The 113,937-nt window shown below is 68.2% G+C and carries 96 protein-coding genes and 4 tRNA genes (2 of these 100 only partly in view); 59 read left to right on the top strand and 41 right to left on the bottom strand.

From position 1 onward, the window contains the following. On the top strand, positions 1 to 1,818 hold the 3' portion of the coding sequence (locus tag ABIC66_RS08010) for a TonB-dependent receptor plug domain-containing protein (protein ID WP_354069199.1). Its footprint begins 1,251 nt before the window's first position; the window shows 1,818 of its 3,069 coding nt (coding positions 1,252–3,069); the start codon falls outside the window, past its left edge; its stop codon occupies positions 1,816 to 1,818. Between the two features lie 132 nt (positions 1,819 to 1,950). Continuing rightward, a complete protein-coding gene (locus ABIC66_RS08005) occupies positions 1,951 to 3,312 on the top strand; it encodes an alpha/beta hydrolase family protein (RefSeq protein WP_354069198.1) in 1,362 nt (453 codons plus the stop codon). A gap of 4 nt (positions 3,313 to 3,316) precedes the next feature. On the opposite strand, the gene ABIC66_RS08000 is transcribed toward ABIC66_RS08005, so the two are convergent. After that, positions 3,317 to 3,946, bottom strand: a complete 630-nt coding sequence (locus tag ABIC66_RS08000) for a TetR/AcrR family transcriptional regulator (RefSeq protein ID WP_354069197.1) — start codon at positions 3,944 to 3,946, stop codon at positions 3,317 to 3,319. Between the two features lie 107 nt (positions 3,947 to 4,053). On the opposite strand from ABIC66_RS08000, the gene ABIC66_RS07995 reads away from it, so the two are divergent. From ABIC66_RS07995 to ABIC66_RS07980, 4 genes are all read left to right on the top strand, one after another. Next, a complete protein-coding gene (locus tag ABIC66_RS07995; RefSeq protein WP_354069195.1) occupies positions 4,054 to 5,493 on the top strand; it encodes an efflux transporter outer membrane subunit in 1,440 nt (479 codons plus the stop codon). Positions 5,494 to 5,533: 40 nt separating this feature from the next. Then, the gene (locus ABIC66_RS07990; RefSeq protein WP_354069194.1) at positions 5,534 to 6,673 is read left to right on the top strand and encodes an HlyD family secretion protein; all 1,140 of its coding nucleotides are present in this window, start codon (positions 5,534 to 5,536) and stop codon (positions 6,671 to 6,673) included. A 25-nt stretch (positions 6,674 to 6,698) separates the two neighbouring features. Next, positions 6,699 to 8,255 carry a DHA2 family efflux MFS transporter permease subunit gene (locus ABIC66_RS07985; RefSeq protein WP_354069192.1) on the top strand — a complete coding sequence of 519 codons (1,557 nt, stop codon included), beginning with the start codon at positions 6,699 to 6,701 and terminating at the stop codon, positions 8,253 to 8,255. Positions 8,256 to 8,361: 106 nt separating this feature from the next. Next, positions 8,362 to 9,324: a glucokinase gene (locus ABIC66_RS07980; protein WP_354069190.1), complete on the top strand. Its 963-nt coding sequence runs from the start codon at positions 8,362 to 8,364 to the stop codon at positions 9,322 to 9,324. A 6-nt stretch (positions 9,325 to 9,330) separates the two neighbouring features. Here the strand turns inward: ABIC66_RS07980 and ABIC66_RS07975 are convergent, their stop codons facing one another. From ABIC66_RS07975 to ABIC66_RS07960, 4 genes are all read right to left on the bottom strand, one after another. Continuing rightward, on the bottom strand, positions 9,331 to 10,560 hold the full coding sequence (locus tag ABIC66_RS07975) for a hypothetical protein (protein WP_354069188.1): 1,230 nt from the start codon (positions 10,558 to 10,560) through the stop codon (positions 9,331 to 9,333). A 104-nt stretch (positions 10,561 to 10,664) separates the two neighbouring features. After that, the gene (locus tag ABIC66_RS07970) at positions 10,665 to 11,018 is read right to left on the bottom strand and encodes a PilZ domain-containing protein (protein WP_354069186.1); all 354 of its coding nucleotides are present in this window, start codon (positions 11,016 to 11,018) and stop codon (positions 10,665 to 10,667) included. Between the two features lie 136 nt (positions 11,019 to 11,154). Then, positions 11,155 to 14,205 carry a TonB-dependent receptor plug domain-containing protein gene (locus tag ABIC66_RS07965; RefSeq protein WP_354069184.1) on the bottom strand — a complete coding sequence of 1,017 codons (3,051 nt, stop codon included), beginning with the start codon at positions 14,203 to 14,205 and terminating at the stop codon, positions 11,155 to 11,157. Between the two features lie 140 nt (positions 14,206 to 14,345). After that, positions 14,346 to 16,142 (bottom strand): amidohydrolase family protein, encoded by a 1,797-nt coding sequence (locus ABIC66_RS07960; protein ID WP_354069182.1) that lies wholly within the window; start codon positions 16,140 to 16,142, stop codon positions 14,346 to 14,348. Between the two features lie 236 nt (positions 16,143 to 16,378). Here ABIC66_RS07960 and ABIC66_RS07955 point away from each other — a divergent pair, with 236 nt between their 5' ends. Then, complete coding sequence (locus tag ABIC66_RS07955) at positions 16,379 to 17,062, top strand: LamG-like jellyroll fold domain-containing protein (protein WP_354069181.1); 684 nt, start codon at positions 16,379 to 16,381, stop codon at positions 17,060 to 17,062. A gap of 19 nt (positions 17,063 to 17,081) precedes the next feature. Here the strand turns inward: ABIC66_RS07955 and ABIC66_RS07950 are convergent, their stop codons facing one another. Both ABIC66_RS07950 and ABIC66_RS07945 read right to left on the bottom strand, forming a co-directional pair. Next, positions 17,082 to 17,483: a VOC family protein gene (locus tag ABIC66_RS07950; RefSeq protein ID WP_354069393.1), complete on the bottom strand. Its 402-nt coding sequence runs from the start codon at positions 17,481 to 17,483 to the stop codon at positions 17,082 to 17,084. A gap of 372 nt (positions 17,484 to 17,855) precedes the next feature. Continuing rightward, complete coding sequence (locus tag ABIC66_RS07945; RefSeq protein WP_354069179.1) at positions 17,856 to 18,419, bottom strand: TetR/AcrR family transcriptional regulator; 564 nt, start codon at positions 18,417 to 18,419, stop codon at positions 17,856 to 17,858. A 238-nt stretch (positions 18,420 to 18,657) separates the two neighbouring features. Between ABIC66_RS07945 and ABIC66_RS07940 the strand changes: the two genes are divergently transcribed. Beyond that, on the top strand, positions 18,658 to 19,671 hold the full coding sequence (locus ABIC66_RS07940) for a TolB family protein (protein ID WP_354069178.1): 1,014 nt from the start codon (positions 18,658 to 18,660) through the stop codon (positions 19,669 to 19,671). 82 nt (positions 19,672 to 19,753) lie between these two features. Here ABIC66_RS07940 and ABIC66_RS07935 read toward each other — a convergent pair whose 3' ends face one another. Further along, positions 19,754 to 22,732 (bottom strand): TonB-dependent receptor, encoded by a 2,979-nt coding sequence (locus ABIC66_RS07935; RefSeq protein WP_354069176.1) that lies wholly within the window; start codon positions 22,730 to 22,732, stop codon positions 19,754 to 19,756. A 362-nt stretch (positions 22,733 to 23,094) separates the two neighbouring features. On the opposite strand from ABIC66_RS07935, the gene ABIC66_RS07930 reads away from it, so the two are divergent. After that, positions 23,095 to 23,463, top strand: coding sequence for a hypothetical protein (locus ABIC66_RS07930; RefSeq protein ID WP_354069175.1), 369 nt, complete (start codon positions 23,095 to 23,097; stop codon positions 23,461 to 23,463). A gap of 104 nt (positions 23,464 to 23,567) precedes the next feature. Here ABIC66_RS07930 and ABIC66_RS07925 read toward each other — a convergent pair. Then, positions 23,568 to 23,642: transfer RNA gene (locus tag ABIC66_RS07925), tRNA-Thr, on the bottom strand. A 296-nt stretch (positions 23,643 to 23,938) separates the two neighbouring features. Here ABIC66_RS07925 and ABIC66_RS07920 point away from each other — a divergent pair. The 22 genes from ABIC66_RS07920 (at position 23,939) to ABIC66_RS07815 (ending at position 40,832) form a co-directional block, all read left to right on the top strand. After that, entirely contained in the window at positions 23,939 to 24,184 is a 246-nt protein-coding gene (locus ABIC66_RS07920) for a hypothetical protein (RefSeq protein WP_354069174.1), read from the top strand. 111 nt (positions 24,185 to 24,295) lie between these two features. Beyond that, a complete protein-coding gene (gene murA, locus ABIC66_RS07915) occupies positions 24,296 to 25,585 on the top strand; it encodes a UDP-N-acetylglucosamine 1-carboxyvinyltransferase (RefSeq protein WP_354069173.1) in 1,290 nt (429 codons plus the stop codon). A gap of 2 nt (positions 25,586 to 25,587) precedes the next feature. After that, complete coding sequence (locus tag ABIC66_RS07910) at positions 25,588 to 26,025, top strand: DUF2948 family protein (RefSeq protein WP_354069171.1); 438 nt, start codon at positions 25,588 to 25,590, stop codon at positions 26,023 to 26,025. A gap of 202 nt (positions 26,026 to 26,227) precedes the next feature. Next, complete coding sequence (locus tag ABIC66_RS07905; RefSeq protein ID WP_354069169.1) at positions 26,228 to 26,422, top strand: hypothetical protein; 195 nt, start codon at positions 26,228 to 26,230, stop codon at positions 26,420 to 26,422. 124 nt (positions 26,423 to 26,546) lie between these two features. After that, positions 26,547 to 27,992 (top strand): NCS1 family nucleobase:cation symporter-1, encoded by a 1,446-nt coding sequence (locus ABIC66_RS07900; RefSeq protein WP_354069168.1) that lies wholly within the window; start codon positions 26,547 to 26,549, stop codon positions 27,990 to 27,992. Positions 27,993 to 28,049: 57 nt separating this feature from the next. After that, positions 28,050 to 29,336: a histidinol dehydrogenase gene (gene hisD / locus ABIC66_RS07895; protein ID WP_354069166.1), complete on the top strand. Its 1,287-nt coding sequence runs from the start codon at positions 28,050 to 28,052 to the stop codon at positions 29,334 to 29,336. Between the two features lie 21 nt (positions 29,337 to 29,357). Then, positions 29,358 to 29,852: a UPF0262 family protein gene (locus tag ABIC66_RS07890; protein ID WP_354069165.1), complete on the top strand. Its 495-nt coding sequence runs from the start codon at positions 29,358 to 29,360 to the stop codon at positions 29,850 to 29,852. Between the two features lie 4 nt (positions 29,853 to 29,856). Continuing rightward, positions 29,857 to 30,315 carry an arsenate reductase/protein-tyrosine-phosphatase family protein gene (locus ABIC66_RS07885; protein WP_354069163.1) on the top strand — a complete coding sequence of 153 codons (459 nt, stop codon included), beginning with the start codon at positions 29,857 to 29,859 and terminating at the stop codon, positions 30,313 to 30,315. 98 nt (positions 30,316 to 30,413) lie between these two features. After that, positions 30,414 to 30,632 carry a translation initiation factor IF-1 gene (infA, locus tag ABIC66_RS07880; protein ID WP_035044427.1) on the top strand — a complete coding sequence of 73 codons (219 nt, stop codon included), beginning with the start codon at positions 30,414 to 30,416 and terminating at the stop codon, positions 30,630 to 30,632. A gap of 7 nt (positions 30,633 to 30,639) precedes the next feature. Next, positions 30,640 to 31,248 (top strand): Maf family nucleotide pyrophosphatase, encoded by a 609-nt coding sequence (locus ABIC66_RS07875; RefSeq protein WP_354069161.1) that lies wholly within the window; start codon positions 30,640 to 30,642, stop codon positions 31,246 to 31,248. Next, positions 31,245 to 32,291 (top strand): ribonuclease E/G, encoded by a 1,047-nt coding sequence (locus tag ABIC66_RS07870; protein WP_354069159.1) that lies wholly within the window; start codon positions 31,245 to 31,247, stop codon positions 32,289 to 32,291. The genes ABIC66_RS07875 and ABIC66_RS07870 overlap by 4 nt, the downstream gene beginning before the upstream one ends. Further along, the gene (locus ABIC66_RS07865) at positions 32,288 to 32,461 is read left to right on the top strand and encodes a DNA gyrase inhibitor YacG (protein WP_354069157.1); all 174 of its coding nucleotides are present in this window, start codon (positions 32,288 to 32,290) and stop codon (positions 32,459 to 32,461) included. The genes ABIC66_RS07870 and ABIC66_RS07865 overlap by 4 nt, the downstream gene beginning before the upstream one ends. Before the next feature lie 99 nt (positions 32,462 to 32,560). Then, positions 32,561 to 32,636: transfer RNA gene (locus ABIC66_RS07860), tRNA-Phe, on the top strand. Positions 32,637 to 33,206: 570 nt separating this feature from the next. Then, positions 33,207 to 34,109, top strand: a complete 903-nt coding sequence (locus ABIC66_RS07855) for a MotA/TolQ/ExbB proton channel family protein (RefSeq protein WP_354069155.1) — start codon at positions 33,207 to 33,209, stop codon at positions 34,107 to 34,109. A gap of 5 nt (positions 34,110 to 34,114) precedes the next feature. Then, complete coding sequence (locus tag ABIC66_RS07850) at positions 34,115 to 34,546, top strand: biopolymer transporter ExbD (protein ID WP_354069154.1); 432 nt, start codon at positions 34,115 to 34,117, stop codon at positions 34,544 to 34,546. A 13-nt stretch (positions 34,547 to 34,559) separates the two neighbouring features. Beyond that, entirely contained in the window at positions 34,560 to 35,291 is a 732-nt protein-coding gene (locus tag ABIC66_RS07845) for an energy transducer TonB (protein ID WP_354069152.1), read from the top strand. A gap of 163 nt (positions 35,292 to 35,454) precedes the next feature. Next, positions 35,455 to 35,531, top strand: a tRNA-His gene (locus ABIC66_RS07840). Between the two features lie 147 nt (positions 35,532 to 35,678). Beyond that, positions 35,679 to 37,619, top strand: a complete 1,941-nt coding sequence (locus tag ABIC66_RS07835) for a TOL_0244 family TonB-dependent receptor (RefSeq protein WP_354069151.1) — start codon at positions 35,679 to 35,681, stop codon at positions 37,617 to 37,619. A gap of 26 nt (positions 37,620 to 37,645) precedes the next feature. Further along, on the top strand, positions 37,646 to 38,179 hold the full coding sequence (locus ABIC66_RS07830; RefSeq protein WP_354069150.1) for a TOL_0243 family YfiR-like periplasmic protein: 534 nt from the start codon (positions 37,646 to 37,648) through the stop codon (positions 38,177 to 38,179). Next, entirely contained in the window at positions 38,176 to 39,903 is a 1,728-nt protein-coding gene (locus ABIC66_RS07825; RefSeq protein ID WP_354069149.1) for an ATP-binding protein, read from the top strand. Before ABIC66_RS07830 ends, ABIC66_RS07825 begins: the two co-directional genes overlap by 4 nt. Positions 39,904 to 39,962: 59 nt before the next feature. Further along, the gene (locus ABIC66_RS07820; protein WP_354069147.1) at positions 39,963 to 40,157 is read left to right on the top strand and encodes a hypothetical protein; all 195 of its coding nucleotides are present in this window, start codon (positions 39,963 to 39,965) and stop codon (positions 40,155 to 40,157) included. A gap of 135 nt (positions 40,158 to 40,292) precedes the next feature. After that, complete coding sequence (locus ABIC66_RS07815; RefSeq protein ID WP_354069146.1) at positions 40,293 to 40,832, top strand: hemerythrin domain-containing protein; 540 nt, start codon at positions 40,293 to 40,295, stop codon at positions 40,830 to 40,832. Positions 40,833 to 40,884: 52 nt separating this feature from the next. Here ABIC66_RS07815 and ABIC66_RS07810 read toward each other — a convergent pair whose 3' ends face one another. The 3 genes from ABIC66_RS07810 to ABIC66_RS07800 all read right to left on the bottom strand — a co-directional run bounded on the left by ABIC66_RS07810 (position 40,885) and on the right by ABIC66_RS07800 (position 43,951). Then, on the bottom strand, positions 40,885 to 42,318 hold the full coding sequence (locus ABIC66_RS07810) for a UdgX family uracil-DNA binding protein (RefSeq protein ID WP_354069145.1): 1,434 nt from the start codon (positions 42,316 to 42,318) through the stop codon (positions 40,885 to 40,887). After that, the gene (locus ABIC66_RS07805) at positions 42,318 to 43,547 is read right to left on the bottom strand and encodes a putative DNA modification/repair radical SAM protein (RefSeq protein ID WP_354069143.1); all 1,230 of its coding nucleotides are present in this window, start codon (positions 43,545 to 43,547) and stop codon (positions 42,318 to 42,320) included. Before ABIC66_RS07805 ends, ABIC66_RS07810 begins: the two co-directional genes overlap by 1 nt. 122 nt (positions 43,548 to 43,669) lie before the next feature. Continuing rightward, positions 43,670 to 43,951, bottom strand: a complete 282-nt coding sequence (locus ABIC66_RS07800; protein WP_066682603.1) for an HU family DNA-binding protein — start codon at positions 43,949 to 43,951, stop codon at positions 43,670 to 43,672. A gap of 345 nt (positions 43,952 to 44,296) precedes the next feature. Here ABIC66_RS07800 and ABIC66_RS07795 point away from each other — a divergent pair, with 345 nt between their 5' ends. Then, a complete protein-coding gene (locus ABIC66_RS07795; protein WP_354069141.1) occupies positions 44,297 to 44,578 on the top strand; it encodes a hypothetical protein in 282 nt (93 codons plus the stop codon). A 4-nt stretch (positions 44,579 to 44,582) separates the two neighbouring features. Continuing rightward, positions 44,583 to 47,240 carry a DNA ligase D gene (gene ligD, locus ABIC66_RS07790; protein ID WP_354069139.1) on the top strand — a complete coding sequence of 886 codons (2,658 nt, stop codon included), beginning with the start codon at positions 44,583 to 44,585 and terminating at the stop codon, positions 47,238 to 47,240. Positions 47,241 to 47,379: 139 nt separating this feature from the next. Here ligD and ku read toward each other — a convergent pair whose 3' ends face one another. From ku to ABIC66_RS07770, 4 genes are all read right to left on the bottom strand, one after another. After that, positions 47,380 to 48,225, bottom strand: coding sequence for a non-homologous end joining protein Ku (gene ku / locus ABIC66_RS07785; protein WP_354069138.1), 846 nt, complete (start codon positions 48,223 to 48,225; stop codon positions 47,380 to 47,382). Between the two features lie 56 nt (positions 48,226 to 48,281). Continuing rightward, positions 48,282 to 49,322, bottom strand: a complete 1,041-nt coding sequence (locus tag ABIC66_RS07780; protein ID WP_354069136.1) for a DNA topoisomerase IB — start codon at positions 49,320 to 49,322, stop codon at positions 48,282 to 48,284. A gap of 123 nt (positions 49,323 to 49,445) precedes the next feature. Beyond that, positions 49,446 to 52,811, bottom strand: coding sequence for a TonB-dependent receptor (locus ABIC66_RS07775; RefSeq protein WP_354069135.1), 3,366 nt, complete (start codon positions 52,809 to 52,811; stop codon positions 49,446 to 49,448). 331 nt (positions 52,812 to 53,142) lie between these two features. Then, positions 53,143 to 53,550, bottom strand: a complete 408-nt coding sequence (locus tag ABIC66_RS07770) for a helix-turn-helix domain-containing protein (RefSeq protein WP_291872646.1) — start codon at positions 53,548 to 53,550, stop codon at positions 53,143 to 53,145. 212 nt (positions 53,551 to 53,762) lie between these two features. Here ABIC66_RS07770 and ABIC66_RS07765 point away from each other — a divergent pair, with 212 nt between their 5' ends. Then, a complete protein-coding gene (locus ABIC66_RS07765; RefSeq protein ID WP_354069134.1) occupies positions 53,763 to 54,800 on the top strand; it encodes an FAD-dependent oxidoreductase in 1,038 nt (345 codons plus the stop codon). Positions 54,801 to 54,806: 6 nt separating this feature from the next. Further along, positions 54,807 to 55,970: an acyl-CoA dehydrogenase family protein gene (locus ABIC66_RS07760; protein ID WP_354069132.1), complete on the top strand. Its 1,164-nt coding sequence runs from the start codon at positions 54,807 to 54,809 to the stop codon at positions 55,968 to 55,970. Positions 55,971 to 56,038: 68 nt separating this feature from the next. Here ABIC66_RS07760 and ABIC66_RS07755 read toward each other — a convergent pair whose 3' ends face one another. After that, positions 56,039 to 56,758 (bottom strand): energy transducer TonB family protein, encoded by a 720-nt coding sequence (locus tag ABIC66_RS07755; protein ID WP_354069131.1) that lies wholly within the window; start codon positions 56,756 to 56,758, stop codon positions 56,039 to 56,041. Positions 56,759 to 56,950: 192 nt separating this feature from the next. On the opposite strand from ABIC66_RS07755, the gene ABIC66_RS07750 reads away from it, so the two are divergent. Then, entirely contained in the window at positions 56,951 to 57,826 is an 876-nt protein-coding gene (locus ABIC66_RS07750; protein WP_354069129.1) for a transglycosylase SLT domain-containing protein, read from the top strand. On the opposite strand, the gene ABIC66_RS07745 is transcribed toward ABIC66_RS07750, so the two are convergent. Further along, complete coding sequence (locus ABIC66_RS07745; RefSeq protein ID WP_354069128.1) at positions 57,823 to 59,004, bottom strand: CaiB/BaiF CoA transferase family protein; 1,182 nt, start codon at positions 59,002 to 59,004, stop codon at positions 57,823 to 57,825. The two genes, ABIC66_RS07750 and ABIC66_RS07745, sit on opposite strands and share 4 nt — an antisense overlap. Before the next feature lie 76 nt (positions 59,005 to 59,080). Beyond that, positions 59,081 to 60,874, bottom strand: coding sequence for an ATP-binding protein (locus ABIC66_RS07740; protein ID WP_354069126.1), 1,794 nt, complete (start codon positions 60,872 to 60,874; stop codon positions 59,081 to 59,083). Between the two features lie 153 nt (positions 60,875 to 61,027). On the opposite strand from ABIC66_RS07740, the gene spbR reads away from it, so the two are divergent. Further along, positions 61,028 to 62,161 carry a pole-localized protein SpbR gene (spbR, locus tag ABIC66_RS07735; RefSeq protein ID WP_354069125.1) on the top strand — a complete coding sequence of 378 codons (1,134 nt, stop codon included), beginning with the start codon at positions 61,028 to 61,030 and terminating at the stop codon, positions 62,159 to 62,161. A 61-nt stretch (positions 62,162 to 62,222) separates the two neighbouring features. Next, a complete protein-coding gene (locus ABIC66_RS07730; RefSeq protein ID WP_354069123.1) occupies positions 62,223 to 62,987 on the top strand; it encodes an NUDIX hydrolase in 765 nt (254 codons plus the stop codon). On the opposite strand, the gene ABIC66_RS07725 is transcribed toward ABIC66_RS07730, so the two are convergent. The 4 genes from ABIC66_RS07725 to ABIC66_RS07710 are packed head-to-tail and all read right to left on the bottom strand — an operon-like array spanning position 62,984 to position 66,517. Further along, entirely contained in the window at positions 62,984 to 63,634 is a 651-nt protein-coding gene (locus ABIC66_RS07725) for an ABC-type transport auxiliary lipoprotein family protein (RefSeq protein ID WP_354069121.1), read from the bottom strand. The genes ABIC66_RS07730 and ABIC66_RS07725 overlap by 4 nt on opposite strands. Further along, entirely contained in the window at positions 63,631 to 64,569 is a 939-nt protein-coding gene (locus ABIC66_RS07720; RefSeq protein ID WP_354069119.1) for an MlaD family protein, read from the bottom strand. The genes ABIC66_RS07725 and ABIC66_RS07720 overlap by 4 nt, the downstream gene beginning before the upstream one ends. Continuing rightward, positions 64,569 to 65,405 carry an ABC transporter ATP-binding protein gene (locus tag ABIC66_RS07715; protein ID WP_354069118.1) on the bottom strand — a complete coding sequence of 279 codons (837 nt, stop codon included), beginning with the start codon at positions 65,403 to 65,405 and terminating at the stop codon, positions 64,569 to 64,571. The genes ABIC66_RS07720 and ABIC66_RS07715 overlap by 1 nt, the downstream gene beginning before the upstream one ends. Beyond that, a complete protein-coding gene (locus ABIC66_RS07710; RefSeq protein ID WP_354069116.1) occupies positions 65,402 to 66,517 on the bottom strand; it encodes an ABC transporter permease in 1,116 nt (371 codons plus the stop codon). Before ABIC66_RS07710 ends, ABIC66_RS07715 begins: the two co-directional genes overlap by 4 nt. Here ABIC66_RS07710 and ABIC66_RS07705 point away from each other — a divergent pair. Then, positions 66,516 to 66,713: a hypothetical protein gene (locus ABIC66_RS07705; RefSeq protein WP_354069114.1), complete on the top strand. Its 198-nt coding sequence runs from the start codon at positions 66,516 to 66,518 to the stop codon at positions 66,711 to 66,713. The genes ABIC66_RS07710 and ABIC66_RS07705 overlap by 2 nt on opposite strands. A 60-nt stretch (positions 66,714 to 66,773) precedes the next feature. Then, positions 66,774 to 68,333 carry a methyl-accepting chemotaxis protein gene (locus tag ABIC66_RS07700; protein ID WP_354069112.1) on the top strand — a complete coding sequence of 520 codons (1,560 nt, stop codon included), beginning with the start codon at positions 66,774 to 66,776 and terminating at the stop codon, positions 68,331 to 68,333. Positions 68,334 to 68,336: 3 nt separating this feature from the next. Here ABIC66_RS07700 and ABIC66_RS07695 read toward each other — a convergent pair whose 3' ends face one another. Continuing rightward, entirely contained in the window at positions 68,337 to 69,386 is a 1,050-nt protein-coding gene (locus ABIC66_RS07695; protein ID WP_354069110.1) for a LacI family DNA-binding transcriptional regulator, read from the bottom strand. A 249-nt stretch (positions 69,387 to 69,635) separates the two neighbouring features. On the opposite strand from ABIC66_RS07695, the gene ABIC66_RS07690 reads away from it, so the two are divergent. From ABIC66_RS07690 to ABIC66_RS07680, 3 genes are all read left to right on the top strand, one after another. Then, complete coding sequence (locus ABIC66_RS07690) at positions 69,636 to 70,892, top strand: MFS transporter (protein WP_354069108.1); 1,257 nt, start codon at positions 69,636 to 69,638, stop codon at positions 70,890 to 70,892. Positions 70,893 to 70,907: 15 nt separating this feature from the next. Continuing rightward, positions 70,908 to 71,714, top strand: coding sequence for a TrmH family RNA methyltransferase (locus ABIC66_RS07685; protein WP_354069106.1), 807 nt, complete (start codon positions 70,908 to 70,910; stop codon positions 71,712 to 71,714). 83 nt (positions 71,715 to 71,797) lie between these two features. Next, complete coding sequence (locus tag ABIC66_RS07680; protein WP_354069104.1) at positions 71,798 to 72,784, top strand: alpha/beta hydrolase; 987 nt, start codon at positions 71,798 to 71,800, stop codon at positions 72,782 to 72,784. Positions 72,785 to 72,787: 3 nt separating this feature from the next. On the opposite strand, the gene ABIC66_RS07675 is transcribed toward ABIC66_RS07680, so the two are convergent. Beyond that, the gene (locus ABIC66_RS07675; RefSeq protein ID WP_354069102.1) at positions 72,788 to 73,507 is read right to left on the bottom strand and encodes a helix-turn-helix transcriptional regulator; all 720 of its coding nucleotides are present in this window, start codon (positions 73,505 to 73,507) and stop codon (positions 72,788 to 72,790) included. A gap of 92 nt (positions 73,508 to 73,599) precedes the next feature. Between ABIC66_RS07675 and ABIC66_RS07670 the strand changes: the two genes are divergently transcribed. The 3 genes from ABIC66_RS07670 (at position 73,600) to ABIC66_RS07660 (ending at position 75,783) form a co-directional block, all read left to right on the top strand. Further along, positions 73,600 to 74,328, top strand: a complete 729-nt coding sequence (locus tag ABIC66_RS07670; RefSeq protein WP_354069100.1) for a glutathione S-transferase family protein — start codon at positions 73,600 to 73,602, stop codon at positions 74,326 to 74,328. Between the two features lie 80 nt (positions 74,329 to 74,408). Next, positions 74,409 to 74,657 carry a hypothetical protein gene (locus tag ABIC66_RS07665; RefSeq protein ID WP_354069098.1) on the top strand — a complete coding sequence of 83 codons (249 nt, stop codon included), beginning with the start codon at positions 74,409 to 74,411 and terminating at the stop codon, positions 74,655 to 74,657. 343 nt (positions 74,658 to 75,000) lie between these two features. After that, positions 75,001 to 75,783, top strand: a complete 783-nt coding sequence (locus ABIC66_RS07660) for a FadR/GntR family transcriptional regulator (RefSeq protein ID WP_354069096.1) — start codon at positions 75,001 to 75,003, stop codon at positions 75,781 to 75,783. 84 nt (positions 75,784 to 75,867) lie between these two features. Here the strand turns inward: ABIC66_RS07660 and ABIC66_RS07655 are convergent, their stop codons facing one another. Beyond that, on the bottom strand, positions 75,868 to 78,270 hold the full coding sequence (locus ABIC66_RS07655) for a TonB-dependent receptor (RefSeq protein ID WP_354069094.1): 2,403 nt from the start codon (positions 78,268 to 78,270) through the stop codon (positions 75,868 to 75,870). Between the two features lie 345 nt (positions 78,271 to 78,615). On the opposite strand from ABIC66_RS07655, the gene kduI reads away from it, so the two are divergent. From kduI to ABIC66_RS07635, 4 genes are all read left to right on the top strand, one after another. Continuing rightward, on the top strand, positions 78,616 to 79,464 hold the full coding sequence (gene kduI, locus ABIC66_RS07650) for a 5-dehydro-4-deoxy-D-glucuronate isomerase (protein WP_354069092.1): 849 nt from the start codon (positions 78,616 to 78,618) through the stop codon (positions 79,462 to 79,464). 13 nt (positions 79,465 to 79,477) lie between these two features. Beyond that, positions 79,478 to 80,680: a glycoside hydrolase family 88/105 protein gene (locus tag ABIC66_RS07645; protein ID WP_354069090.1), complete on the top strand. Its 1,203-nt coding sequence runs from the start codon at positions 79,478 to 79,480 to the stop codon at positions 80,678 to 80,680. A gap of 31 nt (positions 80,681 to 80,711) precedes the next feature. Then, positions 80,712 to 81,467, top strand: coding sequence for a FadR/GntR family transcriptional regulator (locus tag ABIC66_RS07640; RefSeq protein WP_354069088.1), 756 nt, complete (start codon positions 80,712 to 80,714; stop codon positions 81,465 to 81,467). A 113-nt stretch (positions 81,468 to 81,580) separates the two neighbouring features. Then, positions 81,581 to 81,907: a DUF8776 family protein gene (locus tag ABIC66_RS07635; RefSeq protein ID WP_354069086.1), complete on the top strand. Its 327-nt coding sequence runs from the start codon at positions 81,581 to 81,583 to the stop codon at positions 81,905 to 81,907. Between the two features lie 24 nt (positions 81,908 to 81,931). Here the strand turns inward: ABIC66_RS07635 and ABIC66_RS07630 are convergent, their stop codons facing one another. After that, on the bottom strand, positions 81,932 to 82,909 hold the full coding sequence (locus ABIC66_RS07630; protein WP_354069084.1) for an SMP-30/gluconolactonase/LRE family protein: 978 nt from the start codon (positions 82,907 to 82,909) through the stop codon (positions 81,932 to 81,934). Between the two features lie 103 nt (positions 82,910 to 83,012). Continuing rightward, positions 83,013 to 84,995 (bottom strand): calcineurin-like phosphoesterase C-terminal domain-containing protein, encoded by a 1,983-nt coding sequence (locus ABIC66_RS07625; protein ID WP_354069082.1) that lies wholly within the window; start codon positions 84,993 to 84,995, stop codon positions 83,013 to 83,015. Between the two features lie 346 nt (positions 84,996 to 85,341). Here ABIC66_RS07625 and ABIC66_RS07620 point away from each other — a divergent pair, with 346 nt between their 5' ends. Next, positions 85,342 to 88,317: a TonB-dependent receptor gene (locus ABIC66_RS07620; protein ID WP_354069081.1), complete on the top strand. Its 2,976-nt coding sequence runs from the start codon at positions 85,342 to 85,344 to the stop codon at positions 88,315 to 88,317. Between the two features lie 128 nt (positions 88,318 to 88,445). Next, a complete protein-coding gene (locus ABIC66_RS07615) occupies positions 88,446 to 89,201 on the top strand; it encodes a DeoR/GlpR family DNA-binding transcription regulator (protein WP_354069080.1) in 756 nt (251 codons plus the stop codon). Positions 89,202 to 89,214: 13 nt separating this feature from the next. Here the strand turns inward: ABIC66_RS07615 and ABIC66_RS07610 are convergent, their stop codons facing one another. From ABIC66_RS07610 to ABIC66_RS07550, 13 genes are all read right to left on the bottom strand, one after another. Next, positions 89,215 to 89,943 (bottom strand): hypothetical protein, encoded by a 729-nt coding sequence (locus tag ABIC66_RS07610; RefSeq protein WP_354069079.1) that lies wholly within the window; start codon positions 89,941 to 89,943, stop codon positions 89,215 to 89,217. Beyond that, a complete protein-coding gene (locus ABIC66_RS07605; RefSeq protein WP_354069077.1) occupies positions 89,940 to 92,162 on the bottom strand; it encodes a hypothetical protein in 2,223 nt (740 codons plus the stop codon). Before ABIC66_RS07605 ends, ABIC66_RS07610 begins: the two co-directional genes overlap by 4 nt. After that, a complete protein-coding gene (locus ABIC66_RS07600; protein ID WP_354069075.1) occupies positions 92,159 to 92,545 on the bottom strand; it encodes a hypothetical protein in 387 nt (128 codons plus the stop codon). The genes ABIC66_RS07605 and ABIC66_RS07600 overlap by 4 nt, the downstream gene beginning before the upstream one ends. Continuing rightward, positions 92,542 to 95,127, bottom strand: a complete 2,586-nt coding sequence (locus ABIC66_RS07595) for a penicillin-binding protein 2 (RefSeq protein WP_354069073.1) — start codon at positions 95,125 to 95,127, stop codon at positions 92,542 to 92,544. Before ABIC66_RS07595 ends, ABIC66_RS07600 begins: the two co-directional genes overlap by 4 nt. After that, a complete protein-coding gene (locus ABIC66_RS07590) occupies positions 95,124 to 97,904 on the bottom strand; it encodes a hypothetical protein (protein WP_354069071.1) in 2,781 nt (926 codons plus the stop codon). The genes ABIC66_RS07595 and ABIC66_RS07590 overlap by 4 nt, the downstream gene beginning before the upstream one ends. Then, entirely contained in the window at positions 97,901 to 98,455 is a 555-nt protein-coding gene (locus tag ABIC66_RS07585; RefSeq protein WP_354069069.1) for a hypothetical protein, read from the bottom strand. Before ABIC66_RS07585 ends, ABIC66_RS07590 begins: the two co-directional genes overlap by 4 nt. After that, the gene (locus ABIC66_RS07580) at positions 98,452 to 100,005 is read right to left on the bottom strand and encodes a hypothetical protein (RefSeq protein WP_354069068.1); all 1,554 of its coding nucleotides are present in this window, start codon (positions 100,003 to 100,005) and stop codon (positions 98,452 to 98,454) included. Before ABIC66_RS07580 ends, ABIC66_RS07585 begins: the two co-directional genes overlap by 4 nt. After that, on the bottom strand, positions 100,002 to 101,561 hold the full coding sequence (locus tag ABIC66_RS07575) for an amino acid adenylation domain-containing protein (protein WP_354069066.1): 1,560 nt from the start codon (positions 101,559 to 101,561) through the stop codon (positions 100,002 to 100,004). The genes ABIC66_RS07580 and ABIC66_RS07575 overlap by 4 nt, the downstream gene beginning before the upstream one ends. Beyond that, the gene (locus ABIC66_RS07570) at positions 101,558 to 102,190 is read right to left on the bottom strand and encodes a hypothetical protein (RefSeq protein WP_354069064.1); all 633 of its coding nucleotides are present in this window, start codon (positions 102,188 to 102,190) and stop codon (positions 101,558 to 101,560) included. The genes ABIC66_RS07575 and ABIC66_RS07570 overlap by 4 nt, the downstream gene beginning before the upstream one ends. A 164-nt stretch (positions 102,191 to 102,354) precedes the next feature. Then, positions 102,355 to 103,665 carry a type II toxin-antitoxin system HipA family toxin gene (locus ABIC66_RS07565; RefSeq protein WP_354069062.1) on the bottom strand — a complete coding sequence of 437 codons (1,311 nt, stop codon included), beginning with the start codon at positions 103,663 to 103,665 and terminating at the stop codon, positions 102,355 to 102,357. Further along, positions 103,662 to 104,006, bottom strand: coding sequence for a helix-turn-helix domain-containing protein (locus ABIC66_RS07560; RefSeq protein WP_354069060.1), 345 nt, complete (start codon positions 104,004 to 104,006; stop codon positions 103,662 to 103,664). Before ABIC66_RS07560 ends, ABIC66_RS07565 begins: the two co-directional genes overlap by 4 nt. Positions 104,007 to 104,297: 291 nt before the next feature. Continuing rightward, positions 104,298 to 104,372, bottom strand: a tRNA-Val gene (locus ABIC66_RS07555). A 47-nt stretch (positions 104,373 to 104,419) separates the two neighbouring features. Then, positions 104,420 to 105,133 (bottom strand): HAD-IA family hydrolase, encoded by a 714-nt coding sequence (locus ABIC66_RS07550; RefSeq protein ID WP_354069058.1) that lies wholly within the window; start codon positions 105,131 to 105,133, stop codon positions 104,420 to 104,422. Between the two features lie 110 nt (positions 105,134 to 105,243). Between ABIC66_RS07550 and glmU the strand changes: the two genes are divergently transcribed. From glmU to ABIC66_RS07515, 7 genes are all read left to right on the top strand, one after another. Then, the gene (glmU, locus tag ABIC66_RS07545) at positions 105,244 to 106,596 is read left to right on the top strand and encodes a bifunctional UDP-N-acetylglucosamine diphosphorylase/glucosamine-1-phosphate N-acetyltransferase GlmU (RefSeq protein WP_502910331.1); all 1,353 of its coding nucleotides are present in this window, start codon (positions 105,244 to 105,246) and stop codon (positions 106,594 to 106,596) included. Next, positions 106,593 to 107,276 carry a ribose-5-phosphate isomerase RpiA gene (rpiA, locus tag ABIC66_RS07540; protein WP_354069055.1) on the top strand — a complete coding sequence of 228 codons (684 nt, stop codon included), beginning with the start codon at positions 106,593 to 106,595 and terminating at the stop codon, positions 107,274 to 107,276. The genes glmU and rpiA overlap by 4 nt, the downstream gene beginning before the upstream one ends. Before the next feature lie 129 nt (positions 107,277 to 107,405). Further along, complete coding sequence (gene gor / locus ABIC66_RS07535; RefSeq protein WP_354069053.1) at positions 107,406 to 108,806, top strand: glutathione-disulfide reductase; 1,401 nt, start codon at positions 107,406 to 107,408, stop codon at positions 108,804 to 108,806. Between the two features lie 5 nt (positions 108,807 to 108,811). After that, the gene (locus tag ABIC66_RS07530; RefSeq protein ID WP_354069051.1) at positions 108,812 to 110,041 is read left to right on the top strand and encodes an O-antigen ligase family protein; all 1,230 of its coding nucleotides are present in this window, start codon (positions 108,812 to 108,814) and stop codon (positions 110,039 to 110,041) included. 114 nt (positions 110,042 to 110,155) lie between these two features. Then, entirely contained in the window at positions 110,156 to 111,535 is a 1,380-nt protein-coding gene (locus ABIC66_RS07525; RefSeq protein WP_354069049.1) for a class II 3-deoxy-7-phosphoheptulonate synthase, read from the top strand. Between the two features lie 77 nt (positions 111,536 to 111,612). Next, positions 111,613 to 112,557, top strand: a complete 945-nt coding sequence (locus ABIC66_RS07520; protein ID WP_354069048.1) for an aspartyl protease family protein — start codon at positions 111,613 to 111,615, stop codon at positions 112,555 to 112,557. Between the two features lie 88 nt (positions 112,558 to 112,645). Beyond that, a protein-coding gene (locus ABIC66_RS07515; RefSeq protein ID WP_354069046.1) for a long-chain-acyl-CoA synthetase crosses the window boundary here: on the top strand, positions 112,646 to 113,937 show its 5' portion. The gene runs 499 nt beyond the window's last position; 1,292 of the gene's 1,791 nt are visible here — the first part of the coding sequence; it begins with the start codon at positions 112,646 to 112,648; its stop codon lies beyond the right edge, outside the window.

The following is a 113,937-nucleotide window of genomic DNA, read 5'->3' as shown; positions in this document are numbered from 1 at the left end:
AACCGCCTGCCGAACCTGACCAACGTGCCCGCCAGCGGCATGGCGGTGACCTTCACCAACTACCGCTTCAACGATCTGGGTCCGAGCAAGGTGGAGGTCGAGAACTATCAGACCCGCTTCCTGGGCGGGCTGAAGGGCGAGAAGTGGGGCTGGAACTGGGACTCCGCGGTCCTCTATTCGAAGGCCGACGCCAAGGACGAAAGCGACGGCATCGACAGCAAGAAGCTGGCCGCCCAACTGGCCCTGTCGACTCCCGACGCCTACAACCCGTTCAACGGCGGCTGTCTCGACGGAACGGGCGGGCGTGACTGCACGCCCAGTTCAAAGGCCGCGCTGGACGCCATCCGCTTTCGGCTGAAGCGCCACTCGACCACGACCCTGACCTTGGCCGATTTCAAGGTGTCCAAGTCCGACCTGGTCAACCTGTGGGCTGGCCCGGTCGGCGTCGCCGCCGGCGTCGAGTTCCGCCACGAGACCCAGCAGGACCGCCGCGACCCGATGCTGGACGGCCGCACCCCCTTCACCGACCCGGTGACCGGCGCGACCAGCAACAGCAACGTCACGGGCGTCAACGACACCCCCAGCACCAAGGGCTCGCGCGACGTCGGCTCGGCCTTCGTCGAATTCGCCCTGCCACTGGTCTCGCCCGAGATGAACATCCCGCTGGTGCGCCGCATCGACGTCCAGCTGGCTGGTCGCTACGAGAACTACAGCGACTTCGGCTCGGTCGCGAAGCCGAAGGTGGCCATCGCCTGGGACGTGGTCGATGGCGTCCGATTCCGCGGCTCCTGGCAGCAGGGTTTCCGCGCCCCGAACCTGGAGACCACCAACCCCTTCAGCTATTCGCGGACCAACACGGTCACCGACTTCTACCGCTGCGAGGCCGATTTGCGGGCCAAGCGCATCGCGACCTTCTCGGCCTGTTCGCGCGGGGTGGGCATCCGGTTCACCACGGCCGGCAATCCGAACCTGAAGGCCGAGGAGAGCGAGAGCTATTCGGTGGGCGTCGTCCTGCAGCCGACCTTCATCCCCGAGCCGTTCGGCCGCTTCACGCTGACGGTCGACCGCTGGCAGATCAAGCAAGACGGCATCGTCGGCACCCTGGGCTCGACCAATATCGCGGTGCAGGACTACCTGGCCCGCCTGGGCGGCGCGAACAACGCCAACGTGGTCCGCGCGGCCCCGACGGTCGATGACGTCGCCTTCTTCAACGGCACGGGCCTGGCCCCGGTCGGCCAGATCCTCGAGATCCGCGACCAGTTCAAGAACCTGCAGCCGCAGACGGTCAGCGGCATCGACTTCGGCCTGAACTGGGTCCTGCGCACGGACAACGCCGGCCGCTTCAGCGCTAATATCGACGGCACCTACATGGACAAGTACTCGCAGGAGCTGGCCCCGCCGATCGCCGAGCTGTTCGCCGCCCGCGCCGCCGGCACGATCAACCCGGCCACCCCGCTGACCGATCCGGGCGACCTCCTGAAGCGCAACGGCAAGCCGAAGTGGAAGTGGAGCGGCACGGGCACCTGGCGCGGCGGTCCGGTCCAGATCGGCGCCTCGGTGATCTATACCGGCGCGGTGCTGGACACCGACTTCCTGTCGGCGACCGGCGAGCCCTGGCGCGTGAAGCCGCTGACCACGGTCAACCTCTACGCCCAGTACCGTTTCGAGCAGAAGGGCTGGGCCAACGACACCCGCATCCGCGTGGGCGCGCGGAACATCTTCGACAAGGATCCGCCCCTGTCGTCGAGCGGCTACATCGGCTCGCTTTACAACCCCTATGCTCGCTACTGGTACCTCAGCATCGCCAAGTCGTTCTGATGCCGAGGGAGAGCCCTTCCGTTACGTTGCAACGGACAAAAGGGCCCTCAGGCTGAAAGTCTGAGCATGACGATAGGACTATCGTCATGCTCGGGCCGGCCGCTCCTCCTCCCCGGAGCGGCCGGCTCCTTCTTGTTCCGCGTTTCGAAGGTCCGCATGGTCATGAAGTTCGCCGCCGCCGCCCTGGGTTTGAGCCTGGCCCTCGTGGGCTGCGCGACGCGCGCGGAGCCGCCGGCTGGCAAGACCTGCCCGGAGGGCCTGCCGGCCGAGACCAAGTGCCTGGCGGGCCAAGACGCCAACGGCGCCTGGTACTGGATCGCCATCCCCAAGGCCTGGAACGGGACCCTCGTCCTGCACACGCACGGCGGCCCGCGCCTGAAGACGCCCAAGCCCGACGACGCGGTCGAGGACCTGCAGCGCTTCGCCGTGACCGTGGCCGAGGGCTATGCCTGGGCCGGCTCGAACTATCGTCGCGAAGGCTACGGCGTCCGCTCGGCGGCCGAAGACAGCGACAACCTGCGCAAACTGTTCTGGGAGACCTTCGGGCGACCCAAGCGCACGGTGCTGCACGGCCAGTCGTGGGGCGGCAATGTCGCGGCCAAGACCGCCGAGCTCTACGGCAAGGACGCCGACGGCAAGCTGGTCTACGACGGCGTCATCCTGACCAGCGGCGTCGTCTCCGGCGGTACGCGGGCCTATGACTTCCGCGCCGACCTGCGCGCCGTCTACCAATACTATTGCGGCAATCACCCGCAGCCTGGCGAGACCCCGTATCCGCTATGGCAGGGCCAGCCCGTCGGCTCGAAGCTAACGAACAAGCAGCTGGACGAGCGGGTCAACGCCTGCACCGGCGTCGATCTGCCGGCCGGCCAACGCACCGCCCCGCAGAAGCGCAACCTCGCCAATATCCTGGCCGTGACCCGCATCCCCGAGCGGACGCTGGGCAGTCATCTGGGCTGGGCGACCTTCACCTTCGCCGACATGGTCAACAAGCGGCTGGGCGGCAAGAACCCGTTCAGCAATGTCGGCGTGACCTATGCGGGATCCGACGACGACAAGGCGCTGAACGAGGGGGTCGCCCGCTTCGCCGCCGACCCCGAAGGCGTGCGGCTGTTGTCGGAGGACAGCGACCTGACCGGCAAGCTGCTGGTTCCGACCCTGACGATGCACGCCATCGACGACCCGACCGCCTTCGTCGAGCTGGAGCAGGTGTTCCACGACACGGTCGCCAAGGCCGGGAAGAGCGATCTTCTGGTCCAGTCGTTCACCGACGAGCACGAGCACTCCAAGCTGGCCACGCCGGAATATGCTGCTCTGCTGCGCGCCATGACCGCCTGGATCGAGCAGGGGGCCAAGCCCAGTCCCGCCAGCCTGGCCGCCGGTTGCGCGGCGGCCGTGAAGATCTATGGCGAGGCCTGCCACTTCCAGGTCGATTACCAGCCGCCGACTCTGGCCACCCGCAGCTATCCGCGCGCCAAGCCCGGCCTGAAGTAAGCCGCTAGCCCGCGCGGGGACCGAACGCGGCGATGAAGGTGTCGACCGCCGCCGCGACCTCGGTGTCGACCTCGGCGGAGGTGGGTTCGCCGATATAGTTGGTAAGGCGGGCCTTCAGCAGGCGGTTCTGGCAAAGACCGATGAACTGGTGGGCGGCGACGACCGGATCGGTCGCCCGGATATGACCCTCGGCCCGCATCCGCGCCAGGAAGTCACCGAGAATCGCCGCGCCCCGCCGCGGCCCGGCCTCGTAGAAGGCCTTGCCCAAGTCAGGCGAGCGCTCGGCGGCCGCCACGATCAGGCGGAAGTGGCGCATGTTGCGGTCCGAGAGCACGTTGGTCAGGTAGCGGCGGCCCACGTTGGTCAGGACCGTCTTCAGATCCGCGCTGTCGTCCAGCAGGCCGAACATCACATCGCGCTGCCAGTCGCAATAGCGTTCGATATGGGCCTGGAAGATTTCTTCCTTACTTTTGAAATAGTTGTAGAGCGTGCTCTTCGAGCCGCCGACCCGTGCGGCGATGGTCGACATCGAGGCCGCGTCATATCCCTCTTCCAGGAACACCTCGGCCGCGACGTCGAGGATGGCCTCGCGGCGGGCGTCGCGGTCCAGACGGGGTTTGGCGTCGATCATCATATTTCTTTCCAACCGTACGGTACGGTCACCTTGACGATGGAGCAAGTGGGGCATATTTGCGGCATCGCATATGACTATACCGTACGGTCACATCAAGGCGCCTCCCCATGCCGACCTTCTCCACCGCTCTTCCGCGCCGTAGCGGACCTTATCTGGCCGCCGCCAGCGCCCTGGTCCTGGCCGCCTGCGCCAGCCTGCCGCCCGCCCAGCCGGCGCGCGTCGCCAAGGCCCCACAAGCCTACGAGACCGCCCAGACCCTGACCGCGCCCGCCACCGAGTGGCCGGCCGACGCCTGGTGGCGCGGCTATGGCGACCCCCAACTGAGCGCCCTCGAGGACGAGGCCCTCAAGGGCTCGCCCAGCCTGGCCGCCGCCGAGGCCCGCCTGCGCCGCGCCCAGGCCCTGGTCGCCCAGGCCCGCTCGGCCGACCTGCCGCGGGTCGGGCTAGGGGCCGAGGTCAACGAAAACAAGCAGAGCTACAACGCGGGCATCCCGCCGGCCTTCGTGCCGCATGGCTATAACGATACCGGCCGCATCGCCCTCGACTTCAGCTGGGAGCTGGACTTCTGGGGCAAGAACCGGGCCGCCGTGGCCGCCGCTACTTCCGAGGCCAAGGCCGCCCAGGCCGATGCCGCCCAGGCGCGTCTAACCCTGTCCACCGCCGTCGCCTCGACCTATGCCGAGCTGGCCCGCCTCTACGCTCAGCGCGACGTCGCCGAGCAGGCCGTGCGCTTGCGCCAGGAGACCAGCGATCTGGTGTCCAAGCGGGTCGCCAACGGCCTCGACACCCGCGCCGAGAGCGAACAGGCCAAGGCCGGGCCGCCGGTCTCCAAGGCCGAACTCTCGGCCCTGGACGAACAGATCGCCCTGACCTGCAACGCCCTGGCCGCCCTGGTCGGCGCGGGTCCCGACCGGGGGCTGACCATCGCCCGTCCCGGCGCGACGACGCTGAAGCCCTTCGGCCTGCCGACCAACCTGCCCGCCGACCTGATCGGCCGCCGCCCCGACGTGGTCGCGGCCCGCTGGCGGGCCGAGGCCGCCACCGCCCGCACCCGCCAAGCCAAGGCCGCCTTCTATCCGGACATCAACCTGGCCGGCTTCGTGGGCGTGCAGTCGCTCTATCTGGACAAGCTGTTCTCCAGCGGCTCGGACATCGGTCAGGTCGGCCCGGCCTTGCGCCTGCCAATCTTCGAAGGCGGCGCCCTGCGCGCTGGTCTGCGCGGCGCCGAGGCCGATCGCGACGCGGCGGTGGCCGCCTATGACGGCGCCTTGACCCAGGCCCTGCGCGAGGTAGCCGACGCCGCCGCCAGCGAGAAGGCCCTGGCCTCGCGGTTGGCGGACGCGCGCGCCGCCCTGACGGCCAACGAGAACGCCTACCGCATCGCCCGCCTGCGCTACGAAGGCCAGCTGTCGACCTACCAGTCGGTGCTGCTGGCCGAGCAGTCGGTCCTGACTCAGCGCCGGGTCGTCGCCGACCTGGAGAGCCGCGCCTTCGCCCTCGACATCGCCCTGGTCCGCGCCCTCGGCGGCGGCTTCACCGGCGCCTGAACCCCATTCTCACAGCATCCGCTCGCTAGGACTTGCACCTATGTCCGATCAACAACCCGCCAATGGCGGCCAAGCCGTCGCCAACACCAAGCGTCGCCGCCAACTGACCCTCCTCGCCGGCGCCGTCGCCGTCGGGCTGGTCGGCTACGGCGCCTGGTGGCTGGCTTTCGACTCCCACTTCGTCGAGACCGACGACGCCTATGTCGGGGCCGAGACCGCCCAGGTCACCGCCCTGTCGCCCGGTCCGGTGGCCAAGATCTTCGTGGTCGAGACCCAGGCCGTGAAGGCCGGCGACCCGCTGGTCGTCATCGATGACGCCGACGCCCGCATCGCCGTCGCCCAGGCCGAAGCGGCCCTGGGCCAGGCCGAGCGCAAGGTGAAGGGCTACTTCGCCAGCGACACGGCCCTGGCCGGCCAGTTCGACGCCCGCCAGGCCGACGTCCAGCGCGCCGACGCCCAGATCCTGGCCGCCAAGGCCGACGTCGACCGGGCGCGCGTCGATCTCTCGCGCCGCCAGGCCCTGGTGGGCGAGGGCGCCGTCTCGGGTGACGAACTGACCACGGCCCAGAACCGCCTCGCCAACGCCCAGGCCGCCTTGACCGCCGCCCAGGCCGTGCGCGCCCAGGCCCTGGCCAGCCGCGAGGCCGCCATCGGCACGCGCGAGGTCAACACCGTGCTGATCTCCGGCGTTTCGGTGAGCGAGAACCCGGAAGTGAAGGCCGCTCAGGCGCGCCTGGACGCCGCCCGCCTGAACCTGGCTCGCACCGTGGTGCGCGCCCCGACCGACGGCATCGTCGCCCGCAAGTCCGTGCAGGTCGGCCAACAGGTGGCCATCGGCGCGCCGATGATGGTCGTGGTGCCCACGACGCAGGCCTATGTCGACGCCAACTTCAAGGAAGTGCAGCTGGACAAGGTGGTCCCCGGCCAGCCGGTGACCCTGGTCTCCGACCTCTACGGCGGCGGCGTCAAGTTCCACGGCAAGGTGCGCGGTCTGGCCGGCGGCACGGGTTCGGCCTTCTCGCTGATCCCGGCCCAGAACGCCTCGGGCAACTGGATCAAGGTGGTCCAACGCGTGCCCGTGCGTATCACCCTCGACCCCGCCGAACTAGCCAAGCATCCGCTGCGCGTCGGCCTGTCGATGAAGGCCAAGATCGACGTCGCCCAGAACGGCGCCAAGTAGGCAAGCGTATTCGAGGAGCCGCCCGATGGCGTCCGAACAAACTCAAGGCGGCGGTCCGCCGCCGATGACCGGGATCCTCCTGGCCGTCACCTCGATCGCCCTGGCGCTCGGCACCTTCATGCAGGTGCTGGACAGCACCATCGCCAACGTCTCGATCCCGACCATCGCCGGCAATCTGGGCGTCAGTTCCAGCCAGGGCACCTGGGTGATCACCGCCTTCGCCGTGGCCAACGGGGTCTCGGTGCCGCTGACCGGCTGGCTGATGGGCCGCTACGGCGTTGTGAAAACGTTCGTGGCCTCGGTCATCCTATTCACGATCGCTTCGTTCCTGTGCGGCGTTTCCTGGAACCTGTCGTCGCTGATCTTCTTCCGGATCCTGCAGGGCGCGGTGTCGGGACCGATGATCCCCGGCTCGCAAGCCCTGCTGATCATGATCTTCCCGCCCAACAAGCGGGGCACGGCCCTGGCCATCTGGTCGATGACCACGCTGGTGGCGCCGATCTGCGGACCGATCCTGGGCGGCTACATCTCCGACAACATCTCCTGGCCGTGGATCTTCCTAATCAACGTGCCGGTCGGCATCCTTTGCGCCGTGGTCTGCTGGCGCAACATGGCCAGCCGCGAGACCCCGACCCGCAAGCTGCCGATCGACCGCACCGGCTTCATGCTGCTGCTGATCTGGGTCGGCGCCCTGCAGGTCATGCTGGACACCGGCAAGGACGTGGACTGGTTCTCCTCGCCCGCCATCGTCGTCGAACTGTGGGTGGCGATCATCGGCTTCGTCGCCTGGGTGATCTGGGAGCTGAACGAGAAGCACCCGATCGTCGACCTGTCGCTGTTCAAATCCAGCAATTTCGCCATCGGCACCATCGCCTTCTGCCTGGGCTATGCGGTGTTCTTCGGCAACAACCTGCTGCTGCCGCTGTGGCTGCAGACGCGGCTGGGCTACATCGCCACCTGGGCGGGCCTAGTCGCCGCGCCGAGCGGGGTCGTGGCCGTGTTCCTGACGCCGTTCACGGCCCGGCTGATGACCAAGGTCGACGCCCGCTGGACGGCGACGCTCTCGCTGGCCGCGTTCGGGCTGTCGTTCTACATGCGCTCCGGCTACACGCCCGACGCCAGCTTCGGCGTGCTGGTCATGCCGCTGCTGGTGCAGGGCGTGGCGATGAGCACCTTCTTCATCTCGATGGTGACCATCTCGCTGAACGGCATCCCGCCGAACCTGACACCGCAAGCCTCGGGCCTGTCGAACTTCTCGCGGATCACCGCCGGCAGCTTCGCCGCCTCCCTGACCACCACGCTCTGGGATCGCAGCGAGTCCCTGCACCAGACCCGCCTGGCCGAGACGATGAGCGCGACCAGTCCAGCCTGGGTCGACGCGGTCAACAAGCTGCAGGCGACCGGCATGACCTACCTTCAGGCGGTCGGGGCGGTCACCCAGCAGGTCGTCAACCAGGCCTATCTCCTGGCCTCGCTGGACTTCTTCCGGGTCTCGGCCTGGCTGTGCGTGATCCTGATCCCGCTGATCTGGCTAACCCGCAAGGCGTTGAGCGGCGGCGGCGCCCACGCGGCGGCGGACTAAGCTTCCGTCCGGCGGACTTTCGGCCTCTTTGGTTGCGACGCTTTCGCGCATTGGCCCATAATGTAACTCCGGCGACTGTCGCTCACGCCTCAAGGAGATCGACCGCATGACCTTGCCGCGCGAATCGACCCCGCATGTGCTGCTGGCCGACGTGGACGGCCGTGAGGCCAGGGTCGTGCTGGCCGAGCGAGGCGCTCTGCCGACCGCGATGACGACGGTCGCGTGCGAAAGCCAGGATCAGCTGATCGATATACTGGCGGGGATCCGTGAGGGGTTCGACGGCCCCGTCCTGGGCGCCGCCATCGCCGCGCCAGGTCCCTGCCTGGACGGCGTCATCCAGCTGACCCATTCGCCGATGCGCCTGGAAGCGGACGTCCTTTCCGAGCGGCTCGACCTGCACCGCTTGCACCTGGTGAACAACTTCACGGCCAGGGCCTTAGCCGTGCCGTTGCTGGCGCCGGACGCCATGGAGCCGATCGGCGGCGGTTTTCCGCATCGCGACGCGCCCGCCGCGGCCATTGGTCCTTCGGCGACCGGGCTTGGCATGTCGATCCTCAACCCCGACGGCTTCGTCGGCTGGATGGCCGCCGCCGCCGAGGGCGGGCACGTGGACCTGGCGGCGGGGAATGACCGCGAAGCCGACGTGATCCGTGTGCTGCGCGACATGCATGGCCACGTTTCGGCCGAGTGTGTCCTGTCCGGCGCGGGCGTGCTCGACGTGGCGTTCGCCTTGTCGGTCCTGGCCGGAAAGCCCGCGCGGTTCGCTGATCTCCCCGCGCTGCTGGCCGCGGCCCGCGGCGGCGACGCGATCGCTCGCGAAGTCTTCACCCTGGTTTCGGGGTGGCTGGGCGCGATATCGGGTAACCTCGTCCTGACCGCCGGCGCGCGCAGCGGGGTCTATGTCATCAGCGCGATCGTGCTGTCCTGGGGCGAGATGCTGGACCGCGCGATCGTCCGCCAACGGTTCGAGGCCAAGGGCCGGATGGCGGCCTACCTCCACGACGTGCCGTTCTATCTGGTCAACGAGCCGAACTGTGGCCTGCTGGGCCTGTCGGCCTTGTTCGCCTGAGGCCGGTCAGACCACGTCGACCCAGTTCCGATAGGGCAGGTTGAGGGCTGGGCAGGCGACTTCGCCGGTGGGGGCGTTGGCCAGGGGGGCGATCATCGGGCCGCTGAGGAAGGGGGCCTTGAGGCGGCGGCAAAGGTCCAGCTCCTTGAGGCTGTTGACCATGGCCACGCCCTGCCAGACGCGCTTGGCGCGGTACATGGCCGGATCCTTCAGGAAGCGGGTGATGGCCGCCAGGCGGGCGCGCTCGTCGATTCCCTCCAGCACCAGGGTGACGCTGTGCACCGCGCCGGCCGGCAGGCTTTCGATCCGGAAGCCAGGGTCCTTCACATGCAGGTCGATCAGCGAGAAATAGGGGCTGAGGAAGTTGCGGATCTGGCCGATCGCGCCGTACGAGGGCTCGCGCGGCACGTCGTAGACGCTGGCGGCCATGCGCGGGCGCAGGGCGCGCGGGAACTTCTCGATGTGGGCGCGATAGCTCTCGCGCACCGACGGCTTGATCAGCGACGAGAAACAGAACGGCAGGAAGATGTAGCCGGGCCGCGGCGGGCTCAGCTGCTCCAGCGCCGCGTCCAGGCAGGCCTGGTCGCGGGCGGCGACGTCGGCGTCCTCGATCGCGCCGAAGCCGACGTCGTCCCAGGCCTTGCGCCAATCGACGCCGCTGCCGACGAAGCGCTCCTTGGTCAGGTAGTAGATGCCCCACCAGCCGGTGTTGGGTCCCGAGACGTCCAGCAGGTCGCCGATCCCGCCCAGCGGCGGTTCCGGCTCGATCGCCGCCAGCTCCTCGGCCGGCGGGGCGCCGGTCACCGGGCCGCCTGGCGGGGCGATGCTGGTCACCGAATCCGGGGTGATCTTGCAGACCCGCCCGGCGAACTGGCCGTCGTCCTCGCCGGCCAGCAGCGCCTTGAGCACGTCGCCGCTCGTGCTGGCGAACCGCATGACGTCGGTCTGGTCGCCTTCGAACATCAGCAGGGCGACGTCGCCCGCGCCCTTGTCGCCGAACATCTTGAACTGCAGGTCGCGCGCCAGCCGCTGCAGCTCCTGAGCGTCCAGCCGGGTGGCGCGCGGATCGGCCAGCACGAACGAATAGGGCGCGACCAGGCCATAGCGCCGGGGCCAGACCCATTCGGTCTCCAGATAAGCGCCAGCCACCTTGCCCACCAGCGTGGCCATGGTTTCGGAATCGGCGAACCGCAGCTCCTCGCCAACGAAAATCTTCAGGCAGGCTATCGCTGTCATGAACGCAAGATGGCGGGTTTAGCGCACGAAATCCATTGGGAGTTGCGGCGTCGCTGTCGCGACCTGACGTCGCAACGCGACGGCATGTGTCTCGATGTCAGGGCCTACGAGGCCCAGCGGCGCGCAGGCCGTTCGACATAGCAGCCGAGATCGTTGGCCGATCTGAGGACGCGGTAGCGTACGCCCTCCTGGACGAAGCGAACCCCGATCTCGGTCTTGGTCCGCCAGACTACGGCCGCCCGGCGGCTGAAACCGGTCGCCGGATCGACGAGGACGACGTTGGAGGGAAGGCTCGCGCCCTTGCCGACCGAGATCCGCGCGCCGCCTTCGGAGATGTCGACGAAGGCGCATTTTCGCGCGATGGCGCCATCGCCGACATAGACGGAACGATGGTCGAGATAGCGGGGATGGGCCCGACGGTCGGCGCCGTCCGCACTGGAATCGAGGGTCGATGTCATGACCCTAACGCTAAGCGCCGATGGTTAATCGGCGTTATCGCCCAGGTTGCGGCGTGTTGTCCCACGCGATCAGCGCGTGGCGTAGGTTGCGGGCGAGGCAGGTCCGCGCTCCCCCGGAGGGGAGCGCGGTAGGCGGTTAGAAGCTCTTGCGGATGCTGGCGTAAACGTAGCGACCATAGGGCTGGTACAGCGAGCCGAGATAGCCGTTCGACGACAGCGGCGGCGCCTCGTTGGTCAGGTTGCGCACGCCCAGCTTCAGGCGGGTGTTGGCCGCCCAGCCCTTGGTGAAGGCGTACTGACCGTAGACGTTGGCCGTGACCTGGGAATCGATGACCCACGGCGCGCCGGCCGAGTCGATCAGGCCGGTGTCGTCGACATCCGAGATGTACTGGGTGAACGCGCCGATCGAGAATTGCTCGAGGGTCCAGGTGGCCGAGGCGGTCCACTTCCAGTCCGGCCTGCCGTTCGAGCGGATATAGCTGCCGCCGCCGGTGATCGTGGTGCCGGCGTTGATCTTGCCGTCCGCCCGCGCCGCCATCAGCGCCGCGATCTGCGGCGACGGCTGCTGGTAGAACTTGATCAGATGGGCGCCGTTGACCGAGACGTCGAAGTCACCGAACCGCGTGCCGTGCTTGCGCCACATCACGCCGATGTCCACGCCGCGCGCTTCCTGCGGCAGGGTGTTGACGTACTGGTCCTTGACGTAGAGCACCGTGCCGACGGGGGTCAGGCCCGTGCCGGCGAACGCGGCGATGTCGTCGGCCGTCGGGTTGGCGCGGACGACGTTGGCGTTCGACCCGCCGCCGACGCGTTGCAGATAGTCCAGGATCAGGGCGTTGCCCTCGCCGAACAGGCCCACGATGCCCTTCTGCTTCACGCGCCAGTAGTCGGCGGTGAATGTGAACGAGCCGAAGTCGGACGGGATGAACTTCGGCTCGAACACGAAGCCGAAGCCCATGGTCTCCGAGTCTTCCGGCTTCAGGTCGGGATTGCCCGAGCGCTGGGCCTGGACGCTGAGCGTGCGGGTGCAGTTGCTGAAGCTGGTGATCCGGCCGGCGCGCAGGTCGGCCTCGCAGCGCACGTAGTCGGTGCGGGTGTTGGCGCGGGTGACGGTGGTGGCGTTGATCTGCTCGAGATTGGGCGCCTTGAAGCCTTGGGCCCACGAGCCGCGAACGCGGAAGCCGTCGACCAGGTCCCAGGCCACGGCGACCTTGGGCTTGGCCACCGAGCCGACGTCGCTGTATTTCTCGGCGCGGCCGGCCAGCTGGACTTCGACGCTGCGAACCAGCGGGATGCCCATCTCCGGCGAGATCACCGGCACGGCGAACTCGACATAGGCCGAGCTGACCTTGCGCGAGCCCTTGGTGTCGGGCGACGGGCTGGTGCCGATCAGGTCGCTGCCATAGACGAGCCCGGTGACCGCGTTGGTGTAGGTGATCGTGCCGTCGACATGGGCGTCGCGGTCGTCCTGCTGCGTCTCACGGCGCCATTCGACGCCGGCCGCCACGCCGACGTCGCCGCCGGGCAGGGCGAACAGGTCGGCTTTCGAAACCCGGAAGTCCCACGAGGACAGCGAGCTGGTGCTGTCGCGCTTGGACTTGATGCGGATGGCGTCGATCGCCGCCTTGCTGCTGGGCGTGGCGTCGCCGACGCTGGGATTGTCGACCGCGCCGCCGTTGAAGGGGTTGTAGGCGTCGGGCGTCGACAGGGCCAATTGCTTCTGCAGCGCCGTGGCGCTGATGCCGTCGGAGACGTCCTGGACCCGGGCGTGCGAGTACAGCAGCGCCGACTCCCATTTCCAGCCCAGGGCCTCGCCGCGCAAGCCAGCCAGGAAACGGGTCTGATCGTTGGTGACGTCGACCTGCTGCTTGCCCGCATCCACGAAGTCATAGCTGTTCAGGGTCACGGCCAGACCGGCGGCCGGCGCGGTCGTGCCCGCCAGACGGTTGGGGTTGGCCGCGCCGCTGGCGAAGGTCGTCGGACCGAAGGGGTTCCAGTAGTTGGACGCCGGAGCGGTCAGCACCTGGGCCGAGGTGGTCGTCACCGGAGATTGGAACGCCCGGGTCTTGGCGTGATAGACGCCCGCTTCGCCGAAGGCGGTGATGTTTTCGGTGATCTCGTAATCGCCGGTCACGAAGACGTTCAGGCGCTTCAAAGCCGGCATGACCGTCAGGTCGCTGGCGGCCGCGTCGTAGCGCAGGTTGCGGTCCTCGCCCGAAGTGGCCGCCGCGCCGTCGTCGATGCTGATGCCCGCGCCGACGCTGGCCAGGCTGCCGGGGTTGCTGGTCGGCTGGATGTGGAAGGCGCCGGCCGAGCTCGTGATCAGGCTGGTTCCCACCCGGACGGCCGAGGCGGCCGTGAAGCTGCCCCACGGCGTCACCGTGCCGCGACCGTCCAGCGACGCGGCGCCGTCGAAGCGCGTGCCGGTGAACAGGACGCGCTTGTCGGCCGAGGCCGTGTAGATCTGGTCGGACGTGCGCAGGGCGGTCCGCTTGTCGTAGCTGACGAAGGCGGTCAGGTTGCCGCGTTCGAAATTGTGCCCGAACAGGCCAGTGAACTCGTACTCGCGAAGGTGCGTGCCCTTGGCGGCGCCGTACTGGGCCTCGACGTCCACGCCGTCGAAATTGTCCTTCAGCACGGTGTTGACCACGCCGGCCACGGCGTCGGTGCCGTAGATGGCGGCGGCGCCGTCGCGCAGGACCTCCAGGCGCTTCAGGCCCGAGGTCGGGATGGCGTTGGTGTTGTAGGTGATGGTGGGGACCAGGCTGGTGCCGTCGGCCTGGCTGGTCGGGTGGGCGACCACGCGGCGGCCGTTCAGCAGCACCAGGGTGTTGCCCGAGCCGAGGTTACGCAGATTGACCGAACCGATGTCGCCGCGCGCCGAGTTGCTGCTGCCGGGCAGGTAGCTCGAGTTGTAGTTCACGTCGCCCATCTGCGGGATGGCGCGGAACAGGTCGTCGCCCGAGCTGGCGGCCACGGCGTCCAGCTGCTTGGCGTCGACGACGGTGACGGGCAGGGCGGCCGTGGCCTTGGCGCCTTCGATGCGCGAGCCGACGACGACGATTTCCTCGACGGTGCTGTCCGGCGCCGGCGCGGCGGCGGTCTGGGCGGCGGCTTGGCCGCCCCAGGCCACGCACAGCGCGGAGGTGGCGAACATGGCGGCGCGAAGCGCCCTGGTGTTGGTCATTCTTGAGTCCCCTACTTGAAACCTCCGCCCCCCAAGAGCGGAGTTACGCTCGAATACAGCCCGGCCTGATCGCTCCCTCCCAGGACGCGACACTCCGGGCGCGGTCTTGAAGCCGCGCGCCGGACACACCGTCGCCGCCCTTAGAAGAAGACGACGTTGTCGACTTCCATCCAAAGCTTCTCGCCGCCCTTGCGGCCGCCCATGAACTCGACCTCGGTAAGGTCCGAGGCGGTCCATTCGCCCTTGGCGCCGCGCTCTCCGGCGGGCTTGAGGGCCGAGAACGGAATCTCGATCGTCGTCCAGGCCGAGCCGGCCGCGAACGGCGCCGACCAGCGACCGCCGGAGGTGCTGACGCCGAGCGAATAGTCGCCGTCACCGCGCACCTCGAAGCGCACGCCCTTGAAGGCGCGGGCGTCGACCGGCTGGATCGAACCGCGCGTCAACGGGATGATCACCCCGGCATAGGGTCTGGGTTTCATCGACATGCGGGCGTTGACCGACAGGGCGTGGCCCTGGTCGCCGCGGGCGATCACCTGGCTGATCTCGACGGTGCGGTCGAGGCCGCCGTCCGGATCGTCGGTGCGCAAGGTGTCGAGGCTGGAGCGGCCGTCGGCGCGCTCGAAATCGTCGATCGCGGCCTTGGCGGGAACCGACGGCATGGCCGTGGCCTGGTTGGCGGTCAGCGGCGGCGCGCCAGGGCCGAACACCAGCTTTCCGTCGATCAGCACCCGGTCGGTCTTGCGCACGTCGCTGATCGTCTTCCAGGGCTCGCCCTTGATCAGGACGAGGTCGGCGCGCTTGCCCTTCTCGATCGTACCGCGATCGGAGAGCAGGTTGATCACCTTGGCGCTGAACGCCGTGCCGGCCATCAAGGCCTCGGTCGGGGTCAGACCCGCGCGGACCATCAGCTCCATCTCGTGCAGGGTCGAGACGCCGTGCGGCGTGCCCGGCATGCCCGCGTCGGTGCCCAGGGCGATGGTCACGCCGGCGTCGTGCAGCGCCTTGGCGTTGTGCAGAGCGTTGTCGAACTTCTTGAAGCTCTGTTTGACGTTCGGGCTCTCGTCCGGATCGCGGGCCGGTTGACCCGGCTTCACTGGCTCGTAGACGGCCAGGGTCGGAGTGTCGGACGTGCCGCCCGCCTTGATGATGTCGATAGCTTCGGCGTCGAGGCGGCGATCCTGCAGGCTATGGGTGATGACGTCGACCTTGGCGCGGCCGGCGACCTCGCCGCGATCCACGCTGACAGTGTGGGTGAAGACCTTCAGGTCGTTCTTATGGGCCTCGTCAACCAGGGCGGTCAGGGTCCATTCGTCCATGCTGGTGTTGTCGGGCGCGACGCCGTAGCGCCAACCGTCGGTGAAGGCCTTGATCAGGTCCGGCTTGTAAGGGACCAGCGCCTTGACCGCAGCACGGGCCGCCTCGGGCGTGTTGACCCACTTGGTCGTGGCCGTGTCGGCCCAGTCGGCCCCGTGGCCGCCCGGGGTGCTCATGCGGGCGGCGAAGTTGACGTGCGGCGCGACCAGGGTCGACAGCCACTGGCGGCGGGGCGCGAACGACTCCGGCGCGGCGTTGAAGTCGCTGACCGTGGTGACGCCGGTCGAGACATAGGCGGTGGCGATCTGCGGCGTCGTGGCCGGGACGCCGCCGGGCGTCCAGTGAGTGTGCAGGTCGAAGAAGCCGGGCAGCAGGGCCTCGCCCTTGGCGTCGATCACCTTGGCGCCGCGCGGGGCCTTCACGTTCGGCCCGACCTCGGCGATGCGACCGTCGCGGATGATGACATTGGCCGGATGCGGCGCCGCGCCCGTGCCGTCGAACACCGTGGCGCCCATGATCGCGACCACGTCCTGGTTGGCCGCTTGGGCGATTCCGAAGGCGGTCGCCCCGAGGATCGCGGCCAGCGCCGTGGCCCCCAACAAGGTTGTCCGGACAGGCTTCATGACCATGCGATCCCCTCAACGTCGCGCACTGCGATATCTGACCGACGCACGAGATCGCCGTTTCCGCCGGTCCATCGACAAACTTTTGACACGCTGTTTGGCCGGCCCGGCGTAAGGGCGGCGCGGAGGCGAGCGACGCCGCGACGTTTTCTCCTTTGACGACCGGCGACTGAAGCTGAATACCCGATCGTCACGCCGCCGGACCGGCGCGCGATCCGAACCGCGGAGCCTCGACCATGACCGATACCTGGAACCGCCGCGCCGTGGTCGCCGCGGGCGCGGCGCTCGTGGCGTCCCCGGCCTTGGCCAAGCCGAAGACGACGACTTGGACCTTTGACCGGCTGTCGAAGATCGGAGGCGTGGCGACCCACGTCGACGGCGACCCTCGTCTGGTCGACAGCCCGTATGGCAAGGCCGTTCAGTTCGACGGCGTCGACGACCGGCTGGTCGTCGATCGGCATCCGCTGGCCGGCGCCGAGCGGTTCACCTTCGAGGCCCTGTTTCGCCCCGATGGCGGCGCGTTCGCCCAGCGCTGGTTTCATCTCGCCGAGGACTCGCCCGCCGAGGGACCGCCATCGAACACGCGCATGCTGTTCGAGATCCGGGTCAAGGATGATAGCTGGTGGCTGGACACCTTCGTCACCGGCCCCGGCTACAAGCAGACCCTGATCTTCCCAGACAAGGTCTTCCCGATCGGACACTGGTACGCCGTGGCCCAGAGCTACGACGGCAAGACCTATCGCTGCTATGTCGATGGGGTCCTGCAGGGCGAGGCCGAGATCGCCTTCAAGCCTCAGGGGGCGGGCAAGGCGTCGATCGGCGCGCGGATGAACCAGGTCGACTACTTCAAGGGCGCGGTGCGCGCGGCGCGCTTCAGCCGGACGGCCCTGGCCCCGGCGAAGATGCTGTCCGCGCGCTAGTAGCGGCGGCCCGCGGCGGTTAGGCCGACGCGCCGCCGCCAGACATGTCCATCCACATCGCTTCCCAGACATGCCCGTCGGGATCGGCCAGATGGCGGTTGAACATGAAGCCTAGGTCCTGCGCGGGATTGACGTCGGCGGTCCCTCCGAAGGTCGCGGCGGCGTCGACCATGGCGTCCACCGCGGCTCGACTTTCGCAAGACAGGGCGAGCATGACTTCACTCGTCGTCGCGGGCGCGATGGGGCGGCTCGTGAACGTGCGCCATTTGGCGTGGGTCAGGAGCATGACGAAAATGGTGTCGGACAGGACCATGCAAGACGCCGTCTCGTCACTGAACTGCGGGTTCTTGCTCAGCCCGAGCGCCTCGTAGAACGCCGTCGACCGAGCCAGGTCAGAGACCGGCAGGTTCACGAAAAGCATCTTCGACATCATTGGTCCTAACTTGCAGTTGCGCCGTATCCGAAGGGGCGTCGCCGCGTCTCTCCGAATTGCTTATACAGACTGTATATATAATTTACCCGTTGCCAACAAGGGATGTCGGATCCAAGGCTGGCTCGGTCGTCTGCGGTCCGGCTGGCCACGATCGTCAAGACCCTTGTCCGCGACCCGGCTTCGCCGAAGCAGCTCTCGCACGAACAAAATCGACTATACTTTATGTATATCTAATGTAGGTTTGCGCGGACGTCCCGGAGGCCCTTGTGCAGCCGACCCTGCTCCCGGCGAAATCCCTTCATGTCCTCCTGGCCTTAGCCACAGCCGACATGGCGGTTTTACGCCATGCTTGAGGGTTCGCTAGGAGCTGGCGGAGCTGGGGTTCAGTCGCGCGATGGCGTCGAGGCAAGCGCATTTGAGCAACACGCAAGGATCCGCCGCGGCGGGTCCGTCACGCAGCTGGCGATACATTGCGTAGCTCGTCAGGGCGAACAGCAGATCAACGGTCTCGGGCGCACCGATGGAAGCCCTCGGATCGGGCGGCAACCGCTCGATGAGCGCGGCGATCGACCGCCTGCGACGTTCCTGGCGCTCCCCCAAGGCCTTGGCCAATTCCGCGTCGGTGGCCATGGCGTCGTGCAGCCGTCCGATGGCCAGGTCGCCACTCCAATAGTCGCAGAAGATCTCGACAAGCAGGCCGAGGCCCTCGCGCGGCGAAGGCTGGATCTGCGCTTCTTGAAGCCGATGAAGGCCTCCCTTTTCGGCCAAGTGGTCGAACACGGCCTCCAGAAGGCCGCGTCGGGAGCCGAACTGGTTGTAAAGCGTCAGCCTGGTGACGCCCACGCTGCGGGCCACGGCCTCCAGCGAGAACGAGCCCAGCGGCTCCCGCCGGAGAAACTCAGCCGCCGCCAGGACGGCCTTCATCCGCTTGGCTTCGACGACGGCGCTGCGGGAGGTGTTGTCGTAGGGGCGCGTCGCCAAGATCGGGGCCTCGGGCATGGTGTGTCGCCCCTGCGGAGCCTTACGTCCTACCTCGGAGGCGGCGTGGGGACAACCATCGCACCGTTTGGGACAGCTCTGCCGTATGGGCAAGTCCATTGTGGCTGACGCAATTCCCCCTGACCCATTCAACCGCCGTCGACCGACACAAGGCAGGGAAGAGATGATCAAATCCTCGATGCGAATAATGATGATAGCCGGCCTGTTGGCGGGCTCGGCGCTCGCGTTCGCCGACGCCGCGCCGGCCGCCCCAACGCCGGAGCTCTTCGCGCCCGGGGTGATTTCGGCGGGCGCGAACGATGGGGCCCCGACCTTCTCGCCCGACGGGCGCACGCTCTATTTCGAGCGCACCAATTCCAAATGGACCGGGATACTGGAGTCTCGCTGGACGGGCGGCCGCTGGTCGACTCCGGTCTTGGCGTCGTTTTCGGGAACGACCTCGGACCAGCAACCGACCTTCTCGCCCGATGGACGCTATCTCGTCTTCGTTTCGTCCCGTCCGCTCCCGACGCCGGCCGGCGCGCCGGCGAAGTTCGCCAATCACCTGTACCGAACCGAGCGGACGCCGGGCGGGTGGTCGCCGGCCGCTGAGCTGCCGGCGGAGGTCAATATCTCTCAACGCGTGTTCAAGCCGAGCATCGCCGCCAATGGCGACCTCTACTTCATGTCGGACGTCGGCGCGGGCGGACCGCCCAAGTGGCGGCTGTTCTTGGCCAAGCGGGATGGCGTCGGCTACCGGCAAGCGAAACCGTTGAGCTTCAGCGGCCCTGACGATGGCGATGTCGATCCGTTCATCGCGCCGGACCAATCGTACCTGCTATTCAGCAGCAACACCCGCTCGGCGCTGAAGGACGGCCACGAGCACCTGTTCGTGGTTCGCCGGACAGGGGAGGGTTGGGGATCCGTTCAGGCGATCACCTACGCGGGCGACGACTGGGGCGCCGACGACGGTGAAGCGCAGGTAAGCCCGGATGGCCGCTGGCTCTACTTCACCAGTTCTCGCATCCTGCCCATGCCCCGGACGCGACCACGACGAGAGGCGCTGGACGCCCTCGAGCGCATGAACGTCTGGGACAACAGCAATGGCAACGTGTGGCGCCTGCCGGTGGCAGCGCTTCCGCTGCTGGCCCGCTCGGCTTCGGTGACGGGGGAAGGCCAACCCAGGACACGGCCTTGAGCGCCACGGGCGTGGAACAAAGCCTGGCCCATCCCGCGCGCGCCGGTCGGCCGACGCGAGTGGCCCAGGCTTTGTCCGGAGATCAGAACTTCATGTTCAACGCGACGCGGTACGTGCGGCCGTCATAGTCCTGCCGGCGCGCCATCGCCTCGACGCCCTGATATTCCTGTCGGACGGCGTTGGTCATGTTGAAGGCGCTGACCGAGATGCTCGTGCCTTTCCGCAGGTTGAACGACGCCGAGCCGTCGAGCTGACCCCGCGGCTTCACCCGACGCGCGAGGCCGCCGAAGCTGAAGATGGCGGCGTCCGGCACGTCGTAGGCGGTGCGATAGTTATAGGTCAGGCGCACGCCGAAACGGTCGGTCTCGTAGTAGCCGATGACATTGAAGTTGTGCTTGGAGATCCCGGGAAGAGACACCTTGGCGCCGGTAGGGCCGGTCCCATCGACGGTCGTGAAGGCGTAGTTGAACGCGCCGCCAAAGCCGCTCCAGAAGCCTGGCAGGAAGTCCAGGTTCTGCTGCACGTTGAACTCGGCGCCGCGCACAGTGTAGGGCGTCGACGAGTTGATATAGCCGGTCAGGTTCACGGTCTGCAGGTCGCCGCTCGCGTCGGGACCCGCGCTGGTATAGCAAAGATCGCCCTGCAGGCTCAGCGGGCCAAGCCCCAGGGTTCCGCCATCCGCCGGGCACAGCGCCTTGGCGCCGCTCACCTGCTGGATGAAGTTCTGCAGCCGCTTCTGGAAGACGGTGAGGGCGACCAGGCCGCCCGGCCGATTGTACCACTCGAGCGACACGTCCAGCGACGTGGCCGTGTAGGGCTTGAGCTCGGCATTGCCGAGGGTGGCGGTGATGACGTTCGTTTCGGTGGGCGTGCCGACTAGGGTGACCGGCGAGAACTGCCGCGGATGCGGCCGCACATAGGTGCGATAGGCGGCCGCGCGAACGACGAGGTCGTCCGTCACGTCGAAGACGGCGATCGCCGAAGGCAGCCATTGGCCGTAGCTGTCCTCGTACCGGCGATAGGCGTAGTCGGACAGGCTGCCGAGCGTGGTCGTCGACGTCTTGACACGATTGAGCGTGTCCATGGTCTTTTCGGTGTGCTCGTAGCGCAGGCCGACCGATCCGCGGACCGGAATCGAGAACAGCGTGCTCTGGTACTTGCCCTCGACATAGCCGGACGTGATGTCGGTCAGGCTGTCGAAGTTGTACCGGCCAATGTTGACGTCGTCGTTGAGCGTCTGGTTGAAGCCGTTGAAGGCCAGGGGCGCGCCGTTATAGGGCGTGACCGGCTGCAGGGCCTTGAACAGTTCCTTCACGTCGGTGATGCGCCAGTTGGGGTTCATGCCCGGCAGATTGCCACCGAAGAAGTCGCCGGCGCTGGGGCTGGCCAACCGGTAGCTGTCCTTGATGTTCTGGGACTGGATCCCGACGGCGTTGATCTTGGAACCGCGGGATGTGTAGTCGTTCCGCTCGAACCGCGCCCCGAACTGAACCGACGTCAGCGGCCCGAAGTCGAGCTGGCGCTCGATGTCCTGCTGGATCGCCTTGATCTTGCTGTTGGCGTAGGCCTGGATGCCGGTGATCTGGAACCGCAGCCTGTTGGGGGTTCCGACCGGCGAATTGTACCAGTTGGTGAACTCGGCGCTGCTGGTCGTCGCCGATCCCTGGATCCAGGTCGGATTGCCGTCGGCGTTGAACATCGGCGTCGTGCTGTTGAACGCCATGCGGTACTTCGAGAAGTCGCCGCCGCCGCTCGAGAAGCGTCCGTCCACGCCGTTGCCGGTGGCGACCTGAACCCGGTTGAAGGTGACGTACTGCTCTTCCGAGGCGTTGTTGGCGCCGGAAAGCGTCGCGATCGTCGACAGGCGCCAGCGATCGTTCTTGTATTCAAGGCTCGGGTTGAAGCCCCAGGCCTTCTGGGTCTGCGGGAACAGCCGCGAGTCCTCGACGAGATTGGCGCCGGAGAAATCGAAGTCCTGTACGTAGTAGGCGCCGTTGGCGCCGCGATGGAGATCGCCGGTGGGCGTCACCTTCGCCCCGGTGCCGGAATAGTTCACCGTGCTGAAGTTCTGGCTCGTATTGCTCTGGACGCGTCGCGTGAAGAGCCCGGTCACGCCGATCTTGAGTTCGTCGCTCAGCTTCCACTCGGCGCCGGCCGCGGCGGAGAACTGGTCGCCGATGTTGACGCGCGTGTACTGGCGGCTCTGCGCGACGTATTGCACCCCGGTCTGGGCCAGCTTGCCCGTGCCGCCAGCCACGGCGACGCAACCGGCGACGGTCGCGTAGGTGGTCGTGCAGGTCCCGGTCGGCGCGTAATAGTCGGCGTAGCGCGTGATCAAGTCCGGCGTCAGCGCGGTCGTCAGCGTGCCGTAGCTGTTGAACAGCACCGAGTCCCGGCGGAAGTTCTCGTGCTTGAAGGCGGCGATCCCGAACACCGCGAAATTGTCGGTGAGGTGCTTGTTGTAGCCCAGGGTGAAGCTGGGCTCTCCGCGCTTGCCGAGCACGTTGTGGTCATAGGAGGCCTTCAGCCGGCCGCCATCGCGACGCGACAACGCGCCCTGGATCTGCAGGTCGATATTGCCGCTGACGCCGCCGGCCTGGGCGTGCGCCATCGGCGATTTCTCGATCCGCACGGCGCTGAAAACGTCCGACAGGAACGCGCCCAGTGGGGTCGAGGACTGCAGGATCGGTTCGGCGAAGGCGACGCCGTTCAGCGTGGTGCGGGCGAACTCGCCCGGCAGGCCGCGCAGGTTGATCGTCGCGTCGCGGCCCTCGGCTTCGCGATTGATCTGGATGCCGGGCACTCGCTGCAGCGCTTCGCCGATGTTGAGATCCGGAATCCGGCCCAGGTCGTCCGACGAGATGCCATCGGTGATCTCGATGGCCGTGCGCTTGGTGCGGACCTCATTGGCGTAGCTCTGCCGGAACCCGGTCACGACGACTTCGGTGACCGCGTTGGCCGATGTCGTGGCTTGTGATGGACTCTGTTGCGCCATGGCCGGCGCCGCGGTCAGGCAGGCCGCGCTGACCGATGCGAATAGGATCGCGTGCTTCGAACGCATGTTTCACTCCCCCTTTTGTTTTTATATGCGCTCGAAGTGGCGCGTCCGGGGTCCCTCCGTCAATAAATTTCTTCACAGGTAAATGCTAATTTTGCTGTTAAAAGCACTTGCGCGCTCTAGGCGCATTGGGCGGGCAGCCGAACAGGGACAGGTCGACGGCTCGCGCGTCACCGACCTCGACGTCGCCCGCCTCGATTGGCCTTGTGATTACAAAACGGGAATTCATGTATGAATTTTACCCGCGCTGCGATGGGGGAATCGTGGCCGGGCAGCGGCCCTCAAACCGTGTGATCCAGCGCCCGATCCCGACCCAGTTCGCGATTTCTGATGCGGGCGCTCGTCTCGATCCGTAGCGTCCGGGGATGCTTCAGAGCACGGGACCCGACTGGATCGAGGCGGCCGTTCGCGCCGCGAAGGCCTTCAAGGCCACGACGCGGGCCCAACGCGGCGCCAAGCACTCGGTCTATGTGATCCTGCTGCACAACCCGGCGCGGCCGGACCCGTGGGGACTATATGTCGGTCAGACCTCGCGCGATCCCGACCTGCGGTTCGACCAGCACAAGGATGGCTACAAGGCCAGCGGCGCTGTCCGCCGCTTCGGCGTCCGGTTGCTCCCCGACCTGACCTGGCATCTCAACCCGCTGCGCCAGTGGGAGTCGCTCGACTTGGAGGAAGCGCTGGCGGAGGCCTTTCGGAGCGCCGGGATTTCCTGGGTCGAGGGCGGACACTAGCGCCGCAAAGCGCGCGACCACGGACGCCGTCCGCGGCGGTCAGATCGATAACGATGTCTTCGGAGATGGTCGGGACCCAAAGCCTTAGCTGCTTTGGGTCCCGATGGTGCCACGACAGGGACTCGAACCCTGGACCTCAGCCTTACCAAGGATGCGCTCTACCACTGAGCTACCGCGGCGAAGAGGAGGGGCGTATAGCGAGGAGAATCGCGGATGCAAAGCCCAAAATGGCCTTGACCGCCGATCTTTGTCGCCGCACCCCCGGCGCATGCCGATCAGCGATGACAAATCGACCCGCGAGGCCAAGCTGGCCGAGGCGCTCAGAACCAACCTCCGTAAGCGGAAAGCCGCCGCTCGTGGGCGTTCCGAGGATTCAGACCCGGCGATCACGGCCGCCGAAGCGGCGCCGAAGCCCTATAACGTCGTTCGGAAACTGTTGGGGATAAGTCATCGCGACGGAGCCGCGGCAGAGCTCGTGGTCGAGCTTTCCGCGCCGTTTCCGAATCCCGCCGGCGACGGCTGGGCGGTGGCCGTGCGGTTGACGGGCGATGAGGGCCAGTTCGACACCGAGAGCGGGAAGGCGGCCTTCGGGCGCGATGGGCTGGCGGCGACCCGCAAGGCGATCGAGCTGGCGCAGGTGGCTCTGGACCTGGCCAGCACGACCCACGACCTGCGCTGGCCGGAAGACGAGCGCCCCTATGATCTGTCCGCCCCGATTTAGCGGCTATTTAAGATGGAGAGGGCCTTGCAACCCCTCTTGCAACGGATAGAACCCGCCCCTCACATGTGAGCCGCGCGGCGACCCCCACGCCCGCGCGTTCGAGGGACCTGAATGGATCGCATCGCCATCACCGGCGGCGCGCGGTTGAACGGGACGATCCCGGTCAGCGGCGCCAAGAACTCGGCCATCAAGCTGATGGCGGCCAGCCTGCTCACGGACGAGCCGCTGCGCCTGACGAACATGCCGCGCCTGGCCGACACCCGGTTCCTGGGCAAGCTTTTGTCGCGCCTGGGCGTCAGCGTCACCGAGAGCGACGGCGTCGACGGCCAGGAGACCGTCCTGCACGCGCCGGAGATCACCAGCGGCTTCGCGCCCTACGATCTGGTCCGCCAGATGCGCGCTTCGTTCAACGTGCTGGGCCCGCTGGTCGCCCGCTCGGGCCAGGCCAAGGTCTCGCTGCCCGGCGGCTGCACGATCGGCGCGCGTCCGGTGGATCTGCACTTGCAGGCTCTGGAAGCGCTGGGCGCCAAGATCGATCTGCACGAGGGCTATGTCTACGCCCAGGCCCCGCGTGGCCTGAGGGGAGCCGAGATCACTTTCCCGTTTGTCTCGGTGGGCGCCACCGAGCACGCCATGCTGGCGGCCGTGCTGGCCGACGGGACGACCGTGATCCACAACGCCGCTTGCGAGCCGGAGCTGGTCGACCTGCAGGAGTGCCTGAACGCCATGGGCGCGAAGGTCCAGGGGGCCGGCACGCCGACCGTCACCATCACCGGCGTCGCCCGCCTGAAGGGCGCGAGCCACGCGGTGATCCCCGACCGGATCGAGATGGGCACCTATGCCGTCGCGGCCGCCATGGCCGGCGGCGAGGTCCGCCTGACCAACGCCCGTCCGGGCCTGATCGACAGCCTGCTGGTCAAGCTGGAAGAGGCCGGCGCCGGCGTCGAGCACACCGCTGACGGCTGCATCATCCGCCGCAATGGCGACCGCCTGAACGCCGTCGACATCGAGACCCAGCCGTTCCCAGGCTTCGCCACCGACCTGCAGGCGCAGTTCATGGCCCTGATGACCACCGCGAACGGCGAAAGCCGCATCCGCGAGACCATCTTCGAGAACCGCTTCATGCACGCCCCCGAGCTGATGCGCCTGGGCGCCGACATCTCGGTCTCCGGCGGCGAGGCCCGCGTGCGCGGCGTCGCTCAGCTGGAAGGCGCCGAGGTGATGGCCACCGATCTGCGCGCCTCGGTCAGTCTGGTGATCGCTGGCCTAGTGGCGCGGGGCGAGACCACGGTCAGCCGCATCTATCACCTGGATCGCGGCTTCGAGCGCCTGGAAGAGAAGCTGGGCGCCTGCGGGGCTCAGGTCCGTCGCATCGCCAGCGACGGCGAGCAGGAGCTGTGAGCATGGCCGAAGCCGCCAAGCCCCTTCGCCTGTTGGCCCACGACGCTGACGACCTCGGCGTGGTGTCCGCCGCCCTGCAGGACGCCGTGGCCAAGATCGGCGACATCCGCTGGGACGCCCAAGGCCGCACCCTGACCCTGGCCTGCAACCGCTTCCGCTGGGAGGCGAAAGGCAAGTCGGGAGAGCGCGTGCGCTCGGCCTTGCAGTTCGGTGACGTCACCGGCGTCCAGGCGCGGAACCTGCGTCGTGACGCCAAGGGCGCGATCGTGGAGCTGCTGTCGATCGGCTTCGAGCCGGCCGAGGAAGCTCCGGCCGGCGTTGTTATCCTGACTTTCGCCGGCGGCGGCGACATGCGGGTGTCGGTCGACTGCCTGGACGTGGCCCTGGCCGACGTCTCGGAGCCGTGGGCGACGCCGCGAACCCCGGGCCACGCCGACTGAGACCAATCGGCCAGCGATCCGAGAGTGAGGCGCTGCTCATTTCATGGGCGGCGCCTTTTTTCTGATCTTTCGACGGGCAGGTCGGTCGCTCAGGATTCGTCCCACGCGGTAGTGATCGGCCGGCGAATTCGTCCGAGACGGGAGTGGTGTTAGGTTAACGCCACACGCCCGGCAGAGGCGCGAGCTCGTCAGGGAGGCCAGCATGGCCAAAAGGACAACCTATTCGGCTGGGGAAACCCAGTCGGTGTTTTTCCGTGCGTGCGACATCACCAAGCCCGAGCCGCCGGTCCTCCGGCACGGCGGGCCCTGTTTCGATTGGGGTCGGGCGACGCTGGTCGCGCTGAGCCTGGTGTTTTTCGCGGGGCTCGCGACGCTGGCCTATGCGGCGTTGAGGTAGGCGCAGATCGAACGCCGTTCCGCGACCTTGCCGCTCACCCCCAACCGCCCCTAAGCTCCGTCCTCGCGTCGCGGCGGGGGCCGGCGCGGGCTCATGACATCCTAGCGCCCACGCGGAGAGCCGCATGCGCGCGCCCGACAGCGATCTGTGGAACGAGGACCTAGCCCCGACCAGCGAGGCGCAGCGCACCTGGCGCTGGCGGCACTTCGCGGCCCTGTGGCTGGGCATGGTCATCTGCGTGCCAGCCTACATGCTGGCCTCGGGCCTGATCGAGCAAGGCATGTCGGCGGGGCAGGCGGTGCTGACCGTGCTGCTGGGCAACCTGGTCGTGCTGGTCCCGATGCTGCTGATCGGCCACGCCGGGGCGCGCTGGGGCGTGCCCTACGCCGTGCTGGCCCGAGCCTCTTTCGGGTGGAAGGGCGCGCGGATCCCCGCGGTGGCGCGCGCGATCGTCGCCTGCGGCTGGTATGGCATCCAGACCTGGATCGGCGGCGGCGCGCTCTTGACCCTGCTGGGCGTCATCGTCGGCAGGAAGCTGGAAGGCGCGCCGTTGCCGCTGGTGGGCATTGGTCCGGGCCAGCTGCTGGCCTTCTTCGCCTTCTGGGCCATTCAGCTGCTGTTCGTCACCAAGGGGCTGACGGCGGTGCGCAAGCTGGAGACCTGGACCGCGCCGATCAAGATCCTGATCTGCGGGCTAATGGTCTGGTGGGCGGTGTCCAAGGCGGGCGGCCTGGGCCCCATCTTCCACCAACCTTCGGCCTTCGTCGAAGGCGGGGCCAAGGCCGGCCAGTTCTGGAGCGTCTTCGCCCCGGCCCTGACGGCCATGGTCGGGTTCTGGGCGACCCTGGCCCTGAACATTCCCGACTTCACGCGCTTCGCCCGGGCGCAGTCCGACCAGATCATCGGCCAAGCCGTGGGCCTGCCGGCGCCGATGGGCCTCTTGGCCCTGGTCAGCGTGGTGACGACCTCGGCCACGGTGATCGTGTTCGGCAAGGCGATCTGGGACCCGGTGCAGCTGGCCGGCGACATCGGGGGGATCGCGGTGGTTGTGGGCCTCTTGATCATCAGCCTCGACACCGTCTGCTGCAACATCGCCGCCAACCTGGTCGGGCCCGCCTACGACTTCTCGGCCCTTTGGCCCAGCAAGATCAGTTACCGCACCGGCGGCTGGATCACGGCCATCATCGGCGTGCTGATCATGCCCTGGAAGCTGCTGGAGACCACCCAGGGCTACATCTTCACCTGGCTGGTCGGCTACGGCGCGCTGCTGGGACCGATCGCCGGCATTCTGATCGTCGACTACTGGCTGGTGCGAAAGACGCAACTGGCGGTGGATGACCTCTATTCCAAGGACGGCGCCTACGCCTATCGCGGCGGCTGGAACGCGGCCGCGATCGTGGCCCTGGCGCTGGGCGTGCTGCCAAATCTGCCCGGCTTCCTGGCGACGGCCGCGCCGCATGCGTTCGGGAGCGTCGGCGCGTTCTGGACCGGGCTCTATACGTATGCGTGGTTCGTGGGCCTGGCGATCGCGGCGATGGTGTACGGCGTGATGATGCGGGGAAAGGCGTAAGGGCGTTTGCAGGCTTTCTTACTTGCCTCACGCCGCAAAAGCCGCATTTAAGCGCCCATGCGCCGCTTCTCCTTCTCCGACCCCGGTTTCGCCGCCGCCTTCAAGGCGTTCCTCGATGAGCGTCGAGGCTCGCCGGCCGATGTCGACGCCGCCGTCGCCGAGGTGCTGGACGCCGTCCGAACCCAGGGAATCGACGCGGTGCTCGACTACACGCGCCGCTTTGACAAGGTCGAGCTGACCGCCGAGACCATCCGCGTCACCGCCGAGGAGATCGAGCAGGGCGCCGCCGACACCCCTGCCCACGTGCGCGAGGCCATCGCCTTCGCCGCCGCGCGCATCCGCGCCTATCACGCCCGCCAGCGCCCGGCCGACCAGGCCTGGACCGACGAGGCCGGGGTCGAGTTGGGCTGGCGCTGGACGCCGCTGGAAGCCGTGGGCGTCTACGTCCCCGGCGGCCGCGCGGCCTATCCCTCGACGGTGCTGATGAACGCTGTCCCGGCCCAGGTGGCCGGCGTCGACCGCATCGCCATGGTCACCCCGCCCGGTAAGCTTCAACCCGCTGTGCTCGCGGCGGCCAAGGAAGCCGGCGTGACCGAGATCTGGCGCGTGGGCGGGGCCCAGGCCGTCGCCGCCCTGGCCTATGGGGCGGGACCCATCCAGTCGGTCGACAAGATCGTCGGCCCCGGCAACGCCTATGTCACCGCCGCCAAGCGCCGCCTCTACGGCGTGGTCGGCATCGACGCCCTGGCGGGCCCTTCGGAGATCGTCGTGGTCGCCGACGCCAAGAACAATCCCGACTGGATCGCCGCCGACCTGCTCAGCCAGGCCGAGCACGACCCGGCCGCCCAGTCGATCCTGATCACCGACGACGAAGCGTTCGCCGCGGCGGTCGAGGCCGCCGTGATCGAACGCCTCAAGACCCTGGTCACCGGCGAGGACGCCGCCGCCTCGTGGCGCGACCACGGCGCGGTGATCATCGCCCCGCTGGCCGAGAGCCCCGCCCTGGTCGACGCGATCGCGCCGGAGCACGTCGAGTTCGCGATGGACGACCCCGAACGTCTGTCGGACCGCGTCCGTCACGCCGGGGCGATCTTCCTGGGCCGCGTGACGCCAGAGGCTATCGGCGACTATGTAGCCGGCTCGAACCACGTGCTGCCGACCAGCCGCGCGGCGCGCTTCCAGTCGGGCCTGTCGCTGTACGACTTCATCAAGCGCACCTCGATCGTGAAGTGCGACGCGGCCTCGTTCGGCGTCCTGGGTCCGCACACCGTCGCCCTGGCCAAGGCCGAGGGGCTGCCCGCCCACGCGCTGTCGGCGTCCATGAGGTTGCCTTCCGGCGACTGACGCGCGAACCTCCCGCGTCAGATGAGCACCGACGACCGCGCCAGCCACAGGATCAAGTCGATCGAGATCGACGAGGACAGTCTCGCGGCCGCGTCGCGCGACCAGGAGCAGGAGCGTCAGGTCGCGATCTTCGACCTCCTGGACGGCAATTATTTCGAACCGGCCGAGGCGCAGGCGGGCCCCTACGACATCAAGTTGTCGCTGATCGAGAACCGCCTGGCTTTCGACATCGCCGGGCCCGGCGCCGCGGACGAGCGCTATGAGCGCCGGCACCTGCTATCGCTGTCGCCGTTCCGGGGCGTGATCAAGGACTATTTCCTGATCTGCGACAGCTACTATGCGGCGATCCGCAATTCGACGCCGCAGCAGATCGAGGCCTTGGACATGGGCCGGCGCGGCCTGCACAACGAAGGCTCGAGCCTTCTGCGCGAGCGGCTGGAGGGCAAGGTCAAGACCGACCTCGACACCGCCCGGCGCCTCTTCACCCTGATCTGCGCGCTGCACTGGCGGGGCTGAGGGCGTGTCGGCCGACCTGCCTGATGCGGTGCTGTTCACCTGCAACTACAATCGTGTGCGCTCGCCGATGGCCGAAGGGTTGTTCAAGCGCTTCTATGGAACAAGAGCGTTCGTCGATTCCTGCGGGCTGAAGGACGATCCGGCCGGGGAGGGGATCGATCCGTTCGTGATCGTGGTCATGGACGAGCTGGGCCTGGACGTCTCGAAGCACAGGCCCAAGACCTTCATCGAGCTGGAGGACGACAGCTTCGATGTCGTCGTATCCCTGACCCCTGAGGCCCAGCACCGGGCGGTGGAGCTGTCGCGCGATCGCGCCGTCGAGATCGAGTACTGGCCGACCCACGATCCGACGCTGGTGGACGGCTCGCGCGAGGCCCGGCTAGAGGCCTATCGCGAGGTTCGCGACGCCCTCGCGGAGGCGATCAAGAGACGTTTCGGCGCGCCATCGACGTTCGGGGGGTGAATGCGTTATAGAGGCGCCTCGCCGCGACGGCCCTCGTCCCGACTCTCCTGTCGGGCGTAGCCTCGCGGCTATCCGATTCGCTCCATTTGAGAGGCCTGATGGCTAAGGAAGAACTGCTCGAGTTTCCCGGTACGGTCAGTGAACTGCTGCCGAACGCCACCTTCCGGGTGACGCTCGAGAACGCGCACGAGATCATCGCCCACACCGCGGGCAAGATGCGCAAGAACCGCATTCGCGTGCTGGCGGGCGACAAGGTGCTGGTCGAAATGACCCCCTACGACCTGACCAAGGGCCGTATCACCTACCGCTTCAAGTAGGACGCCCATGGCTTCGCGAATGGCCGCCCAGCCGTCGCTGGTCCTGGCCAGCGCGAGCCCCCGGCGCCTCGACTTGCTGGCCCAGGTCGGCGTTACGCCCGACCGGGTCGACCCCGCCGACATCGACGAGTCCCCGCTGCGCGACGAAACCCCGCGTCGCCATGCCTTGCGCCTGGCGCGGGAGAAGGCGCGCGCCGTCGCCGCGCGGGCGGCGGGCGACTTCGTGCTGGCCGCCGACACGGTGGTGGCTGTCGGCCGGCGCATCCTGCCCAAGGCCGAGACCGAGGCCGACGTCCTTTACTGTCTGAAACTGCTGTCCGGCCGAAACCACAAGGTGCTGACCGGCGTGACCCTGATCGCGCCCGACGGCCGCGAGGCGTCGCGCCTGGTCGAGACCAAGGTCGGCTTCAAACGCCTGTCCGACGCCGAACGCGATGACTACGTCGCCAGCGGCCAATGGAAGGGCAAGGCGGGCGGCTATGGCGTCCAAGGCCTGGCCGGCGGCTTCATCACCGACCTGCAGGGCTCGTATCCCAGCGTCGTCGGCTTGCCGCTCTACGAGACCCTGAACCTGCTGACCGGCCTGGGGTATCGCGCCAAGGACATCCAGGCATGAGCGAGCGCAGAGCCTTTCTCTACACCGGCGTCGGCGAAACCGTCGGGGTGGTGACCCTGGACGGCCGGCCCGAGCGCCTGTTCGTCGAATGGCCCACCGACGATCCGCTGGACGCCGAGGGCGTGCGCGGCGTCGCCCGGGTCAGGAAGATCGAGAAGGCGTTCGCCTCGGCCTTCGTGCAGCTTCCTGGCGGTCAGGACGTGCTTCTGCCGCTACGGCCCGACATGCCGCCCCTAGTCGAGGGCGGAGTCGTCGAGATCGAGATCAAGACCGCCGCGCGTCTGGGTAAAGCCGCCGTGGCTCGCTTCGTCGCCGAAGGGCAGGGCGAGCCGCGCGTGCTGGCGCTGGCCGAGACGATCGAGGAGCGCCTTCGTCATCTGGTCAAGGCCGGATCGCCCACGACCGGGGACAAGGCCCTTCTGGCCGTCGAAGAGGCCGAGAACGACGCCCTGACCACCGTCTTCGCTTTGCCGGGCGGCGGTGACATCGCCGTCGAGGTCACGCGGGCCCTGACGGCTGTCGACGTCGACCTGGGCGCGCGGGAGGCGACCGATTCGAAGCGCGCCGCCCGCCAGGCCAACATGGCGGCGCTCAGCGTCGCGGCCCGCGTGCTGCGCTTGAAGGGGCTGGGCGGAATCATCGTCTTCGACCTGGTCGGTCGCGGCCACGACGGTCAGGCCCTGACCACGGCCGCCCGCAATGCCTTCGCGCCCGACAATCCGGGCGTCGGCGTCGGGGCGATCAGCAAGTTCGGGACGCTGGAGATGATCGTGCCGCGCCGCGCGCCACCGATTCTCGACCGGCTGCTGACCAAGGATGGCGCGCCCAATCCCCGCCACGTCGCCCGTCGCCTTGCCCGGGCGCTGGAGCGCGAGGGCAGGGCGGATCCCGGCGGACGCCTTCGGGCCCGCTGCGCCCCGTCCGTCGCGGAGGCCTTCATGGCCGAGCTGGACGCCGGCGTGGCCGAGCGCCTTGGCCGCCGCTTCGCAATCGAATCCCAATCCGACTGGCCCGTCGATCGTCTGGAGGTGTCCGTCCCATGAGCACAGCGTGCCCCATCTGCGGCAAGCCGGTCGAAACCGCGTTCCGGCCGTTCTGCTCCAAGCGCTGCTCGGACGTCGACCTTCAGCGTTGGCTGAGCGGTCGCTATGTCGTGCCTGGCGGCGAGGAGGACGACGAAAATCCGCTGTCCGAAGACATCAACAGGGAATGACAAAAGGGCGCTGGACTTCCCGTTCGGCCTCACTTATAGACCCGGCTCCTCGCTGAACGGCGAGGTCGCCAGAGCGGTTTCGGCCGCCAAAGCCCGGATGCCTGGGTAGCTCAGTTGGTAGAGCAGCGGATTGAAAATCCGCGTGTCGCTGGTTCGATTCCGGCCCCAGGCACCACTTCTTTCGGAAGCGCGAACCCCATTCCGGGTCGTCCTGAAGCCAGGTCGGCCGTGTTGTCGTTTTTCCGTCATGCCGGCCTTTGATCCGCCGGTCGAAAGCCCCATCTGCCAAGCCAGCGGGCGCCTTTCTTCATCGACCAGCGTTTTGTTGCCTTGCTGCAGTGCAGCATGGTTTTTCTCGTTGTCAGGGAAAAACCGCCCCTTTTTCCGGAAAATCCTTTTGTGCGGTGCGGTAGGGGCCGGGTGTGGGGGCCATCTACGACGATTTTGTGCCCACATGATCCCCTTGACGGTGCGAAAAGGGGTTGCCAAAGGACCACAGCCGCAATTCTAACATTGCGGTAAGACCGGAGCCCTCAACAGGGGCATCGGTCGCACGCGCTTCGAAACGATCCTTCTGGAGGCCTGGTCCTCGCGAGGGGCGTAACGGGTCGAGCGCAGCGAAGCGGGTCTGCCAGGTTGGGAGAGCAATCGACCTCCAGGCGGGCTATTCAGAGTTAGGGTGGAGACGCTCTCGCGCGACGACCCTCGGTCCAAACGTGCTAGACCAATCAGGAACTGGCGAAAGATGCTCGACATTAAACGGAAGACCCCCCTCATCGCTCTCGTCGGCGCCGTCGCGCTGATGGTGAGCGCCCCGGCTTTCGCCCAGGACGCCTCGGCTCCGGCCGCCGCCTCCTCGCAAGCCGCTCCCGCCGACGCCGCCGCCGCTCCGGCCGCTGCTCCGGCTCCGGAAGCTCCGCCGGCTGACGCCGCCGCCGCTGAAGGCGAAAAGAAGGGCGGCCACTCGCTGACCCCGGTCGGCATGTTCCTCGCCGCCGGCGCCGTCGTTAAGGTCGTCATGATCGGCCTGCTGCTGGCCTCGGTCTTCTCGTGGGTTCTGCTGCTCACCAAGATTTTCGAGTTCGCCGGCCTGAACAAGCAGTCGGACAAGTTCCTGGAAGCCTTCCGCGGCGCTCGCTCGATCGCCGACATCGCGCGCATCAGCTCGTCGGAAGAATTCGAAGGCAACCCGATGGCCGACATGGCCGCCGCCGCCTCGCAGGAAGTCGAACTGTCGCGTCAAGCGGGTCTGGCCGTCGCCGGCGAGCACCGTGACTCGACGCTGGCTCGCGCCACTTACGCCATCAACGCGGTGCAGGCCTCGCTGGCCAAGCGCCTGTCGGGCGGCATGGTGTTCCTGGCCTCGGTCGGTTCGGCTGGTCCGTTCATCGGTCTGTTCGGTACGGTTTACGGCATCATGACGTCGTTCATCGGCATCGCGAACACCAACACGACCAACCTCGCCGTCGTCGCGCCGGGTATCGCTGAAGCCCTGCTCGCCACCGGTATCGGCCTCTTCGCCGCTATCCCGGCCGTTATCTTCTACAACTACTTCCAGACCCGTATCTCGGGTTACGGCACCCGCTCGGAAGGTTTCGTCGCTGAACTGATGAACGCCATCTCGCGTCAGCTCGACAAGGGGGCGTAACACCCATGGCCGCCAAACTCTCAGGCGGTGGGGGCGACAGGTTCAACGTCGAACAGAACAGCGACATCAACGTCACGCCCTTCGTGGACGTCATGCTGGTGCTCCTGATCATCTTCATGGTGGCCGCTCCGCTGGCCTCGGTGTCGATCGAAGTGAACCTGCCCGCGGCGGTGGCGAAAGCAACGCCCAACCCGCCGAAGCCAGTCTACATCTCGATTAAACAGTCGGGAGAGCTCTTCATCGGTGACAACCCGACCACGATCGACGAGATCGGGCAGGACATCGTGAAGGGCATGGGCCGTCGCGATCCGACCAAGGAGCGCATTTTCATCCGGGCCGACGAAAAGGTTCGCTACGGGGCTTTCATGGAGGTGATGAACACCCTCCAGGATAACGGCTTCTACAGCGTGGCTCTCGTTGGACGGGATGATAGCTAGGTAGGGGTGCTGCATGGCTGAACAACAAACGCCCGAGCATCGCCACTACGATCCGCTCACTTCGGAAGGTCCGCGCCGCAAGAAAGGAATGGGGCCCTTCGGCCTCGCTCTGATCGTCGTGGTCGGCATCCACGGACTGCTCTTCGCCTACCTGGCGAAGCAGAAGTTCGAGGCCGTGATGCAGGAGTACTCGGACGACGCCGTGGACGTGGAGCTGCCTCCGCCGCCCCCGCCCCCGCCGCCGCCGCCTCCGCCGCCGCCGCCGACCAATGAACCGCCGCCGCCGCCGGCCGTGGTGCAGCCGCGTCCTCCGGTGGCTCCGCCGCCGGACGTGACGCCGCCGCCGCCGCTGCCGATCCCGCCCGTCGAAAAGCGGGTGGAGCAAACGGCTCCGCCGGTGATCTCCTCCGTGCCGCCGGTTCCTTCGAACCCGCCGGCCCGGGCCTCGGTGATCACGCGTCCGGACTGGGCCCGCAAGCCCAGTGGCGACGACATGGCCCGGTACTATCCGGACCGTGCTCAGCGGATGGAAGTCAGCGGTCGCGCGACGATCTCGTGCACCGTGACGGCCAAGGGGACTCTGGAAGGCTGCTCGGTGGTTTCCGAGAGCCCCGCCGACATGGGCTTCGGGGACGCCGCGCTGAAACTGTCGCGTCTGTTCCGGATGAAGCCCAAGACCCTCGACGGCGCGCCCGTCGATGGTGGCCAGGTGACCGTCCCGCTGGTGTTCCAAGTCCCGCAATAGGGCCTGGATCAAGGCGAAAACCAGGAAGCGCCCCGGAGTTTAGGCTCCGGGGCGTTTTCCTTTGGAAACGCCAGTTCGGATCGAGCGCGTTTTCCGCTAAAATCGCCTGGATCGGCGCTTGATTGCGCGAAGCGATCCCACTAAAGACAACGCCTCGCGATGAGCCGCCTTAGCTCAGTTGGTTAGAGCGCTAGATTGTGGATCTAGAGGTCCTCGGTTCGAGCCCGAGAGGTGGTACCATCGCAAGCCTTTGAAAAGCCCTGGGGTTCGCCCCTGGGCTTTTTTACTGTCTCGACACCCTGGGTCGAATAGCCGACAAAAACCTCTGAGTTGGGGATCCAAACGGCAACGCTTGGCGTTCCCCTTCCCGTATAAGGGGAACGGCGTATGCAGGGCTGTGGTGGGCGTCTGGCGATGGCCAGCGTGGCGGCGGTGCTTATCCAAGCCGCGGCGGCCGGACTAGGCCACGCCCAGAACATGTCCCAGGGGGACGCGCACCCCGAGAAACCGCCCCGCGACCTCGCGGATCTCTCGATCGAAGCGCTCGGCGATATCCAGGTCACCTCGGTCTCCAAGCGCGCCGAGACCGTGATGGACGCCCCGGCGGCGGTCTATCTGATCAGTCGCGAGGATGCTCTGCGCTCGGGAGCCGACAGCCTTCCGGAACTGCTGCGCCTGGCGCCCAATCTGCAGGTCGCCCAGCGAACCGCCGGCGCCTACGCCATCACCGCCCGGGGCTTGAACGGCGACCCTGAGGCGCAGAACTTTTCCAACAAGCTGCTGGTGCTGATCGACGGCCGCACCGTTTATTCGCCGCTGTTTTCCGGCGTCTACTGGGAAATGCAGGACGTCCTGCCGGCCGATCTGGACCGTATCGAGGTGGTCAGCGGCCCCGGCGCGACACTCTGGGGCGCCAATGCCGTCAATGGCGTCATCAACATCACCTCGCGATCCGCCGACGAGACGCAGGGGCTATATCTGCAGGGCCGCGGCGGCGCTCAGGGGCGAAGCGCCAGCATTCGCTACGGCGGGCTGCTGGGTCAGAACGGCGCGTTCCGGGTCTATGCCAGAAGCGCGCGGTTGGACGCCACAGAGACCGCCACGGGCGCTTCGGCGGAGGATGACTTCCACCGCGCCCAGGGCGGCTTCCGGGCGGACTGGGATCTCGGCGGTGGAGAGGCGCTGACCCTGTCCGGCGATCTCTTCGACGGCGCGGCCAAGACCGCGGGCGTCCAGGAGGACCTGTCGGGCCGCAATCTAACCGCCCGCTGGCGGCGCGAGGTCGAGGGTTCGACCCTGCAGGCTCAGGCCTATTACGACCACAATCGTAGGGCCACGTCCGGAAGCGGAGCTTTCGGATTGGATACCTACGACTTCGATTTGCAGCATGCCTTCGCGCGGGGACGTCACCAGTTTGTCTGGGGCGGCGGCGCGAGGATCAGCCGCTACGATATCCGCAACACACCCGATTTCGTGTTCACGCCCTCGAATCGGACGCTACGGCTGTACAATCTCTTCCTGCAGGACCGACTCGCCTTGACGGACAACGCCAGCCTGACCTTGGGGCTGAAGCTGGAAGACGGCCCCTATGATAGCGCCCAATGGTCGCCCAGCGTCCGTTTCGCTTGGCGCGCCAGCGAGGACGTCAGCATCTGGGCCGCCGCTTCGCGCGCCCTGAGGGTGGCCACGCCGTTCGATCGCGACGTGCTGGAGCGGTTGGGCGGAAGGGATTTCCTAGTCGGCGGCGGCGACTTCCAGCCGGAGAAATTGACGGCCTACGAGGTCGGCGCCCGGTTCAAGCCCGGCGCCAAGGCCCTGCTGTCGATCTCGGCCTACTACAACGTCTATGACGACCTGCGAAGCATCGAGACCACACCGGCGACGTTCCTGCCCCTGCGTTGGGGCAATGGCCTGCAAGGCCATGTCCGCGGGATCGAGGCCTGGGGCGAGTACAAGGTCCGGCCCTGGTGGCGGCTGTCGGCGGGCGCCACCGCGATGGAGAAGCATCTGAAGTTCAAGCCGGGCTCCAGTGGCATCCTGGGCGTGGCTCAGGCAGGCGACGACCCGCGCCGTCAGGCCTTTTTGCGCTCGTCGGTGGACCTACCGCGCGGGATCAGCCTGGACGCCGACCTGCGCTACGTCTCGGACTTGCCGGAGCCGCGCACGCCGTCCTATGTCGAGCTGGGCGGCCGTTTGGCCTGGGCGGTGAACGACCGCGCCGAGGTCGCGCTGGTCGGTCGCAATCTGATGCACGACCGCCATCCCGAATATCCGCAGGGGACGGACATCCCTCGCGCCGTGAGCGTGGACCTGCAATGGCGGTTCTAGCCACAGGAGCGCGACGGGCTGGGCTGTTGAGCCTGCTGGCGGGTCTGGCGCTGTATGTCGGCCTCGCGGGGTCCGCGCGCGCGGGTGACGTCTCGCTCGAATATGCGGTGAAGGCCAACTACCTCTACAAGTTCACGCCGTTCGTGGAGTGGCCGCCCACGGCTTTCGAAACGCCGAGCAGCCCGTTCAACCTGTGTGTCGTTGGGCGTGATCCCTTCGGTGTGGCGATGGATCGGGCGGTCGGCGGTCGGCGGGTCGCCGATCATCCGGTGATGGTGATCCGTCTTCCGGTCGTGGCCAAGGGGACGGCCTGCCATATGCTGTTCCTGGGCCGTTCGCGCGTACAGACGCCGCAGCAGGCGCTGGCGGCGGTGGCTGGCCAACCGGTGCTGACGGTCGCCGACCGAGGCCTCAACGCCAAGGGTGCGATGGTCCAGTTCATCATGGTCGACGGGCGCGTGCGGTTCGAGATACGGAGCGACGCCGTACAGGCCGGCGGCCTAGTCCTGAGTTCCAAGCTTCAGGCGCTTTCGGCTCCGCAGAAGGGAGATGGCCGATGAGCGAGCCTAGGACCTTCGATCGACGGACCGCGCGCGCGGCCTTCACGGTGTGGATGGCCGTCGGGCTAGCGGTCGCCATCGTCGTCGCCGCCTTCGGCATGGCCGTGTACAACGAGCGCCTAGGTCAGCAGGAGCGGATCCGCCAAGCGCAGGTTCAGGTCCGGATCTTGGCCGGCAGCGTCGCCGCGCCCTTGGCCTTCGACGACCGCGCCGCCGCCAAGGAATATGTCAACGCCCAGAGCTCGAACCCCGACGTCGAGGCGGTTGGCGCCTATGATATGCAGGGACGGCTGGCCGCCGGCTTCGTGCGCGCCGGACCCGGTCTGCCGGCTCGCAATACGGTTGCGCCGCCGCACAACGACGGCGCGCGCTTGGTGGTCACCTCGCCGGTGACCGAGGGCGAGACGGTGCTGGGCTCGGTTTATCTGCGTTCGGTCCTGGAATCGCCGAGCCGCCGGGCCATGCGCTACGCTGGCTTCGCGCTACTGATCGTCATGGCCGCCTTGCTGGTGGCCGTGCTGGGCGCGGCCAACGCCCGCGAGGTCGAGGCCTATCGCAAGCTGCAGGCCGAGATCCGTGAACGGGAGAAGGCCGAGGAGGCGCTGCGCCAGTCGCAGAAGATGGAGGCCATGGGCCAGCTGACCGGTGGCGTGGCCCACGACTTCAACAATCTGCTGATGGTCGCCTCCAGCGGCATCGACCTCTTGGATCGCACCACCGATCCGACGCGCCGCGAGCGCCTGCGCCAGGGCGTGCGCCAAGCCATCGACCGCGGCGCCAGCCTGACCCAGCAACTTCTGGCCTTCTCGCGCCGAACGCCGTTGAAGCCGGAGGTGGTCGATATCGGTCAGCGGCTGGCCGGCATGCACGCCCTGTTGGATCGCTCCCTGCGCGAGGACGTGACCGTCGAGGTCAAGCTGCCGCCCGATCTGTGGCGGGTGGAGGTCGACGCTTCCCAGCTCGAGGTGGCGGTGCTGAACATCGCCATCAACGCTCGCGACGCCATGCCGGACGGGGGCACGATCACGATCGAGGCCCGCAACGAGCCTTCGGGCCGCATGGACGGGGCTGGCGACCTGGTGCGACTGGCGATCCGCGATACGGGCGTGGGTGTCGCGCCCGAAATGCTCAGCCGCCTGTTCGAGCCCTTCTTCACCACCAAGGCGGTCGGCAAGGGCACGGGCCTGGGCCTGTCGCAGGTCTACGGCTTCGCCCGCGCCTCGGGCGGGGAGGCCGGGGTGGAGAGCAAGCTGGGCGAGGGCACGACGATCTGGCTGCGCATCCCGCGCTCGACCAAGTCCCCTGCCGTCGAGCCCGCGGCCATGGCGCCGCGCGTGTCGGCGCCCGCGGGCGCCTATCGCATCCTGCTGGTCGAGGACGACGACAGTGTCGCCCAGCTGGTCGAGGAGATGCTGCGCGAGCTGGGCTACGACGTCGTCCGGTCGGGCGACGCCCTGGCCGCGCTGGAGGTGTTGCGCAAGGACGGCGCCTTCGACCTCGTGTTCAGCGACATGGTGATGCCCGGCGACGTTGGCGGCCTGGACCTAGCGCGGGACATCACGCGGCTTCGGCCCAACTTGCCGGTGATCCTGACCACCGGCTACAGCGCCGCGGCGGCGGCCGCGACCAACGAAGGTCGGCGGGTGCTGATCAAGCCCTATCGGATCGAGGCGCTGGCCGCCGAGCTGGACGCGGCGCTCGCGGGCGTTTCGAAGGCCAGCTAGAGCCTAGGAACGACTTCCGCCGAGGATCGGTTGAACCTGATCATCCCCAGGAGGAAGCCATGTCCAAAGCGCCCCCCATCCCGCCCGAACAGCGCGCCTTCAAGGGCCAGAAGCCCGACATCGAAGGGCGCGGCGGCCACGACGACTTGCAAAGCCCCGATCCAGGCAATGCCGACGTGAACCTCGAGGAGCAGGGTCGTCACGGCAACCTGCGCCAGAACACCACCCATTCGGGCAACGTCCAGAACCGCTGAACATTCGTGTGTCGAGCGGCCGACTGTCGGACGCTCGACACTGGAAATGCTTCTCATTCAAGACTTTGACCGTCACGGAACGCGGAGGGCCGCGAGCGTGTTGGTTGGCGGTCGGGACATTCGAGGGAGATTTCCATGGCCGCCGCCGCCAAGAGTTCATCGAGCAAGACCAAATCCGCCAAACCGCGCAAATCGACGCGCCGCACCGGCCGTCGCGATCCTCTGGCCGTTCGCCTGCTCAAGCAGGACCACCGCGAGGTGGAGAAGATGTTCGACGAATACGAACAGCTGGAAAGCGACGCCGAGAAGTTGGCCCTGTTCAACCAGATCGCTCTGGCCCTGAAGGTCCACACCCAGATCGAAGAAGAGATTCTCTATCCGGAAAGCCGAGGCGAGGTCGAGGACGACCTGGTCGACGAAGCCTATGTCGAACACGACAGCGCCAAGAAGCTGATCGCCGAAATCGAGGCGATGAAGCCGAGCGAGGAGTTCTACGACGCCAAGGTCAAGGTGCTGGGCGAGTACATCAAGCACCACGTCAAGGAGGAAGAGCAGCCCGGCGGCTTCTTCGCCCAGGCCAAAAAGGGCGACGAGGACCTCGAGGCCATGGGCGAGCGGCTCAAGGCGCGTAAGGAGGAGCTGATGGCCCAGTTGGGCGGCAAAGCCGTGAACTAGGGTTCAGCAAAGTGACGCGGCAGACGCCCGGCCCTTGTGGTCGGGCGTTTTGCTATGTCACGCCGGCCAGCTGCCCCGCCAGCCGCAGGTCTTCCACGAATTCCGCATAGGCCCGCGTCCGGGTCGCCTCGTCGGGGACGCGCAGCAGAAACGACGGGTGATAGGTCACCAGCCCCTGGGCCTGATCGGGCAGTTGCAGCGGCTTACCGCGGTTGGCGCCGATCGGCGTGGCCTTGCCCACGACGGCCAGGGCCGCCGTCGCGCCCAGCGCCACAATGATCCTCGGCCGCACGAGGCGGCGCTCGGCGTCGAGCCACCAGCGGCAGGCCGTGACTTCGCCCCGGTCGGGCGTCTTGTGGATGCGACGCTTGCCCCGCGGCTCGTGCTTGAAGTGCTTCACGGCGTTGGTGACATAGGCCCGGTCGCGCGGCACGCCGGCTTCGGCCAGGGCCCTGTCGAACATCTGGCCGGCGGGGCCGACGAACGGACGGCCGGCCAAGTCTTCCTGGTCGCCCGGCTGCTCGCCGACGAACATCAGCGGCGCATGCGCCGCGCCTTCGCCCGGCACGCCTTGGGTGGCGTTGCGCCAGAGATTGCAACGCCGACAGACCTGCACGCCGGCCTCGACCTGCTCCAGGCTGGTCGGGACGCCGCCCTCGTAGGAGGCGTCGCGCGCGTGACGTAGGGCCGCTTTCAGCACGCGGTCGGACGGTTGGCGGGGAGGGGCGGCGACCATGGCGGCGACGTGGTCCTTGGCGGTTTCGATCAGGTCCGGAATGAGCCGCGCCTCCGGCAGGTTCCGCCAATAGCGCTTGGGCATCTCCTGGCGCATCTGGCGTGGGTTCAGCCGGGCTGGATTGAAGATCGAGGCGTAGTAGGTGCGCCAAAGCTCCTCTTGGGCGTCCTCGGACGGGGCGTCGGCCGGATCGGCGCCTTCGGAGACCAGCAGCCGTTCGCCGTCCCAGGCCACGCAGGCGTCGGGGGTCAGGATGGTCCAGTCCATGGCGGTGAAGCGGCGCGCGAAGAACGGCGCCACGGCCTCCGTGACCCGATGGGCGGGCTCGAACCAGGCGGCATAGGTTTCGTCGGCGGCGCCCTCGACGCGCCGGAAGCGGACGAAAGCCTTCATCTTGTGAGCGGCGCGGCTGACTGCCTTGGCCATGTCGCGGGCGCGCGCCATGTCCGGGTCGGCCGGATTGTCGATCAGCCGGGGTTCGCGCTCCAGCCGCCAGAGGATCCGATAGAGCAGGGCGAGGCGGTCGGGCGCGCGGTGCAGAATGACTTGCTGGGCCAGATCGACGAACGCGGCGGGGACGGTGAATGCGCCCGCCTTGCCCGAGGGGGCGGCGGGAGCGTCCAGGTCGAACAGATCCCGCTCCACGGTCCAGACGACCGCCGGCGGTTCGAGTCCCTCGGCGCGCAGGGCTCGGGCGGCCGCGCGCCATCCCGCGAAATCGATCTCGGACGCCAGCCGCACGACCCGCATCAGAACAGGCTCAGTTGCTGGGGCTGGACCAGGGTCGCCTTAAGGCCTTCGCGGTCGGTCAGGACGCCGGGCGTCCAGTCGGCGGTGACGACGAAGGCCTTGGCGCGCTTCAGGACGGCGCCGACGCGCTTGAGGTCATCCAGGGTCAGGCGGGTGACCTTCCGGGCCGCCAGGATGCGGTCCACGGCCTTGGCGCCCAGGCCTGGCACGCGGAGCAGCGCCTCGCGGTCGGCGGTCTGGACGTCGATCGGGAACCGCGCCCGATTGTTCAGCGCCCAGGCGGTCTTGGGATCGACGGTGAGGTCCAGGTCCTGGCCCTCGGCGACGATCTCGGGCCGCTCGAAGCCATAGAACCGCATCAGCCAGTCGGCCTGATAGAGGCGGTGCTCGCGCAGCAGGGGCGGTCGGGCCAGGGGCAGGCGGTGGCTGGCGTCGGGGATCGGGCTGAAGGCCGAATAGTAGACCCGGCCCAGGCGATAGGCGCCGTAGAGGGTGGCGCTGCGAGCCAGGATGTCGCCGTCCTTGGCGTTGTCGGCGCCGACGATCAGCTGGGTCGACTGGCTGCGGGCGAAGGGCTTTCGTCCCGCCTTCTTCGCGGGCTCGGCGCCGTCCTCGATCGCCAGGCGCATGCGGCCCATGGCGCGCTTGATGTCGGTCGGGCTCTTTTCCGGGGCCAGGACCTTCAGGTCGTCGTCGCGCGGCAATTCGATATTGATCGACACGCGGTCGGCATAGAGCCCGGCCTGGGTTGCCAGTTCGGGCGAGGCCTCGGGGATCAGCTTCAGGTGGATATAGCCCCGGAAGTCGTGGTCCAGCCGCAGCGACCTAGCCACCCGGACCATCGCTTCCATCGTGTAGTCGCCGGTGCGGATGACGCCCGAGGACAGGAACAGGCCTTCGATGTAGTTGCGCTTGTAGAAGCTGAGGGTGAGGTCGACGACCTCCTTCACGCTGAACCGCGCGCGAGGCGTGTTCGACGACACGCGATTGATGCAGTAGGCGCAGTCGTAGATGCAGAAATTGGTCAGCAGGATCTTCAGCAGGCTGATGCACCGCCCATCGGGCGCATAGGCGTGGCAGATGCCCATGCCCTCGGTCGAGCCCACGCCCTTGCCGCCCATGGAATTGCGTTTCTCGGCGCCGGACGAGGCGCAGGAGGCGTCGTACTTGGCGGCGTCGGAAAGGATGGCGAGCTTGCGCCTGAGATCGAGAACGGCCATGCACGGCATGTTATCGTTCTTGATTTGTTCTTAATAGTCTTCACGCGCGGCGCGGGCATGCGGCCACGCGTCGCGCGTGAAGTGAAGCGTCGGGGAGCGGATGCCTCGCGGCCTCCGCTCCCTCGCCGAAGTTAGCCGTTGACGGCGTCCTTCAGTTGCTTGGCCGGCGTGAAGGCGACCTTCTTGCTGGCGGCGATCTCGATGGTCGCGCCCGTGGCCGGGTTGCGGCCGGTGCGGGCCGGCTTGGCCTGGACCTTGAACTTGCCGAAGCCCGGGATCGAGACTTCTTCACCCTTCACGGCGGCGTCGGAGATCGACTTGAAGACGCCGTCGATGATGGCTTTGGCTTGGGTCTTGGTCAGCTTGTCGTCGGCGGCGACAGCGGCGTCGACCAGGTCGGAAACGTTCGTCATCTCTAAGCTCATTCCTGTGAATCAGGGAAGTTCGAGCCTGACGAGGCCGATCGCGTTTGTCACCCGTTAGGGAAGGTTAAAACGCCGATTCATGGGGGCAAAACGCCCGTGGGCCAGGGATTTTCTTGGATTGACCGTTCTCGGAATGGTCAAGTTAGGGGTAACGGCGTTAATTGTGGTCCTAAAAGTAGACCACAGGCCGACTCGCGGGAATGGTGATTCTGCGCGGGAATCGCCCCTGACGGGAAGCCCGCCGAGCACGACACCTCGTTCGCGGCATGAATCGACAAGACCGGAACGCCCTTCAGCCTCCAGCCATTTCTCCTGCACACAGGAGAGAACGCCATGACCGATGTCGACACGGGACAAGATGGGGGTTGGGACGAACAGGACGGCGCAGAAGCGCTGGACGAGGACGTCGTCGGCAAGGACGGCGAGCTGCGCACGTTCGAGGAGCTGCCGGACGTGCTGGACGTGACCCAGGCCGAGGGCGACGCCGATGATGACGACGCTCTGATCGGCGAGGATCTCGACGACGACGAAATTGTCGAGCTGGAGCAGGACAACGATCCTGGCGAGGGCCGCGACGTCGATGACGAGCGGCCGCAAGTCTTCGACGGCGAATAGCGCGATGGCGGCGCGCAAGCTGGCGGCCTACGAGGCCAAGCGCGATTTCGAGCTGACCGCCGAACCGACCGGCGCGGTGGACGTCGCCGCGTCGGAGCGGGCGCGTTTCGTCATCCAGAAACACGACGCCACGCGGCTGCACTACGACCTGCGGCTGGAGCACGAGGGCGTGTTCCTATCCTGGGCCGTGACCAAGGGACCATCGCGCGATCCGCACGACAAGCGCTTGGCCGTCCATGTCGAGGACCATCCGCTGGCCTATGGCGACTTCGAGGGCACGATCCCCAAGGGACAGTACGGCGGCGGCACGGTGATGCTGTGGGACCGCGGCTGGTGGGCGCCCGAGCCCGGCTTCGACGTGGCCAAGGGCCTGAAGAAGGGCGAGATCAAGCTGGTCTTCGCTGGCGAGCGGATGAAGGGCGGCTACGTCCTCGTCCGGATCAACAACGACAAGTTCAGCGGCGGTAAGCGCGAGAACTGGCTGCTGATCAAGCACCGCGACGAGTTCGCGATCGAAGGCGATCTCGACTTCCTCGAGGATACGTCCTTCTCGATCGCCTCGGGCCGGACGATGGAGGAGATCGAGGCGGGCAAGGGTAAGGCGCCGACCCCGTTCATGACCCAGGCGGGGCCGGCGCGGGACGCGGTCTGGAACAGCAAGGGCTCGCCCGAGGCCAGCGGCGAGAAAGCCGCCGAAGAAACCGGCGCGCCGAAGGGCAGCGAGGCCAAGACGAAGCCGAAGGCCGCCTCGAAAGCCAAGGCGGTCAAGAAGACGGCCATGCCCGACTTCGTGCCGCCGGAGCTGTGCAAGCTGGTCGACCGCCCGCCGAATGGCGGCGATTGGGTCCATGAGATCAAGTTCGACGGCTATCGCATGCAGTTGCGGGTCGAAAACGGCAAGGCGGCGCTACGCACCCGCACGGGCCTGGACTGGAGCCACCGGTTTCCCCAGTTGATCAAGGACGGCGCGGCGCTGCCCGATGTCCTGATCGACGGCGAGGTCGTGGCGCTGGACGAGGCCGGTTCGCCGTCCTTCGCCGGCCTGCAGGCCGCCCTGGCCGAGGAGGACACTGGCGACCTGATCTTCTTCGCGTTCGACCTGCTGCACGCCGATGGCCAGGACTTGACCGGGCTGCCGCTGTCGGATCGCAAGAACCGGTTGAAGACGCTGCTGCCCGCCGAAAGCGAGCGCATCCGCTATGTCGAGCACTTCCAGAGCGGCGGCGAGGCGGTGCTGCAGTCGGCCTGCCGGATGTCGCTGGAAGGCGTGATTTCCAAGAAGCTCGACGCGCCGTACCGCTCGGGCAAGAGCGGGGCCTGGACCAAGGCCAAGTGCCGCGCCGGCCACGAGGTGGTGATCGGCGGCTGGACCACGACGGGTGACGCCTTCCGCTCGCTGATCGTCGGAGTCTTTTCGGAAGGTGACCTGGTCCATGTCGGCCGGGTCGGCACGGGCTATGGCCGTGACAAGGTCGCCAAGCTGCTGCCTAAGCTGAAAGCCAACGCCCGCAAGACCTCGCCGTTCGGCGGCAAGGGCGCGCCGCGGGGCGGACCGAACATTCACTGGGTGGAACCCGTGCTAGTGGCGGAGATAGAATTCGCCGGCTTTACGGGAGACGGCTCGGTGCGCCAAGCGTCGTTCAAGGGACTGCGAGAGGACAAGCCCGCCCAGGCGGTCGAGGCCGAGACTCCCGCGCCGGCCGACGAAGTCCAACTGGCCCAGCCGAAGGCGGAGGCCCCGGCCAGGCGCGCGAACGCCAAGGCGTCGGTGTTGGGCGTGGCGATCTCCAATCCCGACAAGCCGCTCTGGCCCGACGCCAGTGATGGCAAGCCGGGGACCAAGCTGGATCTCGCCGAATATTTCGCGGCCGTCGGCCCCTGGATGCTGGAGCATGTGAAGGGCCGTCCGTGCTCGGTGATCCGCATGCCGGACGGGATCGGCCACGAAACCTTCTTCCAGCGCCATTCGGGCAAGGGTGTGTCCGCCCTGATCGACGAGGTCACCGTCAGCGGCGACCGCAAGCCGTACCTGATGTTCAACACGGTCGAGAGCCTGGTCGCCGCTGGCCAGTGGGGCGCGACCGAGCTGCATCCCTGGAACTGCCGTCCCGGCGAGCCGGAGATCCCCGGCCGCCTGGTCTTCGACCTGGACCCCGCGCCAGACGTGCCGTTCGAGGCGGTGATCGAGGGCGCGCGCGAGATCCGCGATCGGTTGGAGGCCCTGGGCCTCGTCCCGTTCTGCAAGACCACCGGCGGCAAGGGGCTGCATGTGGTCACGCCGCTGAAGGGGACGAAGGTGGATTGGCCCGCCGCCAAGACCTTCGCCCGCGAGGTCTGCGCCCGCATGGCCGCCGATAGCCCCGACCAGTACCTGATCAGCATGGCCAAGAAGGATCGAGGCGGGAAGATCTTCCTCGACTATCTGCGCAACGACCGCATGAGCACCGCGGTGGCCCCGCTGTCGCCGCGCGGACGGCCGGGTGCGCCGGTGTCCTGGCCGGTGGCCTGGACACAAGTGCGCAAGGGGCTGGATCCAGCGCGCTTCAACATCCGGACCGCGCCCGGCCTGCTGAAGGATCTCGACGCCTGGGACGCCTATGCGGAGAGCGAGCGGGACCTGGCGCCGGCGATCAAGAAGCTGGGAAGTTCGAAAGCCAAATAGTTCCCCAGCCGTCATACCGCGCTTCATGCGCGGGACCCATTTGTCCGCCGCAATGGCGGAGTGGAAATACGTTCCCACGTGACAGCTGAACCATGGGTCCCGCGCATGAAGCGCGGGATGACGGGAAAAGGGAAGGAAATCAGCCCGCTTTCTTCCTCGCCGGCGCCGCCTTCGCCGGAGCCTTTTTCGCCGCCGCCTTGGCGGGCGCCTTGCCGAGGCTGTTGCGCAGGGCTTCCATCAGATCGACGACGTTGGTGTCGTCGGGCTCTTCCGGCGCGGTCACCTTCCGGCCCTTGCCCTTCTGCTTTTCCTTGATCAGCGCGCGCAGGGCGTCCTCGTAGCGGTCGTTGAACTGCTCGGGATCGAACGGGCCTTCCTTCTGCTCGATGATCTTCTGAGCGATCTGGATCATCGCCGCGTCGGGCTTCTTTTCCGGGATCGCGTCGAAGTACGACGCCGCGTCGCGGACCTCGCGGCGGGTGCGCAGGGACCAGGCGACCATGCCGTTGTCGCGCGGCTCGATGGCCAGCAAGCGTTCGCGCTGGTGCATGACGACGCGGCCAAGGGCGACCTGGCCTTCCTTGGTCATGGCTTCGCGGATCACGCCATAGGCCTCGGCGGCCAGCTTGCCGTCGGGGACCAGGAAGTAGGGGTTGTCCCAATAGAGACGGTCGATCTCGCTGGCGGGAACAAAACGCTCGATGTCGATGGTGCGGGTGCTTTCCAGGCGGACGCTGTCGATCTCGTCCTGGGTGATGACGACGTACTCGCCCTTCTCGTACTCATAGCCCTTGACGATGTCGGCGCGCTCGATGGGGCCGAGGTCCGGGTCCGTCGGGATCATCCGGATCCGGTTGTGGGTCTTCTTGTGCAGCATGTTGAAGTGCACGTCGCCGCGCGAGTCCGTGGCGGTATACATGGCGACGGGGCAGGTCACGAGCGACAGGCGCAGGTGGCCCTGCCAGGTGGGACGGCCAGCGGCCATGGGCGTTTTTCTCCAATAGACCGGACTCAACGGCGCGGGTCCGGCCGCCGTTCCCGTCAGGCTTGAGCGCAAGACGCTTGGGCGGCTTCCAGGAAGCGGATCACCGCCAGTTCGAAGGCGCGTTCCGAACGGCCGGGCTTCAGCGGCAGGACGCCCTGCTGGTAGGCCTCGAGCACCAGCGGATGGATGTACGAGCCCCGGCACACGGCGGCGGTGTTGCCCAGCAGGCCGGCGACGGCCTTGACGCAGGTGTTGACGTTGCGCTTGGCCTCGGTGGCGCTGCTGGCCTTCGGAACGATGCAGAGGGCCCGGGCGGCGGCCAGGGTGCCGGCCCAGGTGCGGAAGTCCTTGGCCGAGAAGTCCGCGCCCATCGCCGCGCGGATATAGGCGTTGACGTCGGCGGACTCGACTGTGCGCCGCTGGCCGTCGTCATCGAGATATTGGAACAGGCGCTGGCCTGGTATGTCCTGGCAGGCCTTGACGATGCGGGCCAGGCGGCGGTCGCGGAAGCCTGTCGTGTGGACCTTGCCGCTCTTGCCCTTGAACTGGAATGTGCCGCCGACGCCGGACAGCTTGGCGTGCCGGTCGCGCAGGGTCGTCAGGCCGAAGCTCTTGTTCTCCTTGGCGTAGGCCTCGTTGCCGACCCGGATCAGGGTCAGTTCCATCAGTCGAACCACCGCGGCGACGACCTTCTCGCGCGGCAGGCCTCGGCGAGCCAGATCCTTCTCGACACGGGCCCGCAGCCGGGGCAGGGCGCGGCCGAACGCGATCATGCGCTCGAACTTCAGGCCGTCGCGGTCGCGCCGCCAGGCGTCGTGATAGCGATACTGCTTGCGGCCTTTCTGGTCGCGGCCGGTCGCTTGAATATGGCCACGCGGGGAGGGGCAGATCCAGACCTCGGTCCAGGCCGGCGGAATGGCCAGGACACGGATGCGCTCCAGCGTCTCGGGATCGCGTATCGGATGGCCGGCCGGATCGCGATAGTCGAAGCCGGCCTTGGCCTGGACGCGTCTTATGCCCGGATCATCGTCATTGACGTAGGAGAGGCCAGGAGAAAGGCCCGCCGGCGTCGTCAGATCGACCGCGTCGCGAGCCATGTCCGCCTCCCTCATAAGCACTCCGTTGCAGGATCAACGGCGCGTGGGAGGACGCGGTTCCGGCCACGAAAAAGGCCCGCGACGCGAACGCCGCGGGCCCGATTTCCGTCGCCAGATCTACGATTAGAACTCGTAGCGCAGCGAGACCTGCATGTACCACAGCGACAGGCCCGTATTGCGGGTCTTGGTCACCGAGGTCGGGACGCTGGAATAGCGGTAGCGGAGGCAGGCGGATTCACTGGTCGTGGCCAAGGCGCCTTTCTCGTTCAAGCAATCGACGCGTGCCAGGGTGTTGATGTCGTTGTATTCCGACACCAGGCCCCAGTCGCGCTTGATCAGGTTCAGCAGGTTGCGGACATCGACCTGAACCTTCAGCTTGTGGCCGTTGATCAGGGTCGGCAGCTCCTGGCTGAACTGGGCGTCCAGGCGGTTCACCGGGGCATTGGTGTTCGAGTTCTTCGTCACCAGGCCGGTCGGCAGGTTGAACTGCGTCACGTATTTCTTGAACAGAGTCAGGTCATTCGCGGTGGCGAAGGTCACCAGGCCGTAGTCCAGGCCGCTCGCGCCGCCGTTGCCGCTGAGGTCCGGCACGTACAGCATCTGGGCGGTGCGGTTGACACCAAACACTTGGCTGCGGCCCGACTGGCGGTCCTGCATGTAGAAGCCGAACGGACGGCCGTCCTGACGCTCGGCGAAGAGCGTCACGCGGGTTTCGTTGTCGCCGAAGAACTTCTTCCGATAGCTGAACTCGGCCTTGTAGCGGTTCTTGATCTCGTAGACCGAGCGGCCGAGGTAGTCGCGGTTGGGGTCCATGCCGGCGGCGACGCCGCCGTACAGCGAACCCGCCGTGGTGCCGAAGAACAGGCCGGCGTTGATGTCGTTCATGTTCTGGCGGGCATAGCCCAGCGAGAAGTCGCCGCCCCAGCCGAAGCGTTTGGAGATCTGGGCGCTGGCTGTCCAGCTGTCGCCCTTGTCGGCGTTGGTGACGATGACGTCGCGGTTCGAACCGAGATTGGTCGTCGACTTGCCGGGCGTGGTGGCGGCCAGGCCGTCATAGCGGATCCGGCCGTCGGGCAGGTACTGCTGGACGCCGTTGATCATCAGCGGCTGGGCGCGGCTGTCGTAGTAGGTGATCTCGTTCTGGGCCTGGGTGGCGATGTAGTTGACCGTGGCGGTCCAGCCATCGGTCCACTTGCCCGCGCCGCGCCATTCACCCGACAGGTACAGTTTCCATTGGCCCGGCATCTCGAAGCTGGGCGACAGGGCGATGGCCTCGCCCAGCGGCGGGATCGCCGGCGCGCCGGCCAGGGTGCCTTGCTGCAGCTGCTGCACGATCGTCGGGACGGCCAGGCCGAACTTGGGATCGGTGTTCAGGCCATCCAGCGCCGTTGAACCGATCGCCTGGGTAAAGCCCGGCGTGCCGCCGGTCTCCGTGAAGGTCCCGTTGCTGTTGCGCTGGATCGTGACCTGGGTGGTCGCGTAGCCGGTGTTGTAGAACGAGATGCCGGTCAGCACGTCTGGCGAGCCGCCGGCGAACAGGCCGAAGCCGCCGGTGAACCGCAGGTTGTCGGTCGCCTTCCAGTCGGCCGAGACGCGCGGCATGAAGACATGCAGGCCGTCGATGGTCTTCTGGTTGGTGAAGCCATTCCGGGCCGTGAAGTTCGGGTTCAGGATCGGGCGGTCCGGCTCGTCGTACCAGTCGAAGCGGAAGCCGGCCGAGACCTGCAGATTGTCGGTGATGTCCAGGGTGTCCTGGGCGAAGCCCGAATAGGTCCAGTAAGTGCTGTCGAACGCCGCGGCGTTCGGATTGCCGGTCACCGAGTTGGCGTAGATCAGCTGGCTGGCCTTGCCGGCCTGATAGTCGGCGATCGAGTCGAAATAGTACTGGCCGCGTGAGTTCGGGACGAACACGTCGAAGACGTCGGCCTTGCGGGCCTGAGCGCCGACCTTGAAGCGGTTCTCACGCCAGCTGTATTCGGCCACGGCTTGGTAGCGCGTCTCCTGCTCGTCCAGCGCGTTGGCGTGGCGGAACTGGTCGGGGCCGAACACCACTTGCGAGAAGCCGGCGGCGCAGCTGGTCAGGGTTGCGTCCGAGGTCAGGGCGGAGCAGATGCGCACGTCCGAGAAATTCTGGCCGCCCGGCGGGTTCTGGCCGTTGCGGTAGTCGCGATAGGTGGCCTTGACCGTCGTGGCCAGATTGTCGGTCCAGTTGGAGTGGATTTCCAGGGTCGTGGCTTCGTCGCTATTGGCCTGCTGGTACCAATGCGAGAACAGCGACGCGGTCGCCGCGCCCAGGTCAGTGCGCTGGAACGAGCTGCTTTCGGCGTAGCGGTAGGTCAGGCTGGCGCGATGCTTGTCGCTGATGTTCCAGTCGATCTTGGCCGAGTACTTCTTGTCGGTGACCGGCGCGGTCAGCGGGATGCCGCCCAGGCTGTAATCGCTGGCGTAGTTGTTGTTGTAGGTGTTGACGATCGAGTCGATCGTCGTCTGCGTGAGGCCGTTCGAGAAGGTGTTGACCGCGCCGGAGCCCGGCGCGCCGAACTGGGTGGTGTCCAGGGTCTTGTAGGTCTCGTAGCTGACCGCGAAGAACAGCTTGTCCTTGATGATCGGGCCCGACAGGAACCCGCCGTAGTTCTTCTGGCTAATGGTCTGAGGCACGCGGGTCTTGCTGTAGTGGCGGCCGACCATGCCCTCGTTCAGATAGTTGGTGAACGCGACGCCGTGGAAGCTGTTGGCGCCCGAACGCAGCACCAGGTTCAGGGCGCCGCCGACGAAGTCGCCGTTCTCGACGTCCGTCGGCACCGCCGCGACGGAGAACTGCTCGACCGCGTCCAGCGTCACGGGGCCGCGCGCGGTGCTCATGCCGCCCTGAGCAAGGCCAAAATTGTCTTGGGCCGAGACGCCATCGACCGCCAAGCGGTTGAAGCGCGGGTTCGAGCCGGCGATCGAGATGCCGCCGCCGTTGGTGCCGGCGCGGCCGCCGCTGAGGTCCTGGGCCACCAGGATGTCGCGGCGCGCGAAGTCGCGTGGATCGCGGGTCACGGCCACGACCGAGTTCAGGTCGTCGCGGTTCAGGACCGTCTTGGGCCCTTGGTCATTGTTGGCGCGGCTGGCGGCCGAGACCACGATCGCCTCGACCTGGGCGCTGTCGCCGAGCTCGACGTCTAGGTCGGTGGTCTTGCCCAGGCTCAGGAACAGATCCGTGAAGGTCTTGGACCCGCCGTCGGGCGTCGTGACCGTCACCGTGTACGGACCGCCTACGCGGAGGCCACGCGCATCGAAGGCGCCGCTGCCGCCGGTCATGGTCGCGCTGCGGGTGCCCGAAGGCGTGTGCAGGACGGTGACGCTGGCGTTCGGCACAGCGATGCCACCGTTTGTCACCTGACCATGAAGGGAGGCGGTGGTCTCCTGAGCGTAGGCCACGCTCCCCATCGCCATTGTCATGGCGCCCAGGGCGGCTCCCGCCGCCAATCGCTTCATCGAAACCATCTCATTCCCCCTTATTGCGCGACGGCGCCGGACAGTCGCTCGGCGGCCATCATGGCGGCGCGTCATGGCGAGTCCGACACAGCCTTGCAACGGTACAAAGACGCAGAGACGAAAACGCCGGGATCGGAGGGCCGCCTGCCTGAGAATTGGACGGCATCCGGCATCCAACGTTCGTTCACTAGGCGCGTGCGACGATACCGCCTCTCCGAAGTAAGGCTTTACTTCGTGTGCGGAGAGTTTCGCCGAGCGAGTCGCTCAATTTCCGCGCAAACAAAAGCCCACGTCGCCGAGGCGGACGCGGGCTCATGGTTCGGCTATGGCGGCTTGGGGCCTAAGGAGCCTCGTCGTCCACCATGGCGCGGACGAGGTCTACGACCCGGCGGCGCAGGCGGCGGTCGGCCAGGCGCGGGAACAGGCTGGCCAGTTCCAGGCCTTCCGGCGTGGAGACGAATTCGGTCATGCGCTGTGCGAAACCGTCGTCGATGCCGCCATCGGTTTCGTCCAGGCCTTCGAAGAAGTAGGACACCGGAGCCTGCAACAGCTTGGCCGCGTCGTACAGCTTGCTGGCGCTGATGCGGTTGGCGCCACGTTCGTATTTCTGGATCTGCTGGAAGGTGATGCCGAGGGCGTCGGCGACCTGGGTCTGGCTGAGACCCATCATCTTGCGGCGAATTCTCAGCCGGGCCCCCACATACAGATCAACGGGGTGGGCCGGTTCGACTGCGGGTCGATCATTCATCCGCCTGTATTCCCTCCAACGCCGCGAGGCGGCCTCATGCTAATCTTAACGGATATAGACCGAGCTTGGCTGCGCCGTCACGCCCGGGCGTGCGCGGAACGGGTCATCGCGCCAATGTGTCGCGGCTGGCATTCCGTCGGTAACGACGAGCCGGATGCCTCGATCGCGGCTCGGGACTTGACGTCGAGGCCCGCGAAAGGTGTCTGCGCGCCATGAAAGTTCATTCGGGCGCGCGCGTCGCCGTGGCCGGGGCCGGGGCGTTGGGTTCAGCGGCGGCGCTGCGCCTGGCCCGGGCGGGGTTCGCCGTCACCGTCTTCGATCCGGCCCCGCTGGGCGCCAACGCCTCCGGGGTGGCGGCCGGCATGCTGGCGCCGGTCAGCGAGGCCCTGTTCGACCCCGCCTCGCGCGATCACCTGCCCTTGATGCGTCGCGCCCGCGACCTGTGGCCGGCCTTCGCCGAGGCGCTGGGACTGGAGATCGTCCGCGCCGGCGTGCGAATCGAAGGCTCTCGTGCCTGGCGCGATCAGGTCGGAAGTCGTCTGAACGATCTGGGCCTGTCGGCCGACGAAGCGATCGCCGAGGACTGGCGGATCGAGTCGCGACTGGCGCTCGAGGCCCTGCGCGCGGCCGCCGCGGCGGCGGGCGCGCGGTTCGAGGCGACGACGGTCGAGTCGTTCGCGCCGGGCGCTCTGCGGCTCGCCGACGGACGAACGGAGGCCTTCGATGTCCTGGTGCTGGCCACCGGCCCGGGCGCGCGCGACGGCCGGTTGGCGCCCGAGACCAGGGCCCTGGCGCCGATCAAGGGCCAGATTCTGCGGACGGCCGCTCTAGACGCCGACCAGATGGTCGTGCGCGGCGAGGGCGTCTATCTGGCGCCGGGCAAGACCTTGGCGGTCGGCGCCACCATGGAGACGGGTCGCGACGACCTCGCGCCCGACGCCTCGGCCACCCAAGCCCTGAGGGCGGCGGCGCGGGCCCTACGGCCGGATCTCGATCTCGATCGCGCCCAGGTCGAGGTCGGGGTGCGCGTCACCACGCCCGACGGCCTGCCGCTGGTGGGCTGGAGCAGGGCGCCTGGCGTGCTGCTGGCGGTGGGCGCGCGGCGCAACGGCTGGCTGCTCGCCCCGCTTGTGGCCGACATGGTCGCGGCGTATCTGAATGGCGATAACCCGGGCCCCGACGCCGCCGCCATGCGCGCGCGCCGCTTCGAGGAGCCCGAGGGCGATAAACAAGAACGCGCAGGGGAGTAGGGCCGGATGTCTGGATTCTGGTTGACCGAAGAGCAGGAAGCCATCCGCGAGGGCGTGGCCAAGGTGTGCGCCGCCTTCGACGACGAATACTGGCGCCGCACCGACGAGACCGGCACCTTCCCCGAGGCGTTCGTCGCCGCCATTGCTCAAGGGGGATGGCTGGGCGTGGCCATGCCGGAAAGCGTCGGCGGCGCGGGCCTGGGCCTGACCGAGGCCGCGGTGATGATGCAGACCGTGGCCCAGTCAGGCGCCGGCTTCTCGGGCGCCAGCGCTATCCACCTCAACATCTTCGGCCCGATGCCGCTGGTGAAGTTCGGCACCGACGAGCAGCGCGAGCGCCTGCTGCCGCGCTTGATCTCGGGCGAGGACAAGATGTGCTTCGCCGTCACCGAGCCCAATTCGGGCCTCGACACGTCCAGCCTGGAGACGCGGGCCGAGAAGGTCGATGGCGGCTATCGTCTGAATGGCCGGAAGATCTGGACCACCGGCGCCCAGCGCGCCAACAAGATCCTGATCATCGCCCGCACCACGCCCAAGGATCAGTGCGCCAAGCCGACCCAAGGCCTGTCGCTGTTCTATACCGACCGCGAGAAGATCGAGGCCAAGCCGATCCCGAAGATGGGCCGGAAGGCCGTCGAGTGTAACATGCTGTTCATCGAGGACCTGTTCGTTCCGGCCGAGGATCTGGTCGGCGAAGAGGGCAAGGGCTTCCAATACCTGCTGCATGGCCTGAACCCCGAGCGGGTGCTGTTCGCCGTCGAGGCCATTGGCCTGGGCCGCGCGGCTCTGGCCAAGGCGACCACCTACGCCAACGAGCGGATCGTGTTCGGCCGGCCGATCGGCAAGAACCAGGGAGTGGCTCATCCGCTGGCCAAGTCGTGGGCCGAGCTGGAGGCCGCCAACCTGCTGGCCTTCAAGGCCGCCGCTCTCTACGACGCCGGTAAGGAGTGCGGGGCCGAGGCCAACGCCGCCAAGTACCTGGGCGCCGAGGCGGGCTTCCACGCTTGCGAGAATTCCGTCCTGGCCCACGGCGGCATGGGCTACGCCAAGGAATACGACGTCGAGCGCTACTTCCGCGAGTCGATGATCGCCCGCATCGCGCCGGTCAGCCGCGAGATGATCCTGAACTTCATCGCCGAGCGCGTGTTGGGCCTGCCCAAGAGCTACTAGACAGGAAAATGGCCGGGTCGCGGAAGGCTGTGCGACCCGGCCGCCGTTTCAACGCTGGAGGATGGGCTCTAGGCGCCCGCGTTGAACCGGATCGGGATGCGCACGGTCGCGCCGTCGACCGCCTCGCCGTTCTCCATCTGCGGCTTCATCTTGAAGAAGCGCGAGACCTTGAGCGCCGCGTTGCCGAAGCCCTCGTCGACCGGGGTTTCGGCGACCACCGAGCAATCGCGGACCGCGCCATTGACCGCCACCACGCAGTTCAAGGTCGCCGAGCCCGACAGGCCGCGCCGCTGGGCGCTTTCCGGATAGTAGCGCGCCATGTCGTCGGCCGACGGCAGCTTCAGCCAGTTGGCGCGCGTGATGACCTTGGGCTGCGGCGCGGGCGGGGACGGAGGCGCGGGCGGCGTCGGGTTCAGGGTGGTGATCGGACCCGTGGCTGGCGGGCCGTCCGTCCTGATGGCCGGATCGACGGGCAGGGGCGGGGGCGTCTCGAGCGGTGTCGGGACCGGGGTGTGCAGCTTGGGCGCGGCGCTCGGCGGCGGCTTGTCCGTCGGCGGGGGAGGGGGCGGCGGCTTCGGCGGCGTGTAGAGCGGCTGCAGCAGGAAGCCTTTGTCCTCGACCACCGTGGGCGGCGGCGTGACGTATTTCTGGTAAGCCAGATAGCCGATCAGCGCGATGTGCGCTGCCGCCGAGACGGCGATGCCGACCACCAACACCTTCGAGGGTTTGCGCGGCGCGTCGTCCAGGCCGGGAATGCCGGAGCCGTTGGGGTGGAGAGCCAGGTTCATGTCGATCTCCTACGCGAATTACGTCTGTACGATCAGGTCAGCACGCCCGGCCTCGGCTGTAAATTGACAATCGTAATCTCCATGGCGATTTTTCTTACACTTGTAAGATCGGGTGCGGCATCTCGTCTCCGGACCGCGCTGGGCGGACGTGGTTAATTGCGAATTAACCATAGTCGCCGACTCCTGAGGCCCATGCCCGCCGTCAGTTCCATTCGCAGCGTCGTCGAGTCGGCGATCCAGCGCGCTTCCAGCGCGACGGGCGTCGATTTCACGTTCCTGATGGGCACGGCCAAGCGCGAAAGCGGCTTCAATCCGGCCGCGAGAGCGCGGACGTCGTCGGCCTCGGGCCTATTTCAGTTCGTCGACCAGACCTGGCTGTCCACGCTGAAGAAGCACGGGGCCAAGTACGGCTACGCTCGTTACGCCGATCTGATCAGCCAGGGCGCCGACGGCCGCTACCGCGTCGACGGCGACGAGGCCCGCAAGGCCGTGCTTGGCCTGAAAGCCGATCCGCACGCGGCCTCGCTGATGGCCGGCGAACTGGCCTCCGATCACGCCTCGTACCTGCGGGGCCGGGTGGGCCGCGATCCTACGGCCGGCGAACTCTACGCCGCCCACTTCCTGGGGCCCAAGGGCTCGGCGCGCCTGATCGAGGCGGCCACCGCCTCGCCCGGCGCCAGCGCCGCGGCCATGTTCCCGGACGCCGCCCAGGCCAACCGTTCGATCTTCTACAAGGAGGGCCGCGCCGCCACCGTCGGCGAGGTCTACGCCAACCTGACCAAGACCGGCGGCGCCACCCGAGTCACCGACCCCTCGCCGGTTCAACCGAGCGAAGGCGACCAGGGCTTCATGCAGTACGCCGGCGGCCGCCGCCTGGAGCGCATCCGCCAGCAGGAAGCCATGGTCGACCTGATCCTTCGCGGCTCGCAGGAGGTCGGCAACCCGTTCGGCGACTCCTCGTTGGGCGGTTCGAGCATGGGCGGCGGTCAACGCCTGGCCAGCTCGATGTTCTCGGCCGAGATGCTGCGCGTGCTGGCCGACGCCAATGACAAGGTCAAGCAGCGCTAGCCTGTCGTTAGCGCGGCCACCCGATCCTCGTCCCATCCCAGTTCCCGGAAGACCGCCGCCGTATCCGCGCCCAGCTTTGGCGCCGGACCGCGCGGGCCGTCCCGTGCGCCCGGGAAACGAGCCGGGGCGGCGGGGGCCTTGAAGGTCCCTCCCGCGCCGTCAGGCGTGTCGACGAAACAGCCCGCCGCCTCGGCCTGGGCGTCAGCCGCCAACTCGCGCGGGGTCTGGTAGGGCGCCCAGGTGATGTCGCCGGCGTCCAGAGCTTGGGCGGCCTGTGGATAACTCATGGCCCCGAACGCCTCGTCCAGAATGTCGACCAGGGCCTGGCCATTCTCCCGCCGGGCCTTGGCGGAGGCGAAGCGCGGATCGTCGACCAGTTCGGACCGGCCGGCGGCGGCGGCGATGCGCGGCCAGTCGACCGAGCCCTGGCGCGGCAGCAGGCAGATCCAGCGGCCATCGGCGGTCTTGTAGAAATTGGCCAGGGGCTGTACCGCCTCGCGCCGGCCGCGCGTGGAGGCCAGCTTCCCGAAGCGTAGCTGGATCGCCATGTCCGAGCCGATCGCATAGACGCCGGCGCGCAGCAGCGAGGTCTCTACCAGCCGGCCGACACCCGTCCGCTGGCGCTCATGGACGGCCGCCAGGATCGCCGAGACCGTGGCCAGCGAGGTGACGTGGTCGCCCATGCCGGTGCGGATCGGGAAGGGCTCCTGACCCTTGGGCGCGGTGATCGACCCCACACCCGCGCGCGACCAGAATGCCGCCACGTCCATGCCCGGCTTGTCGGCGTCGGGGCCCGTCAGGCCATAGCCGGTCAGGCTGCAATAGATCAGGCGCGGATTGATCGCCTTCAGCGTCTCGAAGTCGAGGCCGGCGCGGGCCAGGGCGGCCGGGCGGACGTTGGTCAGGAAGATGTCGGCGGTGGCCGCCAAGGCCTTCAACGCCTCGCGACCCAGGTCGGAGCGGATGTCCAGAACCACCGCCCGCTTGCCGCGGTTGTCGAGCTCGAAGATCGGATTGGCGTCCTGGTCGGAGCCGATGGTGTCGAAGAAGCGCCGCATCGGGTCGCCCTCGGGCGACTCGACCTTGATCACGTCGGCGCCCCAATCGGCCATGATCCCGGCCGCGCCAGGAGCGGCGATATAGGTCGCCAGCTCGACGACCCGCAGTCCTTCCAGCATGGCGTCCTCCCGCTTATCGTTGCGGGAACCATGAGGGAGGGCGGACCATGGGGGAAGGCTTACCTTGCGGCGCCCTTTAGGCGGCTTCGGCCTTGAGGTCCCGCCGCTCCAGCGAGGCCGCGTCGGCCAGGGCGCGGGCCACGGCGGCGACGCTGACCGGCTTGCGCAGGACGATGTCGGCCCCGGCGTTCAGGAATTCCGAAGCCTCATCGCCATCGCCGTCGATCATCGCGACGATCGGCGCATCGCGGTTGGGACCGTCGGTCTCGCGTAGGATCGCCGTCGCGGCGGCGCCGTCCATGATCGGCATGCGATGGTCCAGCATCAGCAAGTCGAACTCGGCGATCTTGGCCAGGTCCGAGGCGCGGCGGCCATTCTGGGCGTGGACCACCTGGTGGCCCAGTTGCTCCAGGACGGCGCGCAGCATGGCCGCGTTCAGGGCGTCGTCCTCGGCGATCAGGATGCGCAGCGATCGCGGCGCGCCGGGCGCTTCGACCATGGCGGTTTCCAGGTCCTGCTCGAACTCGCACTCGGCGGCGGCGTCGAAGGGCAGGGTCAGGGTGAAGCAGCTGCCGACGCCGACCGCGCTACGAGCGTCCAGCGCGCCGCCCATCAGCCGCGCCAGCTGGCGCGACAGCGACAAACCTAAGCCCGCGCCGTTGACGCCGGCGCCGGTGCGCTCGACCCGGCGGAAGGGCTCGAACGCCTGCTCCATCTCCTCGGCCGACAGGCCAGGACCGGTGTCGGCGACCTCGATGGCGACCAGCCCGTCGCGCAGCTCGAGGCGGACCTCAATCCGGCCGCGGACGGTGTATTTGACGGCGTTGCCCAGCAGGTTGGCGATGATCTGGCGGGTGCGTAGCGCGTCGGCGATCGTCGCCCCCTTGTCGCGGCCACGCAGCAGCGGATCGACGTGGACCGTCAGTTCCAGCCCCTTGGTCGCCGCGTGCGGCTTGTCCAGCAGCACCAGATCCTGGACCAGGCGTACCGGATCGAACGGCTGGGTCTCGACCTGGAGGCGGCCGGACTCGGCGGTCTCGGAATCGAGCGTGGCGTTGAGGACCGCGATTAGGTCCTGGGCGGCGTCGAGGGCGGCGTTCAGCTGCTCGCGCGACGGCGCGGCGCGGCCGCCGCGGCCGGCGGCGGCGGCCAGCACGTGGGTGACGCCGGTCAGGCCGTTGCGGATCTCGTGGCTGAGGGTGGCGACGATGTCCGATTTCGAACGGGCGGTGCGTTCGGCCGCCTCCAGCACCCGCAGGCGCTCGTCGACCAGGTGCTCGTGAGCCACGGCCAGGTCATGCTGGCGGCGGAACATGCGGTTGAGGATCAGCGCCAGGGTGAGGGCCAGGGCCAGGGCGCCCCAGGTCACCTGGCCGGCCTCGCGGCCATCCGGATGCGAGAAGCGGGCGATCAGCGGGCCGGCGGCGGCGATCGGGGCGACGATCAGCAGGCTGGGCAGATACGGCGCGGAGAAGAAGGCGCACAGCACCGCGCCGGCCGTGGCTAGCATCAACAGGGGGTCGCGCGCCGGCCCCGCGCCTTGGGCGAAGGCCGAGATCTGCACGACGGTCAGCGCCCAAAGCACGCCGCAGAGCACCTGAACCCGCGCCCGACGGTTAAGATCTTGCGACGCTTGGTCGCGCAACCAGTTCACGGTGGCGTAGAAGACGCCCCAATTGATCGCGAACAGCGCGAAGCTGGCGCTTAGCCAGACGCGATTGGCGGCGAGGGATCCGACCCAGACGAAGAAGGGCAGGCTGACCGCGAAAACCCCAAGCGCATAAGGCAAAAGCGCGGACTGGGCGTCCAGCGCCTTGGCCAGTTGGGCGCCGTCCGTCGGGCTCTCTTTAGGGCGGCGGTCGGCCAACAAGCTCGCGCTCCTCGTGGTTGAGGGCGAACCTTAGTCGAGCGTGGTTTGTACCCGGTTACGGGACATCGTTAATCCACAGCTTCCTGGCGCAAACAATCATTAAGCCTAACCGCCGAGGATGCGACTCCAAGCATAGCTCCGGGCGGGCGAACCATGGCCACCACACGCGCTGCACTCACCGAATCCGACATCCGCATGCTCGTGAAGGGCGCGACGGCGGACGAGCGCGCCCTGGCGGCGCACAAGTTGTGTCGCAACATCGACCGCGCCGTCCTCGGCGAGAACGAGCGCCAGATCGCGCACGACATCCTGCGCGTGATGGCCGCCGACGCCGCCGAGCTGGTCCGCCGGGCCCTGGCCGTCACCCTGAAGAACTCCGTGGCCCTGCCGGCCGACGTCGCCAACCGCCTGGCCCGCGATGTCGAGAGCGTCAGCTTGCCGGTCATCAGCTTCTCGCCGGTTTTTACCGATGCGGATCTGGCCGAGATCGTCCGCGTGGGCGGCCCGTTGCGCCAGATGGCGGTAGCCAAGCGTCCGAAACTGTCGGCGCGCATCACCACCATGCTGGTCGAACAGGCTCCCGAGGACGTGGTCGCCACCGCCTGCGCCAACGACAACGCCCGCTTCTCGGAAGTGACGCTGCAGAAGGCCCTGGACCGCTTCGCCAAGTCCGAGCAGGTGCTGCAGGCCGTCGCCTATCGGACCGCCCTGCCGCTGTCGGTCTCCGAGCGCTTAATCGACATGGTCGGCGACCAGTTGCGCGACCACATCCTGGCCAACCATGCGCTGTCGCCCGAACGGACCCTGGAGCTGATCGTCGGCGCCAAGGAGCGGGCGACGATCGATCTGGTGGATCAGGCCGGCCGCACCGCCGATCCCAAGGCCTTCGTCGCGCACCTGAACAGCGTGGGCCGGCTGTCGCCTTCGCTGCTGCTGCGCGCCCTGGCCCACGGCCACATGACCTTCTTCGAATGGGGCGTGGCCGAGCTGGCCGGCGTGCCGCACCACCGCACGTGGCTGATGATCCACGACGCCGGCGACCTGGGCCTGAAGGCGATCTGCGAGCGCGCCGGCCTGCCGCCGCGTCTGCTGTCGGCCTTCCGCGCGGGCGTCGACGCCTTCCACGGCCTGGAGTTCGACGGCGGGACGCACGATCGCGAACGCTTTCAGGAGCACATGATCCAGCGCTTCCTGACCTCGCCCCACGCGGTCTCGCGCGAGGACAGCGAGTATCTGCTGGAGCGTATGGACCGCAGCGCCAACAAGCGTCGCGCCCAATCGGCTTGACCGTCTAACACCTGTTCGAACAGGTCTGGGCAAGGCCGCGCGCCGGCGCCAGACTTTCAGGATGTCCGACTCCGCACCGGGCGCGATCCGCCCCGCCGCTACCATACTGCTGTTGCGAGACGCGCCGGCGTTCGAGGTGCTGATGGTCAAGCGACACCATCAGATCGACTTCGCGGCCGGGGCCTTGGTGTTCCCGGGCGGCAAGAGCCACCAAGGGGACAGTGACCCGCGATGGCGGGAGCTGGCGTTAGGTTTCGACAGTTTGACCGAGGACGCGGCCGCCCTGCGCATCGCCGCCATCCGCGAAGCCTATGAGGAGGCCGGCGTCTTGCTGGCCCGCGATCGGGATGGGACCTTCTACGCTGGCGAGGCGGCCAAGGATGTCCGCGCGGCGGTGGCCGAGGACAAGGTCGCCTTCATCGACGTGGTCGAGGATCTGGGGCTGAAGCTGGACCTCTTGGCCCTGACCGTCTTCGCCCGTTGGATCACCCCGAAGCTTATGCCCAAGCGGTTCGACACCTGGTTCTATGTCGCCCACGCGCCATTGGCCCAGCAGGCGATCTGCGACGGCCACGAGGCGGTCGACGCCGAATGGATCGCGCCAGGCCTGGCGCTGGAGCTGGCCGCGTCGGGCGCGCGCAAGGTGATCTTCCCCACGCGCATGAACCTGCAGCTGCTGGCCGAGAGCGCCAGCCCCGCCGACGCCGTGGCGCGGGCGGGAGCGCGAGATCTGGTCACGGTCGAGCCGTGGATCGACGGACCCGTCCTGAGGATCCAGGAGAACGCGGGCTATGGTCCCGTGACGGAGCCGCTGGACGCGCTCTAACCTTTCAGGCCCGGGCCGGCCGCGTTGACCCAGGTGACGACCTGGCCCAGCACCTGGGCCACGGCCTGATCGTAGGCGGGCACGATGGCCGAGACCCGGTTGTCGGCGGCCTTCACGCGGGCTTCGAAGACCTGGTCGCCGACCAGGGCGCGGTCCTGGTTGCGGTTCAGCACGCCACGCACCCGCACCACCACTTCCGGCGCGGCCTTGGGGCCGTTGACATAGTCGGTCTCGAAGGTCCGCACCTCGAGGCGCAGCACCAGGTCGGCCTTGGCTACCTCGCCGCGGCCGATCAAGCGGGCCCGGCCGGGGTCGTTCTCGAAGGCGCGGGCGACCGCTTCCTCGAACAACACGAAGGCCGGCGAGACCCAGCGCGCGTCGGCGATATAGGCCACTTCGCCGTTGGTGCTGGTCATGATGCGATCGCCGGCGGCGGCGCGCGTGAAGGCCGACGGGGCCTTCAGCACCCCGAACATGGCGCCGGGCGGACCCTTGGCGACGCTGACGTCGCTCTCGCCGAAGCGGTAGAGCGTCGAAGGCTTGGCCTTGGGGAAGACGCTGATACACCCAGAGAGGCTGGCGGCCAGGGCGGCGACGGCCAGGACGCGTCCCGCGCTCTTGGCGGCGTTGCGGATCATCGGGCTCACGGCTTGACCTCCACTTCCTTGGCGGGCGGCTTGCCGACCACGCCTCGGGGGTTCTGTTCGACGTCGGCGACCAGGCGATCCAGGGACTCGGCGGCCGACTGCAGGGTGACGATGGCCGCCGACAGCTGCGGCAGGCCGGTGGTGGCGAAATCGCTGGTCGGGCCCTCGAGCTTCGAGACCATGCCGCGGGCGTCCTTGGCCGCGCCCTTCAGCTCGGCCGCGGCGTCGCCCAGTTCCTTCAACGTCCGCTTGGCGTCGCCGTCGACCAGGCCGTTAGCGCTCTTGGAGAGCTCGGTGATCGACTGGGCCGTCTGGTCGATGCTCTGCAGCGTCTTCTGGGCGTCGGCGATGATCTCCTTGCGCTCGCGCAGCTCGGCGGTCACGGCCTGCACGTCGCTGAGCGAGGCGCTGAAGGTCTTGATGTTCTTGTCGGACAGCACGCGGTTGACGCGGTCCAGCGCCTCGATGGTCCGCGTCAGCACGGTCCCGCCGCCCTCCAGCAGGTCGGACAACGCGCTGCGCTGGCTGCGCAGCACCGGCACCTTGCCGTTCTTGACGGTGTCCTTCAGCAGCTCCTTGTTCGGCGAGCCGGCGGTGATCTGGACGTAGTTGACGCCGGTGATGCCCTGCGGCTCCAGCGTGGCGTAGCTGTCGACCTTGATCGGCACGTCCGAGGTGACCCGGGCGCGGGCGATCACGCGGTTGGGGTCGCTCTTGTCCAGCTCGATGCGCGAGACCTCGCCGACCTTGATGCCGTTGAAGTGGACCTCGCCGCCTTCGGAGAGGCCGCGGACCGGACCGACGAACAGAATGTCGTAAAGGTCGTAGTCGCGCGTGAAGCTGACCTTGGCCAGCCAGACGACGAAGATCACCAGGCCCATGAACAGGGCCAGGGATATGGCCCCGACCAGGGCGTAGTTGGCGTTTCTTTCCATCAGACGTCGGTCCTCGCCTTGGCCGGATCCTCGGAGGTCGCGGCGGCGCGTCCCCGGGGGCCCAGGAAGTATTGCTTGATCCAGGGATGATCCGAACGCTCGAGCTCGCGTACGGGCGCCACGGCCACCACCTTCTTGTCGGCCAGGACGGCGACGCGGTCGGTGATGGCGTAAAGGCTGTCCAGGTCGTGGGTGATCATGAAGACGGTCAGATCCAGGCTGTCGGACAGGTCCTTGATCAGGGAGTCGAACGCCTCGGCGGCGATCGGATCGAGGCCGGCGGTAGGCTCGTCCAGGAACAGCAGCTCGGGATCCATGGCCAGGGCCCGGGCCAGACCCGCGCGCTTGCGCATGCCGCCCGACAGCTCGGCGGGCTTCAAGGTCGCGGCGCGGGCGGGCAGGCCGACCATGGCGATTTTCAGCTCGGCCAGTTCCTCGACCTCGCGCCGGGGCAGGCGGGTATGCTCGAACAACGGTGCGGCGACGTTCTCGCGGACGGTCAGGTTGGAGAACAGCGCCCCCTGCTGGAACAGTACGCCCCAGCGCCGCTCGACCGACGACCAACGCCGCCGCGAAGCCGTGCGCATGTCGCCGCCGAACAACCGCACCGTCCCGCCGTCGGGCGCCTTCAGGCCGATGATGGTGTTCAGCAGCACCGACTTGCCGGTGCCGGAGCCGCCGACCACTCCCAGCACCTCGCCCCGCTCGACCTTGAGGTCCAGCCCGTCGTGCACGACGTTATCGCCGAACGAGGAGACCAGGCCTCGGACCTCGATCGGATAACGCTCGGCCTCGGCTGTGTCGATCGACGACGGCGGGGGGGCGGGGCTGGTCATATGTCCAGCTCCATATAGATCAGGGCGAAGACCGCATCGATCAGGATGATGGCGAAGATGGCGTGCACCACCGCGGCCGTCACCCGCCGGCCCAGGGACTCGACGTCGTTGCCGACTTCCATCCCCTGGCGGCAGCCAATGGCGGCGATGACCATCGCCATGACGGGGGCCTTGGAGAGGCCGATCCAGAAATGGGTGGCCCCGACATAGTCGATGATCCGCTGCAGGAAGAAGGTCGGCGACAGGTCCAGCACGACCCACACGACCAGGATGCCGCCCGCCAAGCCGGCGATGGTGGCCACGAAGGTCAGCAATGGGATCGTGAAGAGCAGGGCCGCGAACCGGGGCAGCACCAGGGCTTCATAGGGATCCACGCCCATGACCTGCATGGCGTCGATCTCCTGGTTCATCTTCATCGAGCCGATCTCGGCCGCGAAGCTGGAGGCCGAACGACCGGCCAGCAGGATGGCGGTGATCAGGATGTTGAACTCGCGCATCACCGAGATGCCGATCAGCTCGACGGAATAGACCTGGGCGCCGAAGTCGGTGAGCATGTTGGCGCCCAGCAGGGCCACCACCGCGCCGATAAAGAAGGTGGTGGTCGCCACGATCGGCATGGCGTCAAGCCCGGCGCGCTCGCACAGAGCGACGATCGGCGCCCAGCGGATACGGCGCGGATCGGCGAAGCTGCGCCCCAGGGCCACCAGCAGGTGTCCAAGGAACACCATGGTGTTGTAGCCGTCGGAGAACAGGCCGAAGACCCCGTGGCCGATCCGTTCCAGCAAGGCGTGGAGGCCGCCGGGCCGCACGGTGGGCTCGGGCTCGACCTGGATCGCGGCGCCGACCAGCTCCAGCAGGCGAGAAACCTCGCGGCGCGCCTGGACGTGCTGGGTGTCCAACCGATCGCCGGCGGCGCGCAGGATGGCGTAGGCGCCGGCGGTGTCGCAGCGATTGACGCCCATCAGATCCAATGCGAGCGCCCGCCGGTCCGAAAGCGCCTGGGCCAGGCGCAGACCGGCGTCGAACAGACCCCGCGCGGTCCAGTCCCCCGACAGCACGGCCGTCGATCGGCCGTCCTGCTCGGTCAAGGTGAAGTCCGCCGGAAGCGCCATGAAGTCCTTGGGTGTCTTTACGCGACTATATCCAAGCCCCGCCGTGGACCTGACAAGTCCAAAACGCGCCAAGGCGCAGCTTGGTTCTATTCACGGCCAGATCGTGGCCGCGGTCCCGGAAAATCGGGCCATTCCGCGCAGCGCGACCGATGGTGCGGCCACGCGGCGCATCGTGCCGAACTTCAATCTTGGTTAACAGATTCCGGTCACGAACATGGTCAACCAAATCTTACCATCGAGTCGGAGTTCCGGACGCATGAGCGCGCACACGAAGCTGGATCAGCGGATGGCCTTCATGCGTTTCGACGAGCGCTCGCGGTCGGCCCTGCGCGCGATCAAGCCCGTGATCGACGCCGAGATCGGCGCGGCTCTAGGCAAGTTCTACGGCCAGGTCCGCACCTTCCCCGAGACGCGCGGCAAGTTTCGTGACGATAGCCACATGGCCGGCGCCGAGCGCGCCCAGGCCGCCCACTGGCGCCGGATCGCCCAGGCCGACTTCGGCGACACCTATGTCCGTGACGTCGAGCGCATCGGCCGCGCCCACGTCGACGCCGACCTGCAGCCGCAGTGGTACATCGGCGGCTATGCGCTAGTCGCCGAGGAGCTGATCCGCGCCGTGGTCGCCAAGCGCGCCAAGGGCCTGTTCAACGGCGCCAAGTCCGACGCCGAGCTGGCCGACGGCCTGTCGGCCCTGACCAAGGCCGTCTTCCTCGACATGGAGCTGGCCATCTCCAGCTATCTTGGCGTGCTGCAGGAAGAGCGCGACGCCCTCGAGGCCGAACGCGAAGCCGCCGAGCTCCGCCAGGCCCAGACCGTCAAGGCGATCGGCGAGGCGCTGTCGCGCTTGGCCGCCGGCGATCTCTCGGCACGCGTCGAGGGCGACCTGGCGCCTGAATTCCAAACGCTCAAGGTCGACTTCGAACAAGCCGCTGGCGCCCTGGCCGAAGCGATGCGCGCCGTCGAGCACTCGGCCGGCGGCATCCGCTCGGGCGCCGACGAGATCGCCCGCAGCGCCGAGGATCTCTCGCAGCGCACCGAACAGCAGGCCGCCACGCTGGAAGAGACGGCCGCGGCCGTCGAGGAACTGACCGGCGCCGTTGGCAAGACCGCCAAGAGCGCTCGCGAAGTGTCCTCTCGCGTCGGTGAAGCCTCGGCCGAGGCCGAGCGCTCGGGCCAGATCGTCACCCGCGCCGCCGAGGCCATGACCAAGATCGAGGCCCAGTCGCAGCAGGTGAACCAGATCCTGGGGATGATCGACGAGATCGCCTTCCAGACCAACCTGTTGGCCCTGAATGCCGGCGTCGAAGCGGCTCGCGCCGGCGACGCGGGCAAGGGCTTCGCGGTCGTGGCGCAAGAAGTGCGGGCCCTGGCTCAGCGCTCGGCCGAGGCCGCCCGCGAGATCAAGTCGCTGATCACCGAGTCGAGCCGCCAGGTCAGCGAAGGCGTCGACCTCGTCGGCCAGACGGGCGAGTCCCTGCGCGGCATCGTCGACAAGGTCGAAGGCATCAACGAACTGGTCAACGCCATCGCCGCCTCGGCCAGCGAACAGGCCACCGCGCTGGGTCAGGTCAATTCGGCCGTGAACCAGCTGGACCAGGTGACCCAGCGCAACGCCGCCATGGTCTCGCGGTCGACCGAAGCCACCCACGCTCTGCGCGTCGAGGCCGCCGACCTGTCGAACCGCGTCAGCGCGTTCCGCCTCGGCTCGCGTCCGCAGACCCAGAGCTTCCAGTCGACCTATCAGGAACGACCGGCCGAGAACCCCGTACATGCCGCCCGAGCCCGCGTGGCCGCCTTCGCGCGGCCGGGCCGATAGGGTCTAGCGCGGCGGCGTGGCCGTCGAGGCGCGGTGGATCAGCTCGAAGGGCAGAAGCTCGTCGATCGGCCGTTCGGGCGGATCGTTGCTCTTGGCTTGGGCGATCAGCAGCTTGGCGGCCACCGAGGACATTTCGGCCACGGGCTGGCGCACGGTCGTCAACTGCGGCCGGCTGAAGCGTGAGCTGGGACTGTCGTCGAAACCCGCCACGGAGATGTCGCCGGGAATCATCAATCCGGCTTCGGCGATCGCGGCGATGCAGCCCAGCGCCATGTCGTCGTTGCTGGCGAAGATCGCCGTCGGGCGGTCGGGCAGGGCCAGCAGCGCCTTGGCCTGTTCCAGGCCGGACTGGAACGTGAAATCGCCCTGGCGCACCAGCCCCTCGGCCACGGGCAGGCCGCGCGCCTTCATGGCTTCCAGATAGCCCTCGCGACGGGCCTGGCTGGCGCCGTAGCGCGGCTCGCCGACGATGAAGCCGATCCGCTTGTGGCCGAGGCCGGCCAGGTGGGCGGTCATCTCGCGGGCGGCCGCGACGTCGTCCATGTGCACGCGCGGACCCTGGCCGCCGCGCTCCGGACCGACGCGGACATAGGGTGTGCCAGCCTTGTCCAGCAGTTCCAGCACCACCTCGTTATCCGAAGAGGGCGGCGTCAGGATCACGCCGTCGGGCTTCAGGGCGGCCAGCAGGGCGGCCACCTCCTGGCGGACCTGCGGGCCCTCGTGGTCGATCAGCTCGATCAGCAGGTGATAGCCGGCGTCGCGGCATTCCAGCGTCGCGCCCAGCTGGATGCGGCTCAGATAGTCGGCGCCGCGCTCGCTACGCCAGTGGTCGATGGTCAGGGCCGCGTCGACGAAGACGGCGATCACGAAAGAGCGCGAGCCGGCCAGGCTGCGCGCCGACAGGTTCGGGCTGTAGCCGAGGTCGCCCGCGGCGGTGAGCACGCGTTCGCGCATGGCGGGCCGAACGTTCGGCTCGTTGTTCATCACCCGCGAAACGGTCTTGATCGAGACGCCCGCTCGCGCGGCGACGTCGTAGATCGTCACCGAAGCCATCAGTTCGCCCCGACTTCCATTAGACTCACGCCCATTCGCCCAACCTAGAGCCTGTCCGCGCCAGAAGGAAACTCCCTGCTTAACCCTACGCGCCCCTTGTGCGGCGCCGTGGGCCCGGCCACTGTCGACCTCGACGCGGCGCAAGACCGCGCGGAGCCCGCTTGTTTCCGATGGAATCATCGGAAACGGATGAGCAGGTTCCGTCCAAGGTCTGGAGCATGGCGATGGGCATGCTCTTGGGGAGGTGAGATGCAGCCTGACGACAGGGCGCGGCCCAAGGAGCCGGTGCGCGCGAACTTCATCGCCGCCTATACGCTCGCCCAGGTCGGGGCCTTTGTTTCGTTCCAACCGCTGCTGCAGGTTCTGCTGCCGCTGAAGGCCGCGGCGATCGATCACGCCGGCAAGGCGGTGATCCTGAGCCAGGTCGCCTTCTTCGGGGCCATCGTCGCCAGCATCGCCAACCTGCTGGCCGGCGCGATCAGCGACCGGACGACCTCGCGGTTCGGACGGCGTCGGCCGTGGATGGTGGTCGGGGCGTTGGGCGCCTCCCTGGCCTATCTGACGATCATGCACGCCAAGACCCCGCTGCAGCTGATCGGCGGCGTGATCCTGTTCCAGCTGACCTTCAACCTATGCTTCTCAGCTCTGGTGGCGGTGATGCCCGACCGGGTGCCCGACGACCAGAAGGGGCTGGTGGCGGCCTTCCTGAGCCTGGGCAACCCCATCGGCACGGCGGTCGGCGCGGTGATGATCGGCGGCTTCCTGGTCGCCGAGGGGCACCGTTACGCGGCGATCTCGGCGGCGCTGCTGCTGGGCCTGGCGCCGTTCGTGATCCGACTGCGCGATCCGCCGCTGCCGAAAGCGGACGTGCCGCCATTCCATCTGCGCGAGTTCATCGCCGGTCTCTGGGTCAATCCCCGCGAGCATCCCGACTTCGCCTTCGCCTGGCTTGGCCGGTTCATGGTGCTGGTCGCCCTTAGCCTCGTGCAGAACTACATGCTCTACTTCCTGCAGGACGTGGTGGACTATCCCAGCCTGTTTCCGGGGCATCGCTCCGAGGAGGGGCTGGCGATCCTGGCGACGGTGTCGACCATCTTCAACGTCATCTGCGCCATGCTGGGCGGCGTGCTGTCGGACCGGCTGAGGCGGCGCAAGCTGTTCGCTTTCGGGGCCGCCCTGACGATCGCCGCGTCGATGATTGTCTTCTCGCTGTCGTCCGACTGGACGATCCTGCTGGCCGCCTACGTCGTCTACGGCTGCGGCGCGGGCTGCTTCTGCGCCGTCGACATCGCCCTGGTCACTCAGGTGCTGCCCTCGCAGCGCGACGCCGGTAAGGACCTGGGCGTGATCAACCTGGCCAACACCTTGCCCCAGGCCCTGGCTCCGGCCCTGGCCGTGTGGAGCCTGGGGCCGACGCATGTGAACTTCCATGTCTTCTTCCTGATGGCCGCCGGCCTGGCCCTGACTGGCGGTCTGGCCATCCTGCCGATACGAGGTGTGCGCTAGCTCTTCGAGGCCGCCTTGCCCCAGTTTCGCGTCATCACCGATCCCGACGATCCCGCCGTCGCGCCGTTCCGGGCGATCAAGGAGCGTGATCTCGTGGGGCGGGAGGGCCTGTTCATCGCCGAGGGCGAGACGGTGCTGCGCGCCTTCGTCCGCGACGCACCGGAACGTGTGGTGTCGCTGCTGATCGATCCCAAGCGTCAGGACAAACTGGCCGAGGTGTTCGCCGGCCTGCCGGACGAGACGCCCGTCCACCTCGCCGACCAGGCGGTGGTCGACGCCATCGCCGGCTTCCACCTGCATCGCGGCGTGTTGGCGGTCGGCCGCAAGCCCGAGCCAGTCGCCGCTCGCGACCTGCTGGCCGGCCTGCCAGCGCGGGCCATCGTGCTGGTGCTGTGCGGCATCGCCAATCACGACAACATCGGCGGCATCTATCGCAACGCCGCCGCCTTCGGGGCCGACGCGGTGATCCTCGACGCCGACTGCTGCGATCCCCTGTACCGCAAGGCGATCCGGGTCTCGGTCGGCGCGGCCCTGTCCGTGCCCACGGCGCGGCTGGCGCGCGGCGACGACATCGCCGCGCTGCTGGCGGCGACCGGTTTCGAAGGTCTCGCGCTCAGTCCTTCGGCGAGCGAGATCCTAGCCCATCTCGAGCCCGCGCCGCGCACGGCGGTGCTGCTGGGCGCCGAGGGACCCGGGCTGACGCCAGAGGTCATGGCCCGCGCGCGGACCATCGGCATCCCGATGGCCGGCGGCTTCGACTCCCTGAACGTGGCCACCACCAGCGGCATCGTGCTTCACCACCTGCGCTTCGCCCAGGGCTAGGAAAGCGCCAGGAAACCGGTTTCCAAACGGCCCGAAGCCGTCTTAGGGTCGCGCCACGACATCCCGTCAGAAGGCTCGATCCCATGCTGAACCGTCGCGGCGCCCTGGCCGCTTTCGTCACCGGCGTCCTGGGGTCGCTGGCGGCTCGCAAGGCGGAGGCCGCGCCCGTGGACAAGTCCCAGATCACGCCACCGGACCCCACCGAGGTCATCGCCCTGTGGCCGGACGGCGCGCCAGGCGGGGAGGGGGTCTCGGTCGAGGAAAAGATCGTCGAGCGCGGCGACGCCAAGGGCCTCAAGGACCGGGCCCAGGTCCACACCCGCAAGCCGAAACTGGTGGTGTTCCGGCCCAGGAAGCCGAACGGCGCGGCGGTGATGCTGATCCCGGGCGGCGGCTACGAGCGCGTGGTGCTGGACAAGGAGGGCTACGAGACCGCCCGCTGGCTGAACGCGCGAGGCTATACCTGCTTCGTGCTGTTCTATCGGATGCCCGGCGACGGCTGGGCGGCGGGCGGCGACGCGCCGCTGCAGGACGCCCAGCGCGGCATCCGCCTGGTGCGCGCCAAGGCCGCCGAGATGGGCTTCGCCGCCGACCGGGTGGCGATCATGGGCTTCTCGGCGGGCGGGCATCTGGCGGCCAATCTGACGGTGCGCTTCGATGCGCCCGCCTATGCGCCGATCGACGCCGCCGACCAGTTGCCGGCCAAGCCGAACCTGTCGGCCCTGATGTATCCGGTGATCAGCATGGATCCGGCGATCGCCCACGCTGGCTCGCGCAAGCAACTGCTGACCGCCGACGCCTCGCCCGGGCACGCCCTGGAGCTGTCGCCCGAAAAGCAGGTCCGCGAGGGGCTGTCGCCGGTGTTCCAGGTGCACGCGGCCGACGACAAGACCGTGCCGGTCGAGAACTCCCTGATGATGTTCGCGGCTCTGAAGGCCAAGGCCGTGCCGGCCGAGCTGCATGTGTTCGAGGAAGGCGGCCACGGCTTTGGCCTGCGCTTCGTGACCGGCAAGCCGGTGGCGGCCTGGCCGACCCTATTCGAGACCTTCGCCAAGCGTCACGGGCTCTAGCCCTCAGCAGGCGGCGCGCTCCTTGGCCTTCCAGGCGGCGATTTCCGCGTCGCGGAACTTCAGCCATTCGCCCCGCAAGACGGCCGGTCGCTTGCCATGGCGCTCCTCCAGGAAGTCGGCCCCGACCACGCGGTCGGTGCGGAAGGTGCGGAAGGCCTGGCGCAGCTCGCACCAGGCGATGATCATCCGGATCGTCTCGCGATAGCCGACGGTCACGGGCCAGATCACCCGGGCGCTGACCGCGCCGGCCCCGTCGCTGTAGTCCAGGCGGATCTTGCGGCCGGCGTGGATCCAGGCGCGGACCTGGGCGACGTCGATGCGGTCGGTCTCGGGCTTCCACGCGGGGGCGGCGCCCGTCGCCGGCTCCAGCACGTAGGGCCGTAGACGTTCGGGCACGGCGGCGGCGATCTTGCTGATCAGGTCGCTGGCGGCCTTGGCCAGGACGGGGTCGCCGCGCCCGGCCACCCACTGCGCGCCCAGCACCGCCGCCTCGATCTCGTCGGGGGTCAGCATCAGAGGCGGCATGTCGAAGCCGGCCTCCAGCACATAGCCGACGCCAGCCTCGCCGCGGATGGGCGCCCGCTGGCCGACCAAGGCGGCGATGTCGCGATAGACGCTGCGCTTCGAGGTTTCGAGCTCGGTGGCGATGGCGTCGGCGGTCACCGGCGCGCGGCTGCGGCGCAGGATCTGGATGATCTGGAAAAGGCGTTCGGCGCGTCTCATGGGTCGAATATCGCTGATCGTTGCTGACAGCATGCTGGCAGTAGCCTGGCGGTAGCAAGTCGTCATCGCGACATTCGGGATGGAGAGGGATGATGATCACGCTATTCGCCGCCGGAGCCGGGTTCGGGCTGCCCGAGATCAGCCCCTATGTGACCAAGACCGAAGTCCAGCTGATGATGGCCGGCCTGACGTACAAGAAGACCCGCGGCAGCCGCGAGACCGCGCCGAAGGGGCAGTTGCCGTGGATCGAGGACTCCGCCCAGGCGATCGGCGACTCGACCTTCATCCGCGCTCACATCGAGCAGAAGTACGATATCGATCTCGACATGGGCCTGACCGGCAAGGAGCGGGCCCAGGCCTGGGCGATCGAGCGGATGATCGAGAACCAGCTGGGCTGGGTGTCCAGCTATTTCCGCTTCCTCGAGCCGGCCAATTTCGCCAAGGGGCCGGGTCGTTGGTTCGACCAGGCGCCGGAATCGCTTCGCGACGATCTGCGCAAGGGGCTGCTGGAGGCGGTGGCGACCAACGTCCGCGCCGTCGGGGTCGGTCGTCACCTGCGCGAGGAGGTCGCCTGGCTGGGCAGCCTGTCGCTGCGGTCTCTGGACGAGCTGCTGGAGGACAAGGCCTATCTGATGCGCGACAGCCATCCGGTGGGCGTCGACGCCACGGCCTTCGCCATATTGGCGGCGATCATGACTCCGTTCTTCGACTCGCCGCTGCGGCGCGAGGCCGAAAGTTATCCGCGCCTCGTCGACTATGTCGGTCGGATGATGGCCCAGTTCTATCCGGCCCACCCCTGGGGGCTACGCCAGGCGGCCTGAAGGAACGGGACTGTAACCAAAGAGGGCCATCGTCCGAATAGCCCGTCGCGGCCCGCCTGGGCCAAAGCAGGGAGAGGGCGATGGCCATCAACGGCGACTATCCGCAGCCTGTCACGGTGAACGGCTTCTCGTGCAAGAACTGCACGGACGTCGACTACGCCAAGAAGCACATCGACCCCGCCCACCCCAAGGACGGACCCTACGGCGTCAACGCCAAGGACGATGGACACGCGGAGAAGACGGACAAGGTCCACGACAAGGGCCAAGCCAAGCCCTCGCGGGCCAAAGCCTGGTCGGATCCAGGCGTTCAGCTCGATGTCGATGTGTGAACGCTACCAAATTGGTCGTACAAATTTTTGAGAAACTGGGTTGATTGGTCAGGCCATTTTTCGTTGCGCGCCTAGCCAATTTCGCTAGTGTGGCGAAGCGCGATGGATGGGGTCCTATCTCCGTCAATCGCTTGCTCGTCGACCACAGGCGCTGCGTAACTTGCGCCTACCTCCTCCCGGGGCGGACGACGATGGCGGCCGGAGTCCTTACCCTCCGGTCGCCACGCCGGCCCGGCGCGGCGACCTGGTAAGGCCACTTGATCGCGAACGCTTGTGACGGGGCGGGACGCGCGCTAGTCCTTTGGGACGCGCCGACCCTGGCGCCTGCCCACGGCCGCTTTCAATGTCGACCCTCTCGCAGGACTCTCCGTCCACGGACTCCACCCGGCTCTACCAGCAGGTCGCCGCCTCGATCAGCGCGTCGATCGCCAGCGGGACCTTCCAGCCGGGCCAGCGGCTGCCGTCCGAGCGCGACCTGGCCGACGAGTTCGGCGTCAGCCGGCCCACCGTCCGCCGCGCGGTGATCGCGCTGGAGATGCGCGGACTCCTGGAGGCTCGCCAGGGCTCGGGCGTCTATGTCCGTCTCGACCAACCGCCCGCCCCGGTAAAGGACCTCGACATCGGGGCCTTCGAGCAGGCCGAGGCCCGCCGCCTGTTCGAGGGCGAGGCCGCCGCCCTGGCCGCCACTCTGATCACCGACGAGGAGCTGGCCTATCTCGAGACCTTGGTCACCGAGATGAACAGCGAGGAATCGACCAAGGAGCAGAGCGAACTGGCCGACCGCCAGTTTCACATCACCATCGCTCAGGCCACCCGCAACACCGCCGTGGTGCGGATCATCGAGAACACCTGGGACCTCCGCTACCGCTCGCGCCTGTGCATGCAGATGCTGGAAAAAGCCCGGCACGTGCGCAAACGGCCGCTGAAGGACGAGCACCAGGAGATCATCGAGGCTCTGCGCACCCGCGACCCCAAAGCGGCGCGCGGCGCGATGCAGGCTCACCTGGGCGGACTGATCGAGAATCTGCTGCTGACCGCCGAGCTCGAGGCCATCGAGCGCACCCGCGAGAGCCTGGCGGCCAAGCGCGAGGAAATCGCCCTGCGCGCGGCCAGCGCGGCCAAATAGACCCTGCGGCGCCTCCAAAAAAGAGGCCGGATCCGCGGAAGGATCCGGCCACGCAGGAGGGGACCGTATGAGGAAAGCCGAGCCCTAGAAGTTCACATCCAGACGGGCCCCGAAGTAGCGGAAGGCGTCGCGGCCCGGGAACCAGGTGCGACCCTGGGCGGTCGGGATCGCCGGATTGCTGTAGCCCGAGGTGCCGTTGCCCAGGCCCTGGGCGTAGCGCTTGTCGAACAGGTTGTTGGCGAACACCGAGACCTTGTAGCGGTCCTTCAGGTCGTTGATGCCCAGCTTCAGATCGACGATGCCGTAGGCCTTCTGGATGGTGCGCGGATCCTGGCTGAGCGAGTAGTTCACGTCGTCCTGCCAGCGATAGGTCGCGCCGACGAAGCCCTTGAACGGCATGCCCGGCAGCTCGATGTCGTACTGGCCACCGATGTTGAACTTGAACTTCGGCACGTTGTTCAGGCGCTTGCCGGCCAGGTTCTGCACGCGGCCGTTGGTGGTCGGCGTGCGGTAGCACTCGCCCGGCTTGCCGACATAGCCCGCCGGCTGCAGGGGCAGGTCGGCGGTGGCCGGCTGGGCGTTGTTGCAAGGGCCGTTCGGGAAGTCGACCACCGTGGCGTCGGTGTAGGCGAAGGCGCCGTTCAGGCGGAAGTTCGACGTGACCCTGGCCACGCCGTCCAGCTCGAGACCCTGGGTTCGCAACTGGCCGACGCTGTTCAGGAAGGTCAGGAAGGTGCCGTCCGGCAGGAACGACGTCACCGAGGTCTGGAAGCCCTTGTAGTCGGCCCGGAACACCGTGGCGTTGAAGTAGACGCGACGGTCCAGCAGGCTGCTCTTGAAGCCGATTTCGTAGTTCTTGGCCGTTTCCGGTTTCACCGGCATCTGGGCGGCGATCGCGGCGTTGAACGTGCTGACCAGGTCGTAGGCCTGGCCCTTGTAGCCCGTCGAGTAGGTCGCGAACGTCATGATGTCCGGCGTGACCTTGTACTGCACGCCAATCTTGCCGGTGACGGCGTCGTCCTGGTCGGCCTTGCTGAACAGCTGGTGGGTGGTGGCCGCGCCGGGCGTGGTGCTGGCGAAGATCGTCTTGTCGAAGTGATAGCTGATCTTCTGGCGGTTCACCCGCGCGCCGCCGGTGACGCTGAGCTTCTCGGTGAGGTCCCAGGTGGCGTTGGCGAAGGCCGAATAGTTCTCGTTGGTGCTCTGCGCCAAGTAACGGGCCAGCTGCAGCACCGGTCCGCGGTTCAGATAGCGGTCCAGATCGTTCTTGGCGTACCAGAGGCCGGCGACGTAGCGGAAGCGGCTCTGGCCGGGCGAGACCAGCCGCAGTTCCTGGGTCCAGGAGTCGGCATGGAAGTAGCCGTCGATGTGGGCGCCGCTGTTGACGCCCGACGGGCTAGCCACGGGGAAACCCAGCAGGAACGGCTGGTCGGTGCCGTCGATGTCCTGGAAGTCGACCATCTTCCAGTGGTCGTGCGAGGTGATCGACGACAGGGTGTGGCCCTTCAGGAACGAGCCGTCGCCGAAGTCGTAGTCGATGCGGGCGGTCGTGCCGAAGACGTCCGAATTGCCGCCGCCGATGCGGTCGTCGGCGCGGACGAAGTGGTTGTTCTTGTCGATCGTGATCCCACGCAGCGTGGTCGTCGCCGGGAAGCCTGGCTCGCCCTGATAGAATAGACCCGGCGTCAGCTCGGTGATCGCGCTGGTGCAGCAGGTCGAGACGTTGTGGTTATAGCGCGGCGCGATGCTGAGGCTGAGGTTCTCGGTCGGCGTCCAGATCAGCTTGGCCGTGGCGGTGAAGCCGGCGCTGCCGTTGACGTTCTTGCCGGTGGTCAGGTTCTTGACGTTGCCGTCGTAGTCGCTCTTGGCGACCGTCAGGCGCAGCAGCAGATCATCCTTGATCGGGCCCGAGACGGTGAAGCCGATCCGCTTCTCGCCGTCGTCGGTGGCCAGCAGCATGCCCTTGCCCGAGAATTCGCGGGTGGGGGCGGCGGTGGCGATATTCAGGACGCCGGCGATGGCGCTCTTACCGAACAGGGTGCTTTGCGGACCGCGCAGGACCTCGACGCGCTCGACGTCGATCAGGTCCTTGAACGCCGCGGCCTGGAAGCCGACCGGCACGTCGTCGATGACCACCGCCACGTCCGACTCGACGGCGATGCCGTTCGAGAAGGTGCCGATGCCGCGCATGTTGATGCTGAAATTGCCCGGCTGGCTGCCGTAGTTGATGACCAGGCCCGGCGACAGCTTCACCAGGTCGCCCAGCTCGCGGACGTTGTTACGTTCCAGCACGTCGGCGGTGACGGCGGTCACCGAGACCGGCACGTCCTGCAGGCGCTCGGCCCGCTTGGTCGAGGTGACGATGATTTCCTCCAGCTGCGCCGAATCGGCGCTGGAGGCCTGTGCTTGGGCCGATGCGGCGCCAGGAGCGGTCGCCAGCACGGCGGCGGCCGTGGAAGCGAGCAGCAGGAATCGTATGTTCGTCATGGTTTGCCTTCCCCGCGCTAATGCCCGTCGGTTCTATGCCGACGGCAATTGGTATGCCCAACTGATGGAGCATGGTCTGACCACTTGTCAAGTAGCGCCGTTATATGTGGCGATATGGTCTGGGTAATTGAAATCGTTGCCCTATCGGGGCAGGTCGCGACCGGTGTTGCTGAGTGACAACGTTGGACACGAGATCGTCGCCTGTTCGGCCTTTACGGGGTTGCGTTCAAATTGGTAATGTCAGTTCGGCAACCAACAACGAAACGGGGGACGGATGCGCATCAGGGAGCGACCGCCGATGAACTCGGCGGCCGGTGATCGACCGTTCCGGCGCGGGACTCGTCGATGACCGTGCAGATGGACTATCGCGAGAGCACCGATCGCGCCGGCATGGGTCGGATGACGGTGCGCGAACTGCGCGACACCTTCGTCATCGACAGCCTGTTCCGTCCCGGCGAGTTGGGTCTCAGCTATCTCGAGATCGAGCGGGCGGTGGTCGGCTCGGCCATGCCGACCGACGCGCCGCTGCTGCTGCCGACTCACAAGGAGCTGGCTTCGCGCTTCTTCTGCGAGCGTCGTGAAGTCGGGGTGATCAACATCGGCGGTCCGGGTTCGGTTACCCTGGACGGCGAGCGTTTCGACCTTTCTCGCCACGACAGCCTCTATGTCGGACGTGGCGTCGAGATCGTCAGCTTCGCCAGCGACGAGGCGGAGCAACCGGCCAAGTTCTATTTCGTCAGCTATCCGGCCCACGCCAGCCATCCCAGCAAGCGGGTGCGGCGGGACGAGGCCCGGATCATCGCGGCCGGCGACGCTCACACGGCCAACCGCCGGGTGATCCGCCAAAGCATCCGCCCGGGCATCGTCGAGACCTGCCAGTTGGTGATGGGTTTCACCGAGCTGGAGGCCGGCAACGTTTGGAACACCATGCCGCCGCACACCCATCGCCGGCGCAGCGAGATCTACATGTACTTCGACGCCGCCCCGGGGCGGGTCATGCACCTGATGGGCGACCCGTCCGAACCGCGCGCGGTGTTCATGGACGATGGCGAGGCGGTGTTCTCGCCCAGCTGGTCGATCCACAGCGGCGTCGGCACCGCCAACTACAGTTTTGTTTGGTCCATGGGCGGCGAGAATCTCGAGTTCGACGACATGGACGTCCTGGCCGTATCCGACCTCGGGCCAGGCGCTTAGGAGAGCCATGCGAATGACCCTCAAGACCCTCCTGAAGGCGGCCGCCGCTCTCGCCATCCTGACCGGAGCCGCCACGCCGACCCTGGCCGCGCCGAAAGCGGCTGTCGTCAGCGCGCCGGTCTCGGCGATCGACGCCGCCGGCCGCAAGGTCGCGGGCTGGCAGCTTAGCCACATGGACAATTTCGACTATGTGCCGGTCAGCCAGTTCCGCAAGGACACCGAGGCGCCGCGCGACTGGATCCAGGCGGCGTTCTATATCGGCCTCTACACCTTCGCCGACGCGACCCAGGATCCATACCTGACCACGGCCGTCCTCCGGCACGGCGAGGCCGAGGGCTGGGGCTTCGATCACCGTCCGCGCCACGCCGACGCCGACGCCACCGGCGCGGTCTGGGTGTGGGCCGCCGCCCGCACCAAGGATCCGAGCAAGCTGGCGCCGATCCGCGCCCGTTTCGACGCCGTGCTGGCCGACCCGTCCACGGTGTCGCTGGACTTCTCGCTGAAGCCGGCCAAGGGCGAGCCCTATTGCCAGGTCCGTTGGTGCTGGAGCGACGCCATCTTCATGGCCCCGCCGGCCTGGACGTCGCTGAGCAAGGTCTCGGGCGATCAGCGCTATCTGGCCCATGCCGACAGCGAGTTCTGGGCGACCCACGACTATCTCTACGACAAGGCCGAGCACCTCTATTACCGCGACAGCCGCTTCATCACCCGCCGCAGCGACGCCGGCGCGAAGATCTTCTGGGGGCGCGGCAATGGCTGGGCCTTCGCCGGCCTCGCGCGGATCCTGCAGGACCTGCCGGCCAACCACCCCAGCCGTCCGAAGTACGAGGCGGTCTTCAAGCAGATGGCCGCCCGCATCGCGCCGTTGCAGGGCGAGCAGGGTTACTGGCCCGTCTCGCTGCTGGAGCCGCAGAAGACGCCGGAAACCAGCGGCACGGGCTTCTTCGTCTACGGGCTGGCCTGGGGCGTGAACCACGGCCTGCTGCCGGGCGCCAAGTACGGCCCGGTCATCGACAAGGGCTGGAAGGCGCTGGACGCGGCGATCGAGCCGGACGGCCGCCTGGGCTGGGTGCAGCGCGTGGGCGCCGCGCCGGACCAAGTCGGGCCCGACGACACCCAGCTCTATGGCGTCGGCGCGTTCCTGCTGGCGGCCAGCGAGGTCCGCAAGCTTGGCCAAGTTTCCAGCTCGCCTTCCCAAGGCCAGACCAAGCGCTAAGATGGATTCGCAGAATCCAAAGCGAGTATCGATGCGCGACGCGCCCGATCCCCAGAAGCTCTACCAGCAGGTGGCCCGATCGATCGCGGCCTCGATCGCCGAGGGACGCTATGTTCCCGGCGATCGCCTGCCGTCGGAGCGGGGTCTGGCCGACTCGTTCGGCGTCAGCCGGCCGACGATCCGCGATGCGATGATTGCCTTGGAGTTCCAGGGTCTGGTCGAGGCCCGCCAGGGCTCCGGCGTCTATGTCATGGCGCGCGGCAAGCCCGAGGACGACGTGACCGAGGCCGAGGTCAGCGCGCTGGAGCTGACCGAAGCCCGCCGCCTGTTCGAGGGCGAGGCTTGCGCCCTGGCCGCCGCCGCTGTCAGCGACGAACAGATCGCGGCGCTGGAGCGCATGGGTCGCGAACTGTCCAGCCAGGCCGGCGCCGAGGACGGCGAACGGCTAGAGCACGATTTCCATCTGGCCGTGGCTCACGCCACGCGCAACGCCGCCATCGTCGCGGCGGTCGAAGAGATCTGGACCTTGCGCCGCCAGTTCCCCGAGTGTGGCGCCCAGCTGCGCCGTGTGCGCCTGGCCGCGCCGGACATCTTCGCCGAGGACCATCAGCGGATCGTCGCCGCCTTGCGCGACCGCGACCCCAAGGAGGCGCGTCGGGTGATCCACGAGCATCTGAACCGCACGGTCGAGGCCCTGCTGTCGATGGCCGAGGGCGACGCCCTGGAGCGCACGCGCCGGGAGATGGCCGAGCGTCGCGACGAGCTGCTGCGTCGCACCGCCATCTAACGTTGTTTTTAGCGCGCGCCGTTCTTTGGCGCGATAATTCGCCGCACAAATCAAGGCCTTGCGGTCTCCGGCCGGCGCGTGCTGACCTGCCTCCCTGGAATCAGGGGGAAGTTATGTCGGATAAGTTGGCGCCCGCGAGCGTTGAGACGGTGCTGAAGGCGATCTCGTCGGAGATGTCGATCGCCGCGGTGTCGTGCGGGCATCTGGACGTGGCGCTGGGCAAGATCCTGGACGTCGTGCCGGCCGAGCACCGCCTGGCGGTCATGCAGGAGCTGCACACGGTCGATCTGCTGGCCCAGCACATCACCGCCCTGACGGACTTCACCGGCAATCTGTCGCAGCAGCACGGCCAGGGCGTGCTCGAGGTCAACGACTCGCTGGGCGCCATCACCCTGGGCGACGTCGCCCAGCGTCTGCGCGCTTCGATCGTGGCCGAGTAGCGGACAGACGCTCTCGCATGGTCCTCAACCTCGCCGCAAGGGCGCGCGGATGAGGCGCTTGTTCGACGACATGTAGAGGAAGCCGTCCGCGCCGAAGACGCAGTTGGAGATGACGTCGTCGGCGCGGATCACGCCCAGGCGACGTCCATCCGGCGCGAAGATCGAGATCCCGTCCTTGCTGGACGCCCAGACATTGCCCCGGCGATCGACCTTCAGGCCGTCGCCGCCCTGGATGCCGGAGCCACGGTCGACGAACATCCGTCGATCCGTCGGGCGGCCCTTGGCGTCCAGCGTGATGGCGACCCAACCGGTGTCGCGGTCGGTGACGTAGAGCGTGCGATTGTCCGGCGACAGGCCGATGCCGTTGGGCTGCAAGCTCTTGTCGACCAGGCTGACCTCGCCGTCGGGCGACAGGCGGAAGACGCCGAAATAGTCCATCTCGCGATACGGCGACTCCCAGGTCCCCTTCAGGCCCCAGGGCGGATCGGTGAAATAGATCGCGCCGTCCTTCGCCAGGACCAGGTCGTTGGGGCTGTTGAAGCGCCGTCCCTCGAAGCCGGCGCAGAGCACGGTTCGGCGCTTGGTCGCCAGATCGATGCGGACGAGGGCGCGATTGCCGCTGTCGGCCGCGACCAGGCCGCCGCGCGCGACGATCAGGCCGTTGGTCCCAGCCTCGCGGGCGCTGATCGGGCTGGCGTCGCCGCGACCGGACGGCGTCAGCCAGACCTCGCCGGCGCCGGTGGCGGGCGACCAGCGCATGATGCGATTGGCCGGCACGTCCGAGGCCAGCAGATAGCCTGTGCGTCCACCGACCCAGACCGGGCCCTCGCTCCAGGTGAAGCCGTCGAGGATCGTCTCGACCGGCGCATTGGCGTCGATCAGGACGTCCAACGCCGGGTCCAGACGCTCGACGCGCCCGACCACGGGCCGCGCCGCGTGGGCCAGGGTCGGGAGGGCGGCCAGCGATGCGGCGAAGGCGCGGCGGGTGAACGCGGTGGTCATGGCGGCTTGAACTCTCCCGAAAGACTCAAGGAGCCTAGCCGACCTGCTCTCCAAGGTCAGGCTTTCGTCGTCTTGGGATACCGACACCGCCGCTTCGGCGGTTCTACTGGTTCTTGAATTTGTTCCAGTGATCGAAGTCGAAGGTGCGCTTCAGCGGCGTGTTCCGGACCTCGAACACCAAGGTGTCGCGGACCGGTTCGCCCTGGTCGCGGGTGACCGTGACCACCGCCGTGTGCGTCCCCTCCGAGAGGCCGGCGGGCAGGTCGTAGCGCCAGATATGCGGCGAGTGATCGGCGCGCGAGCCGCGCGGTTGCGGCGGCATCGGCGGCAGGCGCTTCTGGCGACCCTGGACATAGCCCTGGGCCTCGGCGTCGCCCGAACGGCTCTGGATCGCCGCGCGCGCCATGGTCAGCTGCCGCTGTAGCGCGAACGGATCGGAATAGGCCGCGCCGCTGCGTACCCCTTCGCCGCGGATCTGCTGGGTGCGGGCCATCGGCGCCGGCGCGGCCCCGTCAACCGAGACCATGACCTTAGTCGTGCTGTCGCCCATCCAGACGTCGGCGGTGATCCAGCTCTGGCCCGCCAGGTCCGCTTTCGACAGCAGTTTCACGTCCGGCAGGTCTTGGACGCTGAGCGGCGGGACCGGATCGCGGGTCTCCTCCGGCGCGTCGCGCCAGGCGAAAATCTTGTCGGCCCAGTCCCGGAAAGCGGGCGTGCTGACCGACAGCCACATGGCCCGGTCGCGCGGCAGGCCGCTGGCGCGATAGTCCAGCGTGTAGGCGGTCCCATTCACGGCGAAGTCGACGTAGCCGCGCGGCGAGCCGTCGCCCTGGATGCTCATCGGCGTGCCGTCGATGTCGTAGTCGCCGCCCCACCAGTCGCCGGCGACCGCGCCGGCCACCAGGTGGCGGAACGGGATGGTCGAGACGCCGACCGTCTCTTTCCAACCGGCCATCGAGTCGCCCGGCGCCAGGTTCTCCAGCGTATGGCTGTGGCCGGTCAGGGCCAGGGCCGGGCGGCCCTTCACCAGGGCGTAGAGCTCATCGAGATTGGCGGTCTGGTGCGGTTGGGACTCGCTGTTGTCGAACCCCACGAACGGGATGTGGGCGGCGAACACCACCAGCTTCTTCGGATCGGTGGTCTTCAGCACGTTGGCGATGAAGGTCATCTGGTCGGGCAGCAGGCGGCCGGAATAGGTCTTCCAGTACTGCTTGCAGAATGGCCGCTCGCGGGCCTCGCGAGGATCCTCGCCACAGGGGAACGAGACATTGTCCAGTACGATGAACACCGCCTGGCCCATCTCGAACGCGTAGTTGTTCGGACCGTACAGGCGTCGCCATGTGTCGGAGCTGTCGATGTCGTGGTCGGCGTCGTGGTCGTAGTCGTGGTTGCCCTGCACCCACCATTGCGGCGCGCCGACCGCGCCCATCACCTCGGCGGTGCGCGGGATCAGGTGCAGGTCGTCACTGACGATATCGCCCAGGGCCAGCAGGCAGGCGGGTTTCTTGGGGGCGTTCAGCAGCTCGCGGACCAGGGAGTCGCGGACATAGCCGACCTCGATATTGGACGCGGGCTGGACGTCGCCCAGCACGGCGCAATCGAACGCCTGACCGGTTTTTGTGGGAATGATCGGAAAGTTGATCGCCGAGGGCAGGGGTCCCGTCGGCGGCAGGCCGCCATAGCGCAGGACCTTGGGCGAGCCGGCCGGCTTGTGCTGATAGGCGAACTGCGGGACCCAGCGATTGTCCGTCGGCACACGCCAGCCGCTGGGCTGGACCACGAACACCGACATGTCGTTACGAACCGGCAGGTCGTAGCGGCCCGACCGATCCGTCAACGCCACCTCGCGCCCGTTCGAGACCTTGACCCCCGGCACGCCGCGCTCGCCGGCGTCCAGCCGGCCGTTGCGGTTGGCGTCATCGAAGACGACGCCGGCGATCGCCTTGTCGTCGGCTCGTGCGTCGCGGCGGACGTCGATCCGCGCGACGTAGGGCGTGTTCGCGCCCCCGGCAGGGGCGGCGGTCGCGGCGCCCGCGTACAGGGTCGCCGCCCACAGCATGGCGATCGGCAGGATAGACTTGGTCACCTTGGCGCCCCTTCGTCCGACGACGTCCGCGCACCCTAAATGCCGGACGTCTGACATATCCCGATGAAGCCCGGCGAGACGACAATGCGTCCGTCGTCGGCCGACCTCCGTGTGGGTTTCGCGGGTTTTGTGGTCATCTTTCCCACATAACGCAAAAGAAGTTCTCGTGACGTGGACATGAAATCCACAAATGTCACGCGATATCCACAAACCGACGCTAGAGGAGATCGCGGCGAGGGGGCGGCAGCCGCGAGGTCGGCGCGCGACGCTTCGTTTGGGCGCAATGTCTCTGGGAGAGTTGGTCGTGAGGGATCTATCTGCAGCCGCTTGGCGCTGGCGCGGCGTCATGGCGCTCCGGGCCCTGGCCCTGGTCGGCGTTAGCCTTCCGGCGGTGGCGCTGATGGCGACGCCGGCGATGGCCGAGGACTACACCAACGTCCAGGCCTCGGGTCGCGTGCAGGCCGCGGACGGCAAGCCGATCGCTGGAGCGGTGGTCAGGATCACTTCGGAGACCCTGGGCGTGAAGCGCTCGGCGGTCACCAACGCCAGCGGCGCCTATGTGATCCCGCAGCTGGCGCCCGGCGCCTACACGGTCTCGGTGACCGCCGACGGGTTCGACGCCTATACTGAAAGCGGCGTGCTGTTCAGCCGCGCGGGGGCCTCGAATCTCTTCACCCTGGCCCCGATCGGCTCGGTGGAGGCGATCGTGGTCAAGGCCGGCCGGATGCGCACGCCGGACTTCGAGATCACCACCACCGGCGCGGCCATCGAGATCGGCGAGCTGGCCGAGCGCGTGCCAGTCGGTCGGTCGCTGCGCGACGTGGCGCTGATGTCGCCGGGCGTCGTCCAGGGTTCGTCCTCGGCCAACGGGACCTTCGCCAACCAGATCTCGATCTCGGGCGCCAGCTTCATCGAGAACGCCTTCTTCGTGAACGGCCTGAATATCACCAACTTCCGCATGGGCCTGCTGCCCGTCGAGGTGCCGTTCGACTTTTACAAGTCGATCGAGGTGAAGACCGGCGGCTATCCGGCCGAGTTCGGCCGCTCGACCGGCGGCTTCGTCAACGCCATCACCAAGTCGGGCACGAATGTGTTCCACGGCGGCGTCACCGCGACCTGGGAGCCGGGCGACCTTCGCGACAGCGCGCCCAACAGCTTCCGCAACAATTTCGAGGACTCCACGGCTAGCCGTGAAGAGTGGGTGGCCGAGCTGGGCGGGCCGATCATCAAGGACCGGCTGTTCTTCTACGGCCTCTACAACCAGCGCCGCCTGAAGACCTTCACGCCCTCGGCCAGTCAGGACAACGCCACCCGCGTCAGCGACGACGCGCCGTTCTGGGGCGGCAAGTTGGACGGCTGGCTGACCAGCAAGCAGCACCTGGAGTTCACCTATTTCGACTCCACCAAGGACGTCCGTAACCGCAGCCTCAACTACACGCGCGCCACCAAGACGCTTGGGGCGGAGACGGGCGGGACCAACCAGCGATCGGGCGGCGAGAACTACATCGCCCGCTACACCGGCGCCTTCACGCCCTGGTTCACCCTGTCGGCGGCCTATGGGGTCAACAAGTTCCGCGACGGCCAGCTGCCGCTCGACATCGCCCACGAGCGGGTCCTCGACTATCGGACCAATTCGGCCGGCGTCGACATCGGCGTCAACAAGGTGACCGACGCGATGTCGTTCAACGACGACAAGCGGACGTTCTATCGGGCCGACGCGGACTTCAACTTCAACCTCCTGGGCGCCCACCACCTGCGGGTCGGCTACGACCATGAAGAGAACACGGCCAACCAGACATTCGAGACGATCGGCAAGGGCTTCCTGAAGCTCTTCCGCGCCACGGGGACGGACCAGACGGGCCTGCCATCGGGCACGGACTATGTGACCACGCGCGTCTATCGCAACAGCGGCTCGTTCGGCACGGTCAACCAGGCGTTCTACGCGCAGGACCAGTGGTCGCTGTTCGACGACCGCCTGCAGTTCGAGCTGGGCGTCCGCAACGACCGGTTCGACAATCGCAGCGCCGACGGCTCGACGTTCTACGATCCGGGTGACCAGTGGGCGCCGCGCATCGCGGTCTCGGGCGATCCGTTCGGCGACGGCAAGTCCAAGCTCTACGGGTTCTTCGGCCGGTACTACCTGCCGCTGCCCAGCGACCTGTCGCTGAAGTTCGCGGGCTCGCTGGTGACCTATACCCGCTACAACCTGCTGAACGGCGTGGGCCCGGACGGTACGCCGGGGTTCGGCGCGCCCGTCACCAGCGTCGCGGGCATGCAGGCCTGCCCGGACACCGGCACGGCCAACTGCCTGGTCTCCGCCTCGGGCGCCGTGGCCGAGACGGTCGAGTCGATCGCGCATAATCTCAAGCCGCAGTCGGCCGACGAGTTCGTGCTGGGTTACGAGCGGCGCTTCGGCGACCTGATCAAGGTCGGCGCCTATTTCACCCACCGCGAGCTGAACAGCATCATCGAGGACGTGGCCATCGACACCGGCGCGCGAGCCTATTGCGTGCGGGCCGGATTCACCGCGGCCCAGTGCCAGGCCAGCTTCGGCGGCGGCCGCCAGTGGGTGATCGTCAATCCGGGCGAGGACGTGAGGATCCGTCTCAACAGCCTGCCGGACGGCTCCAAGCCGATCGTCACCCTGTCGGCGGCGGACCTGACCTATCCGAAGCCCAAGCGCGACTACAACGCCCTGACCTTCACCTTCGACCGCGCCTTCGACGACCGCTGGTCGCTGTCGGGGTCGTACACCTGGGCCGATCTGAAGGGGAACTACGAGGGCGGCGTGCGCTCGGAGAACGGCCAGCTGGCGATCAACACCACGGCGGACTTCGACTCGCCGGGCTTCCTGAACGGCGCCGACGGCTACCTGCCCAATCACCGCCGCCACACCTTCAAGGCTTATGGCAGCTACGCGGTGAACAAGTGGCTGACCCTGGGCGGCAACGGCCTGATCCAGTCACCGCGCAAGTACAGCTGCATCGGCATCGTGCCGAACGCGGTCGATCCCGTCGCCTTCGGCTACCAGGGCTATGGCTTCTACTGCCAGGGCAAGGTGGTCGAGCGCGGCTCGGCCTTCGAGGGCGACTGGGTCACCCAGTTCAACGCCTCGGCGGTGGTGACCCTGCCGACGCCGAGCGACCGTTTCGACGCCTCGCTGCGGCTGGACGTGTTCAACCTGTTCAATTCCCACGCGGTAACGGCCTACCACGAGTTCGGCGACATCGGCGGCAGCGGCGTGGCCGATCCCAACTTCCGCAAGCCTGTCGACTACCAGACCCCGCGCTATGCGCGGATCCAGCTGCGCGTCGCCTTCTAGCGAACGCGCGCGTCCCCCGGCCGCGCTCCTTCCCCCTCGGCCGGGGGACGTCCTTCCTGCGTCGGGACTCAGGTCATAGTGTCCCGGGACCTTGGTCGGCGCCTTTCGCCGACGGAGACGGACAGAGAATGCTCAAACGCTACGATCGTCAGCGCGATATCCTCAACCTGCTCGAGCCCAACCAGACGCGCGCGATCGCCGACATCGCCAAGGCGCTGTCGGTTTCCGAGGAGACGATCCGGCGCGAACTGCGGGTGATGGAGGAGAACGGGACGATCGTGCGCCTGCACGGCGCGGTCCGCCTGCCGCCTCAGGAGATCGAAGGGCCGTTCGACCTGCGCATGCAGAAGAACGTCGCCGGCAAGACCCGCATCGCCGAGGCGGTGGTCCGGTTCGTCTCGGACGGCGACACCCTGTTCCTCGACAGCGGCTCGACCTCGTGCTTCGTGGCCAAGGCCCTGGCCGAGCATCGCCAGCTGAAGATCATCACCAACTCGCTGGCCGTGGCCCAGGCGATCCGCAAGGACCGAGGACACACCCTGTTCCTGGCGGGCGGCGAGATGAACGCCGCCTACCAGTCGTTCTCCGACCGGCACGCCCAGGACTTCGTCGCCGGCTTCCGGCCGAGCCTGTCGATCCTGACGGTGGGGGCGGTGAACCTGGAGCACGGCCTGATGGACCATTCGCCCAGCGAGGCGATCATGAGCCGGATCGCCTATTCGACGGCCAGCCGGGTCCTGCTGGCGGCCGACCACGGCAAGTTCGGCCGCCTGGGCCTGGTGCATACCGCCGAGATCACGGACGTCGACGTCCTGGTCACCGACGCCCCACTCGAACCCGGCTTCGCCGAAGCCTTCGCCCACGCCGAGGTCGTCGTCGCCTGAAGGCAGCCAAGCCTTAGTCGCGCAACTCCCCGTCTTCCCAGAAATAGGCGTCGCGCACCGGATCGTAGAAATAGAACCGACCCACGCGCCGGTCGAAGAACTGCCGGCGGTTGGGCGCGTACGGGGCGGTGGCGGGCGGCCGCGCTTCGCCGCGGTCGCTGACCACATCGCTGTTGTCGTCCGCCGGACCGGCGGCGCGATCGGCGGCATGGGCCGGGGCTTCGTAGAAGACCGTCGCCCCGGTCTCGCCCGGTGCGGTGGCGGCGAAGCGCGAGGTGTCAGCGCCGACCACGGTGATGAGCTTGGAGAACCGATTAGGACCGTACTTCTCGTCGTCGGCCACGTCGAAGTCGAGGCGCAGCTGCACTTCGCAGAGCAGACCGTTGGGCACGACCTCCTGCGTGATCCGCGCGACGCCGCGCAGGCGATCGTGGACCTCCTCACGGCAGGCGGCGTTGTCCGGCCAGAGATAATAGTACCGCCCGATCAGGTCGTAATTGGCGTTGGCCTCGTTGCGCCGCTTCAAGTCGTAGACGGCGACCACATCCCGACCGCACCGATCGGCGGCCGGCGGCGTCATGCGCTGCACCCCTCGATACGAAGCCTTGAAGGCGAGGGAGTCGGCGAACCGTCGAGCCTGTTCGCAATCACCCCGGAAGGCGCTTTGGGCCTGCGCCTGGGACGCGGCGGCGAGGAGCACGGCGGCGGTCGCCACCGCGAGAGAGCGCGTTGCTCGGATCATGGTCTGGTTCCTTGGCAGGTGGCGACAGCGCGCACCTGGCAATAGTTGACGCCGTTGGGGCAGAAGATGTCGCCGCTACGCACCGCCAGCGTCTCGCCGCCCTCGCTGTCGCAGGCGGCCCGGCCGGCCAATTCCACGGAAGGCTGGAAGTTCTTCGTCGGGTCGACTTGAACGAAGGTCGACGCCGTCCACGTCCGTAGGACCGGGGCGGGCGTGGCCGTGGCGGAACGGCGGGGCGCCGGCGTCGGGAGTCTTGGCGGGGCGCGGACGAGCGGCGGGGCGGCTCTGGGCGGCGTCGCCTTGGCGGCCGGCGGCTTTGGGGCGACTTTGACGGGCGGCTCGGCCGGTCGCGTCTTGGGTTTGGGCGCAGGGGACTTGGGCGCGGGCTTAGGAGCGGATTTGGGCGCGGGAGCGGGCGGCTCCGACTTTCTCTCGACCGGCGGCTTGGGCTTGGCCTCGACCGCGACCGGCGTCAGGGCCGCGTCGACGCGGGCCACGCCGCGCTCGCCCTCGCGCTGCAGGACCGAACCGTCGCCCAGTTGGGCCACGCGGGCATAGAGGCCGCGCGCCTCCCTCAATCGGTCAGCGTCGCCGCCCGCTTGTGACTCCACGAACTGACCGAGGGCCAGCACGGCGTCGGCGCGGCTGCCGGCGGCGGCTTGGCGAAGGCGCATTTCGGCGGCGACGGGATCCGGGGCGCGGCCGCCCTCGCCGTGCGCCAGCATCTGGCCCAGAGCCAGCGCCGCGTCGTCGCGCGCCCGCGCCGTGTCGGGACGACCATCATCGCCGGCCGCGGCGGCTCGCTGCAGCCAATCCAGGGCCTGGTAGGCATAGGCGCCTCGGTCGGGATTGGCCGTCTCGCCGGCCCGCAGCCGGTAGAAGGCGCCGAGGCGCTCCATGGCGGCCGGCTCGCCAGCCACGGCCCGCGCCGTCGTCTGGGCGTCGAACCTTTCGGGCAGGGTCAGGCCTCGGGCCGGCGCGTCGGCGCAGCGCAGACGCCAGCCGTCGGCGGCCGACAGCCACTCGCAGCCCGCCGGCGCGGCCGGGGCGACGGCTTCGGGCGCATGGGCGGGCGACCCGGTTCCCGGGGCCAAGCCGAGCTTGGGCCCGACCAGCGCGACGGCGGCGATCGCCGCGGCCGCGAGGCTCGCGGCGCCGGCCCACCAGCCGAACCGACGACGAGCCGGCGTCGCGCGGGCCAGCGTCAGCGGCGCTTCGGCCGTCGCCGACGACGGCTCGATCGGATCCGGAGCCTCCGCCCGCGGCGGGGAGGGGACGTCGAGCGCGTCGAGCTCCCGTTCCACCGGCGGCGCGGGGAAGGTCTTCGCGACGCCGTCGAACCACGGGGCGCCGTCGGGCTCGGCTCCAAGATCCAAGCCCTCCAGCCAGGCCGCCGCATCGGCCGGGCGCGCCGTGGTCGCCGGCGCGAGACCCGCGTCGATCCCGGCGCGCAAGGCGGAAGACACCGTCAGACCGTCCGGCCACGCGTTGTCGCCGGCCAGGCGCGCGGCGAGGTTGGCGGCCGGCGGCGCGCGGCCGGTCAGCAGACGCTGGAGCAGGGCGCTGGCGGCGTACAGATCCGCGGCCGGACCGAGAGGCTGACGAAGGGCGCCGTCGTGGGCCTCCGGCGGCGCGTAGCCGGGTTCGACCAGGCCCTGCTGGCTGTGCAGCACCCGGAAGAAGGCGCGGCGATCGATCATGAAGCCGGTCAGGCGGACCTCGTCGCCGTCGATCAGCACGGCTCGGGGCGAAAGGTCCCCATGCACGAAACCCGCCGCGTGCAGCTCTCCGAGCGCTGCGGCCAGGCGACGGGCGAAGGTGGCGACGACCGGTTCGGCCACGGCCCGCGGGTGCTCGGCCAGCCACGTTTCGAGGGTAAGGCCGCGCGGCGGCTGCAGCCAGAAGCATCCGCCGGCGGCCCGGACGACGGCCTGGACGGGCAGGGCCGCGCGCGGCGCCGCCGCTCGCAGCCGCCGCCCGAGGGCCTCGAAGGTGTCCAGCGCCGCCGCATATTGGTCGACCGCCTCGGGAATCGCCGTCAACCGCCCCCCGACCTGACGTACGGCGGTGGCCGGAGCGAAGCGCACGGCCTCCAGGGCCTCGCCCTCGACGGCGAACGTCTCCAAGGCGCCCTCGCGGCGCAGCGGCGACAGACGCAGGGGCTTGCGGAACCCGTCGACTTTCAGACGAAGCGGCGCCTCGGCCTGGAGGAACGTCATGGGGTGTCTCCGCAGTCGGCGACGGCCCGGGTCGCCGACTCGATGATCCGATCGGCCTCGGGCGCCGACGGAGTCTCGATAGGGACGAGGGCGACGCGGATCGGCGTCTCCGACCCGTCATGACGCCAAACGCTTTGCGCGCCTCCGCCGTTCAGGCCGAGCGTGGCGCGCATCAGGGCGGGATCGGCGGCGAGGCCCGAACAGGCGAAGAAGTGCGGCCAGTCGCGCGCGGCGGGGCTGTCCGCGGCGACCTTCACGGTAAGCCAGCGCGGCGCCGTGGGATCCGCGCTCGGCGGCGGCGAGGGGCGGGCCATCCAGACGCCGAGCGCGATGGCGGCGAGCCACAATAAGGCGACGGCGAGGGAGCGGATCGCGGGCCTCATGCGCCGTCTTCCTTGATCCAGGCGTGGGCGGCGGGTGAGCGCAGAATGGACGCGGCCACGGCGAGGGCCGGGGACTCGGCCTGACGTTTGTCCTGCAGATTGACCACGATGGTCAGTCCTCGCGTCGGCTTGCCGTCGACCTGACGTACGGCGACGACGGCGATGGCGTGGCCGTCGAGCAGCGGCGGCTCGACCGCGCGGACCGGGAGGTTGACGACGCGACCGTCCGGTTCAGGAACGAAGTCCGCGGGCTGGCAGTGACGATAGGCGCAGGCGTAGCGCTGCATTTCGGCGGCCGCCTGCCCGGCCACGTCGCGCCGACCGGCGACACGCACGCGGCAGCGCGTCTCCTTGAGATCCAGGATCTGCCGGGTCGCCTCGGCGCGATCGCGCGGCGCGACGAACCCGAATTTGAGCACTCCGGCGTTCGCGTCCCAGCGCAGGCCGCAATCACTGCGGGCCAGCTGTCGCAGCAGGGCCACACCCGGTTCGCTGGGGGCTTCGCCGGCGACCTTCATGGTGCCGGTCTTGCCGAATAGGGCGACATCCGGACCATAGCCCATGCCGGCGAATTCGCGGCCGAGCCAGGCGGCGGTGCCCGTCTTGACGACGCGGGACAGGCCGTCGAGCACGGTCGCGCGGACCTGAGGACTGCGCATCGGCAGATCCGCGGCGGGCGGGCCGGCGACGGGCGTGAATCCGGCCCGCACTTGGCGACCCGTGACGATCCGCGAATAGACCTCGGCCATCTTGATGGCGCTCCAGGTCGAGCGGCTGCCGCCGAGAACGGCCATCAGATAGTCGTTGCGGAAGGAGGCGATCGCGTCGAAGCCCAGACGCTCGCGCTCCGGCGAGGCGCCGGCCAGGGGAGAGGCGCACGGCGGCGTCGCGCCGGTCAGGCCGCGCCAGACGGCGACGTCGTAGCGGCAGCCGCCGCCTTGGCCGGCGTCCAGGTCGAACAGCCTCGCCAGGCGATCCGGCCAGGCCGGACCGCGACCCGGTGGCGGCCGCAGGACCCACCCGAACGGTCCCGGCGCGGTCGCCTCGCCGAAGACTGGCAGGGGCGGAACGTCGGTGCGGCTTTTCCCTTCCAGTGACCAGGCCTCGACCGGCGGAGGCTGGGGGCGTCCCCGCGCCGGCGTCGCGTCGGGGGCGCGATAGGCGAGCATCATCAAGGCCAGGGCGTAGCGATTGTTGGAGTGCTCCAGGAAGGTCGGGAAATCGGTCATGCCGAGGCCGTGGTTGTCGAACCCGCCTTCGCCGAGGTCCATGCCCAGCACGGTGCGGATGCGGCCGGTGGCCCCGCCTTGCATCTTCAGGGTCGCCAAGCCGGGGTCCGCGTCGAGGATGGCCAGGGAGAAGGGCCCCTTGGCCATCGAGCCGACGGGCAGGCGCTCGAAATTGTGGTTCTGGGCGATCAGGTTCTGGCCTCGGCGCGTGCGGCGCTGGGCGGGCGAAAGGTCGGTCTCGGCCAGGGGCCAGGAGGCGACGGCGAGCACCTGGCCGCTGGTGGTGTCCATGACCGTCACCGCGGCCTTGAACGCGTCGTCGTTCGCCCGCTGCGCGTCGGTCGACGCACTGGCGCGGACTACGGCGGCGCCGGCGGCCAGGGCGTCCTGCGCCGCCTGCTGCAGTCGCGCGTCGAGCGACAATCGTAGGGGCCGGAGCGAGCGGCCGGCCATGATCCGTTCGACCGGCTGCGCCAGGGGCTGCAGCGCGGGGAAGTAGGCGCGATCGCCCGACGGTTCGCTGTGGGCGATATCGGCCGCGCCGCCATCGAGGCGCAGACGCAGCACCGACTGCCCGGTCCGCAGGGTGAGGGTCTCGCCTCGCGGCAGCGGCGTCAGCGTCACGTCGCCGTCGGTGCGCGGGCGGACGTCGCGGGCGCCGACGCGGATTTCCAGGATCGACGGGGTCTGCACGCGGACCAGGGCCTGATCGCCGACCAGGATGACCGAACCGACGGCGTGGGGGGGCGCATCGCCGTCCTTCAGACAGATCGAGAGGGCGCGGCGGGACCCGGACGCGGCGACCCGACGTGTCGGCATCAAGATGTCGCACGTCGCGGCGGCTCCGCCCTGCGGCTCGAGCGCGATCGACGCTGGCGGCGGGTCGCCCAGCGGCTGCAGGCGCAGACCGGGCGTCGGCCCGCCGCGAAACTGGATCGGCCCGTTCCAGGCGCCGCCGCCCGAGAACGGCCGGTCGATGTGGTGGGCGTAGGGATCGATGCCTTCGACCCACTGACCGTCGTCGCTGAGGCTCCATAGCGAAGGATCCTGCAGATCGCTCCGCAGATAGGAGGCGTTGACGAAGGCGCGCAGACGCCGATCCTCGCCGATCGGTCCGGGACGCAGCGCGATCCGCGGCTCGCCGTTGGCGTCGTAGCGCAGCGCCAGCCATTGCCGCTGGGCGATGGCGTCGACCAGGCGGTCGTAGCCGCTGACCAGCCCCTGACCCGACGGCCGGCCGAGGGCGGCCAGCACCATCGGAGCCCCGGCGACCAGAGCGACGATGGCCGCCAGGGGCGCGGCGACGGCCAGGGCCCGGGTCCAGCTGGCGAAGGGAGTGGACCGCCGACTCATCGCTTGGTCTGCCGAGATCGCTCGGCCAGACCCCAGACGGCGAGCGCGAAAAGGATCGCCCCCTCCAGCAGGTCGCCTCCGGAGGTCGGGGCCAGGAGATAGGCGTTGCGGCCGGTGAACGGGACCAGCTGCAGATTGGCCAAGGTCATGTAGGCGGCGGCACCGAACAGGCACCATAGGGCGAGAAGGCCGGCGGCTCGTCGCGCGTCTAGATCGGCCGAGCGGGTCATGAATCCGACAGCGATGGGCGCGCCGGCCAACAGCCCCAGAAACAGGCCGGTCGCCAGGCGTCCGAAGGGGGACATCAGGTGGACGGCGGTCAGGTTGTCGGTGGCCTGCACCGGCTTGAGGGCCGTCAGGTTGGCCGGAGACAGATAGCCGCGTCCGAACAGCGAGCCGGTGTAGTCCGAGAGCTGCGCCGACCAGATCTTGAGACCCTCGGCCTCGGTCGAGACGTCCGCTCCCAGCGCCTCGGGCGCGGCGATCAGGTAGAGGCGTAGCAGGTTCTGGCTGGCCTTGGCTTGGCTATCGAGCATCGCCAAGGCCTGCTCGTCGCTCAGGCCGCGCCGCATCTGGGCGGTCTGGCCGAGGCGATCGGCGTGGGCCCCGCCGACGGCGCCCAGGATCGGCAGGACCAGCAGGGCGGCCATCGCCGCGGCGGCAGGAGCGATCCACGGCAGCCGCGCGACCCGCCTGCGCCAGGCGAGGCCGGCGGCGACGCCCGCGATGGGCAGGAACATCAGGGCGTAGCCGCTGTCGCGGACGGTGAACGGGACGACGAAGGTCGCCAGGACAAGCGGCGTCCAGAAGACGATCGGGCGGACCCATCCCGCCGGCCGCGCTTCGGAGGCGGCCAGGAGGCGGCCGAAACCGATCAGGATCAGGGGCGTGTAGATGACGCTGATCGCCAGCACCGTGACGCCCAGATCGATGCGCTCCTTCCAGCCCATGGCTCCCATCGCGAGACGGCCGACCAGGACGACGACGAGCAGCAGGACACCAGTCCGCCAGGGCGATCCAGGCTTCGGCGCAAGGCGCCGCCAGCGATCCGCGAGGCGGCCAAACGGCGACAGGGCGACGCCCTTCGCCGGCGGCGCGTTGACGGCGCGCCAAAGCGTCGCGAGTCCCCAGGCGGCGATCAGCAGCAAGGCCAGAACGCTGAGGTGATGGGTCCAGGCCAGGACGGTCGCGGCGGCCGCCGGCGGCGCGAGGTCGAGCGTCAGGTCGCCGGGCTTGCGCGGCTCGCCGGCTCGCGCCCAAGCCAGCAGGGCGGCCGGAGCGGCGACGTAGGCGACGGCGGCGTCGCCCAGGATCTCGCGCCAGTCCAGCGTCGGATCGGCCTGGGCGGCGGCGAGGCCGATCAGAAGCCGCAGGGCCAGCAGCAACTGCAGGACGCTTTGGATCGTCCACAAGACCGGACGGCGGTGGAAGAGGTCCTGGCAGGCGAGCAGGAGGCCGGCGGTCCAGGCCAGGACGATCAGCGCCGCCGGCCAGGGCGTCGCGAGTCGATCGAGCGCCAGGCGCAGGGTGCGCAAGGCGGGGCCGGCGGCGGGAACGTCCAGTTGGGCCTGGGTGAAGCCGGCGCAGGCTGGTCCCTGAGGGAGGGGCGGTGCTTCACGGAGGGCGTCGGCCGTGAGCCCGCCGACGACGGCGGCCTCGAGCCCCAGGCGGTTCGACGACGCGCCGCCTTCGCAACGGCCGACGATCTCGGTCGGCGGAGTCGTGAAGGTGACGTCGACTTGCTCGTCGCGCTCGGCCAGGATCAGGCTGCGGCGCAGCTGCAGGCGGCCGCGGCGCGCGTCGGCTCCGTCGAGGGCGCCATCGACGAAGCGCGGTTCGAAGATCTCGATCCTGATCCCCGACCCGAGCGGGATGGCCGGCGGCGGGGCGTAGGCCGCGACCTTGCCGCCACGCGCCACGCGCGCGCCGGGATCGGCGAGGACGATCGCCCAGGCCGATCCCCCGAAGCCGCCTTGCTGAAACAGGAAGCTGCGGGCCGGGACCCGGGCCGCGCCCTTGCCGACACAGAGCCAGCGATCGCAGTCGGCCAGCACGCCGCCGGCGCCGCCGCCCGTACCGGTGGCGCTGGACCGCGGGAAGAAGTCGCGCAGAGGATGGATCGCCTGGGCTGGGGTCCAGTCGTTGACGCCGCTGAACATCAGCAGGGTCTTGCGCTCGGGCATGGCCGGACCCGCGGCGGCTCCGGGTCGCGGCACGACCACGCCGTCGCGCCAATCCGCCGGCGCCAGGGTTCGTCCGCGCAGGACGGCCCAGACCGCGCCGTCGTGCTCGCAGGGCGCCTGGACGCAGACAGCGTCGCCCTCGGCGAAGGCCAAGGCGGTTGGCCAGGTTACGCGTCGACCCTGGCGCAGGGCGATCACCGTCTGCGGCGGCGCCTTGTCGGAGCCGGCCAGGACCAAGGCCAAGGGCGGTGTGTCGGCGCGGCTGGAAAGGTCGGGCTCCACCGTGGCCAAGCCGGCGGGCAGGCGGGGCACGACGAGGTCGTCGCGGCTGGCGTCGCCCCCGAGGCGCAGCGGGTACTGGCGAACCTCTGCGGTGAGCCGCAGCAGCGACAGGCGAAGCTCGCCCGTGCGCCCTTGGACGGCGGCCGTCAGCAGGCAGCCCATGACCAGGACGGCCGGCGCCGCGATGCCGACCATCAGCGCCGCAACCCGCCTAGTCGAGGGTTTGCGCCGCGCCGAGACGCCATCCGCCGCCACCCGCCAGAACGCCAGACCGAGCGCCAGGCAAACCGCACCCAGCAGGACGCCGCTCATCCGCTGCCCGCCCTCCGCGCCGCCCCGAAGGTGGACCGGTCCAGAAACCGCCAGCGGTCATGCGCCCGCTTCAACACCAGAAGCCGCCAGAGCCCGAGGCCAAGAGCGACGATCGACACCGCCATCAGGCCGGGCCAGCCGAGGCGCGGGCCGAACGCCACGATCACCGGCGAGACCGCGGTCACGTGCTCGATCGGCCCGGCGCATAAGCCCGCGTCGTTGCGGACCAGGGCGCGTCTCGCCTCGCGGAAGGCAGGGTCGCCATCCATGCCAGCGCCCTGGCAGAGGTCGCGCCTGAGCGCCGCGCCTTGCGGCGTGTCGCCGTAGGCCGCGAGACGTTCGGCGAAGGCGGGCGTCGGCGACGACCAGGGCTCGAGCTGCGACAGGCCAAGGCGCTCGATCCACGGCCCGCCGCCCCGGGTCGGCGCCGCGCCGACCGTGGCCGTTCCGAAGCTGGGCGTCAGGCCCAAGGCCCAGACGATCGCGATCACGGCCGCCAAGGCCATGAGACCGCTGGCGACGAGCGGTCCCGCGCCGCCACGCCGGTTCAAGGCGTGGGCTCCGCGAGCGGCGCTTCGGCTTGCGGACGCCGCCGGAACAGGCCCGCCACGCCCTCCCAGGCGCGCCGCTTTTCGGTGTGTTCCTTCAGACGCAGCAGGGCGCGGATAAGCTCGGTGACCCCGACGTGGCTCAGCCGATAGTTGATGGTCGTCGATCCGCGCGCCACGCCCTCGAAGGCGGTGGCGAACTGGAAGCTGGCGAGGGCGAACCACTCGTCGATCTGGCGGGCGACGCCGGGGCGCAAGGCGTTGAGGATCGCGAAGGCGTCGGCCTTGCGCGGTTCGCGCCGCAGCACGCGCAGCAGGTGAGCCGCGCGCGGATGGCCTTGCAGCAGCCTGCGGATCGGCAGCTGCACCGCGTCCGAACGGTGGGTGAGATCGTCGCTCTTGGAGAGGACGATGAACATCGGCTTGGTCGGCTTCTTGCGCTCGGCGTCGCGGCTGCGATCGAACACGGCGTAGGCGTCGATCGCCGGGTCGAGGTCGGGACCGCCGCGCTCTTCCATCACCACCATCAACTGGGCCATCAGGCCGACGCCGCTGATGTATTCGCCAAGCTCCTCGTGCTTGGCGGCGAGGCGGTGCAGCGCCTGTTCGACGCCGCCCTCCAACAGGTGCTTACGTTCGCGAACCAGGGCCTTGAGCTTGGCTTGGGCCTTGGCGTCGCCAGCGTCGGCCGCCCTGCGCGCTTGCTGGATCATGCGTTTCAGCGCGTCGACCCGGTCGATCAGCGCCTGGGCCGACGGCAGGCTGGACGGGTCCACCGGCGCGGTTCCGCCGCCGGCGGCGCGCCGCCATAGGGCGTCATGGGCCAGCTCCGACAGCAGGGTCTCATCGGCCGGCAGCAGGGTCAGGAAGGCCTGGCCCGTATAGATCACATGCCGCATCAGGGTGTTGGCCTCGCCGAGGAACGAGCCCTCCACGGCGCGCTGGAACCGTTCCCCCGGGATGTCGATGACATAGAAGTCGTGGGTCCCCTTGCGGAAGCGGTGGGCCGTGAACAGCACGGTGTTCTCCACGTCCCCCGGCGGCGCGCGGCGCGGATAGCAGGCATAGGCGTCGCCCTCCTGCAGCTCGTACTTCAGTCGGTTGAGGAACCAGGTCTTGCCGGCCGTCGGAAAACCCAGCAGCACCACGGTGAACACGCCGGACTCGCGGATGCGGCGCAGGGTCTCGATGTCGAGCTCGCGTGTGGTCTGCCCAGTAATTTGACCGGTGGCGGCGGGCTCGGCCTCGGTCGGCGCGACGGCGAAGGTGGACGCTTCCGACGCGGCGGCGGCGGCCTGATCGACCTTCTGCTCGACGAGCGCGCGCAGGCTCTCGCTCACCCCCTCGGGCGCTTGCGGCTCGGCGGTCGGCGTCTCCGACGGCGCCATCCGGCGCAAGGTGTCGATCACCTCGCCCATGGTCACGCCGGGGGTGGGCGTGTCGAGCGCGCGGGCCGCCGGCGTCGCCGCGCGACCCTCGGCCAGGGCGCAGTGCGGGCACTCGGCGAAATCCTCGCCGGAGAACTCGTTGGTGCAGACGTCGCAATAGATCATCGCGTCGCTCCCCTCCCGTTCGACGCGGCGACCAGCGCCCAGGCGGCGCGCGTGAGCTCGGCCGGATGCCGGGCCTGGCGCAGGCCAGCGGGGATGGCCCGCGCCGTCAGCGTAGCCACCAGCTCGGGCGCGAATGCCTCTGCGGCCGTCAGGACGCTCGGATCGGCGAGGGCGGCGTCGGCGCTGGTTGGCGGCTTGGCGAGCAAGGCCGAAAGGGCGGCACGAACGCGAGCGCCCTCGGCCGCGGCGTACGGGCAGCGCAGGCGCAGCAAGACGCCGGCCAGCCGCCGCGTCTCCTCGTCGTCGAGGCGCGCCAAGGCGGCGTCCAGGGCGGCGTCGAGGAAGGCGGACCCCGCGCCGGCGAGGGCGTCGGCGAAGCTCGGGTCCGCCGCGAGCCTGGTCGCCCACGAGCCGACCACCTTGGTCAAATCGAGGCGATGCGCGATGTCGCCCAGCCAGGCCGAGACCGCGGGTCTGGCCATGACCTCGTCGAGACCCGGCAAGGCCGCCAGGGCGACGGAGTCCGCGCCATCGACGAGTCCGCGCACGTAGAAGGCGGCGCCTTCCGAGTCGGCGACGGCGACCAGGGCGTTGAACGTTTCGGACACGCCGTCGCGCAACGCTCTACTCGCCGCGTCCTCGCCCCCGGCGTGGCGCATCACCGCGCGGAGCAGCGCGATCATCGCGGCGGGCGTCAATTCCGCGCAGGCCGAGGCGATCTCCTCGAACATCACGTCGACGGCGGCGAGCCGCGCCTTGTCCTGGGACCACTTGGCCGAGCGCAGGGCGGCCGCGGCCGGCTCGCGCTGGGCGATCGCGGCGAGCTTGAGCCACGCCTTCCAGGCCAGGGAGGGCTCGGCGACGGCCTTGAGCGACAACAGCTCGTGGGTGGCCTGGAAGGCCGCCGGGCTTTCGGCCGAGGCGTGGGTGACGAGCTTGAACGTGCGCGCCGGGTCAAGATCACCGGACGCCGCGATCAGGCTCGTGCTGGCCCAGCCGGTCAACCGCGCCCGCTGGCGCGGCGGATCCACGCCCTCGACCAGAGCGCAGAGCGCCGTCTCGGGGTCTTCTTCGCCGACGTCGATGGCGACGTCGGCCCAGCCCACGCGGGTCGCGGCCATCGCGCGGGGGCTGGAGGGCGTCAGGTCTTCGGGCGAAACGGATAGCGGCTCGAGGCCAAACGCGGCGTCTTCGGGTTCGGGCAGCAGGCGCAGCAGACGGGGCGAGGCCCAGTCGAGCGCTTCGAGCAGGGCGGCGTCGACGATCAGCAGATGCGCGACAGCCACGGGGCCGAGGTCGCCTTCGCCCAGATGCCGCGCGCGCGCCACCGCGAAAGACGAGCCATCGGCCGCCAGCGGCAGCATGGCCACGAAGCGGCGGCGCCTCAGCATGGCCCATCCGGCCAGGGAGAGGGCGAAGTCGGCGAGGCGAGCCTGGCTTTCGGGAAGCAGGCGTGGACCGGCGTAACGTCGCAGGCCGTAGTTGCGGCCCTGCGCCTTCGGCCCGATGACAGCGGTGGAGACCAGCCGCTTGGTGTGCGGAGCCTGGGTGATCATGGCTTCGTCACCGGTGTTGACGACGTCGGCGTCGGCGTGGCTGCGCCGACCGGCTGGGTCGAACCGGACGCGGGCTCGCCGCCGGCCGGGGCGGGACGGCCCAGTTCGCGAGGCGTCGGCCGTGAAACGCGCTTGGCGGCCGGAGGCGCGGCGGTCTGAGGGCGAGCGGCGGCCCGCGGCGCGGTCGCCGGCGGCGGGGAGGAGGGCTGCGCCGGTTCGTCCGCGGCCGGGGCGAGCGGCGCGATCGGAGCGGTGGCCGCCGCGGGCGTCGCCGGCAGAGCGCCCTCGGTTCGGCCCGCTCGCAAGCCCAGGAGGAAGGCGACGGCGAGCAGCGCCGCCACGGCGACCGCGATGACGCCGAGCCCCAAGGGCGACACGCGCCACGAAAGGCCGCCGCGCGCGTCACCGCGACGCTCGAGCGCCTCGGCGATGCGATCGGCGGCGTCGGCGGTCAGGATTTGATGCTGTTCGGCGACGGCGTCGCGAGCGGCTTCGCCGACCGCGCGGATCAGCGCCGTCGACATCGGCCCGTCCGGGTCGTCCTTCACGGCCTTCCCGGCCCATTCGAGGATCAGGGCCGCGAGTTCGCGCCGCAGAAGTTCGACGTCTGGGAAATGGCCGTCCGCCATCGCTCGGTCCTTGTCGCCATTGGGCAGGCGGAGACGATCAACGATCCGTCAGGGGCTTTCCGTCCGCGCGGACCGAAGCATCCGCCTTCCAAGATGAAGCGCGCCTGAACAAGCGCGGCTGTAGCAGGGGCCGCGCCGCGATCACGCCATCCTCGCCGCGCGGCTCAGGTCGCCGGCGTCAATTCCAGCCGCAAGGCCTTTCCGATCCGTCCGCCGTCCGGCTCGTGGACGCCGGCGGCATTCGCGTAGGCAGGCCAGTCGCCGACCCGGTCGGCGATCTCCTTGATGATCGACAGGCTTCTGCGCCGCTTGAAACCGCAGAAAGCGCCGAACGCGACGAGATCCTCGATATCGAACCCGTCGCGCTTGCCGTTGAAGCTCATCTGGTGCGTGCTCGTCCAGGGACCCGACGGGTTGTAGGCGTAGGCGACGTCGAAGGCGGGCGACAAACGCCAATGGCCAGCGCGGTCCATCAGGAAGGCGATGTTCTTGACGTGGTCGTCCTGGTTGCGAATGAACAGGTTGAAGACGGCGCGCCGAAACTGCTGCTCGATGGCGTCCGCGCCCAGATCCAGCTTGCGGATGGTCTCCACCGCCTGCTCGTAGCTGTAGGCGCCGGCGGCGTTGAAATCGAAATGCCGCAGCGCCGCGAGGGACTGCATGTGCAGCTTTCCGCCGCGGTCGGTGCGATCGAACCGCTTCGTCATGAAGTGGCTGCGACGGCCCTCGTGGTGCAGGCGGCATTCCGACATCTCGATGCCCACATCGACGGCCATCTTGTAGAAGGCGTATTCGATCAGTCCGAAGCCTTGAGGATCGGCCAGTTCCTTGTCGCGATTGTTGCTGACGCCGTCGAACTTCATCAGCCAGTAGGAAAAGCCCTCGGCGGCCGGCGCCTGGCCCGACCGGAACTCTCCGGTCGCCTCGTTCCAGGCCAGGACGGCCTTCGCGCGCGCCCCGCCCGCCGATGTCCCGACGCGGAGGATCTCCTCGAGGGTTTCCTGGTCGTCGGTTCCCGACAACACGCCCCGCATGTCGCTGCGTTGAGCAAGGACCTGGTTGGCGAGCTCGACCAGGGCGTCGATCTCGAGCCGTCGCGAGCGATCGGCGGCGCCGAGCAACGTCGGGTGGAATTCAAGGGCCCCCATGCCGCGAGCGCCGATGTAGCAAAGGCGCTCGACGGGGTTGAACGAGTTCGCGTCGCGGCCCTGGCGCGCCAGCCAGGCGTCGATCAGGGCGTTGCCGTACTTGTCGGGCAGCGAGTCCGCCAGAAGACCCGGCAGGCCCTTGAACGCCGGACGGGGCAGGGCGGGGAAATCGTAGGGCGCCGAGCGTGGAGGCATGGTCAGCGGCGCGACCAGGATGCCGCTTTCGACGAATTCGGGCGTGTACTGGAACACCGCGTGGTCGCGATCCTCGGGCCAGGTCACGGCGGCGATGTCACGTCCCCAGAGCCGGACGATCGCGTCGGTCATTCCTCGTCGCCCCAGGTCCAGGGCGCGGCGGATTTGGGCTCGGTCGGGCGAGCGCGCTTACGCTCCGCGCCGGTGGCCATGCGGACGCGATCGACGGGACGCACGTCGGCGGGCGGCGCCAACACCTCCAGCCTGTCTCCCAGATCGAGAGCCGACAAGACGCGGATCAGCGTGTCGAGAGACACATTCTCTCCGTCCTCGAGGCGGCGCAGCGTGTTGAGCGACACAGCCGCGTCATCGGCCAGCTGGCGCTGCGTGAGATTGCGGTTGAGTCTGTGGCCGGCCAGGCGCTCGCCCAACTGGCGGACTTGGGTTCGGAGCGTGATTTCCGATATCGGCACCTAAGAACCCCTTTGTAGGCTTTTATGCGCTGAATTGCGACTAATCACTCATATAATGGCTTTTGTATAACTTTCAATTCGAACTTCGACTAGAGATGATTTAAGATGCAATATATGAGCGTTTAGGCGGAATAAGCCGCTTTATCGCCTATATATTGCATATAAGGTCGCGAGTTAACGCGGCCCCTTCAGGCTCTCATGCGCTTTGGCGAGGCTGTCTGGCACGAAATCGCGGAAAGCCAGCGCTCGGGGGCGTCTGGCGGCGACAGGTCGTCGATTTGAAGGATATTTTGGTGGATGCGACAGGGATTGAACCTGTGACCCCCTCGGTGTGAACGAGGTGCTCTCCCGCTGAGCTACGCATCCGCCGTGTGGAGAGGTCCAAGAAGGACCGATCCGCGAGAGGAGGGGGCCTATAGCCCGGTGTTCGGCGCGGGGCAAGAGGCCAAAAGCGCCATACAGGCCTGTGGCACATCCAAAAAGCTGTGGATGACCAGGTCGGCCCCCAACGTCTCGACCGGATCCTCGGTGTAGCCGAAGCTGACCAGCACGCTGGGCACGCCAGCGTTGCGGGCGCCGGCCGCGTCATTGACGCTGTCGCCGACCATGACGGCGCGGGCCGGATCACCGCCGACGGCCGCGATGGCGGCGGCCACATGGCGGCCGTCGGGCTTGGCGGCGGGGGCGAGATCGGCGCCGACCACGGCGTCGAAAAACGGCGTCAGGCCCACGCCGTCCAGCAGGGCGACCGACAGATGGGTCAGCTTGTTGGTGCAGACCACCAGCTTGGCGCCGGCGGCTTTCAGGTCCGTCAGCGCGTCGATCACGCCCGGGAACGGCGCGCTCTCGTCGGCGATGCGGTCCAGGTAGACGGCGATGAAACGTTCGATCAGGGACGGGGCGCGATCGGCGCCCAGTGGCGCGCCAGCGGCGGCGAAACCGCGCTCCAGCAGGGCTCGGGCCCCGCGACCAACCATCAGACGCACCTCGCCGAACGGCAGGGGCGGCAAGGTCTCCTGGGCCAGGATGGTGTTCAACGCGCCCACCAGGTCGGGGGCCGTATCGACCAGGGTGCCGTCGAGGTCGAACGCGATTGTCGCCCCGTTCAGGTCATGAAGCTCGCTCATGGGTCTGGCGTTTCGGCCAATTGCGCGGCTAATGCAACGCTGTACCGCGCCCCGAGGGAGTCGCCCGTCCGATGACTGAACCCGCCGCCAAGCCCGCCGATCCCCGGTCCATGAAGCCGCGCGCCGCCGTGATCCTGGCCGCCGGCCAGGGCACGCGGATGAAGTCTCCCACCCCGAAGGTGCTGCACAAGGTCGCCGGCCGCACGCTGCTGGACCTGGCCATCGACGCCGCCGAGGGTTTGGGCTGCGACCGGATCGTGGTCGTGGTGGGCGCGCACAGCCCGCAGGTGGGCGAGCACGCGCGCAAGCGGCTCGGCCCGAACGCGACCGTCGTCCAAGATCCGCCGCTGGGCACCGGCCACGCCGTCTTGGCGGCCAGGGACGCTCTGGCCGACTTCGACGGCGACGTCGTGGTCACCTATGCCGACTGTCCGCTGACCACCGCCCCGGTGATCGCGCCGCTGTTCGACCTGATGGCCAGCGGAACGGACGTCGCGGTGCTGGGCTTCGAGGCCGCCAATCCGTTCGGCTATGGCCGCCTGATCCTGGCGCCCGGTCACGTCCTGCTGCGCATCGTCGAGGAGAAGGACGCGGACCTTGGCACCAAACAGGTCAAGCACTGCAATTCCGGCGTCCTGGCGGCCGACCGCGCGACGTTGTTCAGCATCCTGGCCGATGTCCGCAACGACAACGCCAAGGGCGAGTACTACCTCACCGACGTCGTCGGCCTGGCCCACGACCGCAAGCTTTCGACCCGCGCGGCCTTCGCGCCGGAGCCTTCGGTGCAAGGCGTCAATTCACAGGCCGAGCTGGCCGCCGCCGAGGCCGTCTGGCAGGGCGCGCGGCGCAAGGCCCTGATGGTCGAGGGCGTGACCATGTCCGCGCCCGAAACCGTCTACCTGTCGTGGGACACCAAGATCGCCGCCGGAGCGGTGGTCGAGCCGTTCGTGGTCTTCGGTCCCGGCGTCAGCGTCGCCGGCGGCGCGGTGATCAAGGCCTTCAGCCACCTGGAAGGCGCGACCGTGGGCGAGGGCGCCCTGATCGGTCCTTACGCCCGTCTGCGTCCCGGCGCGGAGATCGGCGCCGACGCCCATATCGGCAACTTTGTCGAGGTCAAGAAGGTCAAGGTCGGGGCGGGCGCCAAGGCCAACCATCTCAGCTATCTGGGCGACGGCTCGATCGGCGAGAAGGCCAACATCGGGGCCGGCACGATCTTCTGCAACTACGACGGCTTCGAGAAGTTCGAGACCCATGTCGGCAAGGGCGCCTTCATCGGCTCCAACAGCGCCTTGGTCGCGCCCGTGCGGGTGGGTGACGGGGCGATGACCGGCTCGGGCTCGGTGATCACCAAGGACGTCGAGGATGGGGCCCTGGCCCTGTCGCGCGCCGAACAGACCGCCAAGGCCGGCTGGGCGACCAAGTTCCGCGCCTTGAAGCAAGCCAAGAAGGACAAGAAGAAATGAGCGCCGACGACCAGAAGCGCATTTCGGGCGAAGCCGCCGCCGAACTCGTCGAGAGCGGCATGGTGGTGGGCCTGGGCACCGGCTCGACGGCCGCCTGGTTCGTCAAGGCGCTGGCCGCTCGCGGGCTGTCCGACATCCGCGGCGTTCCAACCTCGGACGCCACGGCCGCCCTGGCGCGCGAGCTGGGAATCCCGCTGGCGGCGCTGGATGACGTCAAGACCGTCGACCTGACCGTGGACGGCGCCGACGAGGTCGGTCCGGGCCTGTCCCTGATCAAGGGCGGCGGCGCTGCCCTGCTGCGCGAGAAGCTGGTCTGGGAGGCCTCGGCCCGCTGCGTCGTCATCGCCGACGCCGCCAAGAAGGTCGACGTCCTGGGCAAGTTCAAGCTGCCGATCGAAGTGGTCCGCTTCGGCCACGTCCACACCGGCCACCGCCTGGCCGACATCGCCGCCGAGTTCGACCTGCCGCCGCCGCGCCTGCGCATGGCCGAGCGGGGCGTTGTGGTCACCGACGGCGGCAACCTGATCTACGACATGGCCTCGGGCCGCATCGACGAGCCGGCGGCCCTGGCCACGGCGTTGAAGAGCATCACGGGCGTGGTCGATCACGGCCTGTTCCTCGATCTCGCCGACGAGGCCCTGATCGGCACGGACGAGGGTGTGGTGCGTCTCGTTCCCTGACGTCCTACATAGAGCCGCTCGAGCTTTGCCGATCCGTCGGCAAAGCTCATCCTTGGCCTGAAGCATTCTTCGATCCGATAACCGCGCACACTTATCGGAAAATGCTTCTCTTAAGTTCCGGAGGCCTCCGTGGCTGACTACGACTTCGATCTCTTCGTCATCGGCGCTGGCTCGGGCGGCGTTCGAGCAGCGCGGCTAGCGGCCATGACCGGCGCCAAGGTCGCGGTGGCCGAGGAGTATCGGGTCGGCGGAACCTGCGTGATCCGCGGCTGCGTGCCCAAGAAGTTCATGGTCTACGCCAGCGAGGTCACCAGCCAGCTGAAGACGGCCAAGGGCTATGGCTGGAGCGTCGAGGGCGCGAAGTTCGACTGGAAGAGTTTCCTGCACGACAAGGACGTCGAGATCGCCCGCCTGTCGGGGATCTATGTCACCAATCTGCAGAAGGCCGGCGCGCACCTGCTGCACGGTCGCGCCCAGATCGTCGACGCTCACACCGTCGAGGTGCTGCCCAAGGAGGGTAGCCAGGACGCCGGGATCTACACCGCCAAGAAGATCCTGATCGCCACGGGCGGCCGGCCCGTGAAACCCGACTTCCCAGGCGCGGAGCTGGGCTTCACGTCGGACGAAGCCTTCCACATTCCCAAGCTGCCCAAGAGCATCATGATCGTCGGCGGCGGCTATATCGCGGTCGAGTTCGCCGGCATCTTCAACGGCCTGGGCGTCCAGACCACGCTGCTCTATCGTGGCGCGAACATCCTGCGCGGCTTCGACGACGACGTCCGCGCGCATCTGGCCGACGAGCTGGAGAAGCGCGGGATCAAGGTGGTCCTGGGCTGCGCGCACAAGAGCATCGAGAAGGCTGAGGACGGGACGCTGCTCAGCACGCTCAGCAACGACCTGACCTTCGAGACCGAGGCCGTGATGTTCGCCACCGGTCGCGACCCCTATGTCGAGGGGCTGGGCCTGGAGAAGGCCGGGGTGAAGCTGAACGATCGCGGCGCGATCGCGGTCGACGCGCACTCCAAGACCAATGTCGCCAGCATCTGGGCGGTCGGCGACGTCACCGATCGTATCAATCTGACGCCAGTGGCGATCCGCGAGGGCGCGGCGTTCTCGCAGACCGAGTTTTACGACAACCCGACGACCTTCGATCACGACATGGTCGCCTCGGCGGTGTTCTCGCAGCCGCCGGTGGGCGCGGTCGGCATGACCGAGGCCGAGGCGCGCCACGCGTTCGGCGCGGTCGACATCTACCGCTCGGTGTTCCGCCCGATGAAGGTCACCTTCTATGGCGGCCAGGAGCGGTGCCTGATCAAGCTGGTCGTCAAGCAGGACGACCAGAAGGTGGTCGGCGTCCACGTGGTGGGGCCGGACTCGCCCGAGATCATCCAGATGGCCGCCATCGCCGTGAAGATGGGCGTGACCAAGCCGCAGTGGGACTCGACCTGCGCGGTCCACCCGACCTTGGCTGAAGAGCTGGTCACGCTGCGCGAGAAGTATGTACCGGTCGAAGTCGGCGGGGTTGGATGACCCGAATGGCGGTTTCGGCCGGCGCCTTGGCGACGGAGCGACGCACGCGCTGGCTGGGCGCCATCGCCGTCTTCCTGATGGTGATGACGCCGCTGATCGGCTACCTGATCCCGCTGTGGTACGCGGGGCTGCTGACCCTGGTCGGCCTGCTGGCGACGCCGGCCCTTGCCCGGTCGCGGCCGCCGCTGACGCCAATGCTGGCCCTGGTGTTGCTGGTGGCGTGGGCCTTGATCAGTCTGCACTGGAGCCCGGCGGCGCCGGATCTTTCCGAACTGCGCCGCGACAAGGACGTCGAGAAGTTCACCGCCCTGAAGCTCGTGCTTCAGCTGGGTTTTTACGGCGTGGCGGCGGCGGCGCTGGGGGACATGTCCGAGCGCTCGGCGCGGCTGGCCGGCAGGGTGATGCTGACGGGGACGCTGCTGCTGGCCCTGGTCACCTGCGTCGACGGGGTGTTGCAGGCGCCGATCTACACGGCGCTGCACAACGTGACCGAAGGGCCCATTCGGCCGGACTTCGCCGTGGTGAAGGTCTCGATGGCGACCTATTCGCTGGCCCTGCTGTTCTGGCCCTGCGCGCGCATCCTCGACGCCTGGAAGTTCCGAGGCCGCAACATCCTGATCGCGCTGCTCGCGCTTTGCACGGTGGTCGGCGCGCATTTCACTGGCGCCGACGCGCCGATCGCCGCCCTGGTCCTTGGCGGGGTGGCGTGGCTGGGCGTGCGGGTCGTCGGAAAGCCGTTCGCCCGCGGCCTCATTCCAGTCGTCTCGGCGCTGTTCATCTTCGCGCCGATGGTGGTGCTTTGGGGCGTGCGATCGGGCTTCTTCGCCTGGCTGCACGTGATAGCCCCGCCGTCGTGGGACGCCCGCCTGAACATCTGGGCATTCACCGCCGACCAGATCGTCAATCATGCCCTGCGCGGCTGGGGGATCGACGCCAGCCGCACGTTCCCGGCCATCCCGCTGCACACCCACAACGCGGCCCTTCAGCTATGGCTGGAGCTGGGTTCCGTCGGCGCCGCCCTGGCGGCGGCGTTCTTCGCGTGGATCCTCTACCGCGTCGTGGCCTGGACGGGCGATGAGCGCCGGGACGGGGCCATGGCGGCGGGGGCGCTGGTCTCCTATCTGGTGATCGGCGGCCTGAGTTTCGGGGTCTGGCAGGAGTGGTGGCTGGCCCTCGGCGCGCTGGCCGCCATCGCCTGCGGGATCGCGCAAAAATCCAGCGCTTCGAGCCGGTAGAACGACAACGAAGTTTCCCGTCTCGGCATGTCGACGGTGTTCAGCCGCACGATTTTGCCTTTTTATTCCATACGCGGTATCTACGCCGCCCTTTGAAGTTATCGAGCCTTTGTCATGACCGCCCGCTGGACCCCCGCCACCTGGAGAGCCAAACCCGCCAAGCACATCCCGTCCGACTATCCGGACGCGGGGGCCGTGGAACGGGTCGAGCAGACGCTTCGCCAGATGCCGCCGCTGGTCTTCGCCGGCGAGGCGCGCCGTCTGAAGAGCCTGCTGGGCGACGTGGCCGAGGGCCGGGCCTTCCTGTTGCAGGGCGGCGACTGCGCCGAGAGCTTCAAGGAATTCCACGCGGACAACATCCGCGACACCTTCCGCCTGATCCTGCAGATGGCGGTGGTGCTGACCTTCGCCGGCGGCAAGCCGGTGGTGAAGGTGGGGCGCATCGCCGGCCAGTTCGCCAAGCCGCGCTCCGAGCCGATCGAGACCATCGGCGACGTGACCCTGCCGTCGTATCGCGGCGACATCATCAACGGCATGGACTTCACCAACGAGGAGCGCCAGCCCGATCCGGATCGCTTGCTGAAGGCCTACGGCCAGTCGGCGGCGACCTTGAACCTGTTGCGCGCCTTCGCCAGCGGCGGCTATGCCGATCTCTACAACATCCACCGTTGGACGCTGGGCTTCGTGGGCGACAGCCCGCAGGGCGCGCGCTATCGCGAGCTGTCGGAGAAGATCAGCGAGGCCCTGACCTTCATGTCGGCGGTCGGCGTCACGCCCGACACCCAACCCGACCTGCGCCGCGTCGAGTTCTTCACCAGCCACGAGGCCCTGCTGCTGGGCTTCGAGGAAGCCATGACCCGCGTCGATAGCACCTCGGGCGATTGGTACGACACCAGCGCCCACCTGCTGTGGATCGGCGAGCGCACCCGTCAGCTGGACGGCGCGCACATCGAGTTCATGAAGGGCGTGAAGAACCCGATTGGCCTGAAGTGCGGCCCGACCATGGAGGGCGACGACCTCCTGCGCCTGATCGACGTGCTCAACCCGAACAACGAGCCGGGCCGCCTGACCCTGTACGGCCGCTTCGGCTCGGACAAGATCGCCGACCGCCTGCCGCGCCTGATGAAGGCGACCAAGGCGGCGGGCCGCTCGGTCGTCTGGGCCACGGACCCGATGCACGGCAACACGCTGAAGGCCTCGACCGGCTACAAGACCCGCCCGTTCGACCGCATCCTCTCGGAAGTGAAGAGCTTCGTGGAGATCGCCCAGGCCGAAGGCGTCCATCCGGGCGGCGTGCACTTGGAGATGACCGGCCAGAACGTCACCGAGTGCCTGGGCGGCGCCCGCGCGGTCTCGGAGACCGACCTCGCCGACCGCTATCACACCCATTGCGATCCGCGTTTGAACGGCGAGCAGGCGCTGGAATTGGCCTTCCTGGTGGCCGAAAAGCTCAAGGCCGCCCGCGACGACCAGCGTCGTCTCGCCACCGGCTAGGTTGGTCGCTCGGTGAACGGCGCTCTCTGGCGCCGTTCCGCCGGTCCGTATAGCGTCTTCCCTTGGGGAGGACGTGAATGGACATATCAAGTGTACAGCGTCGCGCGCTAGTCAGCTCGATGGCGGCGGCGGTGTTCGCACCCGGCGCGGCGCGGGCGCGGACGCAGACCCCGCCGGCTCCAGCCGACTCGCCCGCGGATTCGCTGCGCTATCTGGACGACGCCAAGCGTCTGACGGTGAAGGCGCTGCTCAACGGCCAGGGGCCCTTCACCTTCCTCGTCGATACCGGCGCCAACAGCTCGGTGATCGCCGCCGAACTGGCCGCGCAGCTGGGCCTGCCTAGCGCCGGTCAAACCAGGATGCACGGCATCGCCGGCGCCCAGAGCGTCGAGACCGTGGTGGCCGATACCCTCTCGGTCGGGCGCCGCGTCCGTCGGCGGACCACCTTGTCGGTGTTGCCCCGCGACACGCTGCGCGTCGACGGCATCCTGGGGCTCGAATGGCTGGGCGGCGCCAATCTGCTGCTGGATTTCAGGCGTCGGCGCATGCTGGTGGGCGAGGGCCTGCCGTTGCCCGACCAGGACACCATCGCCGTCAAGGCCACCGTGCAGAAGAGCGGCCTGACCTTGATCGACGCCTTCGTGCCCGGCCGCCGGATCGTCGCCTTCGTCGATAGCGGTTCGACGACCACAGCCGGCAATCTCGCCTTGCTGCAGGCGGTTCAGGAGCGTGGTGCGATCGTCGGTCCGCTCATCGAGACGGAGCTGCGCAGCGTCACCGGTCAGGTGCTCCCCGGACGTCTGGTGACGATCAGCCGGTTGACCTTGGGTAACATCGTCCTACGCCGCGTATCGATGGTGATCGGTCCGATCCACACGTTCGATTTCTGGGGCATGCACGAGGAACCCGCCATCCTGATCGGCTCGGACATCCTGCAGGCGTTCGAAAGCGTGGCGATGGACTTTCACGCCGGCGAGGTCCGTTTCAAGGTTTCGGGCCTCTCCGGAAACGGCGCGGTTTGAGCAAACACCGATAGGTTTGCAATGCGGCGCGCTGGCGCTTGACCGGTCGCGCGGCGCTCTCCAATGGTTGTTTGAAGGGAGAGCAAGAATGCGTTTGCGTCAGAAGATCAAGCGGGAGATCCGGTTCCTGAAGGGACTGTCCCGGACGCTGAAGCGCGTGAAGTCCATTGCTCCCGACAGCACCAATCTGATCTGCGACGACCTCGAGGCCGCGGTCGACAAGTGGCGCGACCGCCAGGCGATCACCTTCGAAGGTAAGACGGTGAGCTACGCCGAGCTCGACGCCATCGCCAACCGCTACGCCCATTGGGCCAAGGGGCAGGGACTGACGCGCGGCCAGACGGTGGCGCTCTTCATGCCCAATCGACTGGAATACATGGCCATCTGGTACGGCCTGTCGAAGGTCGGCGTCGCCACGGCCCTGATCAACAACCAGCTGACCGGCGCGGCCCTGGCGCACTGCCTGAACATCTCCCAGGCCATGCACTGCATCGTCGACCCCGAAACCTCACCCTGTTTCGAGGACGTGAAGGGCCAACTGGGCCGTCACATGCACCAGTGGGTGCTTGGCCCGGCGCACGGCGAGCAGCGCGACCTGGTCAAGGCGCTGAAGAGCTGCAGCCAGCTGCGCCCCGATCGCGAGACGGCTCGCGACGGCATCACGGCCAAGGAGACCGCGCTCTACATCTTCACCAGCGGCACGACGGGCCTGCCCAAGGCCGCGCGCATCACCCACATGCGCGCCCAGCTCTATATGCGCGGCTTCGCCGGCTCGACCGGGGCGAAGGAGACCGACCGCATCTATGTGACCCTGCCGCTGTATCACGCCACCGGCGGCCTCTGCGCCTTGGGCGCGGCCTTGCTGAACGGCGGCTCGGTCCTGCTGCGCAAGAAGTTCTCGGCGACCCACTTCTGGCCCGACGTCGTGAACGAGCACTGCACGATGTTCGTCTATATCGGCGAGCTGTGCCGCTACCTGGCCAACCAGCCCGAGCACGAGCTGGAGCGCGCCCACAAGCTGCGCATGATCTTCGGCAACGGCCTGCGGCCCGATGTCTGGAACGAGATGCTGGACCGCTTCAAGGTCGGCGAGGTGCTGGAGTTCTATGGCGCGACCGAGGGCAATGTCTCGCTGTTCAACTTCGACGGCCGCCGTGGCGCGATCGGCCGGATCCCGAATTATCTGAGGAACAAGTTCAACATCCGGATCGTGAAGTTCGACGTCGAGGCCGAGATGCCGGTGCGCGGCCCGAACGGCTATTGCGTCGAGGTGGCGCCCGGCGAAGTCGGCGAGTGCATCGGCCATATCGGCAGCGACGCCCGCTCGAACTACACCGGCTACGCCGACAAGGCCGCCACCGAGAAGAAGGTGCTGCACGA

Source organism: Caulobacter sp. 1776 (assembly GCF_040545685.1).
In the GTDB taxonomy this organism is placed as follows: domain Bacteria; phylum Pseudomonadota; class Alphaproteobacteria; order Caulobacterales; family Caulobacteraceae; genus Caulobacter.
This window is presented reverse-complemented; position numbering and strand designations above follow the sequence as displayed.

Coding starts and splice junctions, on each gene's coding strand:
- ABIC66_RS08000 (WP_354069197.1), bottom strand. CDS start 3,946: ATGATGATCGACGCCAAACCCCGTCTGGACCGCGACGCCCGCCGCGAG.
- ABIC66_RS07995 (WP_354069195.1), top strand. CDS start 4,054: ATGCCGACCTTCTCCACCGCTCTTCCGCGCCGTAGCGGACCTTATCTG.
- ABIC66_RS07990 (WP_354069194.1), top strand. CDS start 5,534: ATGTCCGATCAACAACCCGCCAATGGCGGCCAAGCCGTCGCCAACACC.
- ABIC66_RS07985 (WP_354069192.1), top strand. CDS start 6,699: ATGGCGTCCGAACAAACTCAAGGCGGCGGTCCGCCGCCGATGACCGGG.
- ABIC66_RS07980 (WP_354069190.1), top strand. CDS start 8,362: ATGACCTTGCCGCGCGAATCGACCCCGCATGTGCTGCTGGCCGACGTG.
- ABIC66_RS07975 (WP_354069188.1), bottom strand. CDS start 10,560: ATGACAGCGATAGCCTGCCTGAAGATTTTCGTTGGCGAGGAGCTGCGG.
- ABIC66_RS07970 (WP_354069186.1), bottom strand. CDS start 11,018: ATGACATCGACCCTCGATTCCAGTGCGGACGGCGCCGACCGTCGGGCC.
- ABIC66_RS07965 (WP_354069184.1), bottom strand. CDS start 14,205: ATGACCAACACCAGGGCGCTTCGCGCCGCCATGTTCGCCACCTCCGCG.
- ABIC66_RS07960 (WP_354069182.1), bottom strand. CDS start 16,142: ATGAAGCCTGTCCGGACAACCTTGTTGGGGGCCACGGCGCTGGCCGCG.
- ABIC66_RS07955 (WP_354069181.1), top strand. CDS start 16,379: ATGACCGATACCTGGAACCGCCGCGCCGTGGTCGCCGCGGGCGCGGCG.
- ABIC66_RS07950 (WP_354069393.1), bottom strand. CDS start 17,483: ATGCTTTTCGTGAACCTGCCGGTCTCTGACCTGGCTCGGTCGACGGCG.
- ABIC66_RS07945 (WP_354069179.1), bottom strand. CDS start 18,419: ATGAAGGCCGTCCTGGCGGCGGCTGAGTTTCTCCGGCGGGAGCCGCTG.
- ABIC66_RS07940 (WP_354069178.1), top strand. CDS start 18,658: ATGATCAAATCCTCGATGCGAATAATGATGATAGCCGGCCTGTTGGCG.
- ABIC66_RS07935 (WP_354069176.1), bottom strand. CDS start 22,732: ATGCGTTCGAAGCACGCGATCCTATTCGCATCGGTCAGCGCGGCCTGC.
- ABIC66_RS07930 (WP_354069175.1), top strand. CDS start 23,095: ATGCTTCAGAGCACGGGACCCGACTGGATCGAGGCGGCCGTTCGCGCC.
- murA (WP_354069173.1), top strand. CDS start 24,296: ATGGATCGCATCGCCATCACCGGCGGCGCGCGGTTGAACGGGACGATC.
- ABIC66_RS07910 (WP_354069171.1), top strand. CDS start 25,588: ATGGCCGAAGCCGCCAAGCCCCTTCGCCTGTTGGCCCACGACGCTGAC.
- ABIC66_RS07905 (WP_354069169.1), top strand. CDS start 26,228: ATGGCCAAAAGGACAACCTATTCGGCTGGGGAAACCCAGTCGGTGTTT.
- ABIC66_RS07900 (WP_354069168.1), top strand. CDS start 26,547: ATGCGCGCGCCCGACAGCGATCTGTGGAACGAGGACCTAGCCCCGACC.
- hisD (WP_354069166.1), top strand. CDS start 28,050: ATGCGCCGCTTCTCCTTCTCCGACCCCGGTTTCGCCGCCGCCTTCAAG.
- ABIC66_RS07890 (WP_354069165.1), top strand. CDS start 29,358: ATGAGCACCGACGACCGCGCCAGCCACAGGATCAAGTCGATCGAGATC.
- infA (WP_035044427.1), top strand. CDS start 30,414: ATGGCTAAGGAAGAACTGCTCGAGTTTCCCGGTACGGTCAGTGAACTG.
- ABIC66_RS07875 (WP_354069161.1), top strand. CDS start 30,640: ATGGCTTCGCGAATGGCCGCCCAGCCGTCGCTGGTCCTGGCCAGCGCG.
- ABIC66_RS07870 (WP_354069159.1), top strand. CDS start 31,245: ATGAGCGAGCGCAGAGCCTTTCTCTACACCGGCGTCGGCGAAACCGTC.
- ABIC66_RS07865 (WP_354069157.1), top strand. CDS start 32,288: ATGAGCACAGCGTGCCCCATCTGCGGCAAGCCGGTCGAAACCGCGTTC.
- ABIC66_RS07855 (WP_354069155.1), top strand. CDS start 33,207: ATGCTCGACATTAAACGGAAGACCCCCCTCATCGCTCTCGTCGGCGCC.
- ABIC66_RS07850 (WP_354069154.1), top strand. CDS start 34,115: ATGGCCGCCAAACTCTCAGGCGGTGGGGGCGACAGGTTCAACGTCGAA.
- ABIC66_RS07845 (WP_354069152.1), top strand. CDS start 34,560: ATGGCTGAACAACAAACGCCCGAGCATCGCCACTACGATCCGCTCACT.
- ABIC66_RS07835 (WP_354069151.1), top strand. CDS start 35,679: ATGCAGGGCTGTGGTGGGCGTCTGGCGATGGCCAGCGTGGCGGCGGTG.
- ABIC66_RS07825 (WP_354069149.1), top strand. CDS start 38,176: ATGAGCGAGCCTAGGACCTTCGATCGACGGACCGCGCGCGCGGCCTTC.
- ABIC66_RS07820 (WP_354069147.1), top strand. CDS start 39,963: ATGTCCAAAGCGCCCCCCATCCCGCCCGAACAGCGCGCCTTCAAGGGC.
- ABIC66_RS07815 (WP_354069146.1), top strand. CDS start 40,293: ATGGCCGCCGCCGCCAAGAGTTCATCGAGCAAGACCAAATCCGCCAAA.
- ABIC66_RS07810 (WP_354069145.1), bottom strand. CDS start 42,318: ATGCGGGTCGTGCGGCTGGCGTCCGAGATCGATTTCGCGGGATGGCGC.
- ABIC66_RS07805 (WP_354069143.1), bottom strand. CDS start 43,547: ATGCCGTGCATGGCCGTTCTCGATCTCAGGCGCAAGCTCGCCATCCTT.
- ABIC66_RS07800 (WP_066682603.1), bottom strand. CDS start 43,951: ATGACGAACGTTTCCGACCTGGTCGACGCCGCTGTCGCCGCCGACGAC.
- ABIC66_RS07795 (WP_354069141.1), top strand. CDS start 44,297: ATGACCGATGTCGACACGGGACAAGATGGGGGTTGGGACGAACAGGAC.
- ligD (WP_354069139.1), top strand. CDS start 44,583: ATGGCGGCGCGCAAGCTGGCGGCCTACGAGGCCAAGCGCGATTTCGAG.
- ku (WP_354069138.1), bottom strand. CDS start 48,225: ATGGCCGCTGGCCGTCCCACCTGGCAGGGCCACCTGCGCCTGTCGCTC.
- ABIC66_RS07780 (WP_354069136.1), bottom strand. CDS start 49,322: ATGGCTCGCGACGCGGTCGATCTGACGACGCCGGCGGGCCTTTCTCCT.
- ABIC66_RS07775 (WP_354069135.1), bottom strand. CDS start 52,811: ATGGTTTCGATGAAGCGATTGGCGGCGGGAGCCGCCCTGGGCGCCATG.
- ABIC66_RS07770 (WP_291872646.1), bottom strand. CDS start 53,550: ATGAATGATCGACCCGCAGTCGAACCGGCCCACCCCGTTGATCTGTAT.
- ABIC66_RS07765 (WP_354069134.1), top strand. CDS start 53,763: ATGAAAGTTCATTCGGGCGCGCGCGTCGCCGTGGCCGGGGCCGGGGCG.
- ABIC66_RS07760 (WP_354069132.1), top strand. CDS start 54,807: ATGTCTGGATTCTGGTTGACCGAAGAGCAGGAAGCCATCCGCGAGGGC.
- ABIC66_RS07755 (WP_354069131.1), bottom strand. CDS start 56,758: ATGAACCTGGCTCTCCACCCCAACGGCTCCGGCATTCCCGGCCTGGAC.
- ABIC66_RS07750 (WP_354069129.1), top strand. CDS start 56,951: ATGCCCGCCGTCAGTTCCATTCGCAGCGTCGTCGAGTCGGCGATCCAG.
- ABIC66_RS07745 (WP_354069128.1), bottom strand. CDS start 59,004: ATGCTGGAAGGACTGCGGGTCGTCGAGCTGGCGACCTATATCGCCGCT.
- spbR (WP_354069125.1), top strand. CDS start 61,028: ATGGCCACCACACGCGCTGCACTCACCGAATCCGACATCCGCATGCTC.
- ABIC66_RS07730 (WP_354069123.1), top strand. CDS start 62,223: ATGTCCGACTCCGCACCGGGCGCGATCCGCCCCGCCGCTACCATACTG.
- ABIC66_RS07720 (WP_354069119.1), bottom strand. CDS start 64,569: ATGGAAAGAAACGCCAACTACGCCCTGGTCGGGGCCATATCCCTGGCC.
- ABIC66_RS07715 (WP_354069118.1), bottom strand. CDS start 65,405: ATGACCAGCCCCGCCCCCCCGCCGTCGTCGATCGACACAGCCGAGGCC.
- ABIC66_RS07705 (WP_354069114.1), top strand. CDS start 66,516: ATGAAGTCCTTGGGTGTCTTTACGCGACTATATCCAAGCCCCGCCGTG.
- ABIC66_RS07710 (WP_354069116.1), bottom strand. CDS start 66,517: ATGGCGCTTCCGGCGGACTTCACCTTGACCGAGCAGGACGGCCGATCG.
- ABIC66_RS07700 (WP_354069112.1), top strand. CDS start 66,774: ATGAGCGCGCACACGAAGCTGGATCAGCGGATGGCCTTCATGCGTTTC.
- ABIC66_RS07695 (WP_354069110.1), bottom strand. CDS start 69,386: ATGGCTTCGGTGACGATCTACGACGTCGCCGCGCGAGCGGGCGTCTCG.
- ABIC66_RS07690 (WP_354069108.1), top strand. CDS start 69,636: ATGCAGCCTGACGACAGGGCGCGGCCCAAGGAGCCGGTGCGCGCGAAC.
- ABIC66_RS07680 (WP_354069104.1), top strand. CDS start 71,798: ATGCTGAACCGTCGCGGCGCCCTGGCCGCTTTCGTCACCGGCGTCCTG.
- ABIC66_RS07675 (WP_354069102.1), bottom strand. CDS start 73,507: ATGAGACGCGCCGAACGCCTTTTCCAGATCATCCAGATCCTGCGCCGC.
- ABIC66_RS07670 (WP_354069100.1), top strand. CDS start 73,600: ATGATCACGCTATTCGCCGCCGGAGCCGGGTTCGGGCTGCCCGAGATC.
- ABIC66_RS07665 (WP_354069098.1), top strand. CDS start 74,409: ATGGCCATCAACGGCGACTATCCGCAGCCTGTCACGGTGAACGGCTTC.
- ABIC66_RS07660 (WP_354069096.1), top strand. CDS start 75,001: ATGTCGACCCTCTCGCAGGACTCTCCGTCCACGGACTCCACCCGGCTC.
- ABIC66_RS07655 (WP_354069094.1), bottom strand. CDS start 78,270: ATGACGAACATACGATTCCTGCTGCTCGCTTCCACGGCCGCCGCCGTG.
- kduI (WP_354069092.1), top strand. CDS start 78,616: ATGACCGTGCAGATGGACTATCGCGAGAGCACCGATCGCGCCGGCATG.
- ABIC66_RS07645 (WP_354069090.1), top strand. CDS start 79,478: ATGACCCTCAAGACCCTCCTGAAGGCGGCCGCCGCTCTCGCCATCCTG.
- ABIC66_RS07640 (WP_354069088.1), top strand. CDS start 80,712: ATGCGCGACGCGCCCGATCCCCAGAAGCTCTACCAGCAGGTGGCCCGA.
- ABIC66_RS07635 (WP_354069086.1), top strand. CDS start 81,581: ATGTCGGATAAGTTGGCGCCCGCGAGCGTTGAGACGGTGCTGAAGGCG.
- ABIC66_RS07630 (WP_354069084.1), bottom strand. CDS start 82,909: ATGACCACCGCGTTCACCCGCCGCGCCTTCGCCGCATCGCTGGCCGCC.
- ABIC66_RS07620 (WP_354069081.1), top strand. CDS start 85,342: ATGGCGCTCCGGGCCCTGGCCCTGGTCGGCGTTAGCCTTCCGGCGGTG.
- ABIC66_RS07615 (WP_354069080.1), top strand. CDS start 88,446: ATGCTCAAACGCTACGATCGTCAGCGCGATATCCTCAACCTGCTCGAG.
- ABIC66_RS07610 (WP_354069079.1), bottom strand. CDS start 89,943: ATGATCCGAGCAACGCGCTCTCTCGCGGTGGCGACCGCCGCCGTGCTC.
- ABIC66_RS07605 (WP_354069077.1), bottom strand. CDS start 92,162: ATGACGTTCCTCCAGGCCGAGGCGCCGCTTCGTCTGAAAGTCGACGGG.
- ABIC66_RS07600 (WP_354069075.1), bottom strand. CDS start 92,545: ATGAGGCCCGCGATCCGCTCCCTCGCCGTCGCCTTATTGTGGCTCGCC.
- ABIC66_RS07595 (WP_354069073.1), bottom strand. CDS start 95,127: ATGAGTCGGCGGTCCACTCCCTTCGCCAGCTGGACCCGGGCCCTGGCC.
- ABIC66_RS07590 (WP_354069071.1), bottom strand. CDS start 97,904: ATGAGCGGCGTCCTGCTGGGTGCGGTTTGCCTGGCGCTCGGTCTGGCG.
- ABIC66_RS07580 (WP_354069068.1), bottom strand. CDS start 100,005: ATGATCTATTGCGACGTCTGCACCAACGAGTTCTCCGGCGAGGATTTC.
- ABIC66_RS07575 (WP_354069066.1), bottom strand. CDS start 101,561: ATGATCACCCAGGCTCCGCACACCAAGCGGCTGGTCTCCACCGCTGTC.
- ABIC66_RS07570 (WP_354069064.1), bottom strand. CDS start 102,190: ATGGCGGACGGCCATTTCCCAGACGTCGAACTTCTGCGGCGCGAACTC.
- ABIC66_RS07565 (WP_354069062.1), bottom strand. CDS start 103,665: ATGACCGACGCGATCGTCCGGCTCTGGGGACGTGACATCGCCGCCGTG.
- ABIC66_RS07550 (WP_354069058.1), bottom strand. CDS start 105,133: ATGAGCGAGCTTCATGACCTGAACGGGGCGACAATCGCGTTCGACCTC.
- glmU (WP_502910331.1), top strand. CDS start 105,244: ATGAAGCCGCGCGCCGCCGTGATCCTGGCCGCCGGCCAGGGCACGCGG.
- rpiA (WP_354069055.1), top strand. CDS start 106,593: ATGAGCGCCGACGACCAGAAGCGCATTTCGGGCGAAGCCGCCGCCGAA.
- ABIC66_RS07530 (WP_354069051.1), top strand. CDS start 108,812: ATGGCGGTTTCGGCCGGCGCCTTGGCGACGGAGCGACGCACGCGCTGG.
- ABIC66_RS07525 (WP_354069049.1), top strand. CDS start 110,156: ATGACCGCCCGCTGGACCCCCGCCACCTGGAGAGCCAAACCCGCCAAG.
- ABIC66_RS07520 (WP_354069048.1), top strand. CDS start 111,613: ATGGACATATCAAGTGTACAGCGTCGCGCGCTAGTCAGCTCGATGGCG.